The following is a 113135-nucleotide window of genomic DNA, read 5'->3' as shown; positions in this document are numbered from 1 at the left end:
GCGTCACCCAAAGCTGAGCCAAGTCATCCTGATGATGGAAAAAAACATCGAAGAGCCGATTTCGCCTTCGATTCTGGCGAAGGATGTCGGCATGTCGACCCGGCAACTTGAGCGCCTGTTCCGTCGCTACCTAAGCCGCTCGCCCAAGCGCTATTACATGGAATTGCGCCTGCACAAGGCCCGCAACCTGCTGATGCAGACCGACATGAGTGTGATCAACGTGGCGCTGGCCTGCGGATTCGCCAGCCCGTCGCATTTCTCGAAATGCTACCGGGCGCATTACAACACGACGCCCTATCGCGAGCGTGGCGCGCAGGGTGATCGCTTGTCTGTTTAGATTTTTAGAACATGCCGAATATGACTTCGGAATTAGTGTTAATTGCAAAATGAAGAACAGCCAGGCCGTCTTCTCTCTCGTGTAAAAAAGCGTAAACGTATATGTTGCTGCCTTTGCCATTCCAGTAAGCGCGCATTTCTTGCCAATATCCGTTTTCAAGTTCTACGCGCTTAACGACATCAGCATTTGTCAAATAATACGGAATCACTTCACGGAGTTGATTGTTAACAGTTCTTACCTCTTGGGGTACGATCTGGGCCTCGCTGCCTAACCGGTTAACAAATTCGGAAAAATCTCGGTTTTTCATCTTTGCGTCAACAAACGACGCATAATCTTCGTAAGAAGCGAACAGGTCGCCCGCAATCACCGGAGCCGCGCATACGCTCAGAAACGCTGAAAGGAAAATTCGGAACATTTTACACCTTAGAATTGATGCCTTCTACGCTCCTTAGAACTAAGGTGTCATCCTGTAAACCGCCCCCTGCCCGACAGAAACAAACCAGATCGCCCCATCCGAAGCTTCTACGATATCCCGTACACGTTCGGTCTCCGAGCCCTTGATCTGCTCGACCTCGCGCAGCGGTGAACCCGCCAGCCGCGCGATATAGTCGAATTTCAGCGAACCGACAAAGATGTCTCCCTTCCACTCCGGCCAGAGTTTGCCCGAATAAACCAGCAGCCCCGAGGGCGCGATGGAAGGGTCCCAATAATGCGCGGGCTGCTCCATGCCCGGTTTCTCAGTGCCCTCTCCGATTTTTTCACCGGAATAGTGCACACCGTACGAGATCACCGGCCAGCCATAATTGAGGCCGGGCCGGACCAGATTGACCTCATCCCCGCCCCTTGCCCCATGTTCGGAAACCCATAGCTGCCCACGTGAGTCAAGACCGGCCCCCTGCGGATTGCGGTGGCCAAAGGACCAGACCTCAGGCCGCGCACCATCTTCCTGAACAAAGGGGTTGTCTGCAGGCACCGATCCGTCGCGGTTCACGCGGATGACGGTACCATTGAAGTTGGACCTATCCTGCGCCTTGGGCCGCTCACCCCGGTCACCGATCGTGACAAACAGGGTTCCGTCCTCGGCCTCGACTACGCGCGAGCCATAGTGCCGACCGGACGATCCTCCCGGTACAGCCTCGAAGATCACGCGCAGGTTGGTCAGTTGGTCGCCTGCATCTGACAAACGGGCCACCGCAAGAGCGGTTCCAGCGCCGCCCCGTTGTGGCTTCGAAAACGTCAGGAAAATCTCTCGGGTTTGATTGAAATCACGGGCGACGGTCACGTCCAGTAACCCACCCTGCCCTTTGGCCAGTACTTTGGGCACACCGGAAACGCGCTGAATATTGCCGTCCTTGACGTGTAACAGTTCTCCGTCCCGTTCGGTCACCAGAAACCCGCCATCCGGCAAAAGCCCAACTGCCCATGGCGTGTCCAAACCGCCCACCATTTCAGTAACTTCGACAGCGCCTTGTGAAGTTTGCAGCCTGTCGGCCCATGCGAAGCTGGTCCACGCCAGCATCAAGATTGCGGTTGTCCGGATCATCCTGGTCCTCCGTCGTTTCCTGCGCCAGCAGCGCCCTTTCACCCATCAGATCAAATAGGGTTCCCAGCCGCAAAGACACTTTTTCGTTAGGACTTTTCTTTTCCGAACAGCTTGCCTAGGGTCGTGCTCAGAATGAAGACCACTTCAGGGAGTAACCTCATGAAAAAGCTGCTTACTGCAACTGCAGCAACCGCTCTGCTGGCCGGCACCGCCATGGCCGAAGACGTCAAACTGGGCATTATGTTCGGTTTCACCGGCCCGATTGAATCGCTGTCGCCTGCAATGGCGTCAGGCGCCGAGTTGGCAATGAAAGAAGTTTCGGAATCGGGCAAACTGCTGGACGGATCGACCGTAACCCCGGTGCGCGCCGACACAGGCTGCGCCGACAACGCACTGGCCACTGCCAACGCCGAACGTCTGGTTGCCGAAGGCATCAATGGTCTGGTCGGCGGTGACTGCTCGGGCGTGACCGGCGCGATCCTGCAAAACGTCGCTTTGCCGAACGGCATGGTGATGATCTCGCCGTCGGCTACCTCGCCCGGCCTGTCGGTGATGGAGGACAATGATCTGTTCTTCCGTACCTCGCCGTCGGACGCGCGCGAAGGTGAAATCATGGCAGACATCCTGAAAGAGCGTGGTGTAAACTCGATCGCTCTGACCTACACCAACAACGACTATGGCAAGGGTCTGTCCGAGGCGATCAAATCCTCGTTCGAAGCGCTGGGCGGTGAAGTGACCATCGTTGCCGCGCACGAAGACGGCAAGGCCGACTACTCGGCCGAAGTTGGCGCGCTGGCGTCGGCAGGCGGTGACATTCTGGTTGTGGCTGGTTACCTGGACCAGGGCGGTCTGGGCATCATTCAGTCGTCGCTGGACAGCGGCGCGTTTGACACGTTCGGCCTGCCGGGCGGGATGATCGGTGACTCGCTGCCCGAAAACGTTGGTCCGGATCTGAATGGGTCGTACGGCCAGGCGCCGGGTTCGAAAAGCGAGGCCGCGGATTCGTTCTTTGCGATGGCCGAAGGCGAAGGTTTTGACGGTTCGTCAATCTTTGTTCCTGAATCCTATGACGCCGCTGCCCTGTTCCTGCTGGCCATGCAGGCTGCAGGTTCCAGCAATCCCGCGGATTACGGCAGCAAGATCATGGATGTCGCCAACGAACCGGGTGAGAAAATCTATCCGGGCGAACTGGCCAAAGGTCTGGAACTGCTCGCTGCCGGTCAGGAGATCGACTATGTCGGTGCATCAGGCGTTGAACTGATCGGCCCCGGTGAAAGCGCCGGTGCGTATCGTGAGATCGAAGTTATCGACGGTGAGATGAAGACGGTCAACTACCGTTAATCCACCATCTGACAAGAAATAATCAGAACAGCCCGGGCCTTGTGTCCGGGCTTTTTCAGTGACAAAAGTCTGCACCTCTGTTTTCGGGGATAAGACAAGGGAAAACCATGATCGTCGTTGAGGACGTGCACAAGCATTTTAGCGGTTTCCACGCCGTAGACGGAGCATCGCTTGAGATCGAAAAGGGCTCGATTACTGGCCTGATCGGACCGAACGGAGCAGGAAAGACTACCCTGTTCAACGTGATTGCGGGCGTTCTGCCTCCGACCAGCGGGAAAGTCATCATGGACGGAGAGGACATCACCGGCCTGCCCCCGCATGAGCTGTTTCACAAGGGCCTGCTGCGCACGTTCCAGATCGCACACGAGTTTTCCTCGATGACCTGCCGCGAGAACCTGATGATGGTGCCGGGTGCACAATCGGGTGAATCGCTTTGGAACACATGGTTTGGCCGCAAGCGCATCGCCGACGAGGAACGCGCCCTGCGCGCCAAGGCTGACGAGGTTCTTGAGTTCCTGACCATCGAACACCTGGCCGACCACAAGGCGGGTCAGGTGTCGGGCGGGCAGAAGAAGCTGCTGGAACTGGGCCGCACCATGATGGTCGACGCCAAGATCGTGTTTCTGGACGAGGTCGGCGCGGGCGTGAATCGTACCCTGCTGATGACCATTGCCGACACGATCCTACGCCTGAACAAGGAACGCGGCTATACCTTCGTGGTCATCGAACATGACATGGATTTCATCGGCAAGATCTGTGACCCGGTCATCTGCATGGCCGAGGGCAAGGTTCTGGCCGAGGGAACTTTGGACGAGATCAAGGCCAATGAGCACGTGATCGAGGCCTATCTGGGCACCGGGCTAAAGAACAAAGACAAGCTGGAGGCCCAAACATGACCGCTGGCATGAGCGACAATCCCTATCAGGATGACAAAGGCAACAAAGACGCCTCGATCACCAATACCCGTGGTGTCGGCACCATGACGCCTGCCCATCGAACAAGTGGTGCAACACACAAGGTCGAAGGCGGCCCTTTTCTGATCGGCGACACTATGACCGGCGGCTATGGCAAAGGGCCTGACATCCTGCACGACTGCACCATCGCCGTGGACAAGGGCGAGATCGCGGTCATCGTCGGCCCCAACGGCGCCGGTAAATCCACCGCAATGAAGGCCGTGTTCGGAATGCTGGACGTCCGCGCCGGTTCCGTGCGGCTGGATGGAGAGGATATCACCAAACTCTCGCCGCAGGATCGTGTGATCAAGGGCATGGGTTTCGTGCCGCAGACCTCAAACATCTTTACGTCCATGACGGTCGAGGAAAACCTCGAAATGGGGGCCTTCATCCGCCGCGATGATTTTTCCGGAACGATGGAGCAAGTCTATGACCTCTTCCCCATCCTGCGGGACAAGCGTAACCAACCAGCCGGAGAGCTGTCTGGCGGTCAACGCCAACAGGTCGCCGTCGGCCGCGCCCTGATGACCCAGCCGAAGGTATTGATGCTGGATGAACCGACCGCCGGTGTTTCGCCGATCGTGATGGACGAACTGTTCGACCGGATCATCGAAGTCTCTCGCACCGGGTTGCCGATCCTGATGGTCGAACAGAACGCCCGTCAGGCGCTTGAGATCGCGGACAAGGGTTATGTGCTGGTTCAGGGGCGGAATGCGTATTCCGGCACGGGTAAGGAGCTGCTGGCAGACCCTGAAGTGCGCAAGAGCTTCTTAGGGGGGTAGCGTGAGGATACCTAAAATATTGATCTTGGCCTTAATTTGCAGTGCTGCTGAAGCCGAAACATGTTTTCTAAGTGAAGTCTGTGAAACCAAAGGGGAATGCGTGGACTCAACGCTGAACATCGAGTTTATCGGCAATCCACCCAACCAGATTCGAAGTAATTTCGGGGGATTCATCATTGATGGCACCGCCACGGCTGGTGAAGCCACTTCCGAGGTACGCCTTTCGAACGGGACAGAGTACGTGGTCACATCTGAAAACTCGTTGATGATTGCATCTCAAGAAAATGAAATTAGCCGCTCGATCATATTCTTGGCACGAACACCACCATCAAAGCTGACGGCTACGCTCGCTGTCGTTCCGCGGCGATATGTCGAATATTCAGATACCTTCAACGCACGTCGCGTATTTGAAGGCGATTGTGAGCAGGAGTTTTAATGGACTTCCCCAACGCCCTTGTAACGCTCTCCAACTTCGTGCTTGTTCCCGCAATCATCTAACGTCGACCGTTCTTCAGGATTGAGGCCAAACTGTGATTGCGTTTGGTGAGCGTCAAAATCTGAATAACTTAAATTGTTCAATTACAATGCCCTAAAAGCCCTTATTCGACCTCCTGAAACCTCTCTCGACGGCTAAATTTTCGCCACGATCCGCACGTACTCACAGCGTGCGAACAACGGGAATCAACCAGTTGATTCTTAACCCATTCGGGCAGACATCCCATTCAGGAGACACATTATGAAATATCTGGCAGCGCTCGCCGCTATTGTCCTGCCTGCGACCGCGCAGGCCGTATCGCAAAACCCGGTCGAAGGTGAAGTTGTATACGAGTGCCAGATCACCGAAAGCTGCAAGTCCAGCGGTTGCGCACCACTGGGTTCCGCCGGTCATGTGACGTTGAAGAAATTTGAAGGCCAATCCAAAGGGCTCCTAGTCGCTGAAGGTCAAGAGCACGAAGTTCTCGTGTACCCAAGTCTTGGAGCGCTGGAATTTCTTCAGGTTCTGGCCGGTGGAAGCGTCGGATACACCGTGAAATCTGACACCGGCCAACTTGAGGTCCGTGCGTCTGGTGGCCAGCAACGAAACGACCGCGGGACCTGCAAGATCGCAACCTGAGATCGCGTTCACTGGCTTTCAAATTGCAGGTTTCAACTTTCTTTGCGCCGGGTAGATTTCCAGTGATCCGGCGCATCCCGTTCCGAGGCGCAAAAGGTTACACTTTTTCCGTATTATCTCTGGATTTCGGCATCTCAACACAGCTGAATTATTGTGTCTTTCCTCACTGATATGCCATAAGGCCGCACCCGACGGAATGAGAAGGTGAGATGGACATACTGAACGCGTTAGTCGCGCTTGCGAATTTTGTGTTGGTGCCGGCAATTGCCTATGGCAGCCAGCTGGCACTGGGGGCGTTGGGGGTCACTCTGATCTACGGCATCCTGCGGTTTTCGAACTTCGCCCATGGCGACACGATGGCCTTTGGTGCGATGATTGCCGTGCTTGTCACATGGGGCATGCAAGCCGCCGGGGTCAGTTTCGGGCCGCTGCCAACCGCTCTGCTGGCCCTGCCCTTTGCCATTCTCGGCTGTATCGTACTTGTGCTGATCACCGACCGGCTGGTCTATCGGTTCTATCGCGAGCAAAAGGCCAAGCCGGTTATTCTGGTCATCGTGTCGATGGGCGTGATGTTCATCATGAACGGCCTTGTGCGTTTCATCATCGGGCCGGATGATCAGAGGTTTTCGGACGGGGCGCGGTTCATAGTCTCTGCGAGGGATTTCAAGGCGATGACCGGGTTGCGTGAAGGGCTGGCGATCAAGACCTCTCAGGGCATTACCGTCATCGTGGCCGTTGTCGCAGTGGCGCTGTTGTTCTGGTTCCTCAACAAGACACGCACCGGTAAATCGATGCGCGCCTATTCCGACAATGAGGACTTGGCGCTGCTGTCTGGTATCAACCCCGAACGCGTGGTGATGATCACATGGATCATCGTCGCCGCGCTGGCGACCACTGCCGGAGTGCTCTACGGGCTGGACAAAAGCTTCAAGCCTTTCGTCTATTTCCAACTGCTGCTACCTATCTTTGCCTCGGCTATCGTGGGCGGTCTCGGCAGCCCTCTGGGTGCCATCGCGGGCGGGTTTATCATCGCATTTTCCGAGGTGACGATCACCTATGCCTGGAAGAAAGTGCTGACCTATCTGGCACCCGAAAGCCTGGAGCCGTCAGGATTGGTGCAGTTCCTTTCCACCGATTACAAATTCGCCGTCAGCTTCGTCATCCTGCTGATCGTGCTTCTGTTCAAACCTACGGGCCTGTTTAAGGGGAAAGCGGTATGATCTTCGGAGTTATTGCAACTATTGCAATTCCACTGCTTGCAGGCTTGGTACTTGGCCCTGTTGGCCTCATTGCCGGGGTCGGCGAAGTTGCTTGTGGTTGGGTCTATTGGCACGCCTTACGCACTCAAAATGAAAGCCTTAAGAACTCGTCTTTGTTCGCCGCAGTCGCGATCCTCGTCTTGAGCACCGGGTTCTTACAAGGTTGGAACGCGGCGATCCTGATCCTGAATATGGGGCTGATCTCGGCCATCATGGCGCTGGGTGTGAACCTGCAATGGGGCTTTGCCGGGCTGTTCAACGTCGGCGTCATGGGTTTTGTTGCGCTGGGAGGGCTTGCGGTTGTGCTGGTCTCGACCCCGACCACACCCGGAGCGTGGTCCGCGGGCGGGTACGGCATTGTTCTGGCTATGCTGCTGGGGGCCGCAACCGTTGTGGCCACCGTACTGGTGGCGCAGAAGATGCCGAAAGGCCGAGTGCGAACCCTGTCGATCATCGCCATTCTGGTCGTGGGATTTTTTGTGTACCGAGCCGTTCTCGATCCCAACACCGCGGCTGTTGAGGCGATTGAGCCGGCGGTCGCGGGCAACCTTGGCGGACTGAATCTGCCTGTGTTGCTGGCATGGCCCGCAGGTGGCCTGCTGGCTGCGGGTGCCGCATGGCTGATCGGTAAAACGGCGCTGGGTCTGCGGTCTGATTATCTGGCGATTGCAACGCTTGGTATCGCCGAGATCATCATCGCTATCATGAAAAACGAGGACTGGTTGGCGCGTGGCGTCAAGAATGTCTACGGCATTCCGCGCCCTGCCCCTGTGGTCGGCTATGAGGTCGATCTGCAGAGCGATCCCGGCTTTGTAGCACGCGCCGATTGGTTGGGGCTGGACCCGGTCACGGCCTCGACCCTTTCGGTCAAGCTGGGCTATTCGCTGCTGTTCCTGATCGTGCTGCTGCTTCTGCTGTGGATGGCGCAGAAGGCGCTGCAAAGCCCATGGGGCCGCATGATGCGTGCCATTCGAGACAACGAAGTCGCGGCCGAGGCGATGGGCAAGGATGTTACCCGCCGCCACCTGCAGATTTTTGTTCTGGGCTCGGCCATCTGCGGCATTGCCGGTGCAATGATGACCACTCTGGACGGTCAATTGACCCCAAGCGCCTATCAGCCGCTGCGGTTTACCTTCCTAGTCTGGGTGATGGTGATCGTTGGCGGGTCGGGCAATAATTTCGGCGCGGTGCTGGGGGCGTTTGTCATTTGGTTCCTCTGGGTGCAGGTCGAACCCATCGGCTTGTGGCTGATGAGCCTGATCACATCAGGGTTGCCCGATGGCAGTGCGCTCAAGGCGCATCTGATCGAAAGCGCCGCGCATATGCGCCTGCTGACCATGGGCCTGATCTTGCTGATTGTTCTCAGATTCAGCCCAAGGGGGCTGATCCCCGAGAAATAGATCGTATCAGGGGGAATTTTGAAAACCGCGCCGCATAACCGGCGCGGTTTCTTGATTCATGAACCGAACCTGAATAGACCAAGTTACCGGTGGGCGCGTTCCGGACCTGCGCCAGATCGCCTTCACGCTTAATTAGTCAATCAAGGCTGAAACTACTGGCCACCTCTCGAGAGTAAGAAGACGACACATGAAAAACTCCTTCATCCCCAAGATCCTCATGCTACCGATGGTTGCCAGTCTGGCCGCATGTATCCCGTCACCCGAAGATCTGGAGACCACACCGGTCAAGGTCCAGACGCCAAAGGGAGTGGTGACCTGCCAATTGTACCGGCATGACCGAGTGACCTGGGATCGCGCCATTGATTTCCCGGCCACAAAAATGTCGGTGCCCGAGGCGGACGCCTATTGCAGACAAGAAGGCCAGCGCCGCCTTAAGTAACAGGATCAACGTCGGACGGCAGACAGGCCGCGCGGCGCCATACACCTATCGGCCCCGAAACAACCCGCCCAGAATACCGCGAACTATGCGGCGGCCGGTAGTGCCTTTGAGTTCTTTGATGACGGCCTCGCTCATGGCGGTGGCAAAGGTATCCTTCTTCCGCGTTAACCGGGAAGAAGACCGCCCGACGCGACCACCGGAATACCGACGGGCCGTCGCAAATTCACGTTCAGCCACTGTCTGCGTCTCTTCCTGCTCCTCCGCTTTGGCGGCGGCCTGAGCCGCTTCATCCGCACGGCCCTGAAGGATTTCAAACGCTGACCTGCGATCATTCAGCGTGCCGTATTTCGCCTGCATAGGAGAAGCTTCCAGAACCGCCTGACGTTCGGCCTCGGTGATGGGCCCAAGCTGCGAACCGGGCGGGCGGATCAGTGTGCGTTCAACGATCCCCGGCACCCCCTTTTTCTGCAGCATCGAGGTCACCGCCTCACCCACGCCGACCTCACGTATTGCGGCTTCGGTGTCGAAGGCAGGGTTCTCGCGATAGGTTTCGGCGGCCAGACGAAGATTCTTGCGATCCCGGGCGGTGAACGCGCGCAGGGCGTGCTGAACCCGGTTGCCGAGCTGCCCCAGAATGTCCTCGGGGATGTCCGCCGGGTTTTGCGAAATGAAGTAGACCCCGACCCCCTTGGACCGGATCAGCCGCGCGACCTGTTCAACCTTGTCGACCAAAACCTTCGGCGCGTCTTCGAACAGCAGATGTGCCTCATCAAAGAAGAAGACCAGCTTGGGTTTGTCCGGATCACCAACCTCGGGCAGTTCCTCGAACAGCTCGCTCAGCAGCCACAACAGGAAGGTCGCATAAAGACGCGGAGCCCCCATCAGCCTGTCCGAGGCCAGAATGTTCACCATCCCCTGCCCGTTCGCATCCGCGCGCATCAGATCGGCCAGCTCCAGCGCGGGTTCGCCAAACAGGTTGGTCCCGCCCTGGTTTTCCAACACCAGCAAGCGCCGCTGGATCGCCCCGATCGAAGCAGTCGAGACATTGCCATAACGCAGGGATAACTGCGCCCGATTCTCGCCGATCCAGACCAGCAGGGCCTGCAAGTCCTTAAGGTCCAGCAGCGGCGTTCCTTCTTCGTCCGCCACCCGGAAAGCGATGTTCAGGATGCCCTCCTGCGCCTCGCTCAGGTCCATGAGGCGCGACAGCAGCAACGGACCCATCTCGGTCACGGTTGTGCGCACCGGATGGCCTTGCCGCCCGAACAGGTCCCAGAACGTCACCGGGCACGCGGCATAGGCATAATTCTGAAACCCGATGCGCTTTGCGCGGTCCTGAAACGCTTGATGCAGCTTATGGGTGTCGCTCCCCGCCTTGGCCAGACCGGACAAATCCCCTTTGACATCTGACAGAAACACAGGAACGCCTGCGGCCGAAAAGCCTTCAGCCAAAATTTGAAGCGTTACGGTTTTGCCGGTCCCCGTCGCACCGGCAATCAACCCGTGCCGATTGGCATATTTCAACGTCAGGGATTGGGGTTGGCTATAGTCGTCACCCGCGCCACCCAGAAAGATGTTATTTTCCATGTATGTAAGGCCTTAATTTCCACCGATCTGCCCCCAGCATACAAAGTTAACCTTTGACTGCGATAGTCAATTCGCCGCCTTTGTTGCGAACGGAACAAGGCGGCAAACTTCCTCCCTGTCGACTGACCGCGCCTTCGGGCGCGGTTTTTTTAACAGAAAGCTGGATCTGCCATTAATTTTTTAGGTTTGCAGTTGACCGCTGCGCCCGCCTTTCGTAACGTCTGCGCATAACTAAGTCGGCCAGTCCGACGGGGAGAACATATTTGAAGGGAGCCGCTCCACCGGCTCCCTTTTTCATTGGTCGGGAACACCCAAAAACGGCAGAAAACTGATCACATCCGGCCGTTTGCGCAGCTTAGTGCCTGACACCGTGTTCGAACGGTGGTAAGACCCACAAAAAAGATCAATCAATCTGCCGAGGCATTCATGATCAAGAAACTTCTACCCGTTAACATTCTGGTGGCTGCGCTTTGGTGCGGAGCCGCATACGCACAGGAAGCAACACAGGATACGCAGGCGCAGGAAACCCCATCCGCTCAGGCGGATAGCGGGCTGGATCTTGGCACTTCCGGCCCAAGAACCGGTGAGCAATTCGTCAAGGAAAAGACCGGCGACTGGGAAGTGTCCTGTATCAAAGCAGAAGCTGGTGAAGACCCCTGCGCAATGGTCCAGATCCTGAACGGTCAAGAAGGTGAACCGCTGGCTGAGGTTAGCATTGGCAAGCTACCGGCCGGTGGCGCTGCTGTCGCCTGGGCCAATGTAATCGTTCCGCTGGAAACACTACTGCAAGCGCAGCTTGCTCTTTCAATCGACGGCGCACCGCGAAAGCTTTACAACTATCACCATTGCGTCCGCGTTGGATGCGTAGCGCAGCTTGGCCTCAGTCAAGCAGAGATCGATGCGATGAAGTCTGGGTCAAAAGCCGTATTTTCTCTGGTTCCGGCCCGGTTTCCCGACCAGGTGATCAATATGGAAATGTCTCTGACAGGATTTACAGCAGGTTTCGACGGCTTGAACGTCAACCAGAACTGATCCCATGAAACCCAAAAACGCTGCCAGTCCCGACAGGCAGCGTTTTTTTTGCATTCGTTAGTTGAAACTTCAAACCCGTTTCAGCGCAAGCACCGCGTTTAGCCCGCCGAAGGCAAACGCGTTGCTTAGCGCCACCTCGACCTTTGATTCACGGGCGTCGTTGGGCACCACGTCCAGCGCACATTCCGGGTCGGGTTCTTCGTAGCCGATGGTCGGAGCGATAACACCATCGCGCAGTGCCATGATACAGGCCAGCAGTTCAACAGCGCCGGTTCCACCGATCAGATGTCCGTGCATGGACTTCGTGGATGAGATCATCAGATCATCCGCGTGCGGACCGAACACATCCGCAACAGCCGCGCATTCGGTTTTGTCATTCGCAGCCGTGCCGGTTCCGTGCGCATTGATATAACTGACCTGATCCGCATTCAGACGCGCATCCGCCAAGGCACCCGCCATGGCCCGTGCCGCGCCTTGTTTGCTGGGCATCACAATGTCCGATGCGTCCGAGGTCATGGCAAATCCCACAACCTCGCACAGGATATCGGCGCCACGGGCGCGCGCGTGTTCATATTCTTCGAAAACGAAGATACCAGCACCTTCACCCTGAACCATTCCGTTACGGTTGGCGCTGAACGGGCGGCAGGCGTCGCGGGACATGACGCGCAGCCCTTCCCAGGCCTTCACGCCACCAAAACACAGCATCGATTCCGACCCGCCGGTGATCATCGTAGGCGCCGCCCCGCTACGTACCATCTGGAACGCCAGCGCCATCGCATGGTTGGACGACGCGCAGGCAGTCGAGACGGTAAAGCTCGGGCCTTTGAGGTTGTGCTCCATCGACACGTGGCTGGCCGCAGCGTTGTTCATTAGCTTGGGCACAACGAATGGGTGAACCCGGTTCTTGCCGTCTTCGTAAACCGAACGGTAGTTGTCGTCCCAGGTCGAAACGCCACCGCCAGCGGTGCCCAGAACGACACCGGACCGGGCGGCAAGATCACCATGAAACTCGATCCCGGATTGATCGATCGCTTCTTTCGCGGCCGTCAGGGTGAACTGGGTAAACCGGTCGTAAAGGCTCATCTGTTGGCGGTTGAAGCGCCCTTCAGCCTCGAACCCCCGGACCTGACCACCGATCTTGATGGAAAGACGCTCAACATCGCGGAATTCAAGCTCGGAGATGCCGCAACGCCCTTCGCGCATGGCTTCAAGCGTATCGGCGACCGAATGACCCAGCGAGTTGATCGTGCCGGCCCCGGTAATAACAACGCGTTTCATTGGCTCAGGTCAGACCTTTTCCGACACAAGCTTTTCGATACCGGCAATGATGGCGGCGACATTCGAAATATCGAAATCGCTGGCCTCGGGTTCGTTGGCGTTGAACGGCACCGAGATGTCGAATTCTTCCTCGATGGCAAAAATGCTTTCGACCAGACCCAAACTGTCGATTCCCAGATCCTCAAGCGTGCTTTCGGGAGTGACGTCCGAAGGCTCCAGCACGGCCTGCTCAGCAATGATTGCGATGACGCGGTCGGTGATGCTCATGTCGGTCCTCTGATTATCCCGTTGAGGATGATTTAATCACTCGGAGGCTGTTTGAAAACAGCCTTTTTCAGCGCCTCGACGTCACGTGCAATTCGGGGCAGACGACGCTGCGCCTTGTAGATTTCTGTATGGGTCTCCATCTTGACGCCCGGATAGCCCATGATCACGCGGCCCGCAGGAACATTGGACAGAATCTTGGTGCCGCCCCCCGCGATCACACCGTCGCCGATAAAGATGTTGTCGACCACTCCGGTTTGGCCGCCCAGCACCACGTTATTTCCGATCTCGACCGACCCGGACACGCCGGTTTGACCGCATAGAAGGCAATCCTGCCCAACACGGGTATTGTGACCGACATGCACGAGGTTATCCAGTTTGGAGCCATTACCGATGCGCGTATTGCGGATCGTACCGTTATCAACCGTGCAATTGGCACCAACCTCGACATCGTCGCCGATCTCAACCGCGCCCAGAGAATGGATACGCAGCCAGCTTTGCGCCCGCGCTTCCCCCTGATCGCCCATCGTCTTGCGCGCGTTTTCGGCACCGGACACTTCGGGAGTGACGAAACTGAACCCGTCGCCACCGATCCGCGCACCGGGTTGGGCAATGAAGCGATCACCGATTTGCGCCCGCGCACCGATACTGACCATCTCGCGCAGCATCGCTTGATCGCCCATAACGGCATCCATCCCGATCACGCAATGCGGGCCAATCACCGCGCCCTTGCCGATCCGCACACGCGCGCCGATGACGGTCAGCGGCCCGATCGAAGCGCCTTCACCGATTTCAGCCGCCGGGTCGATCACGGCCGAGGGGTGAATCCCCGGCTCAACCCCCTGCCCGCGATCCAGCATCGCGGTTACCCCCGCCATCGCCATACGCGGCCGGGGTACGAAAATTGCCGCTTGCAGACCCAACGCCTGCCAATCGGCACCTTCCCACAAGACGGCGGCCCTTGCAGACCCACCGCTCAGCGCCTCGGCATATTTCGGAGACATCGCCATCGCCAGATCAAACGATCCGGCATCCGCCGGCTCAGCGACGCGTTGGATAATCAGGCTGGTGTCGCCTTGGCTTTCTGCCGCAAGGGCGTCGGCGATTTGCTGGATGGTGTAGTGCATATCGGGCTTCCCGGTTTAAGGACCTGCCCCGCTGATTACCCCTGAACGTCCGGCAGGGCTACCCCTGCCTTCTGTAGAGCCTCCCAGATTTTCTGATCCCGCTCATAGACATCCCGACGATACTGAACCTTGCCCTTGGGTCCAATAAAGGCTGTTCGGTAGATGATATGGACCGGAACGTGCTGATCCAGTTGCACCGTTGTTTCTTTGCCCGTGTTCAGGACCCGGTGGAAAAACGCCTTTGGGTTTTCTTCTTGTTTGGCCAACAGCGCATAGGCGAACTCAAACGGTTGCGCCAGGCGTATACAGCCGTGCGAAAACGCCCGCACCTCACGCGCGAACAGACTTTTCTGAGGCGTATCATGTAGATAAATGTTGTACTTGTTGGGGAACATAAACTTCACTAACCCCAAAGCGTTGCTGGTACCGGGCGCCTGACGCATCGCAAACGGAAAGTTGCGCGCGTTGAACTGGGTGAAATCCACGGCACCGCGATTGACCTGACGACCGCGGCGATCGGTGATCTGGATATGACCAACCGCGTGCGGGTTGGACTTCAGCTTGGGCAGGTATTCCTTGGTGATGATCGAGCGCGGAACATACCAGCTGGGGTTGATGACCATATGCTCCATCTCGTCCGAGAATTCGGGGCTGCGGCGGTCATGCGTGTTCTTGCCGATCACGGCGCGGGTTTCGAAGGTGATCAAACCGTCATCTATGATTTTGGCGGAAAAATCGGTCTGATTGACCAGAATGTGCCGTGCGCCCCGTTCGCGCGGCAACCAGCGCTCGCGCTCAAGCGCAACATATACGGCCTTGAGCCGATCCGAGGCACTGCGGTTGAGTTCGGTGATTGTGCCCGGCCCGGCGACCCCATCGGCTGCAAGGCCGTGGTCTGTCTGAAACGCCTGAATCGCACCCAACAAGGCATCATCGAAATCCGGGTTGGCCGTCGGTCGCAGATAACCCATGGAAACCAATCGGTTACGCAGCTTGATTACATCTGGTCCCGTATCACCATATTCCAGCTTGGACACCGGAACAGTCGGCCCCCAGCCACCTTGGTTGACAAGGGTTTGCAGAACCAGTTTCTGCTTCATCAACGCCCGGTATTGCGTTGATTGCGGAGCAAGCTGATCGAAATAGCTTCCGTTTTCCGCAGCGATCAGCCCTTGAAGATGATCCTTGGCCGAGGTGCGTTCGACTTTTCGAACTAGACCGTCGTCAATTTCAGATGGCCGCAACGCGCCGGATTGGAGGTTCCGGGCATATTCCACAAAAGCACGACTTAACCGGATCTCGACAGCGCCGAGATCACGCGTCGTGCGTGCGCTCTGCATTTGATCCAAAAGCGCTTGAACGCTGTAGGAGCCTTGCGGCAAACCGTGCAATTCGGTGCCTGACAATGCCCGGATCAACTGTGCTCGCCGCGCCATGTGCGCGGGCGTTTCCCCTACCCAAACCGGCGCAAACCCGTTTTCCCGGTAGAATTCCGCAATTCCGGACCCCGGCGGGGCAAATTCAGCGACCGCCATCTGATAAGCCGTTGCCGGCCGGGCTCCTGCGCTTGAGACAGATGCCGAAGCCAGAAAACATGCCGTTAAAAAGAAACCAGTACGCGTCTGAAAACCTGAGAACATGGGATGGCCTTGATTATTCTTAATTTTACGCCGCTCGCGAGCGTGCCGATCAACTATGATTGCGTCCCGGGCAGCTTGTCTATTCACAAATGTATCAACGCGGCGCATCTATCGGAGCGTGATGCGTGTTTGCATCGCCCGGCGGAATGGCGCCACCAAATGCTTCTGAATTATACATAAACGCATCAACTGCGCAAAAAACTGCCGAAAATTCCCCCTTGAAAAGGTGATTTTGAAAGACTTCTTGGCTGTTTTTCGCGACTGTGTCATAAATCCCGCATCTGGGATGGAAAAAAATTAAGAACGCGCGCGTAACATCGTGTGCAGGCAGGAACAGTACGGGACGAAACTAAAATGACGATGAGCAGTACCTCGGGCTTGACCCGGCGTGCCCTTCTGGGCGCATTTGCGGCTACGGCAGTTGTGGCGGCACCGACCTATTCCAATGCAGCAGGATTCCTTCGGGGCGGCGGCGATATTCGACGGATTCGCATGTATTCCGGTCGCACCGGCGAACGCATCGACATGATCTATTGGGTTGATGGCAAGTACATCAAGGACGCCGTGAAAGAGGTCAACCATTTCATGCGCGACTGGCGGACCGATCAGGTCAAGGGCATGGACCTGCGCACCATTGATATCATGGCGGCCTCGCACAACCTTCTGGATGTGAACGAACCGTACATGCTGCTTTCGGGATATCGATCACCGCAGACCAACGCCATGCTGCGGTCGCGTTCGCGTCGGGTTGCCAAGAACTCACTGCATATGAAAGGTCAGGCCGCCGACCTGCGCCTGTCATCGCGTTCGGTCTCGCAGATGGCCAAGGCGGCCATGTCCTGCCGCGCGGGTGGCGTCGGCAAATACTCCCGCTCGAATTTCGTCCATATGGATTGCGGTGAAGTCCGCAGCTGGGGCGGTTAACTCCCCGCAATAAACTTCAAAACGACGAGCGCCCTCGGGCGCTCTTTGTTTTTTTGTGCACAAAAAGCGATACCTTTTGAATCTGAAATACAGCCTGCGGACCAACAGGCTAGGAGAATGGCTAGATGCTTCCTTCGACGTATAGGTTTTGGCATCTGATCAATTTTCGCCTTGCATTTTGTGATGCCTCCAAAAGGAAACAATTAGCCCATGCACTCTGATTGATTAGGCTCTCACACCGTGTCAAATTGACCGGTAAGCATAGTCTTCTCTCAGCGTTAAACAGTAAAAGCCATGTAGCCCTGGCAATCACGAAGCACATGGGTCAGTGCTACCAAAGCACCCAACTTACTTTTTTTGTTCTTTGGAAATCACAGCCGTAACCGTGCGTGTCGTTCGACTTCTAGTGATTGCAATAGCACTCAGAACTAAAACGCAGGCCATGGCTTGTGGCACCGTAATCGCTTCGCCAAAAGCAAAAAAACCAACTGCAAACATCGTGGGCAGTTCTATGCTCCCGACGACTGCAGTTTGAGAAGCGCCGATCAACGGTGAACAGATAGTGTATATGAGCTGTGGGACAAGCGCTGTAATTAAGCCTATCCCGACTATCAAAACCCAGTCAGATTGCCCTTCGGGGAGAAGCTTTGCGAGATCGGCACTCATCATCAGAGGTAAGAGTCCAAGAACAGATCCCAGGGATACTGACGCAATGCGGGCAAGAGGCGCGATGCGGGACAGCCTATGGACCAAGACACATATACCGAAGCCAAAACCAAAAGGAGCCGCAAGCGAAATCAAGAGTGTTGGGATGTGCTCTAGGGGCACAGACGCGGATGTGCCGGCCGCTATGATTGCCGCCAATGTGATAAGCCCCGAGGCAACCAAGGCACGCCTCGTTGGTGAATCGGCGAACAAGACCCAGGCGAAAATCAACGTGAAAACCGGATAGGTCATATAGAGCACACCTACTGTCGAAGCGGGCAATGTCTCTAGCGCGGTCACATATCCAATCCACCCAAGCCCCATCACTACGCCGACAGCAAGCCCCCAGCAAATCTCGCGCCATGATTTACGATGTATGAAGAGAACAGGTAGCAGCAGAACTGCGGCAACGATGTAGCGATAGAATGCGACGGCGTATGGAGCAACACCCTGCTCGGTCAACCCCCGGCTGAAGTATGGAACCAGCCCGAAACAAACTGAGGCGAAAAGCACACCACCAACCGCTAGCGCATAGGGAACAGCCGGTCTGGGTTGTGCTGATGGTGTTTCCATAAAACAAGAGCTAACACAGGACTGCCAACACTAAAGCAGAAATTCATCGCGCACGCGTGCTACACTTGTTGATAGTTCGGGCTTAGCGCCACGAACAACAGACGCATAATGGAGGCATAATGTGGGATCAAATTGAACCCGAATGGCTTCAAACTAAGACCACATAAGTCTTTCTGCTTCAACATTTTTAGAAAATATGGCGCACCTGAGAGGATTCGAACCTCTGGCCTCTGCCTTCGGAGGGCAGCGCTCTATCCAGCTGAGCTACAGGTGCCTTGGCCGTTAGCTAACCTTGTTCCGATCTGGGTGCAACTGCAAATCTACCCGGATCAGTCAGCTTTCACGCGAACAGATCGTGCGCCAGTTCCAGCGCGTCGATCAGCGTGTCGACCTCTCCTTTGGTGTTATACAGGCCAAAACTGGCGCGGCAGGTCGCGGTCACACCATAGAAATCCATCAACGGGCCTGCGCAATGGTGGCCCGCGCGCACGGCGACGCCTTTCTTGTCGAGAATCGTCGACACATCATGCGCATGCCCTGCCCCGTCCAGCGTAAAGCTGAAGATGGCCGCCTTGTCCGCACGAGTTCCCTGCACCTGAACCCAGTTCAAGCCGGTCAGGCGTTGCATCGCATAGTCGCGAATCCCGGCTTCATGGGCGGCGATGTTCTCCATCCCCAAATCCATCATGTAATCCAGCGCCACGCCCAAGCCGATGGTCTGAACGATACCGGGGGTTCCGGCCTCGAACTTCATTGGCGGGTCGTTATAGATCACCTGGTCCTTGCTGACCTCTTTGATCATGTCGCCGCCCCCGATAAAGGGGCGCATCTCCGCCATACGTTCAGACTTGATGTAGATCGCACCCGAGCCAGACGGGCCGTATAGCTTGTGTCCGGTGATCGCATAGAAATCGCAGCCGATATCCTGCACATTGACCGGCATATGAACGGCACCCTGGCTGCCGTCGACCAGTACGGGAACACCTTTGGCATGAGCACCTGCTGTGATGGCCTTTACATCAACCACGGTGCCCAGAACGTTCGAGCACTGGGTCACGGCGACCAGTTTGGTCTTGGGTCCAATCGCGTCGATCACGGCCTGCGGATCCAGGCCGCCCTCGGCATCTACGTCCACCCATTTCAGGACGACCCCCTGACGTTCGCGCAGGAAATGCCAGGGGACTATGTTGGCGTGGTGCTCCATGACGCTGAGGACGATCTCATCGCCCGCCTGCAGCCGTGGCATCGCCCAGCCGTAAGCGACCAGATTGATCCCCTCGGTCGTGCCCGAGTTCAGGACGATCTCATTCTCATCCGCCGCGCCCAGAAAACGAGCGATGGTGCCGCGGACGGCCTCATACTTCTCGGTCGCCAGATTCGACAGGAAATGCAGACCGCGGTGAACGTTCGAGTATTCCTCGGCATAGGCCCGCGTCACCGCATCGATCACGACCTGAGGCTTTTGCGCCGAGGCCCCGTTGTCCAGATAGGTCAGCGGCTTGCCATTCACCTCGCGCGACAGAATTGGAAAGTCTGCCCGGATTTTTTCTACGTCATACATGGTCTTCTTATCCCTATACCGGGCCGCTAGGCGTTAACGCGAGGACAAAGGGCACTGCCACAAGGGCAGACAGCAATATGACCCCGAAGGATTTCCAGAGCGATCCGAACTTATGCGCTTCATTCAGGAAATGGAGCGTGACGTAAAGGCTCAACACAGCTGTCGCGAGAGTGATTACGACGATCAACAGCGGCAGCACGAGCAACGATACCAGCGACAAAACCAACCCGGCGATCTGCAGGTATTGCAGCCAGACTGTCAGAAGAAAAACGTCGTCGAAGGTGCCGACACCGCCAAACAAACGCCCGAACATCAAAAACGCCAAGATACTCAGCATAATGGCACCGGCTGAACGGGCAAGGATCAGCAACACCGGCTCGGTCGCGGGAACGGGTTGGTCTGGAGGGATCGGTAGCAGTTGCGCAACCCCTACCTGAAGCAGGCAACTTAAAACCACGGCCAGAAAAAACCCCAGCCACAAAACCTCGCGCCCGGGGCGCTTGGCCAGCAACAGGCGTGCGGTCTGGGCCGGGTTGGTCACCGTCAGAACCGCAAGGTTGGCAAGGGACGTAGAATTCATTCCAACCGCCTTTGCGCTTGTCTGAGACCGGCCAGCCAGAACCACACAAAGATCCCGAGCCAGATCAATCCAACCAAGGTCAATGCCGGGCCGGGTCCAACGAACCCGGCGACCAAGCCGTTCAACAGCACCAGAGGCGTTGATGCCAACAGCGCCCAGAAAAGTGAAAGCCGGGCTCCGTAGGCTGTTCCGCGCCCTCCAGCCAACCGGGCAGCGCCATAGGACATAAAGGCCAGAAAGTAGAAAAACAGCGGCAAGATGATAACCGTGCCCAACAAGGCCCCACCCATCAGCATGTTCAGCTCAAGCCCTTCCAGATGCGCCCGCCGGGCAAGGCTGGGAAGCTGCGCGATAAAAGCTACCACGCAGAATCCCATTACAAAGATCAGCGCTCTGTCTTCCCGTTCACCCGAGTCCAGAAGCCGACGCACTACGCGCCCCGGCCCCCGGTACGTGGCCACGATATCCGATGTGACAGGCATCAGCTGCGCCGCGCCAGCCAGCCTTCCAAACGGGTCACGATCGCATCGGCCAGTTCGTTGTCTTCGATCTCGTCCACCGCCTCGGCCAGAAAGGCCAGCGTCAGCATATTGGTGGCATCCTTGACCGGAACCCCGCGCGAGCGCAGGTAAAACAGGGCCGTCTCGTCGATCGCACCCGAAGTGGAACCGTGTGAACACGCGACGTCATCGGCATAGATCTCAAGCTCGGGCTTGGCCAGAAACTGGCTGTCATCATCCAACAGCAGCGACTGGCTGATCTGATAGCCATCGGTTTTCTGCGCTCCTTCCTTTACAAGGATCTTGCCCTGGAAAACACCGGTGGCGCCGTTGCGCAGAACCTTCTTGAACACCTGACGGCTTTCGCAGTTCACCGCGTCATGGGTGATGAAGACGGTATCGTCGTGATGGAAATCCCCATCGCCAACGCAGGCACCGGCCACATGGGCCACCGCATCGTCACCGGTCAGTTCGACGACCTGCTCGTTACGAGTCAGAACGCCATTTGCGGTCAGGGTGAACGACTTATAGGTCGATTCCCTGCCCAAACGGGTGAACATATGAGTCATCGCCCGACGCTCGTGATCGCGACCCTGCGCGCGCACGTGATGCAGCGTGCCGTTGTCGGCAATGTCGATCTCCATGCATTTGTTGAAACGCGACGCTGCCGGGCCATTTTCCAGGATCGTCACTTCGGAACCGCTTTCGACGCGGACAATATGGTGCAGCATGGCATCCGACGTTTCTGACGCATGACGATAGATCAGGCTGATCGGCTTGGACGGTTTGCCGGTGACGTGAATCGCTACGCCATCTTCTGCAAAGGCCGTGTTCAGCGCTGCCAAAGGCCGTTGCACCGGAGACTGCCCACGCGCCTCAAGAACGCCGTACAGTTCCTTGGCCCAGTGAATATCCTTGCAGCAGATATCCTCGATCCGATCAATGTTGACGCCTTCCAGCTCCAGTTCATCCGATTCCTCGGCGCTGAACACACCGTCGACGAAGACGATTTTCAATCGGTCTATATCGCCGAACAATGTCTCCTCATCCGTGTGAAACAGCGCGGCATGCGGAGCTTCCGGCGAAATCAAAGTGTCTGGGCGCGTGTATTTCCAGTACTCGTCGCGCCGTCCGGGCAGTCCCATCTCCAACACGCGCGCCAGAGCATCTTCACGCGCGGCACGCGTGCATCCGGCATCGGGCATGGTCAACGCGGCCAACCGTTCCTCGGTCGCGGTCTGTTTTGCTTGCGGCAAAGCCATTAGTTCACCTCGGCCAGAATGTCGGCGTAACCGTTATGTTCAACTTCCAGTGCCAGTTCAGGGCCGCCAGATTTCACGATACGACCATCCGCCATGATATGAACGACATCAGGTTTGATGTGGTCCAGCAGACGCTGATAGTGGGTGATGACCAGGAACCCGCGTCCCTCATCACGCAGAGCGTTCACACCTTCCGACACCAGCTTCATCGCGTCCACATCAAGGCCCGAGTCGGTCTCGTCCAGGATGCACATTTTGGGTTCCAGCATCGCCATCTGCAGGATTTCGTTTCGCTTTTTCTCACCGCCCGAGAAGCCGACGTTCACCGGACGCTTGAGCATATCCGCGTCGATTTTCAGCGATTTGGCCTTAGCACGCACTTCTTTCAGGAATTCGGCAGCGGACAGTTCTTTTTGTCCACGTGCCTTGCGCTGCGCGTTCACGGCGGTCCGCAAGAAGGTCATGTTGCCTACGCCCGGAATTTCAACCGGGTACTGGAACGCAAGGAAGACACCTGCGGCGGCGCGCTCTTCCGGTTCCATCTCCAGCAGATCCTCACCGTCCAGCGTGGCCGAACCTTCGGTAACATCATAACCATCACGCCCCGATAGCACATAGCTGAGCGTCGACTTCCCCGAGCCGTTCGGCCCCATGATCGCGTGTACCTTGCCAGCCTCAACCGTCAGGTCCACACCTTTCAGGATCTGCTTGTCTTCTTCTTCAAGTTGCACGTGCAGATTTTTTATTTCAAGCATGGTGGAGTTCCGTTTCCTGGATGTTCATTGAAAAGCGCTCCAAAAGGTTCGACTGGCTTTTTTCAATACCGTTCTGGTAGGCCAGCGAAGCCGGAGGCTCGTTCTTTGCTTGTTTCGCTATGTCTCCAACCTCAAGAGGCGGAGCCAAAGCGCGTTCAATTCCGGTTGCGTAGTCATAAAATTTCAGACCCGGTTTGCGGTGTATTTCGTTCAGCGCGAACCAGTGGTTGGTTACCCCGTAACTGTCCGCAACGATCAGCCCGTGCAGGCTTGATGAAAAGACCTGCGCGCAGGCCGCGATTTCGGCACAGACAACCCGGGCAGGACGCCTTGTATCAATCAGCCGGAACCTGGGGTCCGATGCGATCAGGGCTGCAACGGCCGGATCGTCAACCTCGCTGTGATGCGGGATAATGCCTACGACATCCTGTCGGTCCGCGACCGTGCCGTAGACATCCCTGGCCAAAATACCCGGGTCACCAAAAGCGACATTCTTCAGTTCCAAAAGGGATGCCGTAATCGGGCCACGTACAACTTTCGGAGGTTCAACCGCCTCGAGAAACTTGGTATTCAACGGCGCCATGCAGCCACTGCCCCAGATCACGGGCTTCACGGGAGACCCCCGTCCCAGCGCACCACGGCTGACAAAAGCCATGATTGAACCGATCCCAAACAGGTCGGCTTTCACTGGTTTCGCCCAGACAACATCACGGCCCGACACATGGGCCACGACGTCCCGCGACAAGTCATCGCCGAAATTTGCGGCTTGGTTCCACCAATACAGCTTGATTGGCGCTGCCTCAGGCTGTGGCGTCGAGTGTTCCATACCTATCCCAGAACTTTCCTAAGCAGACGCGCAGCAACCCAACCAAGGACTGCCCCGATGCCCACCGCCCAGACCGGGTTGATGAAGTTCATGTAGAAGATGTTGACGTAGGCCACCCCGAGCAGGCCGCCCAAAACCGGCAATGCATATCCAAGCCAGGTCAGCACATCATCCCTTTGGATGCTTTTCCGGGGTGTCCGCGCCATCAACCGACAGAGCCTTCCAGCGAAATTGCCACCAGTTGCTGCGCTTCCATGGCAAACTCCATCGGCAGCGCCTGCAGTACGTCCTTGCAGAACCCGTTAACGACCAGTGCCACGGCCTCTTCCTCGTCCATGCCGCGCTGGCGGCAGTAGAACAACTGGTCATCATCCACCTTGGATGTCGTTGCCTCGTGTTCCACGCGCGAAGAGTTGTTTTTGACCTCGATATACGGAACCGTGTGCGCCCCGCATTTATCGCCGATCAGCAAGCTGTCACACTGCGTGTAATTCCGGCTGTCCTTGGCCTTGGGGTGCATCGAGACCAGACCACGATAGGTGTTCTGCGCCTTACCCGCGCTGATACCCTTGGACACGATGCGCGATTTTGTGTTCTTGCCCAGGTGAACCATCTTGGTGCCGGTGTCGGCCTGCTGATAGTTGTTGGTGATAGCGATCGAGTAGAACTCACCTTGGCTGTCATCGCCGCGCAGGATGCAGGACGGGTATTTCCAGGTCACGGCCGAGCCGGTTTCCACCTGTGTCCACATCACTTTGGATCGGTCGCCACGGCAATCGGCGCGTTTTGTCACAAAGTTGTAGATACCGCCCTTCCCGTTTTCATCCCCGGGGAACCAGTTCTGAACGGTCGAGTACTTAACTTCAGCGTCTTCCTCGACGATGATTTCAACCACGGCCGCGTGCAGCTGCGCAGTGTCGCGCTGGGGTGCGGTGCAGCCTTCCAGATAGGACACGTACGAGCCCTTGTCGGCGATGATCAGGGTGCGTTCAAACTGACCGGTGTTCTCCGCGTTGATGCGGAAATAGGTGCTCAACTCCATCGGGCAGCGGACGCCCGGCGGGATGTAAACGAAGGACCCGTCCGAGAACACGGCCGAGTTCAGCGTGGCGTAGAAGTTGTCCGACACCGGAACCACGGTGCCCAGATACTTCTTAACCAGTTCAGGATGATCCTTGATCGCCTCGGAGATGGAGCAGAAGATCACGCCGTGCTTTGCCAGCTCGTCCTTGAAGGTCGTACCCACGGAGACCGAGTCGAACACCGCGTCCACCGCGACCTTGCGGCCTTCTGCGGGCATGTCTTCGGCGCCTTCAACGCCCGCGAGAATCATCTGTTCTTTCAGAGGGATACCGAGCTTTTCGTAAGTGGCCAGCAGTTTGGGATCGACCTCATCCAGCGATTTCGGCTTTTCCTCCATCGATTTCGGACGGGCATAGTAATACTGGTCCTGAAAGTCGATCGGCGGGTAATGCACCATCGCCCATTTCGGTTCTTCCATCTTGGTCCAGCGTTCAAAAGCCGACAGACGCCATTCGGTCATCCACTCGGGCTCTTCGTTTTTCTCAGAGATCAGGCGGACGATATCCGGGTTCACGCCCTTGGGCGCATATTCCATCTCGATATCGGTATCCCAGCCGTATTTGTAGGTGCCAACCTCGCGCACAGCATCCACGGTTTCCTGATCGACACCTTCTTTTACCTGGGTCTGGTCCAAAGCGGCCATATCCTTCACTCCGTCAAATCACGCGGCACGCGCGCGATGCTTTTTCTCTTTTTCAAGCCACGCTTCGGCGAAGCGCAGCACATCTTCCTGCGTAGTCAAAGGGCCAAGCGACACGCGTATCGCGCTGGCTGCCGAGACCTCGTCATATCCCATTGCCGTAAGAACCGCGCTGGCGCGCACCTTGCCGCTGGAACAGGCCGAACCCGCGCTGACCGCAAAGCCCGCCAAGTCCATCTGCATCACTTGCGTTTCTCCCTTCCAGCCGGGGGTTGCGAAACACAAGGTATTGGGCAGGCGATCCTGATCTTTCCCGACAAAAATAGTAGATTTAGAACCAGCCTCAAGGGCCTTTTCTAGAATATTTCTAAATTCTTGAACCTGCTCCCAAACGCCATTGGCCAAATCCCGGGCCGCGGCCTCAGCCGCAGCCCCGAACCCCGCGATTCCAATGACATTTTCCGTACCCGAACGACGGCCCATTTCCTGACCTCCCCCCTTGATCTGGGCAGGCAGGTCCGTGCCGCGTTTCATCACGACAGCGCCGATCCCCTTTGGGCCACCCAGCTTATGGGCCGAGATCAACGCCATCTGGGTATCCAGCCAGTTGAACGCAACGGGCAGTTTGCCAAACGCCTGCGTCGCATCGGTTACGGCTACCCCCTTGGGAAGCTTCTGAACAATCCCGGTCTCCGAATTGACCAGTTGCAGGGTCGAGTTTTCCGGCTCTGACACCTGCACCTGACCGGACATCGCTACGGGTAGATCCTCGGAGATCCAAGCCCTTACAGCGTCATGCTCAATAGACGATCCATGCAGGTTCCGCCCCCCAAGCGCCAGCGCTGCCCCTTCGGTTGAGCCCGAGGTGAACACGATATCCGCCCCATCCGCCCCAAAAGCGGATGCGATTTGCGCCCGCGCGCGTTCAACCACCGCCTTGGCCGCGCGCCCTTCGGCATGAACCGAGGACGGATTTCCGCAGAGTTCCATCGCCGCAATCATCGCCTCACGCGCTTCGGGTCGCAGTGGGGTTGTCGCGTTGTGATCCAGGTAAATGCGAGTCACGGATTCACCTTTTTCCAAATGCGAATAACCGCGTTGCCGGATTTCTGACGCATCACATCACTCATCCACAACGGCGAACAGACTGGGCACCGCAGGGCACGGAGCAAGATCGTTTTTAATCACATCCGACAACCGCGTCTGGTGCAGGAATACATAGACATGCGCACTCAGGCTTTCCCACAGACGGTTGGTCAGCGATTGCGCCCTGCTTCCTGATGATGCGCCGGACGCCCCTGCACCTTTTTGCAGCGCATCAACCGTTTCATCTACGGCCGCCAGAACCTCGACCACGCGAATTTCCGATGCGGGGCGCGCCAAGCGATAGCCTCCACCCGGCCCCCGAACCGAGGACACCAGATCAGCGCGACGCAGCTTGACGAAAAGCTGCTCCAGATACGGCAGAGAGATATCCTGCCGCTCCGAGATTTCCCCCAGTGTCACCAGGGTATCCTGAGGCTGAGTCGCAATATCGGCCAGTGCAACCATTGCGTAACGACCCTTGGTCGAAAGCTTCATTGTCTTTTCCTCTTGGCAGGTACCGCGCGAAAACATTGACGCCGCCGCCGCCAGTGCGTATCTCCGACAGGCAGCAACTTGCGTAAAGCAATACAATTAGAACCGTTCTAAGGTGCCTGACGATAACCGTCAAGTATATCCCGGCGCCAAGAAGAAAAAGACAGGACCAAAGCACACATGCCCGAGGTGATTTTTCCCGGACCCGAAGGCCGCCTGGAAGGCCGTTACCACCCGCAAAAGGAAAAAGACGCACCGATCGCCATCGTGCTTCACCCGCATCCACAATTTGGCGGGACCATGAACAACAAGGTCGTCTACAACCTGCATTATGCGTTTTACAACATGGGCTTCACCGTGTTGCGCTTTAACTTCCGCGGCGTCGGCCGCAGTCAGGGCGAATACGATCAGGGCGTGGGTGAGCTGAGCGATGCGGCTTCGGCGCTCGATTACCTGCAGTCGATGAACAACAACTCGAAACACTGTTGGGTCGCGGGGTTCTCCTTCGGCGCGTGGATCGGGATGCAATTGCTGATGCGCCGCCCGGAAATCACCGGATTTATCAGCGTATCGCCGCCTGCCAACATGTACGATTTTTCGTTCCTGGCACCCTGCCCCTCGTCCGGTCTGATCATAAACGGATCTTCCGACCGGGTAGCCCCCCCGGCTGACACCACCTCGCTGGTGAACAAACTTCACGAACAAAAGGGCATCACCATCACTCATAACGAGGTTGAGGGCGCCGATCACTTCTTCCAGGATCGCCACATGGACACGCTGATTACCGACGTCAGCGACTATGTGAAACGCCGCCTGACCGAGAACACGCGCTGATGTCTGACACCATCACCACCCTCGCCTCGAAACTGGCCGAGGACACAATGAAAGTGATGGACGAAACCGGGGACGACCGTTTCTTTGTCGAAGTGGGCGACCTTTTGGGGGCGTCCTCTCAGACCTTGGAAGAAGCTTTCCTGACCGAAATCCGCGTCCGGCTGGCCGAACGCAAGGCCCGTAAATTCGTGATCCAGAAACTGACGGATCACCGCGCCAAGACTAAAGCGATCGAGAAACAATGACTGAAAGACTGTCTGCGCAGATCGAATTCCTGAAACGCGCGGACAGCCTGAAATCGGTTGATCGCGCCAACTTTCTGCTGGATCAGTCCCGCCCGGAGAATGCTGCTGAGCATAGCTGGCAACTGGCGCTTTGGGCGCTGGTGATGCAGCCTTTGGCCAGTGTTGACGTCAGCGTCGACCGGGTCATCCGAATGCTGTTGCTGCATGATCTGGTCGAAATCATCGTTGGTGACCATCCTATCCATCTGCAAACCGACTGGCAGGCCGTCGAGCGGCTTGAGAATACCGCTGCAGCCGAGTTGTTCGGCCTGTTACCTGCGGATCAGGCTGCGGATTGTCTTGCCCTGTGGCAAGAGTTCGAAGCCGACCAGAGCCCGGACGCAAAATTCGCCAAATATCTGGATCGGTGCCAACCGATGTTTCAGGTTCTGTGTGCGCCCGACCCACTGCCCGAACACAGGGCAATCGTGCGGGACAATCTGAACGGTGGGCGAGCGGCCTATCTGAAGACCGAATTTCCCGAGGCCCACGCCGCCGCCCGGAGCTTGCTGGATGGCGACCAACCGACGGAAACCACATTCTCGACCCGCCTCGCCTTTCTGGCAGAAACCGACCAGTTGAAGTCGGTATACCGCGCCTCACGCCTGCTCAGCGGTGAGCGGTTCGAAAACTCGGCCGAGCATTCCTGGCATATCATGCTGTTCGCGTGGATTCTGGCGGAACACGCGGCCCCCGGCGTTTCGATCGACCGTGCGCTGAAAATGCTATTACTACATGACATTGTGGAGATCGATGCCGGAGATCACCCTATCCACGGTCAGGTTGACCACACCGTGCAAGCGGCCGAGGAACAGGCCGCCGCCGAACGTCTGTTCGGGTTGCTTCCGGATGATCAGAAAACGGGCTTTATGTCCTTGTGGTCCGAGTTCGAAGCGGCCGAAAGCCCGGATGCCCGGTTCGCCAAAGCCATAGATCGCTTTCAGGCCCCGGTCGGCAATCTTGCCACGGGCGGTGGTTCATGGGTGGACTACAATGTCACATTCGCCCAAATCGAACAGCGGGTCGGCACCCCGATACAGCGCGGCGCACCGGGCCTTTGGACATGGCTTCAGCCGCAGCTTGATGCCTTTTTCGCCGCCACTACCGATACGTAGAAAAAAGAAAAAGAGGCCCAAGGACCTCTTTTTCCTGTGTTTCAGCAGACGCTCAAACCTGATCACTATCTAACCGTTCAACAAAACTGGCCGCGTTTTTGTCGACGGACCCCCCGCCAGCAAGCCACCCAAGCGCCACAATCAACGCCGAAACAAAGACGATATACTTTGCAAATTTCGTCATGAAAAACACTCACATACAAAAACCTTTAAAAACAAAGGCTTTTTATCACAGAGCATTCTCAAAAAATAGTCAGGTTATCCTGACCTTACGAAAGGCCAGCACTAATGACGTAGCGTCTTCACACAGGCGGCGGCATCGAAATTTCACTTGCCCGTTTGACTGATTTCGTGCTCAACCTCGCAAAACTTCTGTCGAGAAATGCACCGTGCCCCACGCTTATCTGATCCTTTTTCTGGCGGTCATTGCTGAGACCATCGGCACTACCGCGCTGCAAGCCAGCCAACAATTCAGCCGCCTCTGGCCCTCCGTTCTGGTCGTTATCAGCTATGGCGTCGCCTTCTACCTGCTAGGTCTGACACTAAAATTCATGCCAGTCGGCATCGTCTATGCGATCTGGTCCGGTCTTGGCATCGTTTTCATCGCGATCATCGGCTTTATCGTCTTTGGACAGAGGTTGGATTGGCCAGCAGTCATTGGCCTTATGATGATTCTGACCGGAATTCTGATCATTCACCTTTTTTCCAAGACCGCTGGCCACTGATCTCCGGTTAGGGCTGGCCTATTTGATAAAACCGCGCTATGCGCGCGGCAACTTCCCGTTCAAAGGCTGACCTCTCATGGACCTGCGCAATATCGCAATCATCGCTCACGTGGACCACGGCAAGACGACCCTGGTAGATGAGCTGCTCAAACAATCCGGCGCGTTCCGGGAAAATCAGGCCGTCGCTGAACGTGCGATGGACAGCAATGACCTCGAGCGCGAGCGCGGGATCACTATCCTCGCCAAGGCCACCAGCGTCGAGTGGAAGGGCACACGTATTAACATCGTCGATACCCCCGGCCACGCCGATTTCGGCGGTGAGGTCGAGCGCATTCTCAGCATGGTCGACGGCGTGGTCCTCCTTGTCGATGCTGCCGAAGGCCCGATGCCTCAGACCAAGTTTGTGACCTCCAAGGCGCTGGCACTTGGCCTGCGTCCCATTGTGGTTCTGAACAAGGTCGACAAGCCCGACGCTGAACCCGACCGCGCGCTGGACGAATGTTTCGACTTGTTCGCAAACCTCGGTGCCGACGATGATCAACTGGACTTTCCGGCCATGTACGCATCGGGCCGTTCGGGCTGGGCTGACATGGAGCTGGACGGCCCCCGCAAGGACCTGAACGCCCTATTCGACCTGATCGTCGATCACGTCCCTGCGCCCAAACAAGCCGACAAAAAAGGCGAACCCTTCCGGATGCTGGCCACCACGCTGGGCAGTGACCCGTTCATCGGGCGCATCCTGACCGGACGCGTGGAAAGCGGCACGCTGAAAGCCGGTGACAGCCTCAAGGCGCTCAGCCGTGACGGAACGCTGATCGAAAACTTCCGCGCCTCGAAAATCCTGGCTTTCCGTGGCCTGGCGCAACAGCCCATCGACGTGGCCGAAGCCGGTGACATCGTCACCATCGCAGGCATGAGCAAGGCCACAGTAGCCGACTCGCTAGTGTCGCCGCAGGTTGAAGAGGCCCTGCCCGCCCAACCCATCGATCCGCCGACCATCACCGTGACCTTTGGCATCAACGATTCGCCTCTTGCCGGTCGTGATGGCAAGAAAGTGCAGTCGCGTGTCATCCGAGATCGCCTGATGAAAGAGGCCGAATCGAACGTGGCAATCCGCATCACCGACACCCCCGGCGGTGAGGCATTTGAGGTTGCCGGTCGCGGCGAATTGCAGATGGGCGTTCTGATCGAGAATATGCGGCGTGAAGGCTTTGAACTCAGCATCTCGCGCCCGCAGGTTCTGTTTCGCGACGAAGACGGCCAGCGCATGGAGCCTATCGAAGAAGTTACCATCGACGTGGACGACGAGTTTTCAGGCGCGGTGATCGAAAAGGTTACTGGTGCGCGCAAAGGCGAATTGGTTGAGATGCGCCCCGCCGGTGCTGGCAAGACCCGGATCATCGCACATGTACCGTCACGCGGCCTTATCGGTTACCACGGCGAGTTTCTGACTGACACCCGCGGCACCGGTGTGTTGAACCGCGTGTTCCACGGCTGGGCGGCCCATAAAGGACCGATCCCGGGCCGTCGTGCAGGTGTCCTGATCTCGATGGAGAAAGGTCAGGCCGTGGCTTATGCCCTGTGGAACCTCGAAGAGCGCGGCCGCATGTTTGTTGGCCCCCAGACCGATGTCTATCAGGGCATGGTAATCGGCGAGCATTCACGCGACAACGACCTTGAGGTGAACCCGCTCAAAGGCAAAAAACTTACTAATGTGCGCGCCAGCGGGTCTGACGACGCGGTCCGGCTGACACCTCATGTTCAGTTTTCGCTGGAAGAAGCTATCGCATATATCGACGATGACGAACTGGTCGAGGTTACACCGAACGCGGTACGCCTGCGTAAACGCTTTCTGGATCCGCACGAACGCAAACGCATGGCTAAGTCTGCCTAAGGTTGACAATGGCGTCGTTCACAAATGTGAAACAATACTACAACAGTGGCAGATTTACATCCAAAGTATGCCACTGATACACGGTACAGCCCGCCGGATTGGCGGGCTTACTTTTTGTTTCTTGGCTCATTTCTACCTTAAGTTGCATTTTTCAAGCCCACTCTACCATTACTCCTCTTGAAATTGTGTCCAAAAACGGATGTAATAAAGGAATAAATGTGGCACGATAGTATTACCATTTAATGTGTCTCCGCAATTTGTGCGGCAAAGTGTGTAACGAGTTTTGAAGGAGTGGCGCCATGCGCGTGAAGTCTCGACTATTGTCTATTGTATTTGTTTCAGCGACATTCCCACTGATCACAGCCAGTGCGGCGCTAGCAGAAAGATGTAACATCAAAACGGCGCGGCAGTCGGTGTCGACAGACACTCTATGTGCCTGCACGATCGTCGATACCCGAATGTTGAAGTACATTCAGCGGCGGTCTGATTTCGACGATATCCTGGCACGAACGCTGGAAAGCTGTCCGGCTTTTGCTACAGTGCTGACCGACCTGCCAACAGCCACTTCCGCAGCATCTGCGCGCGATGGTGAGGGTACTGACTCTAATTCAGGCAGTTCCAGCGGCGACAATGGTAGCCCATCTTCCACAGGCAATGACGGTGGCGACAACGGCAATGACGGTGGCGACAACGGCAATGATGGCGGCGACAACGGCAATGACGGCGGCGGTGGCAACAATGGCGGCGGCGGTAACTCCGGCAACGGAAATGGCGGCAACAACGGCGGCGGCGGTAATTCCGGAAACGGCAACGGCGGCAACAACGGTGGTGGCGGTAACGACGGCAACGGCAACGGCGGCAACAACGGTGATGGCGGCAACTCCGGCAACGGAAATGGCGGCAACAACGGCAGCGGCGGTAACGACGGCAACGGCAACGGCGGCAACAACGGTGATGGCGGCAACTCCGGCAACGGAAATGGCGGCAACAATGGCAGCGGCGGCAACGACGGCAACGGCAACGGCGGCAACAATGGCGGTAGCGGCAACACCGGTGACGGCAACGGCGGCAACAATGACAGCGGTAGTGGCGGCAATTCCGGTGGCGCTGGTACTGGCGGCGGCGACGGCGGCGGCAATTCAGGTGGTGCTGGCAGCGGCGGTGTTTTCTAATTGGAACGCGGCGGTCTTGCGTCACAAAAAGATGTGCGGCGCAGCCGTATCAAACTGAAAACACCCTGATTACGGATAGGGCGACCCTCGTGTCGCCCTTTTCGTTGCCTTAACAACCCGGGTATTCAGCAGGAGTGTATTAGCTACGGCTGTAAACCCCAACCCAACCACTGGGTTTCCGCGGGTTCTGCATCCGAAGAAACAAATACCGCGTTGCCGACCATGGCTTGATTTTATCGGTCAGATTGTCCAACACCAGATCACCTGCAGCCGAGCGGTACACAAGAACAGCATGAGAATTGCGCTGCCTATCCAAAACAGTCGCGATAAGCAATTTGCTCGGATCGACACCGGCACGAATAAGATCTCTTTTCTTCAATAGGGCGAAGTCTTCGCAATCTCCGCCCCGGGACGTCGGCAACGCCCACCTTTCAGCTGTTCGATATTGCGACTGATCCGTCACCGAACGCGTTGTCGCGTTGACCTGGCGATTGACCCGCTGGATTATCTGCATTTCCTGCTGGCTGGACATGGATGCGGCGGCCTTACCGGAACAGGCCCAGCTGTACTGACGACATAATTGACGCGCACCCGAAGGCGGCGGCGATGCGGAAACGATCTTCAGAAAGTTGCCTTCGCTTGCATCTGCAGCGGTGCCCGCGACCAAAGTGCCTACCGCCAGCGCGGCGACTGCGATCAGTCGACCCACAGATGAGGTCAACCGCGCAACAACGGCTCTGAACTCAGTGCTTAACGGTTTCATGCCTGTTCCTCGATCCATATTCATCCACGCGACTGCGGATAAACGGGACCGTAGCTTGTTTTGCTAACTATCAGTGCACGGTGCCGTTTGCGCAATCTGCAGCGAGGTTGCAAGTGAAAAGAGGCGGAAATTCGTCCCGCATTTAGACCATTTCAGGCAAGAATTGAGAGATGTTGGCCACAATCTAAGGGTGACCTAACGTAAACTTTTCACCCGACATCCGCGATAAACGGTTGAAAAGCTTGACTGCAGTCCGAAATGAAAAAGATCAGGCAGCTATCCAAGCTGCCTTCTCCATTCATTGGCTGAATTCCGCTCAACCAGCCGGAATCTGGCATAAATTAGCCAAAGTGATTCTAGTCGGCGATCTCGACAACGACCAATTCACGCTCGCTGGCGCCACGGGCGTGGTCCAGTGCCCGCTGATATTCGGGGGATTCGTAGCACTCAACCGCGGCTTCGACCGAGGGAAAACGGGCAACCACGTTGCGGGGCCGTTCTTTTCCTTCAAGCTGCACGTAACGCGCCGCGCGGGCGATGAACTCGCCCCCGTGATTGGCAATCGCCGGGCCAGCCAACTCGACATATTTTCCATAGGCCTCGGCGTCGGTCACGGTGACATGGGCTATCCAGAGTGCAGGCATGTTATCCTCCCAATACTTGCTCAGCAGCTTTGATCGCTGCGTCCGAATTCGAGGCATCACGACCACCGCCCTGCGCCATATCGGGGCGTCCGCCGCCGCCTTTGCCGCCCAGTTCGACTACCGCGGCACGGACCAGATCAACGGCCGATACCTTATCTGTCAGGTCCGAAGTCACACCGGCCGCAACCGCAGCCTTGCCGCCGGCATCGGCAATCAGCAAAACCGCGCCCGAGCCCAACCGGCTTTTGTGTTCGTCGATCAATGCGGGCAGGTCTTTGCCAGACACGCCGCTCAGGGCCTGTGCCAGGAATGGCACTCCGTTCACGTCGCGAGCTTCGGCACCGCCCTGCCCGGAACCGCCTGCCATCGCCAGATCGCGGCGCAGCTGAGCGACTTCATTTTGCAGAGCTTTGCGCTCATCCAGCAAGGACTTGACCCGGCTCACCACATCGTCCGGCTGTGCCTTCAGCTCGTTCGCAATTTGGCCAAGCCGTTGATCTTGCGCCGAAAGATGTCGAAAAGCCACATCTCCGGTCAGTGCTTCAATCCGGCGAACACCGGCACTGCTGGCGCTGTCACCCAGAACAACAAACGTGCCAATATCGCCAGTCTGACGCACATGAGTCCCGCCGCATAGTTCGATCGACCAGGTTTTGCCGTCATGTCCCTTGCCCGTCGGGGCCTTACCCATAGAGACCACGCGAACTTCGTCGCCGTATTTCTCACCAAACAGCGCCTGAGCCCCCAATCCCCGTGCATCGTCCGGCGTCATGATCCGGGTCTCGACGGTCGAGTTCTGGCGGATGAACTCATTCACCTCGCGTTCGACTTTCTGGATCTCCTCGGGGCTCAGCGCCTTGGAATGACTGAAGTCGAACCGCAGCCGGTCCGACGCGTTCAGCGACCCGCGCTGAGCAACATGATCACCCAGCGTTTCGCGCAGCGCCTCGTGCAGCAAGTGCGTGGCCGAGTGGTTGGCCCGGATCGCGGTGCGGCGCGCGTGATCGACCGCTAGCTCGACCGCGTCGCCTTTCAACAACGTACCCTGGCTGACCGTCACCCGATGCGCATAGACCTTGCCTTCGGCGAACTTGCGCGTGTCTTCAACCTGCGCCACATCCTGCATGTTCTCGAGACGCCGGATTTCACCGGTATCGCCAACTTGACCACCGGCTTCGCCATAGAAAGGCGTCTGATTGACGACAACCCAGCCGGTGCCACCCTGATCGATCTTGTCGACCTGTGCACCGTCAACAACCAGCGCGGCCACCTGCCCTTCGGCTTTCTCGGTATCGTAGCCAAGGAAGTCCGTAGCCCCGGCACCGTCTATCACGTCAAACCATACGGCCTGATCGGCCGCTTCGCCCGACCCGGCCCAGGCGGCACGCGCCTTGGCTTTTTGTTCGGCCATAGCAGCATCGAAACCGTCCGTATCTACAGTCAGGCCTTTTTCGCGCAGCGCATCCTGCGTCAAGTCCAGCGGGAAACCGTAGGTGTCATACAGCTTGAACGCCGCATCACCAGACAGAGCCGCACCTTCGGACAGGCCCGCAACCTCGTCATCCAGCAGCTTCAGGCCGCGATCCAGTGTTTGCTTGAAACGTGTTTCTTCCAGCAAAAGTGTCTCTTCGATCAGCGGCTGGGCCTGGCCCAGTTCGGAATACTGCGCGCCCATCAGTTGCACCAGCGTCGGAACCAGACGATGCATGACTGGATCTTTCGCCCCTAACAGATGCGCGTGTCGCATAGCCCGGCGCATGATCCGGCGCAGCACGTAACCGCGCCCGTCATTGCTGGGCATCACCCCATCCGCAATCAGGAACGAGGTCGAACGCAGGTGGTCCGCGATGACGCGGTGATGGACGTTCTGGTCGCCGTAGGGATCAACCCCGGTCGCATCCGCCGACGCCTCGATCAGCGTCTTGAACAGATCGGTGTCATAGTTGTCATGGCTGCCTTGCAAAAGCGCGCCGATCCGCTCCAGCCCCATGCCGGTGTCGATCGACTGCATGTCGAGTTCGACCATCGAGCCGTCCTCGAACTGTTCGTTCTGCATGAAAACGATATTCCAGATTTCGATGAACCTGTCGCCGTCTTCCTCGGCCGAACCCGGAGGACCACCCCAGATGTGATCGCCATGGTCATAGAATATCTCGGTGCACGGGCCGCAAGGACCGGTCGGACCCATCTGCCAGAAATTGTCATTGGTAGCGATGCGGATGATCCGATCTTCGGGTACACCGACTTTTTTCCAGATCTCGAACGCCTCGTCATCGGTGTGATAAACCGTCGTCAGCAGGCGGTTCTTGTCGATGCCGAACTCCTTGGTGATCAGTTCCCACGCAAAGGGGATTGCGTCGCTCTTAAAGTAATCGCCGAATGAGAAATTCCCCAACATCTCAAAGAACGTATGGTGCCGTGCGGTGTAACCCACATTGTCCAGATCGTTGTGCTTGCCGCCCGCGCGCACACATTTCTGGGCCGTGGTCGCGCGCTGATATTCCCGCGTTTCCAGACCGGTAAACAGGTTCTTGAATTGCACCATGCCCGAGTTCACGAACATCAGCGTCGGGTCATTGCGCGGGACCAGAGGGCTGGATGCCACCACCTCATGCCCCTGTTTGGCAAAGTAGTTCAGAAAGGTCGATCGGATGTCGTTCAGCGTGGGCATAAGCTTCTCTCAGCGCGCAATCATATTGTGTTGAAACGGGTTTATCCCCGTCCCTGCGGATAGTCCACAGCATTGGAGGCGCCGAACGAAACAAGGCGGCCCAGGGGACCACCTTGTAATCAGAATTCTCAGAGCGCTTTAGGCTTCGAGTATATCGTCATCTTCGGCCGCGCCGGGCGGCATGTCGAATTCTAGTCCATGGGCCGCGCGAATCTTGTCTTCGATTTCAAGCGCGACGCGGCTGTTGTCACGCAAGTATTGTTTGGCGTTCTCACGACCCTGCCCGATCCGCTCGTCGCCATAGCTGAACCACGATCCCGACTTTTCGACCACACCGGCCTTGACGCCCAGATCCAGCAGCTCGCCCATTTTGCTGATGCCTTCGCCATACATGATGTCGAATTCCACCTGCTTGAAGGGCGGTGCCACCTTGTTCTTCACGACCTTGACGCGGGTCTGGTTGCCGACAACTTCGTCCCGGTCCTTGATCGCGCCGATGCGCCGAATATCCAGACGGACCGAGCTGTAGAATTTCAGCGCATTACCACCGGTCGTGGTTTCCGGGCTGCCAAACATCACGCCAATCTTCATCCGAATCTGGTTGATGAAGATTACCATGCAGTTCGAGCGGCTGATCGAGCCAGTCAGCTTGCGCATCGCCTGGCTCATCAGGCGGGCCTGAACACCTACGCTGCTGTCGCCCATATCGCCCTCAAGTTCCGATTTCGGCGTTAGCGCCGCCACCGAGTCGACCACGACCATATTCACCGCACCCGAACGAACCAGCGTGTCGGTAATTTCGAGCGCCTGTTCGCCGGTGTCGGGCTGGGAAATCAGCAACTCATCAAGATCTACACCCAGCTTGCGCGCATATTGCGGGTCAAGCGCGTGTTCCGCGTCAACGAACGCACAGACACCGCCACGTTTCTGCTGTTCGGCAATGCAATGCAGCGTCAGCGTCGTCTTGCCCGAACTCTCCGGGCCGTAAATTTCAACAATCCGACCCATCGGCAGACCGCCAATCCCCAGCGCGATGTCCAGACCCAGTGAACCGGTCGAGCTTGCATCGATATCTTGCTTGGCGTCCTCGCCCAGCTTCATGATCGATCCCTTGCCGAACTGCCGTTCGATCTGCGCCAGCGCGCTGTCGAGCGCCTTTTGCTTGTCTGCGTTTTTCTTGTCGCTCATCGTCAGAAGATCCGCCATTGTCCTGTCGCCTTCCCTTTTGTCACACCCTTGAACGGGCGGCAATCGCTGCTTTGTTCGCCTCTTGTTCCTTATGAGATCAAAAAGAGAACATTTCAACTAAAACTTACAATACTTACTGTTCATCAATTGTGTTAAAGAGTCGTTTACGCCAATCTACGACAATAACAAAGACTGATGAGGGGCGACTAAATGCTTGTTTTCTATAAGGAACGCCTTGCGTTTCTGGCTGTCCCCAAAACAGGCAGCACGGCATATCACACCGCCCTGCGCGACCGCGCCGACTTTGTCGTAACCGACCCTCCAGAGCTGAAACACGCCCCCGTGCGGCGCTTTGACCGCTTTTTTCAGAACATCTTTCGGAAAATGTACGACACCGAAATGGAAATCATGGCGGTCGTGCGCGAACCAATCGATTGGCTGGGCAGTTGGTACAGATTTCGCAGCCGGGATGATCGGATCGGACATCCGCATTCCACGCGCGACCTCAGCTTTGATGACTTTGTGCAAGCCTATATGCAAACCCCGCGCCCCGAGTTTGCCGATGTGGGCAGCCAGAGCCAATTTTTTCGCACCCGGAGCAACGGATTTGGTGCCAGCCACGTCTTTAAATATGAAAACCAGGACAAGATCGTGGGTTTCCTGCAACATCGGCTGAACACGCAGATCGATCTGAAACAGGAAAATGTCTCACCCCATCGCGAGCTGTTGCTGACGCCCGAGACGGAGCGCAAGTTTCGCAATCGACACAAGGCCGAATTCGCTTGCCACGAGGCGGCGCTTTAGTTGATCTGTTGAAACACCGCCTCGGTCAGTTGGTTCAGCGAGAACGGCTTGGGCAGGAAGGCGGAGTTTGCGATCTCGGGTCCGGAATCGCCAAAGGCTCCCTCGGTATAGCCGGACATGAAGATCACCCTTGTTTCCGGTCGTTTCTCCATCGCCTTACGCACCCAGGTCGGCCCATCCATCCCGGGCATAACCACATCGGTGACAAAGACATCGACATTTAGCGCGCCGTCCTCCAGCAGACGCAGCGCCTCTTCCGCCGACTCGGCCTCAAGCACCGTATACCCTTTCAACCGCAGCGCACGTGTTGCAAAAGCCCGCACCGGCGCTTCGTCTTCGACCAGCAGAACAACCCCTTCGCCCTGTCGGGCGGATTGCGTGTCAGCGACGGGCATCGAATCCGGCTGGGCTTCTGTTGAGGCGACGGAGACAGGGAGGTAGACGATGAATTCCGTTCCATGCCCCTGAAGGCTGTCGACAAAAATGAAGCCTCCGGTTTGCTTGACGATCCCATATACTGTCGACAATCCCAGACCGGTGCCTTCCCCTGTGCGTTTGGTGGTATAAAACGGTTCGAACACCTTTTGCAGCTTGTCCGCGGGGATACCGACGCCACTGTCGATCACCCTGACAGTGACATATTCGCCAGGCTGAACCGTGGCACGGTCGCGCGTGACTGGGTCGGTCAGCACCACAACCTCGGTCTCGATCCGCACTTCGCCGCCATCGGGCATGGCATCTCGTGCATTCACGACGAGGTTCATCAGCACCTGTTCCAGTTGCCGTTTGTCTGCCCGCACGGGTTTCAAAACCGGATCGTGGCTGAGGATCAGGCGGACTTTCTCGCCCACCAGCCGGTTCAGCAGGTGAATCAGATCCGAGATCGTATCCCGCAGATCCAGCACTTCGGGCTGAAGCGTCTGTTTCCGCGAAAACGCCAGCAACTGACTGACCAGAGCCGCAGCCCGGTTGGCGTTCTGGTTGATTTGTACGAGGTCCCCATAGTTCGGGTCGTTTTGGTCATGGCGCAGCAACAGCAGATCGCAATGACCCGATATGGCCGTCAACAAGTTGTTGAAATCATGGGCTACGCCTCCGGCCAATTGCCCGACCGCCTGCATCTTTTGTCCCTGCACGAACTGCGCCTCAAGCGTCTTGAGCTCGGTTGCATCGTTTAACACTGCAATCAGCTGGACCTGTCCGTCATTCACCACCCGGTTCAGTGTGACCTGTACGAACACCTCCTTGTCCTGACGGGTCAAGCGAAGGAACTCGGACCGCACCGCCGGTTCCTGAGCAGCTGTGCGCGCCAGCCAATCCAACACTGGATAGCCAAGTCCATGCATGATCTGGTCGGCATTGGTTTCGCCAGGCTCAACTTCTCCGATCAGTTTCACAGCCAGCCGGTTGGCCTCGAGAATCCGGCCGTCGGGCGCAAAGCGTACGATCGGAACCGGCAAATCGGCAAAAGAGGCCCCGCTGCCGGCATGGCCTGCGGCCTCTGTCGGCAGCACAAGCAGGTCGCGCACAGTGCCGGACCGGTTGAGCTCGCATACGGCGGCAGAAACCGATCCATTTGCCGTTTGAACCTGCATGATATCACCTTGTGGTCCGGGGTCGCTTGAAAGGACCTGTTGCAACGTATCCGGCCTGTGCCCAAGCAAATGGGCCGCCGCGACGTTGACCCTCAGCAGCATGCCATTGCGACCTTCGGTCAAGACTGGAACAACGACCTCATCCCACTGCCCTGGGGTATCCAGATGAAAACGCCAGCAATACTGACCGTTGCCAACGTCGAAAACCGAAACCGGGACGGTCGATCCGACGGTCACGATGTCTTCCCGCGCTTTGCCGTGGATCTCAGCCTTCGACTGAAGCCGCAACAGAACCGCCGCAGGATTTGCAAACATGGACTTCAGGCAGCCCTCCAACCGCGCACCCGGAACAGCCTGAAACCGGTTTCGTGCCTCGGGGTTGGCAGCGAGAATGTCACCCTGAGCGTTTGCGATGATGCAGGGAAACAAATCCTGTTCAGCAAAAACCGCCATCGTTTTTATCGCCTGCTGCGTCAGATGGTCCACGATCTTTCCCCGCAGCACCACCAGAAAACTTGCCGCCAGCAAAGATACGCCAGCCACAACGAAACCAGTGTGCCACAACTGAGGCACTAGCCCCACAACAGGCGAAAGGCTCAGCAGCGCGCCGACCACGACCAAAGGGGCAAGTCGCAAACCGGACGGGGCATTTTGAAACGACGGATCCGAGAAAACTTCCGTGGTATTAGTCATAAACAACTCAGGTCAGTGGGCTTTCACGCAGTCAGCCCAAATAAGGTTAATGCCCGCTTAAAAGAAACCGGGAACTCTCCTTTAAGTTGCTATGATCTGATGCTCTATCGCGTCAAGTGTGACGTGAAGAAACCGTCCGTACCGTGGGAGACAAGCCACGTTTTTCGAAAAACGTCGGACCATTCCGGGTGTTTGCGCAGGAAATCGTCGACAATATCACCGTTTTCGGCGTCCAGCATCGAACAGGTCGCATAGGCCAGAACACCACTGGGCGCGATCATAGGCGACAGCTTGTCCAGAATGGAGGATTGAATTCCAGTCAGCTCTTGCAAGCGGCTTTCGGTCAAAGCCCATTTCCCCGCCGGAGCCCGCCGCCACGAACCGCTACCGGAGCACGGCGCATCCGCGAGAACGACGTCGAATGGAGCGTGTTGCGCGAGTTTCTCTGGTGTTAGGATCTCGACCTGAGCACCGGCCCGCTCCGACCGTGCCGGAAGGTCGCGCATACGAGCAGCGTTCACGTCATGGGCAAAAACCGAGACCCCATTTTGCGCGGCCAGGGCCAGAGACTTACCGCCGCCGCCGGCGCAATAGTCCAGCACACGCATCCCGGGTTGTAGGTCCAGGGCCGCGACAACGGCTTGACTGGCTGCGTCCTGAAGCTCGACCAGCCCGTCTGAATAAGCCCGGCTTTGCGCAACCTTGCGCGTGCCCTCGGTGACTTCTAGCGCTGTGTCGCAGGCGGAATGTGCGGTGGCGACAATCCCATCGGCGGCCAGCGCAGCGATGGCCGCGGGGACGTCCGATTTGATAAGATTGACCCGCAGATGCACCGGCGCCCGGCGTTGCAGGGCTTGCGCAACCGAAACCGCCTGATCCCCCAGCGAAGACTGAAATCTGGGCCAGAGCCAATCGGGGATGTCATACTGCTCGGCCTCTGAAACGAAATCGCGTCCGGCCTCATTATCGGCCAGAATCTCGGGTGCATGTCGAGCACCAGAAAACAGATCGTCCGGTTGATCACCGGACGCGCGCACGAATCCGATCATCAGGCCGCGTCCTGTCTCGGCCCCTCCCAGCGCCGCAAAGGATCGTTTGCACCGCAACGCAGCAAACACATGGTCCCGAACCGCGGCCCGATCCATGGACCCGGCGAACCGGCTACGGCGGGCCCAGTTGGTCAGGGATTTCTCGACAGGCGCACCAGAGAGAATCTCATCAAGGATTTCTATCGAAGCCTGAATACGCGCGGCCGGTGTCATGATATCTTCCGATGCTGTTAACGTGGCTGCTGCCAAAGCCACAAATGCGAAACGGCGCCCTGCTCCGGACGCCGTTCACCTTGAAACCCAAAGTTACATCACCCGGTAGTTCGGGCTTTCGCGGGTGATCTGCACGTCATGTACATGGCTTTCCTTCAGTCCCGCGCCGGTGATTTTAACGAAACTGCAGTTTTTGCGCATCTCTTCAACAGTTGCACAGCCGGTATAACCCATAGCTGCACGCAGACCGCCGACCAACTGATGCACTACGGCGCTGGCAGACCCCTTGTAGGGCACCTGCCCTTCGATCCCTTCCGGCACCAACTTGTCGTTGGCCGCGTCCTTCTGGAAGTAACGATCCGCCGAGCCGCGCGCCATGGCGCCAAGGCTGCCCATACCGCGATAGGATTTGAACGAACGGCCCTGATACAGGATCACCTCGCCCGGGCTTTCATCGGTGCCCGCAATCATCGAGCCGACCATCGCACAGGACGCGCCCGCAGCAATTGCCTTGGCGAAATCACCCGAGAACTTGATGCCACCATCGGCAATCACAGGAACATCTCCGGCTGCCGTGGCACAATCCATGATCGCCGTCAGCTGTGGCACGCCGACCCCGGCAACCATGCGCGTGGTACAGATCGATCCCGGCCCGATGCCGACCTTGATGGCATCCGCCCCGGCATCGATCAGCGCCTTGGTGGCATCGCCAGTTGCTACGTTCCCGGCGATGATCTGAACCTCGTTCGACAGGGATTTCACGCGCTTCACTGCATCCAGAACACCCTGAGAGTGACCATGTGCTGTGTCGACGACGATGATATCGACGCCAGAATCCACCAGTTGCTCGGACCGCTCAAACCCGGCATCCCCGACCGAGGTCGCCGCTGCCACTCGCAAACGACCCAGCGAGTCCTTGCAGGCGGTGGGGTTCAGCACGGCCTGTTCCGTATCTTTCAGGGTCAGTAGACCGGTCAGCTTGCCTGTGCCATCGACGACCAGAAGCTTTTCAATGCGGCGGGCTTTCATCAGGCTCTTGGCCTCTTCCAGATCGGCCGGTTCCTGCAGCATGGCCAGATTGTCAGTGGTCATCATCGCCCGGATCGGCTGGTCATCCGAGGTTGCAAAACGCATGTCCCGGTTGGTCACGATGCCGACCACGCGACCCTCTTCATCAACCACGGGGAAACCGGTGAAGTTGTAGCGCTCAACCAGGGCCTTGGCATCCGCCAGCGTCTGATCCGCGCGCAGCGTGACCGGGTTGTAGACGATACCGGATTCAAACCGCTTGACCCGGCGAACCTCGCGCGACTGCTCTTCAACCGACAGGTTCTTGTGGATGACGCCGAGGCCTCCGGCCTGGGCCATTGCGATGGCCATGCGCGCCTCGGTCACCGTATCCATGGCCGAGCTAAGCAGCGGGATGTTCATGGTGATCGCCCGCGTCACGCGCGTGCTTGTATTCGCCGTTGCCGGCAGTACCGACGAGGACGCCGGAACCAAAAGAACATCGTCAAAGGTAAGTGCCTCACGAATCTGCATCTGCTAACCCCATGCAAAAGCCCGTTTGGCGGTGACCCTATTACATGGATTTAACCCAAGGAAAAGCCCCTGACCTAAACTAGTTTTCCTTTGCGGGCCGGTGCAGCACCAAAAAAAGACGCAACCCATACAAAACGTGCCGCTGAATGCCCTTTCCCTTTGCGCGCAAACCCATATCTTGCCCGGCATACGCGCGAATACCAAAGGCAGGCCAGATATGACCACCGACCCCCTTGTAGTCTTTACTCCTTCAGGCAAACGCGGACATTTCCCCGTTGGCACCCCGGTTCTGACCGCCGCCCGGCAGTTGGGCGTCGACCTGGATTCGGTTTGCGGCGGGCGTGGGATTTGCTCGAAATGTCAGATTACGCCCAGCTATGGCGAGTTTCCCAAGCACGGCGTGACCGTTTCCGAAGGCGCGCTGAGCGAATGGAACGCGGTTGAGCAGCGTTATGACGACAAGCGCGGGTTGAAACCAGGCCGCCGTCTGGGCTGTCAGGCCACCGTTCAGGGGAACATCGTGATCGACGTACCGCCCGAAAGCCAGGTCCACCGTCAGGTAGTCCGCAAGGCCGCCGCTGCGCGCGCCATCACCATGGACCCGGCAACGCGCCTGTATTTCGTTGTCGTGGAAGAGCCCGACATGCACTCGCCCACCGGCGATCTGGAACGTCTGGAACGCGCCCTCCGCCAACAGTGGAACATCGAGACCGTCACCGCCGATCTGTCGCTGATGTCCAAGCTGCAACCTGTGCTGCGTAAGGGCAAATGGGAGGTCACCGTGGCCGTTCACAAAGGCCATAAGGATGAAGTTGCTCGGATCGTCGAAATCTGGCCCGGCTTGCATGAACACGGGCTGTACGGTCTGGCGATCGACCTCGGCTCGACCACCGTCGCTGCGCACCTGACCGATCTGGAAACTGGTCAGGTCAAGGCGTCCTCGGGCCTGATGAACCCGCAAATCCGCTTCGGCGAAGACCTCATGAGCCGCGTCTCATACGCGATGATGAACCCCGGCGGTGATCAGGAAATGACCCGGGCCGTGCGCGAAGCGATCAACGACCTGACTGTTTCTATCGCCGAGGAAGCCGGGATCGACGCTGCGCTGATCGTTGAGACCGTTTTCGTCTGTAACCCGGTCATGCACCACCTGCTGCTGGGTTTGGACCCGGTCGAACTGGGCCAGGCACCGTTTGCACTGGCAACCTCGGAAAGCATCTCTCTGCCCGCGCGTGAGATGGACCTGAACAAAATGAACCCGCGCGCGCAGATCTATATCCTGCCTTGTATTGCGGGTCACGTTGGGGCCGACTGCGCCGCCGTTGCGTTGTCGGAAGAGCCGGGCAAATCCGAAGACCTCGTGCTGATCGTGGACGTGGGTACCAACGCCGAAATCCTGCTGGGCAACAAGAGCCGGGTTCTGGCCTGCTCCTCGCCTACTGGTCCGGCATTCGAAGGCGCCCAGATCAGTTCCGGTCAGCGTGCCGCACCTGGTGCGATTGAGCGGATCGAGATCGACCCTGTGACCAAGGAACCCCGCTTCCGTGTGATCGGGTCCGACAAGTGGTCCGACGAGGAAGGCTTCGATCAGGACGTTGCCACCACTGGCATCACCGGCATTTGCGGTTCCGGCATTATCGAGGCCGTGGCCGAGATGCGCATCGCCGGGCTGTTGGACGAAAGTGGCCTGATCGGCTCGGCCGCGCAAACCGGTACCGTGCGCTGCGTTCCCGAAGGCCGAACCCACGCCTATCTGATCCACGATGCCAGCGCCGAGGGTGGCCCGCGCATTACCGTGACCCAAGGCGACATCCGCGCCATCCAACTGGCCAAATCCGCGCTATACGCCGGTGCACGGCTGCTGATGGACGTTATGGAGGTCGATAAAGTCGATCGCGTTGTCCTAGCCGGTGCTTTCGGGGCCCATATCTCAACCAAACATGCGATGGTTCTGGGTATGATCCCCGATGCGCCACTGGACAAGGTGTCCAGTGCGGGTAACGCTGCTGGCACCGGTGCGCGGATCGCTCTGTGCAACATCGGAGCCCGGACCGAGATTGAACGCGTCGTGCGCGAGATCACCAAGGTCGAAACCGCCATCGAGCCCAAGTTCCAGGATCATTTCGTCGCCGCAAACGCGATTCCGCACAAAACCGACCCCTTCCCGGAACTGGCGCAGGTGGTCACCCTGCCCGCGCCCTCGTTCAACACCGGCGGAGATGAGGAAAAGTCTGGCCGCCGTCGCCGCAGGAGGTCATAGTCGCCCCAACCACGGGGGCAATAATGACGTCAGCAAACGAAGAACAGGCCGAGTATTGGGGCCGGTCTGATAACGGCACCAAATGGCTGACCTATGAAGATCAGTTAGACCATGCCTTTGCGCCTGTTCTGGATCTGGTTCTGAACAAGGCTGATCTGTCTGCCGGAATGAAGGTTCTGGATATCGGTTGCGGCACGGGTGTCAGCACCCTTGCCGCAGCCCGGCAGGTCGGGCCGGACGGGCGTGTACTGGCTGTCGATATCTCTCAACCCTTTCTGGATCGCGCTGCAACACGCGCTGCCGAAGACGGGCTGGACAACATTCAGTTCCAGTATGCAGACGCGCAGACACATAGCTTCGACCCCGATCAGATGGATGCGGCGATCTCGCGGTTCGGTGTCATGTTCTTCAGCGATTCCGTGGCCGCATTCTCCAATATCGCCAAGGCGCTAAAACCCGGTGCTCAAATGACTTTCGCGGCATGGGGCCCTCTGGCCGAGAACCCATGGTTCCGCGTGCCTCATATCGCAGCCGTCAAACGATTGGGTCAGCCTCCGCGCGTGGACCGCTATGCACCTGGTCCCCTTGCATTCCACGACCTTGACCATGTCAAGGGAATGATGGTTCAGGCCGGATTGTCTGATGTGAAGGCCGAGGGCATCCCTTTGAAACTGCAGGGCGTCAACGGCGTTGAAGGCACTGCAATATTGTGTACACGCGTCGGGCCGGCCGCTCGGGTCATCGCGCATTTCGATGGGGATGAGCAGGACGTTCAGGCCATCCAGAAAGACGTTGTCGCAGAGTTCAATCGCCTGCAAATCGGAACGGAAACCTGCATCCCGGCAGTCATAAACCTGTTTCAGGCACGCCGATCCGAGTGATTGGAGCGGGTAGCGGGAATCGAACCCGCGCGTTCAGCTTGGGAAGCTGACAGGCTACCATTACATCATACCCGCGGCGTAGGGCTGGATAACACTGCCCACCGAGCGACTTCAAGCGCGTTTCAGCAGCGGTCCGAAATTACTCGGTCCGGGCGCGCAGGCTGTCGATCAGGGACTGGTCAACATCCAAGGCTTCGCAGGCTGCGTCCAGAGTTTTTTTGTCCAGATGCTGGGGACTGAGATCAATGCCTCTGGAAAAGGCCTCAACAATTGCCTTCATTGCACTGATTCTAGCGTATTTTTTGTTGTTTGCCGGCACAACATGCCATGGCGCAATTTCGGTCGAAGTCCGTGCCAGCATCTCATCCACCGCTACTTCAGCCTCTGCCCACCTCTCTCGGTTGCGAAAATCTTCATAGGTGAGTTTCCACCGCTTCACCGGGTTGCGCAAACGCTCGGTGAAACGCGCCATCTGCTCGTCCGGAGAGATGTGGAAAAACAGCTTTACGATCCGGGTGCCGTCGTCCGCCAGCATCCGCTCGAAGTCGTTGATCTCACGATAGGCGGCCCGCCAACGCTCTTCCGGTGTGAACTTTTCAAGCCGCTCGACCAGCACCCGGCCGTACCAACTGCGGTCAAAGGCCGAGATGGCGCCTTCGGGGGGCAGTCTTTCCCAGAACCGCAGCAGGTAGTGTCGGTTCAGGTAATAGTTGCGCGGCGCACCAATAGGCCAGACCTTGAAACTGCGCGGGTCCAGCGCCTGGCTGATCCGGCGGATCGTACCGCCCTTGCCTGCGGCATCCCAACCCTCAAAAACAAGCACGCCCTTCACGCCGTGAAACAGAAACGCCTGCTGAATCAGCGCCAGCTGCGCCTGAAGATCGACAAGTTTTTCGAAATAGTCATGCTTGCTCAGACGTTTGCTCAGGTCTACATCCGCCAATTTCGGGGGGTAATGTTTGCTCATGAAAACACCTGGTTTTTGCTGCTGGGGTCGTGCCATTGTCGCAAGCCCGACAATACCCGGCATTGATCAGGGTCAAAATGAAAAAGGCCGGGCAAATGGCCCGGCCTTTGATCACATTGATGTTGAGATCAAGCGCGACGGCGACGGCCACCTCCGCGACGACCGCCTGCGGCACCGGCCTCTTCAGGCGATTTGTTGAACTTGATCCACTCACCGCCATGCGGATCGTTGTTGGTCAGCAAGTTGGCGGCGCGGATGGCCTCCATTTCCTTACCAGCGCGGGGCAATGTCGAGCCCAGACCGAACATCTGAACGAATGCCTCGTCGTCCATGCCGTCGGGCAGGATGATACCAGCAGCAGCCACGGCCTCTTTCTTCTCGGCAATCTTCTTCTGCGTCACCGGCAGAGCCACCGGGTTCATGATCGCCGAAGTCATGCCAGCACCCATAGCCATCGGCAGAAAGGCGTTGTTGATGCCGTGGCGGTTCGGCAGACCGAACGAGACGTTGGACGCGCCGCAGGTGGTGTTCACGCCCAGTTCCTCGCGCAGACGGCGGACCAGAGCAAACACCTGCTGGCCTGCAGTTGCCATTGCACCGATCGGCATCACCAGCGGGTCGACTACGATATCATGCGCGGGGATGCCGAAATCGGCGGCACGTTCAACGATCTTGCGGGCTACTTCGAAACGAACATCTGGGTCTTCCGAGATGCCGGTGTCGTCGTTCGAGATCGCAACAACAGGAACGTTGTATTTCTTGACCAGCGGCAGAACCAGTTCCAGACGATCTTCTTCGCCTGTGACCGAGTTCAGAAGCGGGCGGCCTTCGGCGGCCTCAAGACCGGCTTCCAGCGCACCCGGAACCGACGAGTCGATGCACAGCGGGACTTCAACCAGACCCTGAACCAGCTCGACGATCTTGGTCATCAGCGGCGGCTCGGTCTCGTTCGGGTTGGGGTTCGAGTTGTAGACAACGCCCGCGTTGATATCCAGAACGGTTGCGCCAGCCGCGACCTGAGCAATGGCGTCTTTCTCGACGGTCGAGAAATCGCCTGCTTCCAGTTCAGCGGCCAGCTTCTTGCGACCGGTGGGGTTGATCCGCTCACCGATCACGCAGAACGGTTCGTCAAAGCCCAGAACGGCGGTTTTTGTTTTTGATTCTACGACTGTACGGGTCATGTCCGTTCCTTAGGAGTTTACAGGCTTTGCCGAGGCGCCGCCGTTTTCGATTGCCCAGTTGGCGTTGGTCTTGATACCGCCAAGCGGGAAGAAATGCACGTTGGTGATGTTGAAATCCGGATTGGCCGCCTTGTGGTTGGCCAGTTCGGTGACAACATCCATCGGCTCGTAGGGCAGCAGCAGCTTGGACACGTCCATGGCGCGCTTCTGCAGAACCTTCAGCGACGGGCCAACACCGCAAGCGACGGCGAACTTGATCAGGGTCTGTAGCTTGGCCGGGCCCGCGATACCGATATGGATCGGCAGATCGATTCCCGCCTCTTTCAGACCGTCCGCCCACGCAATGATCGGCTTGGCGTCAAATGCGAACTGAGTCGCCAGCGCCATTTCCGCATCGGTGGTTTCCGAGAACTTCTGTTTCCAGCGCAGCGCGTCGTCAACGTTCTTGGTCGAACCATCCGGATCGATGTCCTTGTTGCCCTCGGGGTGACCAGCAACGTGCAGGCGCTTGAAGCCCGCCTTGTCGAACAGGCCGGTCTCCAGCAGTTGCATCGAGCTGTCGAACGCGCCGTGCGGCTTGGCGACACCTCCAGCCAGCAGCAGCGCTTGGTCGACGCCCGCTTCGCCCTGATACATCGAGATCCAGTTCTCCAGGGTTGCCGCGTCCTTGATGATCCGTGACGGGAAGTGCGGCATGACCGGATAGCCTTCGGCCGCGATCCGCTTGGCGGTCTTGACCATGTCCTCGATCGGGGTGCCCTCGATATGGGCGATGTAGACGCGGGTGCCTTCGGGCAGCAACGCGCGGAAGTCATCGACTTTCTCGGCGGTACGTGGCATCACCTCAACCGAATAGCCCTGCAGAAAGGCTTCGACGGTGGGGTTAACCGGGGCCTTTTCGACCGCATCACGTTTCTTGAAGTTCAGCAAAGCCATAGCGGCCTCCCATTTAGATCTGGGGCTTAAGCCCAACCGTCATTGGCGATCAGGGCCTTAATGCGATCCTGATCGTATTCCGTTTCCAGACGCACGGCTTCGGCCTCGGCAATCTCGGACGGGTCGCCCTCAGCTGCAAAAGGTTCGGCTTTGCGCCACTCGGCCAGATAGGCATCGCTGTCCTTGGCGTTCACCTTCATGGCCGCGCGGTCGATGGCTTGCTCGAACCGTTCCTCCAATTGCCGCTTTGCGCCACGACGGCCTTTGCCGACGATGACCTGAGCGGGAATATCGCGCCAGTATACAATGGTGACGTCAGGCATTGCTTTTGATTCCTCCTAACCAGATGGACCGGTTCTAAACGTCTATGTGGGGGCAAGTCGGTCGGTTTTCGACACTAGGCGTATTTCAAGCGACGTTTTCGCCCACGATGGGATACGGCGCTTGTACTGGATTCCGACGCAAACGCGCACATCAAAATACTCATCACTTTAATGAGCGTCTTGCACGAAACAATCGCCCGACCTATGGTCGGGGTAACTCGAAAATCGGAGGGCGTTTAAGATGGCGCCCAAGCGTCCCAAAGGTGCGGGCGCGTTCCCGAAGGCGGTCGAAAGCCCCGCGCCGGCAAGACCCGATCCAGATGCTTTATATGCGGCTCTGGATCTGGGAACTAATAGCTGCCGCATGTTGATAGCCCAGCCAAAGGGCAGCGGGTTTCATGTGGTGGATAGCTTCTCCAAATCCGTGCAGTTGGGCGCGGGCTTGGAACGGACCGGGCGGCTGTCCCGGGCCTCAATGGCGCGTACCGTTCAGGCACTGCGCATCTGCCAGCAAAAGCTGAAACGCAACAAGGTCAAACGGATGCGGTTGATCGCAACCGAGGCCTGTCGGCGCGCGAAAAACTCGCGTGATTTCATCCGGCAGGTGAAGCGCGAGACCGGCCTGACACTGGAGATCATCCAGCCCGAGGAAGAGGCGCGTTTGGCCGTGATCTCCTGCGCGCCACTGGTGTCGACCAAAACGGAACAGTTGCTGGTCGTGGATATTGGCGGCGGCTCGACCGAACTGGTGTGGATCGACATCTCATCGGTGCCGCGCCGCGACCGCCCTGCCGCGATCATGCGCCTGCACAATGGGTTTCACACCGCTGACAGCCCCTTTCCAGCGGCCAAGGTGGTGGACTGGATCAGCGTGCCGCTGGGTGTCGCGACGCTGCGCGACCAGTTCCACGATGTCGAAGACGATTCGGCACGCTTTGCACTGATGAGCTGGTTTTTCGAAGAAAACTTGGCCGACTTCGCCCCCTACAAGGATGAGCAAGCCCGCGAAGGGTTCCAGATCGTCGGAACCAGCGGCACCGTGACTACCGTGGCGGCCTCTCATCTGGGACTAAAGCGTTATGACCGAACCAAGGTGGATGGTTTGCGTATGACCAGCGATCAGATCGACAAAGTCATACGAGGATACTTGGAACTCGGCCCACTGGGACGGCGGCGTGATCCGCGGATCGGCGATGACCGGCAAGCCCTAATCATGTCCGGCTCAGCCATTTTGCAGGCATTGCTCCGCTGCTGGCCCACCGACCGCCTTTCCGTGGCGGACCGGGGACTTCGCGAAGGTCTGCTTTATGCGCAGATGAGCGCGGACGGCGTATTGGAAGACGGACCATTCTGATTTCGGACACAGGTGTATGAGCATCTCAACGATTGCGATTGCCTATCGTTATGCCACGGCTGCAACCACAATATGTACATTGGAAGCTGCGGGATTTGATGTTTTCTGCCCCAGCTTTCATACTGCGACCATGCTCCCCCACTACTCTTTGGCCATTGGTGGCATTCAAATTGCTGTGCCCGATGACCAGGTGGTGGATGCACATGAATTGCTGCGAGGCTTTGTACAAGAGGACGCGCGAGGTGCACCGTGGACTGTCAAAGCTGTAGATGCCTTGGGCTGGTACATCTTTGGAGTTTCGTCCCCCTGGCCAGATCTGGCTCTTCGACAGCCCGCAACGACAGCGTCTTGATACACATTGGCCAAGCCGGTATTGAACGGGAACCTTTCAGGAGAACCAGCGCATGGCAAAAACGCCGAGCGGAAAAAACAACTCAGGCCGTGGGCAACGCGACCTGAAGGTCAAAGTAAAGACGGCGCGCGGGCGCAAGCTCAGCTCGACCCGCTGGCTTGAGCGACAGTTGAACGACCCGTATGTGAAACGCGCGCAAGCCGAGGGCTATCGCGGGCGCGCGGCGTTTAAGATTTTGGAACTGGACGATAAATTCCGCTTTCTCGTCCCAGGCGCACGCGTCGTCGATCTGGGCTGCGCGCCCGGCGGCTGGTGTCAGGTGGCCGTCAAACGTGTCAACGCGCTGGGTGAACGGTCGGGTAAACGGGTCGGCACCGTGCTGGGCATTGACTTGCAAGAGATCGAGCCCGTCGCCGGTGCGGACACCCATGTTCTGGATTTCATGGAGGACGACGCCGACCAGAAGGTCAAAGACTGGCTGGGCGGTAAGGCTGATGTGGTGATGTCCGATATGGCCGCGGCCTCATCCGGGCATAAACAGACCGATCACTTGCGCATAATGGCCCTGTGCGAAACCGCGGCCTATTTCGCTTTTGACGTTCTGGATGAAGGCGGCACATTCGTTGCCAAGGTTCTGGCCGGAGGCGCCGAGGGCGATCTGCAGAAGTTGTTGAAACAGAAGTTCGAGAAGGTGGCAAACGTAAAACCGCCTGCGTCGCGCTCTGACAGTTCCGAGAAATTCGTGGTCGCCACGGGGTTCCGGGGCTGACCTCAGTCGTCAAGCCAGATACGGTCGCCGGTCAGAAACTGCTCGCGCAGTGACGCGGCGGCGGTTTGTTGCAGCAACAACGCCTGACCATGGTTGATATATTCCGGCTTTCTGGCCTGCAGATCGGCTATCCTTTGATCCGGGGACAAAGGGTTTTGCAACTGCGATGTGTGGACCGGTTTTTCCGGCATGGGTCACCTGTGGGCGTGGCTGGGTTTCTGCCTTTCTCACGGTTAACGCCCAATTTTGCCGGGATCGTGACCTAAACCGGGCCAAGCCGTGCCGTTTCACGGGGCTAATTGCGCCTTGAGTTGTTGCAGCTCCGGATCGTTCGGCAAAACAGCCAGTCCCTCTTGTAGCACGTCCCGCGCGGCATCCGGACCGCGGTTGATCTGTGCCAGTTGGACCAGCATGGGCCAAGCTTCGGCCCGTTGCGGGTCCAGCGTGACGACCTCTCGAAAGGCGCGTTCGGCGGCCGGGGCGTTGCGGAAGGTCAGAGCCATACCGCCCAGTACAAGGTGTGTTTCGGGAAAGTCCAGCCGGTTAGCAATAGTGCCCTGCCATTCTTCCATACCCTTGGCCACCCGAGCCTGCTGTTCCGGGGTCAGGGCTTGGCCGGGGATGTTCAAGAACTCTTTGGCGGCTGAGATACGGACATTGCGCAATGGATCAGACAGCAAGGGTTCGAGACGCTGAACCCGATCCGGCAAGGCGGCCTGACGTTGCAATACCACCGCATTTGCACGCACCAGCGGATCCGTGTCGGACAACAATGCCGCCGCTTCGTCCGCAACACCTGGCGAGCCGAAGGTTTGCAGCAGATAGGCCGCCGTGGCGCGGGCAATGCCCGGCTGAGACGAATCCATCGCAATCGCAATTAAAGCACCCGGCCCTTCCGCGCGACCGTCCAGGGCTGACTGAAACACCGTTCCATAGTGTGGCGCACGATGAGCGGACACCGGAAACCACTCCTCTATCCGCTGCGCGGCCCAATCCTGATCCTCGGTCTGATGACAATCAGTGCAGGCATCTTCACCAAGCCCGAGATCCGGGCGCGGAATGCGAAAGCTGTGATCGCGCCGCCCGTCGACACCCATGTATGTGCGCTCGATCATGTGGCAGGATTTGCACTGCGCGCCTGCGCTGTCTTCCGGGTGGTGATGATGCGCGGGCGTGTCGTAGTCCTTGGCGGTCAGGGATGGAAAGTCAGGATTGCCCGCTGGTGAGTGGCATTGCGTGCAAACTCCGTTGCCCTCCGCCTTCAACCCAGCACTATGTGGATCGTGGCAGTTCATGCACCCGACGCCCTGCGCATACATCTTGGATTGCAGGAACGAGCCATAAACATAGACCTCATCCAGAATCTGGCCATCGGGGTGATAAAGACCCGGACGCAGCACCGCTAGGTTATAAGCGTCGTGATAGGGCGTTCCGGGAATCGGGTTGCCGTCGCCATGCGCCTCGCGTCGGGAATGGCATCCGGCGCATTGTTGAATTTCGGCCTCAGTCCGGCCCCTGCCCCAATTCATGGTGAAACCAAACTCGCTCAGATCAGCGGCGAGTGTCTGGCCTTGCGTCCAGTCGATATGCGCCGATCCGGGACCGTGGCATGCCTCGCACCCGACCCCAATTTCGGACTGCGTTGAGGCGTAGCTGCGGGACTGCGCGTCATAGTCCTTTTCAAACCCGGTGGCGTGGCATTCGGCGCAGCGAGCATTCCAGTTCTTGTAGGGACCGGTCCAGTGCAACCCGTCATCCGGCGGCAAGTCCTGATCGGGATAGAGGTGGTACCAGTTCTGAGCCTCGGTATCCCAGACGACATCGAAACTCTGCAACCGGCCGGGCTCGGTTTCGAACAGGTATTGCTGCAGGGGCTCGACACCCACGACCGAATGCACACCATATTCAGTTGCGACGCCGTCCTTCTCGGTCACCTTGGCCCGCAGGCCATCGTTGTTCACGCTGAACTCGACCGCCATGCCGTCGTGATCAAACCGGGCTTCGTCAAAATCCGCCGCCACATGCCCGGCCGCGACCTCGGTCCAAGCCAGCGCGTGATGGGATGCCGCCCACGCTTCGGCCTCGGAGGTGTGGCATTCGATGCATTGATCCGAGCCCACATAGTTCGGCCCTTGCGCAAAAGCGACAGCTGGCAGAAACATCCAGATAAGAAACGCGGCTCTCACGTTTCAAGTCCGTCGGCATCGTTCTGCAGGTCCATCAAGGCTCCGTTATATTCTGCCCCAAGGATCAGGATGGCAGCGCAAAGATAGAGAAAGATCAGTGCCGCCATGGCTCCGGCCAAGCCCGCGTAGGTGGCGCTGTATGAGGCAAACTGCGCAATATAGACCGAAAAGCCCCATCCTCCTGCTGCCCACAAGGCCAGCGTCAACAACACGCCCGGCAGGATCTGACGCAATCTATGACGCCCGGTCGGAAGGACCAGATGCGCCAGCACCACCACGCCCACCGGAACACCCACCGTGAAGGTCCAGCGCAGGCGATCGACCGACAACCACTCGGATACGTTCACATCGGTCTTTTCCGAAACCAGTTGCGTGTAGACCGGCAGGATGACCTCGACCGCAGCAATGATCATGATGGTGAGGCCGCCACCGATCACCAACCCAAAACAAAGCAGCCGGGTTTTCCAGAACGGCCAGCTGTCAAAATCATGATAGGCCTGGTTCATCGCCTTGCGCACTGCCATCACCCCGTTCGAGGCAAAGAACACCGCCAGCAGACCGCCCAGCGTAATCACACCAGATCCTGACTCGGAAAGAACCGAGCGCAGTTCGGCCACGATCGGCCCTGCCACATCCTTGGGCCATGCGCCGAAAATCAAATCGATCAATTCGTTGGTGACATAGTCCTGCGACAGTGAACCTGCCAACGCAACAGTGAATAGGGCAAAGGGAAACAGCGCCAACATCAGCGACATGGCCACGTGGCTGCTCATGACAAAGCCGTTCTTGGCGTCGAAACGAGTTACAGCCACCCAAAGCGCCTGAATGGGCCGACCAAAGTAAGGAATCACGCGTGCATTCATTCCCGAAGCCTAACCCGCTTGCCCCAGCCACTGAACCGGCAAATCTGTCCGCTGCGCAAATATTCTCTGACAAACATCTGGGCGCATTGCATAATCCGGCCCTGCTGTGCAGGATCATACACAAGTGCAATTCTCAGGATGAGCTACCGCATGACACCGGACAAAGACGAAACCGCTACGCCGACGAAGCTCAAGCTGTCGGTTGTTCGGGATGTGTCGATTGTGACGACACTCGTAGTGCTGGGGTTATACGCCGGCGCCGCATTCCTGATCCCGCTGACGATGGCCCTGCTGATCAATGTCCTGATCATCGCGCTCAGCGACCGGATAATCGCCCTGACCCGCATGCCTGTCTGGCTGGCCAACGTCGCAGGCGTCACTGTGGTTTTAGCCGGTTTGTTCGTGATCATGTATATTCTGGGCAGTCAGGCCACTCAGTTTGCCCGCACGATTGGCACCTATGAAAACCAATTCGACGATGCGGTAAACCGCGTCACTGGGTTGGTGGGCAATGATGTAACCAAGTTTATCCGCGACAACCTGATCAATATAGACATGTCCTATGTTGCGCGCATTCTGCTGGGCAGCGCGACTTCCCTGCTGAACCAGTTCTTTCTGATCAGCCTTTACGTCGCCTTCCTTATGGCCGAGCGGCTGGCCTTCCGCAAAAAAATCCAATTGGCCGCAGGTGATCCGAAAACAGGTATCGAGTTCGCCTCGATACTGGATGCCATCACGTTCAGCCTGCAACGTTATGTCGGGGTGAAAACCATGATCAGCCTGATCACGGCTGGCATCAGCTATTCGGTGTTCAAGGTGCTGGGGCTCGAGTTTGCCGAGACCTGGGCCGTGCTGACTTTCGCGCTGAATTTTATTCCCTCTATCGGATCGATCATTGCAGTCATTTTCCCGTCGATGATTTCGCTGGTTCAGTTCGACAGCGTCGGCCCGTTCCTGATCATCGTTCTGGGCTGCGGAACGATACAGTTCCTGATCGGCAATTTTCTCGACCCCGCCTTGCTGGGCCGGTCTCTGAACATGTCCACTTTTCTGGTCATTCTGGCGCTGATGTTCTGGACCACGATCTGGGGGCTGATCGGAGCCTTCCTGAGCGTCCCCCTGACCGTCTGCATCCTGATCGTCTTCAGCCATATTCCCGCGCTGCGCCCGGTTGCGATCCTGATGTCACTTGATGGCAGGCTGGGGGAAGAGAGCGCCGCGCAAAATGCAAGTTAGACGATGAAACGCCCCCTGTTCATCGGTTCAGAAATCTATCGCAGCTCGACCTATGGTTCGAAACACCCTCTGGCCATTCCGCGTGTCTCGACCGTCATCGACCTGTGCCGGGCCCAGGGTTGGTTGTCATCCGCGAACTATCGCGTCAGCCCCTGCGCGAAACCCTCGGCACTAATGGCATTTCACACGCCGGACTATATCGCAGCCCTGCAACAGGCCGAACAGGACCAGGCGGTGTCCGACAATACACGGGAGAAATACGCGCTGGGCACCCTGTCAAACCCTGTATTCCCCGAGATGTATCGCCGCCCAGCCACCGCTGCCGGAGGATCAATGCTGGGGGCCGAACTGATCCGGGATTGCGGCATTGTCTTTAGCCCGGCAGGTGGTACGCATCATGGACTTGCGAACCGGGCAAACGGGTTCTGCTATCTGAACGATCCGGTGCTGGCGATCCTGACTCTGTTGAACGCCGGGCTTGATCGTATTGTCTATGTCGATATCGACGCGCATCACTGTGACGGAGTTGAAGCGGCTTTTCGCGGATCAACAAAGGTGCGAATGATCTCGGTGCATGAAGGCGCCCGGTGGCCCTTCAGCGGAACATTGGACGACGATGCAGGCGGGGCAGCATTTAACCTGCCCGTCGCGCGCAACCTCAATGATGATGAGTTCAACACAATCCTCGACCAGTTGATCCTGCCCGCGACGGCATCTTTTCACCCCGAGGCAATTGTGTTGCAATGCGGCGCCGATGCGGTGGCCGAGGACCCGTTATCCCGGCTGACCCTGTCCAACAACGCCCATTGGCGCGCCGTTGCCTCTCTGCGCGACATGGCCCCTCGCCTTCTGGTTCTGGGCGGCGGAGGCTACAACCCCTGGTCCGTTGCGCGGCTTTGGACCGGAGTTTGGGCGACCCTGAACGGGATCGTCATGCCCAACTTTCTCAACACCGAGGCGCAATCCGTGCTTGGTCAACTGACGTGGAACCGTGCAGCCGGAAAGCAAACGCCGCGTCATTGGGTCGAAACGCTGCGCGACGACCCGAACCATGGGGAAATTCGCCCCGAGCTGCGCGCCGATCTGGAACATATCGCGGAACGGATTTGATGGTGGATCGGACACGGTAAGACTGGTAACCTCCGATCATTACTGCACATTCCAGATCATCCCGCCCCGGCGTATCCTGCCATGTCCTTCCGGACTTCCGGCCACGATTGGACCAAATTAATGAATGCACTTAATCAGATACATGATCTTAAAACCCGCATGGGGCAGGCGATTATCGGCCAGACCGAGGTGATAGACCGGCTGCTCATCGGCCTGCTGGCAAACGGCAACCTTTTGATCGAGGGCCTGCCCGGTCTGGCAAAAACCCGCGCCGTCAAAGCCATGGCGCGCAATCTGGACGCCGACTTCAGCCGGATACAGTTTACGCCCGACCTGCTACCCTCAGACGTGACCGGAACCGAAGTATACCAGCAAACCGATGACGGCGGCACGTTCCGGTTCGACCCCGGCCCGATCTTTGCCAACCTCGTTTTGGCGGATGAGATCAACCGTGCCCCGGCCAAGGTGCAGGCGGCTTTGCTGGAAGCGATGGAGGAAAGGCAGGTCACCGTCTCGGGCACCACCCATAAAATGGAGCCGTTGTTCATCGTGATGGCAACGCAAAACCCGATCGAGCAGGAGGGCACCTATCCCTTACCAGAGGCACAAATGGACCGGTTTCTGATGCACGTGCAGATTACCTATCCTCCAGTAGAGGACGAAGTCGAAGTGATCCGTCTGGTGCGGGGTGAAGACATCGCCGCAGGGTCCGATGCGACGGGCGAGATGCCGACGCCAATCCCGCAGGACGCCGTATTTCAGGCGCGGTCAGAGATCGGGCAGATCCACGTATCCGACGCCATGGATCGATATATGGCCGACCTCGTGCAAGCAACCCGAACGCCCGGGAAGTACAGCGAAGAGCTTGACAACTGGATCGAAATCGGTGCCAGCCCGCGTGCATCGCTGGCATTGGACAAATGCGGGCGTGCCCACGCGTGGATGAACCAGCGTGACTACGTGGACCCCGCCGATATTCGTGCCATCGCGCATGACGTCTTTCGCCACCGCATCACGCTCAGCTTTGAGGCCCAGGGCAACGCAAAATCGGCAGACGACGTGATTGCAGAAATCCTGCGCCTCGTCGCGCTGCCCTGAGTGTTCGGAAAGAGAGCCCCGTGGCCCAAACCGCCACATATCCCGACGACCCACGCATCCATGTAGATGCGGACCATCTGCTGCGCCTGGGTGCCAGATCGCGCGCTATCAGCCTGTTGCCGCGACAACCGGCGCGCTCAATCCTCAATGGCCGCCACGCTTCGCGCCTGCGCGGGCGCGGATTGAACTTTGAAGAACTCCGCACCTATCTGCCCGGCGATGACATCCGGACAATCGACTGGAAAGTGACCGCCCGCACCGGAAAACCCCATGTTAGGGTCTATACGGAAGAACGGGATCGCCCTGCCCTCTTGTTAGTCGATCAGCGTATTTCGATGTTTTTCGGCACCGAGGTTTACATGAAATCCGTCGTTGCTGCCGAGGCTGCTGCTATCGCCGCCCATCGCGTTCTGGGCCAAGGCGACCGCGTCGGCGGGATTGTCTTTGGCGACACGGATCTGGCCGAGCACCGCCCTCAGCGTCGTCCCGCCGCGTTGAAGCGGTTCCTGTCGTCGGTCGCAGGGCTGAATTGCAGCCTGAACGCAACGCTGAGCCCAGAACCGACCGTTTCGCTGAACGACGTCCTGAAACAAGCCGCCCGGATCGCGCATACCAATGCCCTGATATGCGTGTTTTCGGATTTTGACGGTCTGAATGAAGACTCGGAAAGCTTGCTAAGACGGCTTGCTCTGTCAAACGACCTGATTTTGTTCAATATTTACGATCCAAGTTCGCATGAGCTAATCCCAGGGCTACGCATGACCGTCTCGGACGGAGACGCACAAATTGAACTCGACAGCTCGGAACCGGATTTGTCGAAACGCATCAGGGCGGCGTTGGAAAACAGGTTGGCACACCTCCGCCAGTGGTCGCGCCGCTATGGCTTTCCAATTGTCCCGCTGACCACCGCAGAACCGGCCCTGGATCAATTGCTGCGGCAGTTCGGTCATCACGGGGGGCAAAAATGAGCGTCGATACCGAAGGTAAATCACTTGTTGAGTTGTTGGACTTGCTGAAACCCGCTCCAGCGCCCGCGCCAATGCCGATGACACCGCAGACTTGGGGCTGGGCAGTCCTGGCATTGCTGCTGGCGACGACGGTCGCTTGCGGTTTTTACATCTACCGGCGGCATCGTATGACCAATGCCTACCGTCGATCCGCGCTTGCCGATCTGCACGCTGCCGACAATGACGTCGCCAAGATCGCAGAAATCCTGCGACGCACCGCGCTCGCTGCCTTTCCGCGCGATCAGGTCGCAAGTCTCCATGGCTCTGAGTGGATCACCTTTCTCAAACAATCCTCTAATAATATTACGATTTCTTCAAATGAATCCAAAGCCCTCCTTGAGGCGCCCTACAGATCCAGCCCTCCCAATCCAAAGGTCGCCACGTTCGCGCGGGTCTGGATCCGGACCCACAAAGCGCAGAGGAGGCATGGATGATCTCTTTTGCCGCCCCTTGGGCATTTTTGTTTTTACCTTTGCCACTTCTGGTCTACTGGTTAACGCCGCCGCACCGGGAAAAGGCCAATTCAATCCGCATCCCGTTTTTCCGCCATGTCGCCAAGGCGGCTGGGGTTGAGCCCAAGTCCGGATCAGTCATCGCACAACGACCGATGCTTCAGACTACTGTCGTTATTCTGATTTGGCTGATGCTGGTGACGACCCTGGCCCGCCCGGAAAAACTGGCCGATCCGATCATCATCGAAAAATCCGCCCGAGATGTGGTGCTGGCACTCGATATTTCGGGTTCGATGAACCAACGCGATTTCCAGTCTACCGACGGAACGCCCAAACAACGGCTGGCGGCGGTCAAAGATGTAATGCGCACGTTCATTGCCGAACGTCAGGGTGACAGGATGGCGCTGATCATCTTTGGCACCCGTGCTTTTGTTCAGGCACCATTTACAGAAGACCTGAATAGTTTGAATGGGTTCCTGGACCAAACTCAAGTTGGAATGGCGGGACCGAACACCGCTTTGGGCGACGCAATCGGCCTTGGTATCCGCACATTTGACTCCAGCGATGTCGATCAGCGCCTGATGATCGTTCTTAGCGACGGGGCGGATACGTCCAGCCGGATGACACCTACCAATGCCTCCGCCGTAGCAGCGGACAAGGGCGTCGTTATCTACACCATCGGCGTCGGTGATCCCGATGCGTCTGGCGAGGACCGCGTAGATCTGGAAGCCCTGAAAGCCATCGCGGACCGAACTGGTGGGCAGTATTTCTTTGCAAATGATGAGGCTGCGCTTGCCGGGACCTACCAGCGCATTGACGAGCAAAACCCCAGAATCGTAGAAACTCAAAGCTACCGTCCGCGGGAAAGCCTCGCTCACTATCCATTGTTGGCGGTACTGTTGCTGATGCTGGGAAGTTGCGCTGGTCTGCACATCACGAAGCGCCGAAGGAGTCTCTCATGATCGACGCCTTCGCGGAATTTCATTTTCTGAGAGCAGCTTATCTGCTTTTTCTGATACCAGTTGCAGGTCTTTGGTGGGTAACTCGACCGAAACGTTCGCGACAGTCCGAACTGCCATCCGGTGTGGCTCCGCATCTTGCAACTGCTCTGCTTCTGGGGGCTGAAGACAAGCGGCGAATCTATCCCATTGATGTTGCCATGATCGCCACTGCATTGGTTGCCATAGCCGCCGCAGGCCCAACATGGTCACGGGCTCAGAACCCGCTTGTGGCGGACACGGCCCCTTTGGTTATCGCCTTGAAGGTCACCGAGAGCATGGAGAATGCCGACCTGTCCCCGTCGCGGCTGGAGCGTGCAAAGTACAAGATCACCGACCTCATAAGCACACGCGCAGGCGCGCGAACGGCGCTGATCGCATATGCTGGTACACCACACCGCGTGGCACCCCTGACCGAAGACGCAAGTATCCTGCGCCCGCTGCTTGAAGGGTTGACCCCTGCTGTGATGCCCAAACAAGGAGATGCCGCGGCTGATGCGTTGACACTGGCGCAAAGCATATTGGACGAAAGCGACACTCCTGGAGCCGTCCTGATTGTGTTGGACGATCTCGATCCATCTCAGCTTGTCGAATTTCAGAGCGCGACAACGCAGGTTTTCTTTCTGACCATGCTCCCGAACGGAGACGAGATTGTTCAGTTGAGAAATCTGGGGAACACCGTTGTGGTCACGTTTTCCAATGATGACAGGGATATCACGCGGCTGCAGCGGCAGATCCAAACCGCCTATGTGGATGCGCTGGATGACGATGATCGTCTGGACTGGCAGGATCGGGGGTGGATGCTGGCATGGCCTGCGGCGTTGTTGTCGCTGCTCTGGTTCCGTCGCGGCTGGGTGATCCGATGGGCGGTGTTGGGACTGTTCCTGATACAGCCCGCGAGCCCCGCGCGCGCAGAAGGTTGGCGGGACTGGTTCCTGGCACCGGATCAGCAAGGCCAAATCGCAATGAACCAAAAACGCTATGCAGATGCTGCTGACCTGTTTGAGGACCCGTACCATGAAGGCTACGCGCGGTTGAAAGCAGGCCAATACCCGGAAGCCGCGGCCATCTTCGCTGAACTGAACACCCCCGAAGCCGCCTTTGCCGAAGGTATGGCTCGCATACGCAACCGGGAGTACCGACCCGCCATTTCTGCTTTTGAAGAGGCGTTAGAACGCCGCCCTAACTGGCCGGAAGCACAGCATAATCTCGAGGTTGCCACCGCCATTCTCAACTATGTAGAAACCACGCGGGAACAATCCGACACTGGTGAAGAAGCCGGGATCGGAGCAGATGACACTGTGTTCGACAATGACTCTGGTCGCGGGGAAAACACGACCATTCAGGCCCAGACCGAAGGTGCAAAACCCTTGTCGGCAGACCAATGGATCAGTGCGATTGATACGGACATGCAGGATTTCTTGCGCAACCGGTTCCGTCTGGAAAATCAGGAGCAAGAACGATGAGATTATTGCTCCTCCTCCTGTTTGCTTTTTTGTCGTGCGGGGCTTTCGCGCAAAACTCGACCGCGCCGCAACCACAAGTCGCAGTCGAGGCGCCAAGTGAGGATGTGATTGTCGGACAACCGGCCATCTTGCGCGTAAAGGTTTTGGTGCCGACCTTCATGCCGTCCCCTCCGATCTTTCCTGCGCTGGAACAAGAAAACCTGCTGGTCCGCCTGCCCGAGCGTGCCTCGGGACCTGTCAGCGAGTCGGTAAACGGCGAAACATGGTCCGGCGTTCAGCGGAGCTATCGCATCTATCCGCTGGTGTCAGGGGCGATAGACTTTGGCGCTCAGGACATGACGGTCACCTTTGCGGACCCGGAAACAAACAATCCGATTCAGGCGTCCATCCCGCTGCCACCGATCGAAATCAACGCAGTGGTCCCGGATGGGGCGCGTGATCTGAATCCGCTGATTATCGCTACGGGTATTGAACTGACGCAGGAAATCGAAGGCCCAACTGAAATGCAGGCTGGCGATGCGGTCACCCGACGGCTGACAGCGCGCATCTCGGGCACGAGTCCGATCCTGATACCACAATTAATACAAGATAATCAGGGCCCTCTGTTGCGATCTTATCCCAAAGAACCACGCTTCACCGAGACCGAGGATCGGGGTATCCTGTCAGGCCAACGTGTTGATGAAACCGTTTACCTTGCGCAGGATGGAGGTGAAACTCAGCTGCCTGCGGTTGCACTGAAGTGGTTCAACCTGACGACGAATGCCGTTGAAACCGTGGACGTCGACGCAGTTGGACTGAAACTGGCCGCGCCGAAGTCTGGGCCTCCGTCAACAGGTACATTGATGAGATATCTGTTTTGGGCTGCTGCTGTCTTGATAGTCACTTTGGTCGTTTTGTGGTGGTCGATGCCGCGATATCGAAACTGGAAAGAAGCACGTGAAAAGGCATACCGCGCATCACCGGAATCTGCCCTCGCGCAGCTGCGCCAAGCGCTGCATGATCATGACCTCAACGCCGCCTATTCTACGCTTGAAACCTGGAAGCAACGCTGTGAAAGCCCGCAAGGGCACAACGGGCTTGAAGCACGTTTGGAACAGATTGGCTCTACGTATTACGCCACTGATAAAGACGACAGAACACCGGATTGGAGAGGGGCAATTTCCGCGCTGGACGCTCTTACATCCGCCCCCCAAAAACAGGCAGAGCTTCTTCCGCCACTGAATCCTTGATCAGGTCTGACAACTGGCAATCAGAGCCTTCCGGTCTTTCAGCCGAACGCGCCCATAGCCGAGTTCGATCAGGTCCAAATCCGCAAGTCGGTGCAGGCTGCGGTGCAGCGTTGGCTGCGACACGGCAATCATCTCGGCCAGTTCGTCCTGAGACACCACGATCCAACCGTCGGTTTTTGACCTGCCCTCATCCAGATGAAGCAGCCGCAGTACCAACCGTTTTTCACTGCCGGTCACGGCAAGGTTGGCCATTATCCGAAGTGCCGTCTGCATGTTTTCCTGCGTCAGCGCGTAAAAATCGCGGACATAATTCGGATTGGCCTGAACCAGTTTAGCAATACGGGAATGCGGAAAAAACAAGGCTTGCGTCTCTTGTGTGGTGACGACGCTGATCAACCGCGGTGTGTCCGCGAATAAAGCCAGATCCCCGATCCAGAAACCGGCACCTTCGCGATGTATCACGAACTCCTGCCCATCATCCGCCGGTGCGGTAACCTGAACACCGCCACTGAGGATGGCAAATATCCCGTTTGCTGCGTCGCCATGGTGGTATAGCGCTTCGTGAGGCTCGAAAGTTCTTGCGGATGCGCAATCCAACAGGTCACGGCGAAATACGTCCGAGCGTTTGCTGAACCACCCGACCTTCTGCAAGAGCTTAATATTATTCGTTTTGTCAAACATTAGAATTTTCCAATATCATCATATGATGAGTTTTCAATTTGGCAAATCGCCTAGTGTAAACGCGTTCGATTCCCGGAATGGTGAAGGTTTGCCGTTCAGAATGCGACCGATTATTACAATCCGTTTTGGCCGAAATTGCCGGTCGAAAAACACTTTCACACCTCTGGGGCCTACAAACTCTTACAGATCAGGAGCATATCATGTCACCACCACGTTCGATTGCATACAGGTGGCGCACCGAGTTGCGTCGTATTGCTGTGGCTACCGTCGCCGTTGCGTTGGCACTTCCCGCCTGGGCACAGGACCAGAAACCCAACATCCTGGTCATTTGGGGTGACGACATCGGGCAGTCCAATATCTCGGCCTATACGATGGGTCTGATGGGGTATCAGACGCCGAACATCGACCGCGTCGCCAAGGAAGGCATGATTTTCACCGACTATTATGGTGAGCAATCCTGTACTGCTGGCCGCTCGTCCTACATCATGGGGCAATCGGTGTACCGGACCGGCCTGTCCAAAGTTGGTTTGCCCGGTGCTGATCTGGGGATGCAGGTCGAAGATCCGACTATTGCTGGCCTGTTGAAGGACCACGGCTATGTCACTGGTCAATTTGGCAAGAACCATCTCGGAGACAAGGATGAGCATCTTCCGTCAAACCATGGATTTGATGAGTTTTTCGGCAATCTATACCACCTGAACGCCGAGGAAGAGCCTGAAAACGAGGACTATCCCGGCGATGCGGTTCTGGCTGATGGCCGCACCTTCCGCGAAGCCTATGGGCCGCGCGGCGTTATTAAGTCCAAGGCCGACGGCACCATCGAGGACACCGGCCCCCTGACCCGCAAGCGGATGGAGACAGTGGACGAAGAGACCGTTGCGGCTGCCATCGACTTCATCAAGCGTGCCCACGAACAAGGCCAACCTTTCTATGTTTGGTGGAATGGCACTCGGATGCACTTCCGTACCCACGTGAAGGATGAGATGCGCGCGCAAGCCAACGATATCGCAGGCCGCGTGGCCGATGAATACACCGCAGGCATGATCGAACATGACATGCATGTAGGCCAGCTGCTGGACTTGCTGGATGAGCTTGGCATCACCGACAACACCATCGTTCACTATTCCACCGACAATGGGCCGCACATGAACACGTGGCCGGATGGCGCTTCGACGCCATTCTGGGGTGAGAAGAACACCAACTGGGAAGGCGGATGGCGCGTTCCGTCGATGGTACGCTGGCCCGGCAAGATTGAGGCCGGATCGGTCACCAACGAAATCGTGCACCACATGGATTGGCTGCCGACTTACCTTGCTATTGCCGGTGATCCGGACATCAAGGAAAAGCTGAAGGCAGGTTACAACTCCTCAGGTATGGGCCGCGACTACAAGGTTCATCTGGATGGCTACAACATCCTGCCCCTGCTGACCGGTGAAACCTCGGAAAGCCCGCGTCGCGAGATCTTCTATTTCTCGGATGACGGTGATCTGACCGCATTGCGCTTTGACGATTGGAAGCTGATCTTCCTTGAGCAGAAGGCGTGGGGCACCCTGCGCGCATGGATCGAACCCTGGACCGAGCTGCGCATTCCTCTGATCGTGAACCTGCGTCGCGATCCCTATGAGCGCGCTTACCGGACGTCCAACACCTACTACGACTGGCTGCTGGATCGGGCCTATTTCCTGGTGCCTGCTCAGCAATATGTCGGCGGTTTCCTGGAGACCTTCCAAGAATACCCGCCACGCCAAAAGGCTGCCAGCTTCAACCTGGATCAGGTGATGGAGAAGCTGTCCTCGCCGACCAACAATTAACCCATCAAAATACGAAGGGCCGCCCGTACATTGGTGGCCCTTTACCAATTGAAGCAAGGAAATTTCTCATGAGGAATGCAGTTCTTTCAGCCGCTCTTGTCATGGCTCCGCTGACCTTGTCTGCCGACCCTCTGCCTAGTTGGGGCACGTCCGCGTCCAAGGATAGGATCATCGAATTCGTCGAGGCAGTTACTGACCCGAACGGCGCCGTCTATGTCACACCGGCCGAGCGGGTTGCGGTGTTCGACAATGACGGCACTCTGTGGGCCGAACAGCCGGTCTATTTTCAGCTCACCTTCGCCATGGATCGCCTTGCCGATCTGGCCGAGGCGGACCCCTCGATCCTAACCAGCCCAACGCTGGAAGCTGCGGCAAATGGCGATCTGCAAGCTGTCGCAGAGGGCGGTCACGATGCCTTGATCGAAGTATTGAACGCCTCGCATTCCGGTGTGAGTGTCAAGGAATTCCAGGCATCCGTCGCCGAATGGCTGGACACGGCGCGTCACCCGGATACTGGTTTGCCCTACGATCAGATGACCTATCAACCGATGGTGGAACTGCTGCGCTATCTCAGGGATGAAGGATTCCGCACCTATATTGTCTCGGGCGGCGGTCTGCACTTCATGCGCGTGTTTGCCGAAGATGCCTATGGCATCCCGCCCGAACAGGTTCTGGGCACGTATGCCGACACAACTTATGAAACAGATGATGGCGCTCCGGTCATAACCAAGGCCCCCGGCATCGCCTTTGTCGATGACAAAGAGGGCAAGCCCATCAACATCGAACGCACGATTGGCAGACGCCCCATTCTGGCTGGCGGCAACTCGGACGGGGATTTCGCCATGCTGGAATGGACCACTGCAGGCGACGGTCCGCGACTGGGGGTTCTGATTCACCACACCGATGCCGAGCGTGAATGGGCTTATGACCGCGAAAGCCCGATCGGGAAACTGGTCGACGGGCTGGACAAGGGGCCCGACATGGGCTGGGTCATTGTTGATATGGCGCAAGACTGGGATCGCATCTACACTGGTTCCGAATAAGGCACTCAGAGACCGATAACCCCATGTGGACACTGCTTGTTTCCGCGTTCGTCTTCTTTCTGTATGTGACGGCCGCGGTGTTTTCGATACGGGCGGCCCAGACCGCTCGCACGCCCCAGGGGGCCGTCGGGTGGGTGGTCCTTTTGATCTCGGCCCCGTTTGTCGGTGTGCCGCTATATCTGTTTCTGGGGCACCACCGGTTCCGCGGTTATCGGATCGCTCGCAAGCACAGCGAAAGGGTCGTCGAAGGCATCAAAACATTTGCGGATTTCTCGAAACCAGATCCGGCCTCGATGACGATCAACCCCCGCCCTTTCGAGGCGTTGGCACATCTGCCGGTCTCGCGCGGAAACGGGGCCGAATTGCTGATTGACGGGCAAGCGACGTTCGACGCCATATTCAAGGAAATCGATGCTGCGCTGAATTATATCCTGATCCAGTTCTACATCGTCCGTGATGACGCACTGGGTAAACAGCTCAAAGACAAGCTGATCGCCGCCACCAAACGCGGCGTGTCAGTTCGGTTCATGACGGATGCTGTGGGCAGCTATGGCTTACCAACCGCCTATCTGGACGAGCTGCGCGCAGCCGGAATCGAGATCGCCAATCCGCGAGACCGTCGAGGGCCGCAATACCGTTTTCAACTGAATTACCGCAATCATCGCAAAACCGTGATCATCGATGGTGAGACCGGCTTTACCGGCGGTCACAATGTGGGTGTGGAATATCTGGGCCAAAACGCGCATTTCGGTCATTGGCGCGACACGCATATCAGGATGACCGGCCATATCGTCCGGCAGCTGCAGTTGATTTTCACTGAAGACTGGCACTGGGCCCATGAAGAAGATCTGATCGAACAACTGGACTGGGCCGGATCAGAATCCGATCAGGACATGAATGCCCTGATCGTCGCTACCGGCCCCGGCGACGAAACGGAAACCGGCGCGATGATGTTCTTTGCCGCCATCACCGAAGCGAAAGAAAGACTGTGGATCGCCTCTCCTTATTTCGTGCCCGATATTGACATCATAACTGCCCTTCAACACGCCGCCCTGCGCGGTGTGGATGTGCGCATTCTGGTGCCTGACGTCATCGACCACCGCCTGCCCTGGCTGGCCGCCTTCGCCTATTTTGACGAGGTCAGGGAGTGCGGCGCGCGCGTGTTCCGCTACACCGACGGTTTCATGCACCAGAAGGTCTTTGTGGTCGACGACACGCTGGCGGCCGTAGGAACCACCAATCTGGACAACCGCTCTTTCCGCCTGAATTTCGAAGCGATGGCCCTGTTCTTTGATCCACGAGCGGCGCAGGCTGTGGACAAGATGCTGCAGGCTGATTTCGAAAGAAGCTATGAACTGACCAAGAAACTTCCCGAACAACCGGCCTATATCCGGTTTGGGTCGCCTCTCGCCCGGCTGTTCGCGCCGATCCTCTAGGACATCAGTTCCTCTTTGAAGACTTGCGTCATCAGCGCCACCATAAAGGCAGTAGACAACCCGAACGCCAGCAGACCGGTCACCGACGCGAACGCTCCAAATATGCGCAACGGCTCCCCAAGAACGATGTCGCCGTAGCCCAGCGTAGTGAACGTCACCAATGAGAAGTACAAGGCCGAGTTCCAGTCAGGCAGAACATCCCCCAGCATCCAGACGATTGCCCAAAGCCAGACCTGAAACGTGTGAATGGCAACGATAAAGACGAGGGCTATGCAGATAGGCGCCGCGATAGAAAAGAACTTCTTACTGTTTTCCAACCTTAGCGACATGACGCGAACCACCTGTGTGCACCACGTAAGAAGGATGATCTCGATCAGAAAACAGATGCCCAGATATATGCTGCCCCAAAGGATTTGCTGCGTTAACGTCATCAATTCGCTTATCATGTTCCGGCCCGAAGAAGTTCCACCACAATGGCGACTTAACCGGAAAAGGACAAGGCTGCGGCGAATGGAAACGAATGCGGCTGGACGCTGGACTCTGCCGGTCAGCGGCGCACATTGTTGCGTGCACAGTCCGAGGTTTTTGCATGCTGCTGACGATCGACAAGGTCCAGAAATCCTATCCGGGTGGACGCCCCGTTTTGCGGGACGTGTCGCTGACCCTCGACCAGGGGCAGACGCTGGCCTTGACCGGAGAAAGCGGTAGCGGCAAAAGCACGCTGCTCAACCTCGCGGCAGCTCTGGACAGCTTCGACGGCGGAGAGATCACGCTGGACGGAACCGCCCTGTCACCACTTGATGACGCCGGACGCGCCGCGCTGCGTCGGCAAAGCGTTTCGCTGGTGTTTCAGCAGTTCAACCTGATACCCTCGCTGACGGTTGCGCAGAACCTGTCATTCCACGCCAGGCTGGCGGATCGCGAGGATAACGCCTGGACCACGCAGCTGGCCGAGCGGTTAGGCCTGTCCGACTTGCTGACGCGTTTTCCCGAGAGCTTGTCCGGCGGGCAGCAACAGCGCGTCGCCATCGGCCGCGCCATGGCCGCGCGACCAAAACTCCTGTTGGCGGACGAGCCCACGGGAAATCTGGACGAAACCGCCAGCGCCACTGTGCTGGACCTGATGTTGTCGCTGGTCGCCGATACCGGCGCTGCCCTGCTGTTGGTCACTCATTCGCAGGATATCGCCGGACGGCTGGACAGGCACGCGCATCTGGCCGGTGGCAACATCACATGACCGGCGCGGTGATACAGGCCCTGCTGTCGCATTGGCGGCGCCACAAGCTGCAAATGGCCACCTTGCTGATCGGAATTGCGCTGGCCACGGGGCTGTGGTCCGCCGTTCAGGCGATCAACGCCGAGGCGCGCGCCAGCTATCAGCGCGCTAACGACCAGCTTGCGCTGGGCCTGTATGACGAGTTGCGCGACCCCTCCGGTCTGATCCCGATTGCGCGCTATGTCGCGCTACGCCGCGCCGGGTGGCAGGTCGCAGCGGTTCTGGAAGGGCCATTGCGTCTGAATGGACGCACGGTACAGGTGATGGGTGTCGACATGGTGGCCTATCCAGCCCTGCCCGCTGTGACGCAGATCGAACAGTCGGCAACGCCCCCGGAACCGGCCGACATTCTGACCGCACCTGGCCGATTACTGGCATCCCCCGAACTGGCCGATGTGCTGAGTACGCATGACAATCTTCCGTCGATCCTGCAAACGGATGCAGTCCCGCCCGACCTGATCCTCACCGATATTGGCGTGGCCGAGAAGCTGCTGGAGAAACCCGGCCAGATTTCCCGGCTTCTGGTGTTGCCCGATCAGCCGCGCGACACGCCTCCGCTGTCGGACATCGCACCCGAACTGGAACGCATTGAGGCCTCGGCCCGGCTGGACGCAGCCCAGTTGACGGACAGTTTTCACCTGAACCTGACGGCTTTCGGCCTGTTGTCCTTTGCTGTCGGGTTATTCATCGTCCACGGCACCGTCGGTCTGGCCTTTGCCCAGCGGCGAGCGATGATCCGAACCTTGCGGGCACTGGGTGTTTCGATGCGGCGGCTGGTCTGGATGATCATGGCGGAACTGGCCCTCTTGGCCCTGATTGGCGGCCTGTTGGGATTGATCCTTGGCTTCTTTCTGGCCGGCGCCTTGCTGCCCGACGTCGCTGCCACCTTGCGCGGGCTGTACGGAGCGCCCGTTGACGGGCAAATGACCCTGCAGCCGCAATGGGTTCTGGTCGGTCTGGCGATGGCCTTGGCGGGCACGCTACTGGCCAGTGGTCAGGCCCTGTTTCGACTGTCACGTATGCCCTTACTGACCGGGGCTGGCCTGCAGGCATGGCGAGGATCAACAAGCGGGCACCGCACTACCGGGCTGCTCGGGTTGATCCTGATCGGCGGTGGCTTTGCCATCGGATATACGATCGACGGATTGATCGCAGGGTTTGCCATGGTGGGTGGTATCCTGACTGGCGCCGCACTGATCCTGCCATCCCTGCTGTCACTTGCCCTGTCGGTATTCCAACGCAACGCCCTAGGTCCTGTTGCACAATGGGTTTGGGCCGACATGCGTGCGCAATTGCCGGGACTTTCGCTGGCCCTGATGGCGCTGCTGCTGGCCTTGGCGGCGAATGTCGGCGTTGGCACCATGGTATCCAGCTTTCGGTTGACCTTCACCGGTTGGCTGGATCAGCGCCTGACCTCCGAACTTTACATTACCGCCACCGACAATCAGCAAGGCCAACAGATCGCACAGTGGCTAGAACCGCAGGTGGACGCCGTACTTCCAATCCGCAGCATTGAGCTGACGCATGAAACGGGACCGCTTTTCCTGTACGGGATTGTGGACCACCAGACCTACCGCGAGCATTGGCCGATCATCGCATCCTCGGACGGCGTGTGGGATCGCCTTCATGCGGGTGATGCCGTCGTGGTCAACGAACAACTCGCCCGGCGTGCGAACCTGTGGCCCGGAGACGCGCTGACCCTCCGACAGGGTCATACCCTGCCCATTGCGGGCGTTTATTCGGATTACGGAAACCCGACCGGACAGGCCATCGTGTCAATGTCTCAGCTGGACCGGATCGCGCCGGGGGCTGACACACGCCGGTTCGGTATCCGTATTGCACCAGAGCGCGCCACAGAGATGGCACAAGCCCTGAGAGATCAGTTCGACCTACCACGCCAAGCCGTCGTGCAGCAGGCGGCGATGAAAGCGCAATCGCTGACGATCTTTGACAAGACCTTTGTCGTGACATCGGCGTTGAACGTTCTGACTCTAGGCGTTGCCGGGTTTGCTATCCTGACCAGCCTGCTGACCTTGTGGACCCAACGCCTGCCGCAAGTTGCGCCGGTCTGGGCGCTGGGTCTGACACGGTTGCAATTGGCGCGGCTAGAGTTGTTGCGCAGCGCGCTGCTGTCTGCTCTGACAGCGGTTCTGGCCCTGCCGCTGGGTCTGGTACTGGCTTGGGCCCTGTTGGCGGTGATCAACGTACAAGCATTTGGCTGGCGGCTGCCGATGTATCTTTTCCCGGCTGACTGGGCCTATCTATTCGCTCTGACCCTGCTGGCCGCCTTTGTCGCGGCCGCCTTACCCGCGCTGCGTTTGCTTCGCCTGCCGCCTGCCGATTTGTTGAGGGTTTTTGCCAATGAACGTTAAAGCCTGGCTCTTTGTTCTGTTCCTGTTGCCCCCTGCTGCTTTACGCGCGCAAGGCTATGCCGGGTTGGGTGGTTCGGCCGAAGGGTTCGACATACCGCAACCCGGCTATCAATTCGAATTCCCCCACGATCACGGCCCGCATCCCAGCTTTCGGATCGAATGGTGGTACCTGACCGCAAACCTGACCGGCGAGGACGGGCGCGACTACGGTATTCAATGGACCCTGTTCCGATCAGCCCTGAAACCGTTTGAGGCGGATGGGTGGCAGAGCCCGCAACTGTGGATGGGCCACGCCGCCGTCACGACGCCTGAAACGCACTATTTCGCCGAACGCTTGTCGCGCGGGGGGATTGGTCAGGCCGGGGTGACCTCTGACCCGTTCGAGGCCTGGATCGACGAATGGCGTATGCGCGGAGCAAACCCCAGCGCGGTGACCCTTTCGGCCAGCGGCGCCGAGTTTGCCTATGACCTGTCGCTGAACGCCCACGGCCCGTTTGTGTTTCACGGAGACGCCGGATACTCGATCAAGTCCGCCGATGGGCAAGCCAGCTACTATTACTCGCAACCCTTTTATTCGGTCGAGGGCGTGCTGCACCTGCCCGAGGGTGATGTGGCGGTCACCGGTCAGGGCTGGCTGGACCGCGAGTGGTCCTCACAACCACTGGCCGCGGATCAGAGCGGCTGGGACTGGTTTTCGCTCAGCTTTGACGACGGAGACAAGCTGATGGCCTTCCGCCTGCGCGGCGGACGCGGCGATTTCACGGCGGCTACATGGATCGCGCCGGACGGAACCACCATGCCCCTTCCGGACGGGTCCGTGTCCTTCACCCCAATGGACACCGCCCGAGTGGCGGGACGGGGCGTGCCCGTTCAATGGCGCGTAACCCTGCCGAACCGCGACTTGGACGTCGAGGTTTCCGCCATCACCCCCGATTCCTGGATGGGTACAAGCTTCGAGTACTGGGAAGGTCCCGTCACGGTATCCGGCAGCCACCAAGGCCGCGGATACCTTGAGATGACGGGGTACTGACCCTAGCGCACGACGTAGACCGAAACAGTCGAGTGGCGTACAACCCGCGCCGCGTTCGGCCCCAACAGGTAGTCTTTGAGATCCGGTTTGTGTGCACCAATAACGATCAGATCGCTGCCAGCGCTTTCGGCGGTTTTCAGAATCTCCTGATAGGCCGTGCCGGTGGCGACGACATGGCGGATCTTGGCGTTCCGCTCATCCCCAAGGGCTGAAATGCACAACTCAGACAGTTTAGCCTGCGCCTCTTCCAACGCCTTTTCGTGAAAGTCGGCCTGAAAGAAACCGGAAACCCAGCTTTCGCCGAAATCGGGCAGAACGGTCACCACATCCAGTTGTGCGTTGTGCTGATCGGCCAATACTGCCGCTGTCTTCAGCACATTCACGTCAAGGTCGCCGTTGCTGATATCGACGGCGCAGAGAACAGAGTTTGTCATGCGGGCACCTCTTGTCTGACGGCACGGCCACGTTGCAGGAAGGCGATGAGACCCAGCAGGATCAGCGCAGGGATATACATCAGTTGCTTCGGAGGTTGGCTGGACGGCAGACTGATCGAAGTCAGACGCACCGCTTCATCGCCGTAATAGTCGAACATGTCCAACTCATCCGCTACGGGCGTGCCGAACATCGGTTCCTCCAGCTTGATCAGACCGTCCTCTTCCAACAGTATCAGCCCCATGGCATCGACCCGGGATTCACCGCCTTCTTCGTTGCCGACCGAAACAACGACTGTCGTGTCTGTCATCTCAAGCGTGTCGAAATCCGGGCCGCTGACCACCATTCGCACCTCGGTCCCCGGGGGGGTTTGTCCGATGGTTTCCACAAAGGCGGCTGGCTCGACCGACGTATAAGGCGGCGCGATGCGGTCCATGAAATAGTCGGGTCTGAACAAGGCGAAAGCCACGGCGATCAGTGCGATGCTTTCATAGATACGGCTGTGGGTGAGGAAGTACCCCATTGTCCCCGCCGTGAAGACAAGGATCGCTATTGTTGCAAATATCGCAACTATGATCCCTTCAACCCAGGTCACATCAATCAACAATAGGTCCGTGTTGAAGATGAACACAAACGGCAGTGCAACGGTGCGAAGGCTGTAGAAGAACGCGGTGAATCCGGTCTTGATCGCGTCGCCCCCCGACACAGCGGCGGCTGCAAAACTAGCCAAACCTACTGGGGGCGTCACGTCTGCCATAATCCCGAAATAGAACACGAACAGGTGCACGGCGATCAGAGGAACGATCAGACCGCTCTGCGCGCCCAGTTCGACAACCACACCGGCCATAAGCGAGCTAACCACGATATAGTTCGCAGTGGTCGGCAGGCCCATGCCAAGGATCAGGCTGAGCAAGCCAACCATGACCAACATCAGGATCAGGTTACCGCCTGAAAGGAACTCGACCAAATCGGCCATCACCTGCCCGACCCCGGTCAGGGTCACGGTACCCACGATGACACCAGCCGTGGCCGTGGCCAGAGCGATCCCGATCATGTTGCGCGCACCATCGATCAGGCCCTGCCACAGATCAGCGACACCATCGATGAAGTTGTCTTTTAGATTGCTTTGTCCACGGAACAGCGCCTTGAGCGGCTTTTGCGTCAGCAGGATCACGAACAGCAGCGCTGTCGCCCAGAATGCCGACAGCCCCGGCGATTTCTGTTCGATCATCAGGAAGTAGACCAGAACGATGATCGGCAGCAGATAGTGAAGACCTGCTTTGTAGATCTCTGCGATTACCGGTAGTTCCACCTCTTTGGCATTCGGATCGTCGGGCTCCAGATCTGGCACCTGCGCGGCCAGATACAGCAACACGACGTAGACCGCACAGACGATCAGGCTCAGGATCAGACCTGCAGAGGATGGGGCCCAACTGGTAACCGCTTCGACCGGGAACTGCGAGCCATAGCAGAGGCCAGCGAACACGAGGAAGAAGGACAGCATCCCAACGACCGTGCGCGCCAGATGCACCTCGCGATTGCCCAGCGTGGGCATGTTCCGCTTCACCGCCTCAAGGTGCACGATGTAGACCAGCGCGATGTAGGAAATCGCGGCGGGCAGGAAGGCGTGAGTGATCACCTCAACGTAAGAGATGCCCACATATTCGACCATCAGGAAGGCCGCAGCGCCCATCACCGGCGGCATGATTTGACCATTCACGGATGAGGCAACCTCGACCGAACCCGCTTGCTCGCTTGAGAAGCCCACACGTTTCATCAAAGGGATGGTGAATGTGCCGGTGGTCACGACGTTGGCAATCGACGAGCCCGAGATCAGACCAGTCGCAGCCGAACCAACAACAGCCGCCTTGGCCGGACCACCGCGCAGGTGGCCAAGCGCACCAAAGGCCATCTTGATAAAGTAGTTCCCTGCCCCGGCCTTATCCAGCAAAGCGCCGAACAGCACGAACAGGAACACGAATTTTGTAGAAACACCAAGCGCGATACCGAATACGCCCTCGGACGTGATCCACATATGACTCATCGCCTTCTTCAGGCTCGCGCCTTTCCAGCGGATTACTTCGGGCACCCATTCGGAAGAGCCAAAGAACACATAAGCCAGAAAAATCGTTGCGATAATGGCCATTGCCGGGCCTAGCGCGCGGCGCGCGGCCTCAAACAGTAGCAGCAGACCTACCAGAGCCACCCATTTATCCGTATCGTCGGCAAGTCCCCCTGCGTCGACGATCTTTTCGTAGAAGAAGTATCCGTACAGAGCCAGAAACGCGCCGACGATCCCCATGATCCAGTCCTGGACCGGGATGTAGTCACGTGGGCTGGATTTCAGCGCCGGATAGGCCGCAAAGGCCAGAAACATCGCAAAGGCCAGGTGGAACTGCCGCGCATTGTTCACCACACTGCCCGGCAACACATAGTTGGCGATAGGTGAGGCCAAAAGCACCTGAAAGATCGACCAGATCGCGGCCACAATGGCCAGAAAAACCCCGACGTTACCGACTGGATTTCGCCCACCCGCATCGGACGAGGCTACAAGTTCCTGCAGCTCTTCTTCGGATAGCGGGCGATTGGATTGTGTGTCGGAACTCATGGAAATGTCTCCCCGTCGCGGCCATTTTTGGCCTTCTGAACCACCCGATTTGTTCGGGTTTGGGTCGCAGGGCGCCGTTTGGCACCCTGCTTCAAGCCTGGCTTACTGAATCCAGCCTTTTTCTTTGTAGTACTTCTCAGCACCCGGATGCAGCGGAGCCGACAGGCCGTCTGCGATCATTTCTTCGGGCTTGAGGTTGGCAAATGCCGGGTGCAGCTTTTTGAAGTCGTCGAAGTTTTCGAAGACCGAACTGACAACCGCATAAACCGCGTCTTCCGACACGTCAGCCGAGGTCACGAAGGTCGCGCCGACACCAAAGGTTGCGGTATCACCATCCGAACCGCGGTACATGCCGCCGGGGATGGTCGCAGTACGGTAGAACGAGTTGTCGTCGACCAGCTTGTTCACCGCATCACCGCTCACGTTCACCAGAACCGAGTCACACGCTGTGGTGGCTTCCTGGATCGAACCCGAGGGGTGACCGACGGTGTAGACCATCGCGTCAATCTGGTTGTCGCACAGCGCCGCGGACTGTTCAGCCGCTTTCAGCTCGGTCGCCAGCTCGAAATCGTCGGTGGTCCAACCCAGTTCGCCTAGCAAAACCTCCATAGTGCCGCGCTGACCTGAACCGGGGTTACCGATGTTGACGCGCTTGCCCTTCAGGTCTTCAAAGTTGGCGATACCGGAATCCGCACGGGCGACAACGGTGAACGGCTCAGGGTGTACCGAGAACACGGCGCGCAGACCTTCGAACGGGCCAGCCTCTTCGAATTTCGAGCTGCCGTTATAGGCGTGGTACTGCCAGTCGGACTGCGCCACACCGAATTCTAGTTCGCCTTCGCGAATGGTGTTGATGTTGTAGACCGAACCACCGGTTGACTCGACCGAGCAACGTACGCCGTGTTCCTTGCGGCCCTTATTGACCAGACGGCAGATCGCGCCACCGGTCGGGTAATACACACCGGTCACGCCGCCGGTGCCGATGGTGATGAATTCTTCCGCATATGCTGCCGGAGCCATAAGGGCCGCAGTGACGACCGCGCCGAGGCTGAGCTTGCTGCTGTTTTTCATTTTTGAGAACTCCCAATTCTTATGGTGTATGGGAGATCGCCCGGCGATCCCCCCTCCAGGGACCCCGCCGGTTAAGGCAAGCGCCAGCATGTTGCAACAGGTGCAAGCGCCTGAATTTTCAAAATCTCCCAACATCTTCGACGTTTCATTCAGACACTCAACTTGTCAACCCCCGCGCGTGGCCCAACCGCCCCAAGCTGCATATCTGAGGGGTTTTTCCAAAGTTTCCCCCCACCAACCGGCTTGAAGGCGTGAAAAGTCCTCCCACAGGCGCAACCACCGCCAGATATTATTCTTTTGAATGTCGCGAACCGTGCCTCTAGTCTTCGTGCAGCCTTGGTACATCTCTGTAACCGCACGGCAATAAAGGAATTTGTTCCGAAACCGAAAGAAGGACCGCGGATGAAGCGCCCCTCGCCCAGCCCCTTGCTTGTCATCGCCCTTGTCATCAGCGCGGCTATTGCGGTCTGGGGTATCGCCGACCCACAAGGATTGGGACGTCTCGCATCAGAAGCGGTGGCAACACAGTTCAACAGCCGTGGCTGGTTCATCATGCTTGAGGTTAGCGGCCTGCTCTTTGTGGCGCTGTATCTGGCCCTGTCGCGGTTCGGCGACATTCGCCTTGGCCCGGACGGTACCGAGCCTGAATTCTCGACCCCAGCCTGGATCGCCATGCTGTTTGCGGCCGGAATGGGGGTCGGGCTTCTGTTCTACGGCGCGGCTGAACCACTGACCCATTTCGAAGTTCTGCGACAGTACAACCCCGACCCCGAAGCCGCAAGTTATGCGCTGTTCGTGACCTATCTGAACTGGGGCTTTCACGCTTGGGCGATCTACGCGATCGTCGGGCTGGTCATTGCCTACTTCGCCTATCGTCGACACCGCACCTTGCTGCTGAGCGCGCCCCTGACCGATGCACTGGGTGAGGCGCGCTGGATCAAGGCGATGGGGTGGATGTTCGATCTGCTGTCGATTGTCGCGATTGCCGTCGGTTTGGCGGGATCGATGGCGATGGGCGTGTTTCAGATACAGACCGGATTGGCGGGTCTGATCGGCGTCGAAACACCCGGAAGGCTGACACTCCCTGTTTTTGCCGCGCTCTGTGTCGCGTTCATCATCCCCTTGCGGCGGGACCTTGGTGAGGGGATGTCCCTGCTGTCCAATGCCGCCATGCTGATTGCCGTCGGGATGATGGTTTATCTGCTGGTCCTCGGCCCGACTTCATTTCTGATGAACGATATCGTTGCCGGGTTCGGGCGTTACGTGTTCAAGGTCCTGCCTGCGGGATTTTCAACAGCAGAGTTCTTTGACGACACCATCGTCGACTGGTTTCACGGCTGGACCCTGAACTACATGATCTGGTGGCTGGCCTGGTCCCCCTTTGTGGGCATCTTCATCGCGCGCATTTCACGTGGGCGCACCATCCGAGAGTTCCTGATCGGCGTCATTGTCGCCCCCACCCTGTTCTCGATTCTGTGGTTCGGCATCTTTGGCGGGTTGGGTTTTTTCGATGCGTTGCGGCAGGACGGTGCCTTATCCGCCGTCAATGCCGAAAATCTGGACGCGACAACCTTTGCCCTTCTTGCCAAGTTCCCATTCAGCGGCCTGACGCAGACAGCAACAATCCTGGCGGCCTTCCTGTTCGTAGTCACCAGCGTCGTCAGCGCCGGGTTCACTCTGGCGATGATTGGCACCGGCGGCGACGACAATCCATCGCCGGGCGTCCGTACGGTCTGGGGGTTGATTCTGGGCGCATTGGGGCTTGCCATGATATTGGTGGGGGATATTTCCCTGGTCCGGTCGATCATCGCACTGTCGGCCATGGCCTTCGTGTTTATCGTTCCGATCCTTGTGATCTGCCTCTTCAAAAGCCTGACGCGTGAGGAACGAAGATGACTGGTCAATTCATCGACACACTACTGAACCTAACAGTTTTCGCCTATATCGGGTTTCTGATCTGGCTGAGTTTGCGACGCGATCCGTGAACACACCGCGTGTTCTCGTCATTAATCTGAGGTGGTGCCCAAGGAGAGACTCGAACTCTCACGCCCGTGAAGGCGGGGGATTTTGAATCCCCTGCGTCTACCATTCCGCCACTTGGGCCTCGAACACTGGATTAGCGCCCATGACCGGGAAGGTCCAGAGGCAAAAACCAACCCAAATCCAGTTTGTTTTCGCTGCAACGGTTGACGCCTCACCGGACGCATGGTTTGGCTTGCGCAACGTTAGAACAGGAATTTAGCACCATATGTTGCGCTCGCTTTATGACTGGACCATTCGTCTGGCCGAACATCCGCACGCCCTGTGGGCGCTGGCCTTTGTCGCCTTTATCGAAAGTTCGGTCTTTCCGATCCCGCCGGATGTGCTGATGATTCCAATGATCCTGGCCCGCCCGTCGCGCGCGTGGTTGATTGCGACGGTCGCCCTAGTCGCCTCGGTCCTGGGGGGCCTGTTGGGCTATGCCATCGGTGCCTTCTTTTACGAAAGCATCGGTCAGCCGATTCTGGAATCAATGGGCAAGGCCCACGCCATGGAAGAGTTCAACACCCGCTTCAACGATTTCGGCTTCTGGGCCGTTCTGGGTGCCGGTGTGACGCCCTTCCCCTATAAGGTCATCACCATCATGTCGGGCTGGACCGGGATGCCTTTGGGCACCTTTATCGCCACTTCGATCCTTGCCCGCGCGCTGCGCTTTTTCGTGGTCGCTGGCCTGCTTTGGGGCTTCGGCGAGCCGATCCGGGCCTTCATTGAAAAGCGCCTTGGCCTTATGTTCACCTTGTTCGTTGTGCTTCTGTTCGGCGGGTTCCTTGTAGTGAGATACCTATGACACGCAAAAACATTCTGGTCCTGATCGCGACCTGCGGTTCCGTGGCACTTCTACTTGGGGCATGGGGTTTTCAGCATCTCGGCGGGCTGGCACCGTGCAAAATGTGCATCTGGCAGCGGTATCCGCACGGTGCGGCCATTTTGATCGGAGCAGTGGCGCTGGCGCTACCCCGTATAAATCTGCTGCCCCTGCTGGGCGCACTCGCCGCACTGTCAACCGCAGCCATCGGCGTGTTCCACGCCGGGGTCGAGCAAAAATGGTGGGAGGGTCCCACAAGCTGCACCTCCGGTGATATCGGCGGCTTGTCGACTCAGGAGTTGATGGATCAGATCATGTCCGCCCCACTGGTGCGTTGTGATGACATCCCGTGGCAATTGATGGGTATTTCGATGGCCGGGTGGAACGCCATCCTGTCGGGCGTTCTGATGCTGGTCTGGATCGCCGCGTGGCGGGTGGGCCGCTAAAGCTCGTCCAACTCCGCATCCCAATAAAGAAAATCGATCCAACTGTCATGCAGGTGGTTCGGCGGGAACTTTCGCCCGACGTTCCGCAAGGCTTCTGCATCCGGCTGGCGCGGAGGCTTGCGCAATGTCATCCCTGCCTGCCGAAGCGACTTCGACCCTTTTTTCAGGTTACAGGGGCTGCAGGCCGCAACCACGTTTTGCCAGCTTGTCACGCCACCTGCGGCCCGAGGTACCACATGGTCAAAGGTCAGATCGCCACGGCTGCCGCAGTACTGACAACAGAATTCGTCCCGTAGGAATAAATTAAAGCGCGTGAAGGCCACGCGCTTTCTGGGTTTCACATAATCTTTCAGGACAACGACCGACGGTATTCGTATCTCGGTACTCGGGCTTCGGACGACCTCGTCGTACTCGGCCACAATATCCACCCTGTCCAGCCAGGCCGCCTTTATCGCCTCTTGCCACGGCCACAGGGATAACGGGTAATAGGACAAGGGGCGATAGTCGGCGTTCAAAACCAATGCCGGATGATGCTTGAGCGCACCGGGTTCCCTGACAAATTCGGTTCTGAAATCTCCATCCATATCAGAATCGCTCCTCGCTCTGCTCTGCCCGTTTTTGACATCAGAGCGGGGAACCCCCGCCCCGGCCTTAACTTAACTATATATCGTGTTAAAACTCTGACAAGCCCTGAGTTTCCACAATATCTCGGGTACTGGGTATGTCGTAATCGTAACAAAGACGTGACAGTTATCCACAGGTTGCGCCAACGTGGCCTGCGGGCTATGGCGAGGAGCATGAGCTGGTTCATTCGATTCAACAAACCCTTCGACGTGCTGCCGCAGTTTACCGACCGCGCGAATGCAGAATCGCCGCGCAGCACCCTGTCTGACTATATCGACCTGCCCGGGGTCTACCCGGCCGGACGTCTGGACCGGGATAGCGAAGGGCTGATGCTGCTGACCGACAACGGGCGGCTGCAAGCTCAGATATCTGACCCCAAGCACAAGATGGCCAAAACCTACTGGGTTCAGGTTGAGGGTCTGCCGGATGCTGCGACCCTCAAAGCCCTGCGTGACGGTGTCGAACTGAAAGACGGCCTGACTCGCCCCGCCAAAGCGCGCCTCATCGACGAACCTGAAGGGCTTTGGCCGCGCACCCCACCGATCCGGGTACGTCAGACAGTTCCGGATTGCTGGATCGAACTGACCCTGCGCGAGGGGAAAAACAGGCAGGTCCGGCGGATGACAGCGACCGTGGGACACCCGACTTTACGTCTGATCCGCGCCCGAATTGGCGACTGGTCGTTAGAGGGGTTGGAACCCGGTCAATGGGACAGTTTGCCTACTCCCGCGTTGAACTCAGCACCACAGCGGAAACGGGACCGGCGCCTGCGGCGGTGACAAAAACCGCGTATTGTGACATACTTACGGAATGAAAGTCACACCGGACATACCCGCGCCCACCGGAGTTCTCGAGGCCGCGCTTTACGTCGATGACCTGGATGCGGCAGAGCGGTTCTATGGCGAGATCCTGGCGTTGCGGAAAATTCAACGCGTGGCAGACCGGCACGTGTTCTTCCGTGTTGGCGGCTCGGTCCTGTTGTTGTTCAATGCGGATGAAACCGAGAAGCCACCCACAAACCCCGACCTGCCCGTCCCGCCCCATGGCGCGCGCGGTCCCGGTCATGTCTGCCTGATCCTGACACGCGATGAGATTGACGTGATGCGCAAACATCTTCTGGACTGGAACGTCCCGGTGGATGCCGAATTCGACTGGCCCGGCGGCGCGCGTTCGCTTTACGTGCGCGACCCGTCCGGGAATTCCGTCGAATTTGCCGAAGGCCATCTGTGGGATTGACGCGTTAACGCAGAGGTTGCTTTTCTCCACCGACAACGCGGTAGATGTCGCTTGAGACGACACCGACCTCAGCCAAAACAGCCTGAAACACCGCCATGTGCGGCGCGGCAAAATGAGCCTCCAAAGCGGCTTGATCCTGCCATTCCTCATAAACGCGAAACTGTGTGGGTTGCCCCAGAATCCGGCTGAACTCGTAAACCAGACAGCCGGGCTCCTTCACTGTCTCGGCCACCATCGCTTGCGCCGCTTTGTCTGCTTTTTCAACGCCTTCGGGCGAGATTTCCACTGTTCCGGTCACGATCAACACAGCATGTCCTTTCTCAGATCAAACCGTTTGGTGATTCTGTCGACGGGTCGCCCGTCCCGCAACGGCACCCCATAGGCGACCGAGTAGTCACGGAACCCCATCTTGTCGTAATATCCCAACCCCATTCCATTATCGGCGCGAATGGTTGCGCTGATTGCGTTCAGTCCAACCCCGGCGGCGTATTTGGCGGTTTCCGCGAACAGTGCACGCCCGGCGCCTTTCAGCACCGGCGCGCGGCGGGTGAAAGTTGCGATATCGGCGCAATCCTCGGGCAGCGCATCATGCGCCCCCAACCATTGGAATCCTGCCACCTCACCCTGATCGTCCAAGGCGACGTGGCAGCAAATCACATCCGCTCCACCCAGGTAACTCTGCGCAAACAGGGCTTCGGAGAACGGGATTTCAAACGCGGTCGAGCCTCCGATCTCGATGATATCGTTGAGGATGCGGCAAGCCGCGCTTAAATCCTCGGGCATCATGGGGCGGACCGCGATCATGGCTACAGGCTCAGCTTGTCGCGCATGAAAGCCAGCGCGACGCTCAGGCCGTCAGGCGCGATTCCGTGGCCAGTGCCCTTCATCACATGCGCGTAGATTTCCTTGAAATCCGCCGCTTGCAGGGCTTCGGCGGCTTCGGGCAGCGATTGCGGCGGCACAACGTCGTCGGAATCCCCGTGCACCAGCAGGATCGGCATCCGGCTGACCGTTTCATCGGGCAGCAGATCGGGTTCCAACAACCGGCCCGAGAAGGCAACGATTCCTGCAACCGGATCCTCGCGGCGCGGGGCGACATGCAAACTCATCATCGTGCCTTGCGAGAACCCGAACAGAACAACCTGTTCAGGCAGCACGTCTTCGTCCACCATCAGCGCATCGAGGAAGGCGTTGAAATCGTCGGCGGCCATTTCCATGCCGCGCCGCGATTCCTCCTCGGACGAGCCGTCGATCCACGGGATCGGGAACCACTGGAACCCGTTGGGCATTCCGGGGATCTGTTCCGGCGCATCGGGGGCGACGAACAGCGTGTCCGGCAGATGTTCACCGAGCGGATCGGCCAGCCCAAGCAAATCGGCGCCATTGGCCCCATACCCGTGCACGAACACCACGACCGAGCGTGTATCGCCCGAAACCGGCTCTTTTCGGAGCGCATTCAAAACCCGTGTCATCTGATACCTTCTCGTTCTTTTGCCACCCGGTAATAGGCCCACAGCACCCGTGCCGCAACCGACCGCCACGGCGACCAAGCCACAGCCATCTTTCGCAGTTCCTTATCCGTCGGACGTTTGGGCAAATCGTAGAGGATGCGCGCGGCCTCTTGCAGCGCCAGATCACCCGGAGCTATCACGTCGGCGCGGCCCAGCGAGAACATCGCGTAGATCTCGGCGGTCCAAACGCCAATGCCCGGCACTTCGGTCAATGTGGCGACAACATCCGCATCAGGCACATCGCGCAATGCCCTGTAATCTATACGTGCTTCGGCCAGCGCGCGGGCGTATCTGATTTTCTGTCGGCTCAGCCCCACGGCCCGTAAATCATCATCGGTGGCCCACATGATCTTGCGCGGTCCGGTCAGTTTCGCATCCTGCAATCTCTTCCAGATCGCATTGGCCGAGGCAACGCTAACTTGCTGGCTGACAATCGCACTGAGAAGCTGGACAAACCCGTCCGGGCGTCGGCGCAAGGGCAAAGACCCGGTTTGCTCCATCGCCCAAGCCATACGCGGGCAGGCTTCGGCCAGCCATGTGGCACCCTCAGCAACACAGTCGGGAGTCTCGATGATGCGTCCGACGGACATGGGTGCTCCGGGGTGGTTCGCGTTGCGCTCACGTTAGGTTGCTTTGTCGCAGATGCAACCCGCTTGTATGACCTCCGTTTCAGAGATACGCATGGCCCATGACACTGACCGCCGCCAACCCGGACAACAGCCAGGCCAAACGCAACGTCGCCGTATTGGTGGCGGCGCAAGCTGTGCTGGGGTCGCAGATGCCGATGATCTTCATTGTCGGCGGTCTAGCGGGGCAGTCGCTGGCGACCAATCCCTGTCTGGCCACCCTGCCCATTTCGCTTATCGTTCTGGGCTCGATGCTGGCGGCCACGCCGGTTTCGGCTATCATGCAGCGTTGGGGTCGACGTGCCGGGTTTCTGGTGGGTGCTACCGCGGGTGCCTGCGGCGGGTTCGTTGGTGCGTATGGGCTGTATCTGGGCTCATTCCCGATCTTCCTGCTGGGCAGCCTTCTGACCGGCATCTACATGAGCGCCCACGGGTTCTATCGGTTTGCTGCCGCCGACACCGCATCGGACGCGTTCCGCCCCAAGGCAATCTCTTATGTCATGGCAGGTGGTCTGGCGGCGGCTATCATTGGGCCTCAGATCGTCAAGCTGACCTCGACTGCCTATGTGATCCCGTTCCTCGGCACCTATATGGCAGTTATTGCGCTGAATGTCTTTGGATCGGTGCTGTTCTTTTTTCTCGATATCCCGACGCCCGAGAAACCAACGGAAAACGCACCCCAAGGGCGGACCCGACTGGAAATGCTCAGGACCCCGCGCATCGCCGTGGCCATCATCTGCGCGATGGTGTCTTACGCGCTGATGAACCTTGTAATGACCTCGACCCCGCTGGCGGTCGTGGGCTGCGGGTTCAGCGCGAATGACGCAGCTGACGTCGTCACCAGCCACGTATTGGCAATGTATGTGCCCAGCTTTTTCACCGGCCAGCTCATCGCCCGCTTCGGTGTGGAAAAGATCGTAGCTCTAGGCCTGGCCATTCTGGCAGGAGCGGGTGTCGTAGCCCTGCAAGGCGTTGAACTTGAAAATTTTTTCGTCGCCCTGATCCTGCTGGGGGTCGGCTGGAACTTTGGCTTTATCGGTGCGACCACCATGCTGGCCTCCTCGCATGATGTGAACGAACGCGGTCGGATGCAGGGGCTGAACGACCTGTTGGTGTTTGGCGGTGTCACACTTGCGTCGCTGGCCTCGGGCGGGTTGATGAACTGCTCGGGCGGTTCGGCAGCCGAGGGCTGGACGGCGGTGAACCTCGCCATGATCCCGCTTCTGACATTGGCGGGCGGCGCGCTGCTTTGGCTGGTGCTGAAACCGTCCGAAGCGGAAACCATCTAAACCCTACCAGCGCCCGCTGGCCACGGTCCACATCAGTGACAATCTGCGCCGTATTTCACCTTGCGATAGATCCCCCGCGGCCACCCGATCCGGGCGGGCAACGGCCTGACGCAAAACCCACTCTGCCTGCCACCCGGCGTAAAGCGCGGGCCGGGCATCTGCAGAAACAGCGGAGGCATTGGATCGCGCCCGCCGAAGCCTGTCCACCGCCTTCTGCGCAATTACCCGGACACCTTCCGGTGTGCCGTCCAGCAAGGGAATACGCCCCCGTGCCTCAAGATCGGGAATGGCACGCAACCAGTTCGCCACGCCGACGCCATAGCCAAAGTCGCGCAGCACGGCCTCGTCCGCAGCGCCCAATACCTGCGCCGACGCAACCATCAGAGTTCCCGCAGAATGGTTTATATAAGCGTCGAAATGCGCCTCATCCTCAAATGGATCGCGGTAAATGTCCCAACGCCTGACGGTCACATACTCATCCAGCATGGCGGCCAGATGCGGCGACAGAACCTGTTTCAACGGCGTCACGACCTCGTGCCTGCGCACAGGCTTGCCTTCGGCGATCTCCTGTAGCGCATCACGCCACCATTGCAGCCGCATCTCGGCAATCATCGCCTCTTGCGTAACCCACGGCGCGCGAGCGACCTCGACATTCAGCGCATAAAGCGGAAACAACATCGGTCGCACCGAGACCGGCGCTGCCATGGCTGCCATGAACCGGTCAGGATCGGCGCGATGCACCAGTTCCGCGCAAGCCTTAACGTCGTCGTCGAATTCCACGGTCACTCAGCCACCGCCGTCCGCGATCCGCAATCGCGCACCAACTTCCACTGGATCGCGTCCAGCAGCGCCTCGAACGATGCATCGACTATGTTCGCACTGACGCCCACGGTCGACCATCGCCGACCCTGCCCGTCCTCGCTGTCGATGATCACGCGAGTCACCGCCTCGGTCCCGCCCTGCGTTATGCGGACCTTGAAGTCGACCAGCTTCATATCGGCCAGAACCTGAGAATATTGCCCCAAATCCTTGGCCAGCGCCTTGGCCAGTGCGTTCACAGGCCCCCGGTCGCTGCCGTTTTCATCCATGGACTCACTGACCGAAAGTTTCTTTTCCCCATCCACCTTCACAACAACCACGGCTTCGGACAGGCTGACCATCTTGTTGTATTTGTTCTTGCGACGCTCGACTGTGACCTTGTAACGTTTGACCTCGAAAAACTCGGGCAACTGTCTCAGCTCATCCCGCGCCAGCAGCTCGAAACTGGCCTGGGCGGTGTCATAGGAATACCCCTCGGCCTCACGCTGTTTGATCCGATCCAGAATGCGCCCCAGTGCCGGGTCGTTTTTTTCTACGACCAGACCGGCCTCGGTCAGGCGTTTGCGCAGGTTCGACTGCCCCGCCTGGTTCGACATCGGAATGATCCGCGCATTCCCGACCGAGGCCGGGTCAACATGCTCATAAGTCGACGGGTCCTTGACGATCGCACTGGCATGTAGCCCCGCCTTATGCGCAAAGGCCGAAGCGCCGACATAGGCCGATTGCTTGCTGGGCACACGGTTCAGGATGTCGTCCAGCATCCGGCTGATGCGCGTCAGTCCACCCAAAGCCTGCAAGCTGACACCTGTCTCAAAGCCCGAAGCATAGGGTTCTTTCATCAACAGCGTCGGAATCAGCGCCGTCAGGTTGGCGTTACCACAGCGCTCACCCAATCCGTTCAACGTGCCCTGAATCTGCCGCGCCCCCGCATCGACAGCAGCCAATGAGCAAGCCACCGCATTCTCGGTATCATTGTGGGTGTGGATGCCCAGGCGGTCACCCGGTAATCCGGCTGCTATCACCTCGGACACGATCTTCGTCACCTCGGCGGGCAGCGCTCCGCCATTGGTATCGCACAGCACAACCCAGCGCGCCCCGGCGTCCAACGCCGCCCGGCATACGTCGACCGCATAGTCAGGGTTGTCCTTATAGCCATCAAAAAAGTGCTCGGCATCGAACAACGCCTCACGCCCCTGTGCCACGATATGAGCGACCGAAGCGCGGACGTTCTCGACATTCTCCTCCAGCGAAATCCCAAGCGCGTGGGTGACGTGGTAATCATGCGACTTGCCGACCAGACACACCGCTTGCGTGCCCGCGTTCATCACTGCGGCCAATACGTCGTCATTGTCAGCCGACCGGCCCGACCGCTTGGTCATCCCAAAGGCGGTCAATCGCGCCGCGGTTTTCGGCGCAACCTCGAAAAACGCGCTGTCCGTTGGGTTCGCCCCGGGCCACCCACCTTCGATATAGTCCACGCCCAACTCATCCAAAGCCTGCGCGATTTGCACTTTCTCGGCGGTCGAGAACTGGACACCCTGCGTCTGCTGCCCGTCGCGTAAGGTGGTGTCGTAGAGGTAGAGGCGTTCTTTTGACATTACACCTCCTCCAGCTTGGCGGCGTCGAACCCGGCACCTGGCACCAGTTCGACCCCTTCCTTGCTCATGCGCACTTCCAGCCCTGCTGCAACATAGGCCGCTTTCAGGCGATCAACCTCCGAGAAGTCCTTGTTCTGCATTGCGCTCGCGCGGGCATCGGCCAACCGATCTGCGTGAGACGACAGGTCCACCGACGCTGTGTCAGCCCATGCTCCCATTTCCAATGACAATAGGCCCAGCACCTGCGCGCTCGCCAACAATCCCGCCGCATCACCATCTGCAGCCAAACGGTGCAACTCTGTCAGGGCGCCCGCTGTGTTCAGGTCATCGCTTAGCGCAGTGACGACGGCGGGGGCCGCGCTGGCGGCGGGCTCGATGCCCGCTGTCAGCGCCCGCCACTTGCGCAGCGTTGCCTCAGCCTCGCGGGCCTTTTTCTCGGTCCAGTCCATCGGCTTGCGATAATGCGTCTGCAGGAAGACAAAGCGGATCACCTCACCGGGCACGCCCTGCTCCAACAAGTCATGCACCGTGAAGAAGTTGCCCAGTGACTTGGACATCTTCTTGCCTTCCACTTGCAACATCTCGTTATGCAGCCAATACCGCGCGAACTCGCCATGCGGATGGGCGCACTTGCTTTGCGCGATCTCGTTTTCATGATGCGGGAACATCAGGTCGTTGCCGCCGCCGTGAATGTCAAAACTGTCGCCCAGCAGCTCATAACTCATGGCCGAGCATTCGATGTGCCAGCCCGGACGGCCACGACCCCATGGGCTGTCCCATCCCGGCAGTTCATCGGTCGAGGGTTTCCACAGCACGAAATCCATCGGGTTTTTCTTATAGGGCGCGACTTCGACCCGCGCGCCTGCGATCATGTCATCGACGGATCGGCCGGACAATTCGCCGTAATGCTCTTTCCAACTGTCTACGGCGAACAGAACGTGTCCTTCGGCCGCGTAAGCATGGCCCTTGGCGATCAGATCCTCAATCATCGCAATCATCTGCGCAATGTATTGCGTGGCGCGCGGCATTTCATTGGGCTCCAGCGCCCCAAGGGCACCCATGTCGTGCAGATACCAGCCGATAGTCTCGTCCGAGCGTTCCTGCACCAACTGCTCCAGCGTGCCCTTAGCTCCAGCCTGTTGCCGCGCCAGCGCGGTTGCGTTGATCTTGTCGTCCACGTCGGTGAAGTTGCGCACATAGGTCACGTGATCCGCGCCGAAGGTATGCCGCAGCAAGCGATAAAGCACGTCAAACACCACTACAGGCCGCGCATTGCCCAGATGAGCGCGATCATAAACCGTAGGCCCACAGACATACATCCGCACATTGTCGGCGCTGATCGGTACGAAATCCTCTTTCGTCCGCGTCCGTGTGTTGTGCAGTTTGATCGTCGTCATCGGTCGGCTCCTAAAGACAGCGTGGCTTCTCGCGTTGGCGCGGGCTTAGCAACTTGTCTCAGGGATGAAAACGAAAGAAACCGGCCCGCTTGATAAATCAGCAGGTAATGCAGCAGATAATGATGCAGGTCATCCGGTTCATACTGTCCCAGTAGCACGCAGATCGGCCTGCGCCAAGCCCCGAGTTCCGCGCCTCGGCGTTGCTGATTGACAATCCCGAACGCCTCTGTCCCAGTCTGCGCAAGACACCAGACGGAGACGGGCCATGAAATTGTCGCAACGCATCACGCAATTGGTCGAGGGCAGCGGTGACGGCTGGGATGTATTCTATCGCGCCCGCCAGATGATCGGCGACGGCTATGCGGTGACTGAGTTGACCATCGGCGAACACGACATCCGCACCGACGCGTCGATCCTTGAGGCGATGGACCTGTCCGCCCGGCAGGGTCACACTGGCTATGCCATGGTTCCCGGCACCGATCTCCTGCGCGACAAGGTGGCCGCTAGGCTGCAGGCACGCACCGGAGTGCCCACCACGCGCAACAACGTGTTGATTACGCCCGGCGGTCAATCAGCGTTGTTTGCAGCCCATGTCGCAGTTTGTGATCCCGGTGATGTGGGGCTGTATCTCGACCCCTATTATGCCACCTACCCCGGTACGATCCGCGGCGCTGGAGCCGTGGCCCGATCAGTTCAAACCACAGCCGAAGACGCATTCCAGCCGCGCGCCGAGCAGATCAACGCGGCTTTAGATGGAGCGGTGTCCTTGCTGGTCAACACGCCGAACAACCCCACCGGTGTTGTGTATTCCCGCCAGACGCTCGACGGGATTGCCGAGGTGTGCCGCAAGCATGACCTCTGGCTGATTTCGGACGAGGTCTATGACACGCAGGTCTGGGAAGGGAAACATATCTCACCACGTACCCTGCCAGATATGGCTGAGCGTACGCTGGTTGTCGGCTCGATGTCGAAATCCCACGCGATGACCGGGTCGCGTTGCGGATGGATCGTTGGACCCGAACAGGTGGTGTCTCACCTGATCAACCTCGCCACGCACACAACCTACGGTGTCCCCGGTTTTATCCAGGACGCCGCCAGTTTCGCGCTGAATGCGGGCAGTGACTTGGAAGAGCAGATCGCCGAACCCTTCCGCAGGCGACGCGCGCTTGCGATTGGTATTCTCGAGGCGCAGAACACCATCGGGCTGGTTCCGGCGCAGGGAGCGATGTATCTGATGCTGGATATCCGCGCCACCGGGCTCAGCGGTAACGGATTCGCCAACGCCCTTCTGGATACGCATGCAATTGCGGTTATGCCGGGTGAGAGCTTCGGGACCGCAGCCGCAGGTCATATCCGCGTGGCGATGACGATTGACGACGACAGTTTCACAACCGCCCTTTCGACGATTTGCACATTTGCATCGGAATTGTCGGAACGTCACGCCACCGTCGGCTGAGGTGTGTCAGAATCGAAAGGACGTGCGCAGGTTGAACACACTCGAATCCAAACCGCCATCGGTCCGGGTGACATCGTCAAAATCCTGCCGCAAGGCCTCTCCACTGATCACAAAGCGGTCGTTGATGGGATAAGCTACACCGATCCCATAGACGGCGGCCGTATCGTTATCGACCGAAGCATCCAACCGGGCCGCGCCAACCACCACGTACCCCAAGGCGCCGCCGAAATCATAGCCGCCACGCAATTTCAGGCGCGTCATGCTGTCCAGACTCCCCTCTCCGTCGCCCAGACTCAGGGACAGGCGATTGTATTCCAACTCGCCACCCAGAACAAAATTGCCGAAATCCTGATCATAGCCGATATGAGGGCCAAAGACCGTGTCGTTGCCGCTTGATCCGTTCGGACCGTCGGCGTCTGCATATCCAAAGCTGAATCCGGCATAAGCCCCGGTCCAATCCTCAGCCATTGCGGGGGCTGCGATGCTCGCCACCAAAATGAGACAGAGGGCCTTAAGGGCTTTCATTAAACTCTCCTAAAGAACCTGTCGTCGGAACTTTGGTCTTTTGGGTCAACGTAACTTAGAAACCTGGTTTGCAATCATTAATATTCAATTGAGATCACGAACCACTCTTAAATAAGTGAAGGAACTATAACAGATTTCTGCCTTAACGGCGAAAATTCTTTCAAAACCAAGCAATCGCCGTGACACATGCGTCACAGCTTCGCTTTTGAACTCTCAGGTCGCAAACAGGACAGAAAGCACCGGTCCACATCGGAATACTGATCGCCAATATGTGAGGATCCAAATGCATAACGAAGTTTGGAAGATTCGGCTGATCAGCCGCACCATTGGAGCCGACCGTGGGCGCGCGGCGCGCGGGCGACCTTCAAAGGCGTAATACCCCCCCCTTTCCTGACGCCTTCACTATTGGAAACAGACCCATGAACGATCAAACCCGTAACTCCTCCCGTAGCGGCGGACGCGCCGCGCGCCGTGCGGCCCGTGCGTCCGCACTGCCCGAACATCTGCGCCCTATCCGCCCCGGTATGGAGGGCGGCGTTCTCAACGTGCTGACCCAGGCACAGATCGAACGCATCCACGAGGCCGCGCTAACTGCATTGGAAACAATTGGCCTGGCCGACGCGCCCCAAAGCGGTATCGATTACCTGGTCGGCGCCGGTTGTACATTGGGCGATGATGGCCGAATCCGCTTCCCCCGCGCCCTGGTCGAGGACACCATCGCTAAAGCAAATCGCTCGGTCACATTGTATAGCCGCGATGGCAAAACCGATCTGGATCTGTCCGGCACCAAGGTTCACTACGGCACGGCGGGCGCGGCCGTCAGCGTGGTTGATGTTCACGGCAATGCATATCGGGATTCAACGGTGCAGGACCTTCATGACGCTTCCCGCATCTGTGAACAGCTTGACAACATTCACTTTGTTCAGCGGCCGATGGTCTGCCGCGACATTCCCGACAACCTGGAAATGGATCTGAACACGATCTATGCCAGCTGCTCGGGCACATTCAAACATATAGGTACATCCTTCACGGAACCCAGCCACGTCCCCCCGGCACTAGAGATGGTCTACATGATCGCCGGTGGTGAGGATAAGTACCGAGAGCGTCCGTTCGTTTCGAATTCGAACTGCTTTGTCGTGCCACCGATGAAATTCGCTACGGAAAGCTGCGAAGTTATGGAGCTTTGCATAAAGGGTGGAATGCCCGTGTTGCTGCTTTCGGCCGGGATGGCGGGCGCAACCGCCCCTTCAACAATCGCCGGTGCGATCACTCAGGCCACGGCGGAATGTCTGGCCGGTCTGGTTTACGTAAACGCTGTAAGTCCCGGTGCCCCAGCAATTTTTGGCACTTGGCCTTTTGGTCTGGACCTGCGCACCGGTGCCATGTCGATCGGGTCCGGTGAACAGGCTTTGCTGACTGCAGGCTGCGCCCAGATGCACCGATTCTACGATCTGCCCGGCGGTGCTGCCGCTGGAGCCTCCGACTCGAAGATGCCTGACATGCAGGCCGGATGGGAGCAAATGTGCTCGAACGTCATGGCCGGACTGTCGGGCGTGAACATGGTTTACGAAGCGGCAGGTATGCACGCCTCGTTGCTGGGATTCTGCTTGGAAAGCCTTATCCTCAGCGACGACCTGATCGGTCAGGCGCAGCGTTGTGTGCGTGGGATCGAGGTCACCGATGAAACTTTGGCTTTGGACCAGATCGCCGAGGTCTGCATGGGCGGGCCCGGACACTATCTAGGTACCGACGCAACGCTCAGCCGAATGCAGGCGGACTATGTCTACCCGACTTTCGGAGACCGGACCTCGCCCAAAGAATGGGCGGAACTTGGCAAACCGGATCTGATCGAGAAAGCGGTCAAGCGGAAAGAAGAAATTCTGTCATCCCCGTCTCCAGCCCGGTTCGATCCGCTGCTGGATGCCGAGATTCGCGCGAAGTTCAACATTTACCTCGCCTGATAAGGTTTTGTAAAAGCGGCCAGAGTATCTCTGGCCGCTTTCTATTTCGGGGTTAGCCGTCAGTCGCCGGCAGCAACCCGGCTTCCTGAGCCACGGCGATCTCGGCCTCATCCAGTGCGCCGTCACCGTTTGCGTCCATCGCCGAAAAACCGTCTGCGTCAACGTCAGGCAGTACGGCCTGCACTTCTTCGATTGTCAGCACACCATCGCCGTTGGCGTCAGCCGAGGATTGTGCGGCAGCCAGAGTCGGCAGTCCAAGTGCGAGAACAGAGATAGCGGTCAGAATTTGCGGTTTCATTGTGATGCCTCCTGATAGAGTTTTTGCGTTTTTTGTCCGGACAGCATCAGAAACACCGTAACGGGATACCGTGTCACCTGCATTGAAGTTTGTTTCGTTTTTCGCGCCAATCTCCGCGTGTTTGACAGAGTCGCGTCTGCGGTCAACCGCCGGAGAAAACTAGTCAATCCGCTTTCGGCGGGTCTTGCCCGACGAGGCATGCACAATCCGGCAAAGCTCTGCTCAAATTCCCGACGACGCCGTTGCAAAAAAGAAAGGGGGCCGAAGCCCCCTGTCAGTTTCGCCTTCCAGGCTCATTTCGTTGACCGCCCGGTGTTTTTTTGCCTGCGGCCTGGACTGCGCATGGGGCGAGCGCACCCGCCCCGTGAAAGAGTGGGAAAGAGCATATATTCCGCCCCACCCTGTTCCCGGCCAACACGGGCATGTCGGCCGAGTGGACCAAGGCATCGATGGTAAGTCTCAGCGCCTTGCTCCGTATTCGTCGGGGCCGGTTACTTGGGCAGCGTTCCGACCCCTGCGCCCCGGGGTGCCGGGGCGGTTGGCTTAGCTACACCCGCTGGTCGCGCCGCAGGTGTTGCATTTCATGCAGGTGCCGTTGCGCACCAGCGTGTAGTTTCCGCATTCGCCACAAGGATCGCCCTCGTATCCCTGCATCTTGGCCTTGGTCCGTGCGTCCATGCTGGTCGCGACAGCGGTTTCAGCTGCAGGCGCTTCAAAGGCGGACGCGGTTTCGGCCATGCCGTTCACCTCAGCCTGACCGCCATTGAAGACCACCAGATCTTGCGGCAGACGCTTGCGAAGATACCCAGTCGAGCTGATTTGTTTCAACACTTCCAATGACTTGGAGGCCGCGCTGTCACTGATTTCCGAGACATTGGACAAACCGTCCTCTTCGCCGCGACCCAGATCGTCGAAGGTTGCGCCTTCGGGCTTTACATGGGCCAGATCGGTGCGGTCCAGATAGGACACAGCCAGCTCGCGGAAGATGTAATCCAGGATCGACGTCGCGTTCTTGATCGAGTCGTTGCCCTGCACCATCCCCGCAGGTTCGAACTTGGTGAAGGTGAAGGCGTCTACGAACTCCTCCAGTGGCACGCCGTATTGAAGACCAACCGATACGGCGATGGCAAAGTTGTTCATCATCGCCCGGAAGCCAGCGCCTTCCTTGTGCATGTCGATGAAAATCTCGCCCAGTTTGCCGTCTTCGAACTCACCAGTCCGCAAGTACACCTTGTGGCCACCAACGATCGCCTTCTGGGTGTATCCCTTGCGGCGATGCGGTAGTTTTTCGCGGTGGCTGCGGATGATTTCCTTGACAACAACCTTCTCGATCACCTTCTCGGCCAGAACGACGGCTTTTTCCTGCGCCGAACCGCTTTCCAGCACTTCTGCCGCCTCATCATCATCTTCGACAAGAGCTGCCGCCAAAGGCTGCGACAGTTTCGAGCCATCACGATAGAGCGCGTTGGCCTTCACCCCCAGCGACCAGCTGAGTTCATAGGCCTTCTGGCAATCCTCAATGGTCGCGTCGTTGGGCATGTTGATCGTCTTCGAGATCGCACCCGAGATAAAGCTTTGCGCCGCGGCCATCATGGTGATGTGGCTGTCAACCCCAAGGAAACGCTTGCCTTTCTTGCCGCACGGGTTGGCGCAGTCGAAGATTGAATAGTGCTCTTCCTTCAGATGCGGTGCCCCTTCCAGCGTCATCGTCCCGCAGACATGGTCGTTGGCCGCGTCGATATCCGCGCGGGTGAAACCCAGATGGCGCAGCAGATCAAAGGTCGGGTCATTCAGCTTGGTCGCCGGGATGCCCAGAACACCGGTGCAGAAATCCTCGCCCAGCGTCCACTGGTTGAATACGAACCGGATGTCGAAGGCGCTTTCCAGCGCGGCGTCCACCTTGGCGAGTTCGTTCGGACCAAAGCCATGGCCCGTTAGCGAGGTGTGGTTGATCCCCGGCGCGTTGCCGATTGTGCCGTGACCGACGGCGTAGCCCACGATCTCTTCGATCTGCGAGGAGGAATAACCCAGCTTTTCCAGCGCCGAAGGCACCGAGCGGTTAATGATCTTGAAGTAACCGCCACCGGCCAGCTTTTTGAACTTCACCAGCGCAAAGTCCGGTTCGATCCCCGTTGTGTCGCAATCCATCACCAGACCAATGGTGCCGGTGGGCGCGATCACGGTGGCCTGCGCGTTGCGGTAGCCGTTCTTCTCACCAAGGCTCAGCGCCTCGTCCCAAGCCGACATAGCCAGATCAACCAAACGCTTGTCCGGGCAGTTGCCGTGGTCAAGAGGCACCGGCTTGACCGCCAGTTTCTCGTACCCCTCGGTCACACCCTGCGACGCGCGGCGGTGATTGCGGATGACGCGCAGCATGTGGTCGGCGTTGCGCTCGTAACCCTTGAACGGGCCAAGCTCTCCGGCGATCTCTGCCGAGGTTGCATAGGCCACACCGGTCATGATTGCAGTCAGTGCGCCACAGATCGCCCGGCCCTCGTCCGAATCATAGCTGTAGCCCATGTTCATCAGCAGGCCGCCGATATTGGCATAGCCCAGACCCAAGGTGCGGAACTCATAGGACAGTTGCGCGATTTCCTTCGACGGGAACTGCGCCATCGTCACCGAGATTTCCAGCGTCAGGGTCCACAGACGCGAGGCGTGCATATAATCCGCCGCCTGGAACTCGCCATCCTTGAGGAAGGTCAGCAGGTTCATCGACGCCAGGTTACAGGCCGTATCATCGAGGAACATATATTCCGAGCATGGGTTCGAACCGCGGATCGCACCATCTTCGGGGCATGTGTGCCATTCGTTGACGGTATCGTGGAACTGAATGCCCGGATCGGCACAGGCCCAAGCGGCATGACCAACCTTTTCCCACAGGTCGCGCGCCTTGACGGTCTTGGAGACCTTGCCATCAGTGCGGTTGATCAGTTCCCAATCGGCGTCTTTCTCGACAGCAGTCAGGAACGCGTTGGTCACGCGAATAGAGTTGTTCGAGTTCTGGCCCGAAACCGAGCTATAGGCTTCCGAATCCCAGTCCGTATCGTAGGTTGGGAATTCGATACTGTCGTGACCCTGCTTAGCGTAATCCAGAACGCGCTTGATGTAAGTTTCTGGGATCGCGACCTTTTTGGCTTCACGAACCGCTTTCTTCAAGCTGTCATTCTTGTTGGGATCATACGCATCGTCTTGCGCACCGTCCCAGCTGCGGATGGCCTCGAAAATGCCGTTCAGCATCTTCTCGTGCATCTTCGATCCGGCAACGATCGAGGCCACCTTCTGCTCTTCGATCACCTTCCATTCGATGAATTTTTCGATGTCAGGGTGATCAGCATCGACGATTACCATCTTTGCTGCTCGACGGGTTGTACCGCCTGATTTGATCGCGCCTGCGGCGCGGTCGCCGATCTTGAGAAAGCCCATGAGGCCCGAGGACTTGCCGCCACCTGACAGCGCCTCGCCTTCTGCACGCAGATGGCTGAAGTTGGTCCCGGTACCCGAGCCGTATTTGAACAGGCGCGCCTCGCGCACCCACAAGTCCATGATACCGCCTTCGTTGACCAGATCATCATCGACGGACTGAATGAAGCACGCATGCGGCTGCGGATGTTCGTATGCGGATTTCGATTTGGTCAACTTACCGGTTTTGTAATCGACATAGTGGTGACCCTGTGCCGGGCCATCGATTCCGTAAGCCCAGTGCAAACCGGTGTTGAACCACTGCGGGCTATTAGGCGCAGCACGCTGGGTCGCCAGCATATAGCGCATCTCGTCAAAGTAGGCGCGCGCGTCTTCTTCGGTCGAGAAATAGCCGCCCTTCCAGCCCCAGTAAGCCCATGCACCTGCCAGTCGGTCAAAGACCTGCTTCGAAGAGGTTTCTCCGCTGAATTCAGCGCCTTCAGCCGGAACCGAGCGCCACAGAAATTCGGGAACGTCCTTTTCCTTGACCTTTTTCAGGGCCGAAGGAACACCGGCTTTGCGGAAGTACTTTTGCGCAATGACGTCGCTAGCCACCTGGCTCCACTTTGCGGGAACTTCGATTTCGTCGAGGCGAAACACAATGGTGCCGTCCGGGTTCCGGATTTCCGATGTCGCAGAGACAAAGTCCAGATCTGCGTATGCGTCCTGTCCCGATTTGGTGAATTTTCTGTCAATCTTCATGTCCGCAGCCCTAGATTCAATCAACTTGTCCGTTGGCGTCAGGAGCCTTTCAGCAATCCGTCAGCCGTGCCAGAAACTTTGGACGCAAACGACCGGGCGCTGTTTTCGACAGCGCGAAACCGTTCGTACGGTTGCACGTTTAATAGATGTGCTTTCCGACCGTCGTCCTATGCCCTTTTCCGGTTATCCTACCAGATTTAGTGGCATCCGTTTCGGCCCATACAACTTGGCGTATTCGGCCATAGATCGTCAATGTCATTTTTCGGTCATTTTCGAAATCTTTTTTATTGACCCAATAGTTTCGGGGCTCTGTCTGCTGACTGATTGCGATTCCTCCACAGGTTCATCCACCGGTCGCCCGGTGTAGCCTGAAACTCACACAGCGGAATTAACTGTTTTTCTCGGCACAGTTACCGGCATTTGATAAACCGGTAGTAAGGTAGTTAGGTTGAACAAGAATCAGAACGCCACCCGTCGGTGGAGTGGACAAAGTGCATTTAGTTTAAAACGGTTGATCGAGGGAGGTCAGGTTCGATGTTGGTGTATCGCTTGCTTCCCGTATTGGCGTTGACCGTGGCCTGCGCACCACAAGATGTGCCACCTCCAACGCGCAGCGCGCAGTTCGACACATATCCCAAACGGCTTTTCGATACGTTCGAAACGCAATGTGCCGGACCCGGTGAGCGGTTCCAGAAGATCGGGAATCGGGTCTACGAATGCACCGAGTTGCTGCCGCCCGACACAACCGCATATCTGATTCTCAACTATGATGGATACCCGCAGAACCTTCCCAAAAGCGTCATGCGTATGACATCAACCAAGAACGCCTCGGGTTACCGCGTAGATGCAGAGCTGTTTTTTAATGTGCCTCAGAAGACTGGACCTGCGGTCAATGTTCCGGTGGAAAGCAAAACACTGGATCAGGCGCTTGGCGCGCTGTTCCAGGTGATGGGTGGATCACCCACGTAAAGGAAAGAAGTGGTCGGGGCGGCAGGATTCGAACCTACGACCCCCTGTACCCAAAACAGGTGCGCTACCAGACTGCGCCACGCCCCGGACCGTGCGCCTTCCTAAACGTGCCGTTCTGATTTGAAAAGCCCTAACAGGGCCAAATTGCAGGGCCCTGCAAAAAAATTTCGTGCTGCATCTGGGTTCCCGGCGTAATCAGGTAGCGGGCCGCCAGCCCGGCATTGATTTCCAGAACTGCAAAGACCGAATCGCCGCCTTCAATCTGAGTCTCATCGCCGGGAATCGCATTTTCGTGTACGCGGGTCACGGTTCCGGTGCGGTCCAGAAAAATGAGGTCCAGGGGAATCAGAGTGTTCTTCATCCAGAACGCGACCCTCTGCGGCGGGTCGAACACGAACAACATCCCGGACCGCTGCGGCAGCGACTCGCGAAACATCAGTCCGCGCGCCCTGTCTTGCGGGCTCATCGCCAGTTCAACATTGAAAGTAATTTGTGTCTTATCGTTGCGCAGACCGACACGGTCTTCCCGGCACGCCGCCAGCCCCTCTCCGGTCCACAGCATTGTTATACTTGCAAGAACCGCGATTAGTCTGGTCATGAACAATCAGTCGTCCAATGCGGCTTCCCAGGCCAGGACCTGAGCCGCCATACGTCCGCGTTTGCCATCGATGACGCGCATCGCCAGCGCCTCGCCCGGTTGCAGGTCGGCAAGACCGGACCGGCGCAACACTTCGATATGCAGGAATACATCTTCGTTTCGACCAAAAACATTGGCGAAACCGAACCCCTTGCCCTTATCGAACCATTTCACCCGTGCAGCCTCGAGCGGCGCTTCGGCGATCACAACGGGATCAAGCTCGGCAAAATCCGCCAGCATCATCGAGTCGGTCCGTGCGGGTGGATCGACACTGATAACCTCGACCGCCTGAACGCCGCGGTCGGTGCGGTGGGTCATGATCTCGATTCCGGCGCCATCGGCGACAGAACTTTGCCCGAAATTACGTAACACATTTACATGCAACAGAATATCCGGACCGCCTTCGTCGGACACAACGAACCCGTACCCCTTGGCAGGGTCGAACCATTTTACGTGTCCACGGACGCGGTACATGTTGTTCAGATCTTCTGGCACGGTTTTCCCATCGCGAATTTTAACAGTTCGTTAAGGGTCCGATGTGTATGGGAATGACGCGCAAATTCAAGCTGAAAAAACCCTTTGTTTCCTGCTCGTTGCATTTCACGATACGCGAACGTCATGGATTCAACCTCTGTACTTCCCACACCGAGCCCACTTGATCCCGACGCCACTGGAACCTGTCATGCAGCCGGAAGGCACCATCGGCCCAAAATTCGATCTCGGTCGGTACCAGCCTGTATCCGCCCCAGAACGGTGGCCGCGGAGGGTTCGGCCCCAGTTTCGCGGTCACCTTGGCAACCTCTGCCATTAGGGCAGACCGGCTGCTTAGGGGCTGGGATTGCTTTGAGGCCCATGCCCCAAGTCGACTCTTCAGTGAGCGGGACGCATAATACTCATCAGCTTGCGGCCCGTTTTCCCTTGTGACTGTACCACGAACCCGGATTTGCCGCCGCAATGATTTCCAATGCATGACAAATGCCGCTTTGCCTGCTGATTCAAGCTCAGTGGCTTTGGCGCTTTCGTAATTGGTGTAAAACACGAAGGCATCGGATTCGATCTCTTTTAATAGCACCATGCGCACGTTGGGCATGCCATCCGGGTCCACGGTTGCCAACGCTATGGCGTTGGGATCATTCAATTCGCTTTCTTTGGCCTCTGACAGCCACCGATCCGAAATTTGAAACGGATCAGCGCCGGCAAAAATGCCACCACGCTCGGTCATTTCCATCCCCCGGAAACTTTTATTAACCACCCTAGGGCGAGAACCCGCTGTGGGCAAGAGTTCGTGGCCTTGAAGCAGCGCATCCAATGGCATAAACCAACTCAACATGACGCGAAGACAGGCGGAGAACCGAACATGTCAAATCAGTTGATGGCCGGAAAACGCGGCCTCATCATGGGACTGGCCAATGATAAATCGATCGCATGGGGAATTGCCCGCGCTTTATCCGAAGCCGGAGCCGAACTTGCCTTTTCCTATCAGGGAGATGCGCTAAAAAAACGAGTCGATCCGCTGGCGGCGCAACTGGGCAGCGAGATCGTCCTGCCCTGCGATGTGAGCGATGAGGCTTCAATTGATGCGCTGTTCTCGTCACTGGAAGAAAAATGGGGCAAGCTGGATTTCATCGTTCACGCGATTGGCTTTTCAGACAAGAACGAGTTGCGCGGCCGTTACGTCGATACCAGCCGGGCGAATTTCAAGCTGACCATGGATGTATCAGTTTATTCGTTCACGGCTGTAATGCAGCGGGCTGAGAAGATGATGTCCGAAGGCAGCAGCGCCGTTACCCTGACCTACTACGGTGCCGAACAGGTAATGCCCCATTATAACGTAATGGGTGTGGCCAAGGCGGCGCTGGAAGCGTCCGTCAAATACTTGGCCGAGGACCTGGGCAAGGATGGCATCCGCGTCAACTCGATCTCGGCCGGTCCGATCAAGACACTGGCCGCCAGCGGCATTGGCGACTTCCGCTATATCATGAAGTGGAACGAATATAACTCGCCCCTGCGCCGCAACGTGACCATCGACGATGTAGGCAAGTCGGCACTGTATTTGCTGTCCGATCTCAGCAGCGGCGTTACCGGTGAGAATCTGCACGTAGACTCGGGCTATCACATTGTCGGCATGAAGGCCGTGGACGCCCCGGACGTTGAAAAAGGTTAAGAAAAATGAGCGCCAAAGACCGCCTGCCCCACGAAAAAGGCTTTCACATCAGCTGGGACCAGATTCACCGCGACTCGCGCGCTTTGGCGTGGCGGCTGGACGGTCAAGGCCCGGATGACGGCGCATGGCGTGCCGTTGTCGCCATCACACGCGGCGGCATGGCGCCCGCGATGATCGTCAGCCGTGAATTGGATATACGTACCGTCGACACGGTCAGCGTCCGCTCCTACCACCATCAGGCGCAAGGTGAAGCCGAGGTGCTGAAGGCCCCCGACGCTGACCTGATGGGCGATGGTGAGGGTATTCTGATAATCGACGATCTGGTCGACAGCGGTAAAACCCTGGAACTGGTCCGCGCGATGTACCCCAAGGCACATTTCGCAACGGTCTATGCCAAACCCAAAGGGCGCCCGATGGTGGACACGTTCATCACTGAGGTCAGCCAGGACACGTGGATCTTTTTCCCGTGGGATATGGCCCTGCAATATGTCGAGCCTTATCGCGGCACCGACTGATCTTTTGCTGAACATCCAGGACCACGCATGAACCGGACACGTACCGCCGCCACTTTCGCCCCTCCGGTGATGGAGGCGCGACGTTGGCTGGAGGGCGTGGTCTTTCTCGAGAATCGGCCTCTGATCAACGTCAGCCAGGCCGCACCGGTCGATCCGCCGCCTTTGGCGCTGCGTCAAGCCATGGCCGAGTTTGCAGTGACCGAGGACAGAGCGCATTTGTATGGGCCGGTTCTGGGAAATCCCGAACTGCGTGCCGAACTCGCGACACAGATCAGCCAGCATTACAACGCAGAGGTCGCGGCGGATCAGGTTGCCATCACTTCGGGCTGCAATCAGGCTTTTGCGGCGGCGATCTCGGCCATTACCGATGAAGGGGACGAGGTCATCCTGCCAACCCCTTGGTATTTCAATCATAAAATGTGGTTGGATATGGCAGGCGTGCACGCTATCGACCTGAAGACCGGTGATGATCTGCTGCCCGATCCCGATGTGGCCCGCGCCTTGATCACCGACAACACGCGCGCCATTGTATTGGTCACCCCGAACAATCCCGGCGGCGTGGAGTACCCCTCGGATTTGTTGCGCGCCTTTTATGATCTGGCGCGCGAGACCGGTATTCGCCTGTTGGTAGACGAAACGTATCGCGACTTCGACAGCCGCATCGGTCCGCCGCATGATCTGTTCAGCCAGCCGGGCTGGCAGGAGACGCTGGTCCATCTCTATTCGTTTTCCAAAGCCTATCGCCTGACCGGTCACCGCGTTGGCGCGATTGCAACCGGCGCGGACCTTCTGGCGGAAATCGAGAAGTTTCTGGACACGGTAGCAATCTGCCCCAGCCAGATCGGCCAGTTCGCAGCGCTCTGGGGGATGAAGAATCTGTCGCAATGGGTAGCCGGAGAACGCGCAGAAATCCTCGACCGTCGTGCCGCGATTCAGGAAGAGCTGCCCCGTCTGGCCGGCAAGGGTTGGCGCCTGTTGGGGCTGGGGGCCTATTTCGCCTATTTCGAGCACCCGTTTGATATATCCTCAGACGAACTGGCGCGTCGTCTGGTACCCGAGGCCGGTATCCTGCTGCTCCCCGGTACGATGTTCATGCCCGCAAATAACCCAGAGGGAAAACGTCAGGTCCGAATCGCCTTTGCCAATCTCGACCGTTCCGGAATCGCTCAATTGTTTGACCGGCTGCAGGCCTTGTCCTTCTGAGCTTGCCCCCCGGCGACGTGCATCGTATTCAGGGCCGCAACCGACAGGGCAGTAACTTGCCACAGAATAAGAGGGCACCATGGCCGCAGGCATGAAAAACCTATCGAAGACCTTTGTCTGGATTCTCATGGGCCTATTGATGCTGGGCCTTGCGGGCTTTGGCGCAACCAGCCTGACCGGCACCGTGCGCACTGTTGCGCAGGTGGGGAACGAAGAGGTTTCGATCAACCAGTATGTCCGTGAGCTGCAGCGTGAAATCCGCGCGGTCGAGAGCCAGACTGGCCAGCCGCTGCAAATGTCGCAGGCGCATGAGTTCGGGCTGGACCAATTGGCCTTGTCGCGCCTGACCGCTCTGGCCGCGTTGGACAACGAAGTTAGCGAGTTGGGAATTTCGATTGGAGACGAGAACCTGCAAAAGGAAATCGTTGCCATTCCGGCCTTTCAAGGTGTCGATGGTACGTTTGACCGTGACGCCTATCAGTTTCAGTTGGAACAGGTCGGGATGACGGATACCGAGTTCGAATCGGATCTGCGCAAGGAATCCTCGCGTACCATCGTGCAGAACGCGGTGGTCAGCGGCGTTGAAATGCCGTCGGTCCTGACGCAAGTCCTGACCGATTATGTCGGTGCCCGCCGCAGCTTTACCGTGGCCACAGTCGGGCCTGACGCCCTGACCACACCTGTCGCCGCGCCCACGGATGAGCAGGTTCAGGCCTACTATGATGAGAACACGGATCAGTTCACCCTGCCTCGTACCAAGCAACTGACCTATGCCATCCTGTCGCCCGAAATGCTGCTGGACAGTGTCGAGGTTGACGAGGACTCGGTGCGCCGCCTTTACGATCAGCGCGCGTCTGAGTTCCACCAGCCTGAACGTCGTCTGGTTGAACGCCTGACCTATCCCAGCGAGGAGGCCGCGAAAACGGCGATGGCCCAGCTTGAGGTCGGCGGCACTACGTTTGAACAATTGGTACGCGATCGCCAGTTGGAACTCAGCGATATCGACCTTGGCGACGTGACCCGCGAGGATCTGGGCGAAGCGGCCGATACCGTCTTTGCCGCCGATGTGGACACTGTGGTAGGCCCACTGCCCTCGACCTTTGGCCCCGCGTTGTTCCGCATCAATGGTTCGCTCGCTGAAAGCAAAACCTTGTTCGAAGACGCAGCCCCCGCCCTGCGCGAGGAACTGGCCGCCGATCGCGCCCGCCGCCAGATCGAAGCACAGGCCGAAGGAATCAACGACATGCTGGCCGGAGGCGCCACTCTGGAAGAGTTAACCTCAGAGACCGAGATGGAACTGGGCCAGATCGACTGGACCCGTCAAAGCGACGATGGCGTTGCTGCCTATGACGGATTCCGCATTGCCGCCGAAGCGGTGAACGAAGGCGACTTCCCCGAAGTCGCGTTCCTTGAAGACGGTTCGATCTTTGCCCTGCGCCTGAACGAGGTTCTGCCCCAACGCCCCGAACCGCTGGACAGCGCCCGTGACCGCGTGGTGGCTGCATGGACGCAGGCTGAGACAAACAAGGCACTGGAGGAACAGGCCAATGCGGTCCTGAAGCAATTGGAAGAGGATGGCGACTTCACCACCACCGGCTTGCCGTTCCGCGTAGAAAACGCCCTGACCCGCACCGCGTTTCTGGATGATGTGTCAGCAGATTTCATGGTGCAGGTGTTCGAAATGGAACCTGGCGAGTTGCGGACCGTTGCCGGTGATAGTTCGGCGTTCATCGTCCGTCTGGAAGAGTTGCTGCCGCCGGCCGAAACCGACGAGCTGCGTCAGGCCCAGGCCGCGCTTGAGGCTCAGTTGAACCAGGCGCTGGCCCAGAACGTCTTTGACGCCTATGTGCGCGACGCGCAGGCCCGCGCCCGCCCGGTGATCGATCAGCGCGCGCTGAACGCCGTGCAGTCGAGCTATTAGAAGAGACCGAATATGGCCCTGACCCCCGAGTTTGACAGCTTCGCCCGCGCCTATGAGGCTGGCGAAAACCAGGTCGTTTATACCCGCCTGGCGGCTGATCTGGACACGCCCGTGTCGCTGATGCTCAAGCTGACCGGTGCGCAAAAAGACGCGTTCATGCTGGAATCCGTGACCGGTGGAGAGATCCGCGGGCGGTATTCGATCATTGGCATGAAGCCGGACCTGATCTGGCGGTGTCGCGGGGAAACGTCGGAACTGAACCGCTCGGCCCGCTTCGATGCCGAGGCGTTCGACCCGCAAGACGGCAACCCGATGGACAACCTGCGTGCGTTGCTGGCCGAAAGCCGCATCGCATTGCCCGACGACCTGCCACAGGCTGCGGCGGGTCTGTTTGGCTATCTGGGCTATGACATGGTGCGGTTGGTCGAATACCTGCCGGACGTGAACCCCGACCCGCTGGGCCTGCCCGATGCAATCATGCTGCGCCCATCGGTTATTGCCGTTCTGGACGGTGTCAAAGGCGAGGTCACGGTCGTCTCCCCCGCCTGGGTGGCCGAAGGGCAAACGGCCAAGGCCGCCTATGCGCAGGCCGCCGAGCGTGTGATGGACGCGGTGCGCGATCTGGAACGCGCCATGCCCGCTGAAACCCGCGATCTGGGGGATGCGTCCGAGATTGCGCCGCCGGTGTCGAACTTTACCAAGTCCGGCTATATGGAAGCGGTTGAAAAGGCCAAGGAATACATCCGCGCAGGCGACATCTTTCAGGTTGTCCCGGCGCAGCGCTGGACGCAGGACTTCCCGCTGCCGCCTTTTGCGCTTTATCGGTCTCTTCGGCGCACCAACCCGTCGCCTTTCATGTTCTATTTCAACTTCGGCGGCTTTCAGGTCGTCGGTGCCAGCCCCGAGATTCTGGTGCGAGTCTTTGGCGATGAGGTCACGATCCGCCCGATCGCCGGCACCCGCCCTCGTGGCGCGACGCCCGAAGAAGACAAGGCCAACGAGGCCGACCTGCTGGCCGACAAGAAAGAGCTGGCCGAGCATCTGATGTTGCTGGATCTGGGCCGCAATGACACGGGCCGCGTGGCCAAAATTGGTACCGTGCGCCCGACCGAAGAGTTCATCATCGAACGCTACAGCCATGTGATGCACATCGTCTCGAACGTGGTTGGAGAACTGGCCGAAGACAAGGACGCGCTGGATGCGTTTTTTGCAGGAATGCCAGCGGGTACCGTCTCAGGCGCGCCGAAAGTTCGCGCGATGGAGATCATCGACGAGTTAGAGCCCGAAAAGCGCGGCGTCTATGGCGGCGGTGTGGGGTATTTCAGCGCCGGTGGCGACATGGATATGTGTATCGCCCTGCGGACAGCCATCGTGAAGGATCACAAATTGTATATTCAGGCCGGTGGCGGTGTCGTTTATGACAGCGACCCCGAATACGAATATATGGAGACCGTTCACAAATCGAACGCCATTCGCCGCGCGGCAGCCGATGCCGCCCGGTTTACCGGTTCCGGCAACAGCTAAAAGTACGGCTGGCCGAAGCGGTCAGCCGAATTAGCGGTTGGCGATTACTGAACCTCTTTCATCATCACCGCGGAAATCGGGGCCATTGCGACGCGGTTGCCCCGGTCTTCGAGTCCCCATAGCAAGAGGGCTGAGATAGTGTCCGGGCGCAGGCGGCCGAGCATGACAACAGTCCCCTCCTGCCCGGCTCGGAACGCGGCCTGATCCAGGAAACGGCGCATGATCTTGGGATCCTGACGTGCGCCGTCTATATCGCGGAAGATCACGCCCGACGGCACGCCATTCCGCGCCGCCAGCTTTTGCACGGTGTTCAGCCCGTTATCCTGCGTGATCAAACCCCGCCCAGTACCGGCGGCAATCGCAGCCACCTGATCGGCCAGTTTTCGATTGCCCTGAATGCCAGAGTCCACACCCTCGAGGATACCCACCGTCTCTGGCAGCGTATCGAGCCAAACGGCCAGAGAGACCTCGGCGTCTTGCGCGCTGGCGGCTTCGGGTAGATCGGCCAGCGCCAGAACTTCGAAACCGGCATCGCGATGCTTGTTCATCTTTTCGGCGGCTTCGGGATCAGAGGGGCTGACGGCAAAGGTCAGCGGGTACGGGAAGTCCTGCAACGCTTCAGCGCCGAAAGCACCCTCGTCGTCGATCAGGATGATTGACATCAAAGGCTTGGCTTCGGGGTTCTCAAAATCGGCAGCGTAGGCCTCAATCGGCTTGCCCGGAACAACCACATCAGTGCCCGTATCGGCAACCTGTTCTACATCATCACGTTCGGTCAGGGGCAAAACACGTCTGCCAACGCTGGGAGCTGCGGCGACTTCACCTTCACCTCCGATCTGGGGAACGGATGCTATCCGGGGCAAATCGCGCGGTGATGCATCTTCGTCTCCTTCGACCGCAATCGGGCTATTCTCGAAGGGGTTTGTTTCTGCTTCTGGAGCAGTGGTATCGGCCACCTCGGGTTCGGCATCCGGCGCAATATCGGTAACGGCGGATTCGGTTTCCGGCGCAACTTCGGGTACGGGTTGAGATTCAACGTTAACAGTTTCGGGGTCCGGCTGGGGTTCAACCTCGACGACCGGTTCAGGCTGAGCTTCGGGCGCATCCAGCGACACCTCGGGCAAAGCCTCGGCGTCGGGCGATCCCTGCACCAAAGGCGGTGCCTGCGGCGCAACAGGTGCCTCTGTCGACACGGAAACTGGTGTTGAACGGGCCGCGACGGGCTCATCGGCCTGCGCAGCGTGTTCATTCACCTGGGGCTGGGCCTCAGGCTCGATCTCGACATCCGTCAATTCAGCCAGTGTGTCGGTTTGGTCAAAGATGGATTCGGGTTCGGTTGGCGGCAGGTCCAACACATCTGAATCGCCAACGGTGTCGGTCGCCTCAGCGGTGGTTTCGGGAACCTCTGCCGCAGCGGGTTCCGGAGCGGACACCGCCACTTCTGGTTTTTTCGTCAGAGGCGTGTTCAGAGACAACACTGCCCCCAATACAAGAACAACGACCGTTCCCACGATCATTCCACCGACAAATCCGCCCATCACAATTGCCTCTCGTCCTGGTCCTGCTTCGATCGCATGTTCGCCGTCTGCTGCGGCATTTGCTTGCCGAGGCGCCAGGAACCGGATGTCCCCTTGACGCTGCCGTGCAAGCCTGAGCATGTATGTCCCGACATTATACCGTGGCCCGGGGCTGTATCGCCAGCCCCAAATGCCCAAGCCGAGACAAGTGCCCAAATGCTGCTGCTGATCGACAACTACGACTCGTTTACTTACAACCTCGTACACTATTTAGGCGAACTTGGCGCCGAAATGGTTATTCGGCGGAATGATGCTTTGGATGTTCAGGAAGCCATGGCCATGAACCCGGCGGGCATCCTGCTGAGCCCCGGTCCGTGTGACCCGGATCAGGCTGGCATATGCCTGGCCCTGACCGAGGCAGCGGCTGAAACGAAAACGCCGCTTATGGGCGTTTGCCTCGGGCATCAGACCATCGGGCAGGCTTTTGGGGGAGACGTGATCCGCTGCCACGAAATCGTACACGGCAAAATGGGTACGATGCACCATACCGGCAAAGGTGTCTTCGCCGGGCTGCCCTCGCCCTTTGAGGCGACCCGCTATCATTCTTTGGTGGTTGATCCTAATACGCTGCCCGACTGCCTTGAGGTCACGGCCGAGCTGGAAGACGGCACCATCATGGGCCTGCAGCACAAAGAGCTGCCCATCCACGGCGTTCAGTTCCACCCGGAATCTATCGCCTCCGAGCACGGCCACGCCCTGCTCAAGAATTTCCTGTCCGAGATGAAAGTTCCCGCATGAGCGACGCTCTGAAACCGCTGATCGGAGCCGCCGCCGACCGGTCTCTGACCCGCGACGAGGCCGAACAAGCCTTCGCAATTCTGTTTGAAGGTGAAGCCACCCCCAGCCAGATTGGCGGATTATTGATGGCAATGCGCACCCGAGGTGAAACGGTCGAGGAATACGCCGCTGCCGCCGCTGTGATGCGCGCGAAGTGCAACGCCGTCAGCGCGCCCACCGGTGCGATGGATATTGTCGGCACCGGGGGGGACGGCAAGGGAACGCTGAACATCTCGACCGCTACGGCCTTTGTAGTGGCAGGTGCCGGTGTCACCGTGGCAAAGCACGGCAATCGCAATCTCAGCTCGAAATCCGGCGCTGCGGACGCCTTGGGGCAGTTGGGAATCAACGTGATGGTTGGCCCGGAAACTGTTGAAAAGGCTTTGGAAGAAGTCGGCATCGGCTTCATGATGGCACCGATGCACCATCCGGCTATTGCCCATGTCATGCCCTCTCGGCAAGAGCTCGGCACCCGCACTATTTTCAACATCCTCGGCCCGCTCACCAACCCGGCCGGTGTTAAACGCCAACTGACCGGAGCCTTCAGCCGCGATCTGATCCGCCCGATGGCAGAAACACTTGGCCTTTTGGGTTCAGACCACGCCTGGCTGGTACATGGGTCCGATGGCACCGATGAACTGACCATCACCGGCATCAGCTGGGTCGCGTCACTTGAGGACGGCGTTGTCAAAGAGGTCGAGCTTCACCCCGAGGACGCAGGCCTTCCAGTGCACCCATTTGAGGATATCCTCGGCGGCACGCCGGAAGAAAACGCCGTTGCCTTCCGTGCCCTGCTGGATGGGCAGCCCTCGGCCTATCGTGATGCGGTGCTGCTGAACTCAGCCGCCGCATTGGTCGTCGCAGACGCTGCCGCCGACCTGAAGGACGGAGTAGCCAAAGCCGTCGAAAGTATCGACAGCGGAAAAGCCAAAGAAAAAATCGCCGCACTGGCCCGCATGACTCAGGAGGCCGCATGACAGAGACGGTACTGGACAAGATCAAAGCCTACAAACTGGAGGAGGTTGCCGCGGACAAGGCTGAGAAACCTCTGGACGTTCTGGAAAGTGAAGCAAGGTTCGCCCCTGAGGTTCGTGGCTTTGCTGCTGCCCTGCGGACGGCCACGCGCAAAGGCTATGGTCTGATCGCCGAGGTCAAAAAAGCCAGCCCTTCCAAAGGGTTGATTCGCCCGGATTTTGACCCGCCCGTGCTGGCCAAAGCCTATGAGGAAGGCGGTGCGGCCTGCTTGTCGGTGCTGACCGACACACCCAGCTTTCAGGGCGCCAAAGAGTATCTGACCCAAGCCCGCGCGGCCACGTCGCTGCCTGCCTTGCGTAAGGACTTCATGTACGACCCCTACCAGGTTATCGAGGCGCGCGCATTAGGTGCGGACTGCATTCTGATCATCATGGCCTCGGTCGAGGACAGTCAGGCGGCTGAACTGGAACAGACAGCGTTCGATTGGGGCATGGACGTCCTGATCGAGGTCCATGACGAGGCCGAACTGGGACGCGCGACACAGTTGAAAAGCCCTCTGATCGGGATAAACAACCGCAACCTCAAGACCTTCGAGACCTCGCTTGATACCACGCGCCGGTTGTCGAAACTGGTGCCGGGCGACCGGACCATCGTATGCGAAAGCGGCCTGAGCACGCCCGAAGACCTGGCCGACATCGCCCGCTATGGCGCGCGCTGTTTCCTGATCGGTGAAAGCCTGATGCGTCAAGACGATGTCACCGCTGCAACGCGTCAATTGCTGGCAAACCCGCTGATCCCCGGAGTGATGTGATGCCACTGACCCACTTTGATGCCCGGGGCCAGGCGCACATGGTCGATGTATCCGACAAGGCAGTAACTGACAGGGTGGCAGTTGCAGCCGGCCACATCAAAATGGCGAAGGAAACCTTTGATCTGATTTCCGAGGGCCGCGCCAGGAAAGGTGACGTTCTGGGCGTTGCACGGTTGGCCGGCATCATGGGTGCAAAAAAAACACCCGAACTGATCCCGCTGTGCCACCCTCTGCCGGTCACCAAAGTGGCCGTTGAACTGACGCTGGACCCTGATTTGCCCGGTGTTCAGATCGAGGCAACCGTCAAAACCTCGGGCCAGACCGGGGTCGAGATGGAGGCCCTGACCGCGGCCTCAACCGCCGCGCTGACCGTCTATGACATGACCAAGGCTGTCGATAAGGCGATGGAAATCGGCGGCATTCGGGTTCTGCTGAAAGACGGTGGTAAATCAGGACGTTACGAGGCGAAATGATTACGGTTGAAGACGCCCGGGCGCTGCTGTTTGATCTTGTTTCCCCGCTTAATGCCGAAACGGTTTCGCTCGCCGACGCCTCCGGACGCGTTCTGGC

Annotated in this window: 109 protein-coding genes and 4 tRNA genes (2 of these 113 only partly in view); 56 read left to right on the top strand and 57 right to left on the bottom strand. The window is 58.2% G+C overall.

Translation table 11 applies throughout. The features are described 5' to 3' along the window. A protein-coding gene (locus ACR0IK_RS02800; RefSeq protein WP_480640379.1) for a GlxA family transcriptional regulator crosses the window boundary here: on the top strand, positions 1-337 show its final stretch. 668 nt of this gene lie to the left of the window's left edge; 337 of the gene's 1005 nt are visible here — the last part of the coding sequence; the start codon falls outside the window, past its left edge; the stop codon is at positions 335-337. 4 nt (positions 338-341) lie between these two features. Here ACR0IK_RS02800 and ACR0IK_RS02795 read toward each other — a convergent pair whose 3' ends face one another. Further along, positions 342-752 (bottom strand): hypothetical protein, encoded by a 411-nt coding sequence (locus tag ACR0IK_RS02795; RefSeq protein ID WP_480640378.1) that lies wholly within the window; start codon positions 750-752, stop codon positions 342-344. Between the two features lie 39 nt (positions 753-791). Continuing rightward, the gene (locus ACR0IK_RS02790) at positions 792-1880 is read right to left on the bottom strand and encodes a PQQ-dependent sugar dehydrogenase (protein ID WP_480640377.1); all 1089 of its coding nucleotides are present in this window, start codon (positions 1878-1880) and stop codon (positions 792-794) included. A 159-nt stretch (positions 1881-2039) separates the two neighbouring features. Between ACR0IK_RS02790 and ACR0IK_RS02785 the strand changes: the two genes are divergently transcribed. The 8 genes from ACR0IK_RS02785 (at position 2040) to ACR0IK_RS02750 (ending at position 9168) form a co-directional block, all read left to right on the top strand. Next, positions 2040-3221, top strand: coding sequence for an ABC transporter substrate-binding protein (locus ACR0IK_RS02785; protein ID WP_480640376.1), 1182 nt, complete (start codon positions 2040-2042; stop codon positions 3219-3221). Positions 3222-3328: 107 nt separating this feature from the next. After that, positions 3329-4117 (top strand): ABC transporter ATP-binding protein, encoded by a 789-nt coding sequence (locus tag ACR0IK_RS02780; RefSeq protein ID WP_480588857.1) that lies wholly within the window; start codon positions 3329-3331, stop codon positions 4115-4117. Positions 4118-4125: 8 nt separating this feature from the next. Then, complete coding sequence (locus tag ACR0IK_RS02775; RefSeq protein ID WP_480589495.1) at positions 4126-4956, top strand: ABC transporter ATP-binding protein; 831 nt, start codon at positions 4126-4128, stop codon at positions 4954-4956. Between the two features lies 1 nt (position 4957). Then, positions 4958-5392, top strand: a complete 435-nt coding sequence (locus tag ACR0IK_RS02770) for a hypothetical protein (RefSeq protein WP_480640375.1) — start codon at positions 4958-4960, stop codon at positions 5390-5392. Between the two features lie 300 nt (positions 5393-5692). Beyond that, positions 5693-6070: a hypothetical protein gene (locus ACR0IK_RS02765; RefSeq protein ID WP_480588863.1), complete on the top strand. Its 378-nt coding sequence runs from the start codon at positions 5693-5695 to the stop codon at positions 6068-6070. 209 nt (positions 6071-6279) lie between these two features. Next, on the top strand, positions 6280-7290 hold the full coding sequence (locus tag ACR0IK_RS02760) for a branched-chain amino acid ABC transporter permease (RefSeq protein WP_480640374.1): 1011 nt from the start codon (positions 6280-6282) through the stop codon (positions 7288-7290). After that, positions 7287-8729, top strand: coding sequence for a branched-chain amino acid ABC transporter permease (locus ACR0IK_RS02755; protein ID WP_480640373.1), 1443 nt, complete (start codon positions 7287-7289; stop codon positions 8727-8729). The genes ACR0IK_RS02760 and ACR0IK_RS02755 overlap by 4 nt, the downstream gene beginning before the upstream one ends. A 187-nt stretch (positions 8730-8916) precedes the next feature. Beyond that, positions 8917-9168, top strand: a complete 252-nt coding sequence (locus ACR0IK_RS02750) for a hypothetical protein (protein ID WP_480588872.1) — start codon at positions 8917-8919, stop codon at positions 9166-9168. A gap of 45 nt (positions 9169-9213) precedes the next feature. Here ACR0IK_RS02750 and ACR0IK_RS02745 read toward each other — a convergent pair whose 3' ends face one another. Beyond that, complete coding sequence (locus ACR0IK_RS02745; RefSeq protein WP_480640372.1) at positions 9214-10755, bottom strand: helicase HerA-like domain-containing protein; 1542 nt, start codon at positions 10753-10755, stop codon at positions 9214-9216. Between the two features lie 426 nt (positions 10756-11181). On the opposite strand from ACR0IK_RS02745, the gene ACR0IK_RS02740 reads away from it, so the two are divergent. Further along, positions 11182-11787 (top strand): invasion associated locus B family protein, encoded by a 606-nt coding sequence (locus tag ACR0IK_RS02740; RefSeq protein WP_480588878.1) that lies wholly within the window; start codon positions 11182-11184, stop codon positions 11785-11787. Between the two features lie 69 nt (positions 11788-11856). Here the strand turns inward: ACR0IK_RS02740 and ACR0IK_RS02735 are convergent, their stop codons facing one another. The 4 genes from ACR0IK_RS02735 to ACR0IK_RS02720 are packed head-to-tail and all read right to left on the bottom strand — an operon-like array spanning position 11857 to position 16096. Continuing rightward, entirely contained in the window at positions 11857-13065 is a 1209-nt protein-coding gene (locus ACR0IK_RS02735) for a beta-ketoacyl-[acyl-carrier-protein] synthase family protein (protein WP_480640371.1), read from the bottom strand. A gap of 9 nt (positions 13066-13074) precedes the next feature. Next, on the bottom strand, positions 13075-13332 hold the full coding sequence (locus tag ACR0IK_RS02730) for an acyl carrier protein (RefSeq protein WP_170324939.1): 258 nt from the start codon (positions 13330-13332) through the stop codon (positions 13075-13077). 32 nt (positions 13333-13364) lie between these two features. Beyond that, complete coding sequence (gene lpxD, locus ACR0IK_RS02725) at positions 13365-14456, bottom strand: UDP-3-O-(3-hydroxymyristoyl)glucosamine N-acyltransferase (protein ID WP_480640370.1); 1092 nt, start codon at positions 14454-14456, stop codon at positions 13365-13367. A 35-nt stretch (positions 14457-14491) separates the two neighbouring features. Next, a complete protein-coding gene (locus tag ACR0IK_RS02720) occupies positions 14492-16096 on the bottom strand; it encodes a L,D-transpeptidase family protein (protein WP_480640369.1) in 1605 nt (534 codons plus the stop codon). 354 nt (positions 16097-16450) lie between these two features. Here ACR0IK_RS02720 and mepK point away from each other — a divergent pair, with 354 nt between their 5' ends. Next, entirely contained in the window at positions 16451-17020 is a 570-nt protein-coding gene (mepK, locus tag ACR0IK_RS02715) for a peptidoglycan L,D-endopeptidase MepK (protein WP_480640368.1), read from the top strand. Positions 17021-17368: 348 nt separating this feature from the next. On the opposite strand, the gene ACR0IK_RS02710 is transcribed toward mepK, so the two are convergent. The 12 genes from ACR0IK_RS02710 to iscR all read right to left on the bottom strand — a co-directional run bounded on the left by ACR0IK_RS02710 (position 17369) and on the right by iscR (position 27086). Next, positions 17369-18238, bottom strand: coding sequence for a DMT family transporter (locus ACR0IK_RS02710; protein ID WP_480640367.1), 870 nt, complete (start codon positions 18236-18238; stop codon positions 17369-17371). Positions 18239-18495: 257 nt separating this feature from the next. Beyond that, a tRNA-Arg gene (locus ACR0IK_RS02705) sits at positions 18496-18572 on the bottom strand. A 66-nt stretch (positions 18573-18638) separates the two neighbouring features. Beyond that, entirely contained in the window at positions 18639-19859 is a 1221-nt protein-coding gene (locus ACR0IK_RS02700; RefSeq protein WP_480640366.1) for a cysteine desulfurase, read from the bottom strand. Positions 19860-19872: 13 nt separating this feature from the next. Continuing rightward, on the bottom strand, positions 19873-20439 hold the full coding sequence (locus ACR0IK_RS02695) for a YIP1 family protein (RefSeq protein ID WP_480640365.1): 567 nt from the start codon (positions 20437-20439) through the stop codon (positions 19873-19875). Further along, on the bottom strand, positions 20436-20921 hold the full coding sequence (locus ACR0IK_RS02690; RefSeq protein WP_480640364.1) for a YIP1 family protein: 486 nt from the start codon (positions 20919-20921) through the stop codon (positions 20436-20438). The genes ACR0IK_RS02695 and ACR0IK_RS02690 overlap by 4 nt, the downstream gene beginning before the upstream one ends. After that, positions 20921-22201, bottom strand: a complete 1281-nt coding sequence (gene sufD, locus ACR0IK_RS02685; protein WP_480640363.1) for a Fe-S cluster assembly protein SufD — start codon at positions 22199-22201, stop codon at positions 20921-20923. The genes ACR0IK_RS02690 and sufD overlap by 1 nt, the downstream gene beginning before the upstream one ends. Next, entirely contained in the window at positions 22201-22956 is a 756-nt protein-coding gene (gene sufC, locus ACR0IK_RS02680) for a Fe-S cluster assembly ATPase SufC (RefSeq protein WP_480640362.1), read from the bottom strand. Before sufC ends, sufD begins: the two co-directional genes overlap by 1 nt. After that, positions 22949-23782 (bottom strand): polysaccharide pyruvyl transferase family protein, encoded by an 834-nt coding sequence (locus ACR0IK_RS02675; RefSeq protein WP_480640361.1) that lies wholly within the window; start codon positions 23780-23782, stop codon positions 22949-22951. Before ACR0IK_RS02675 ends, sufC begins: the two co-directional genes overlap by 8 nt. Before the next feature lie 2 nt (positions 23783-23784). Then, positions 23785-23988, bottom strand: coding sequence for a hypothetical protein (locus tag ACR0IK_RS02670; RefSeq protein ID WP_480640360.1), 204 nt, complete (start codon positions 23986-23988; stop codon positions 23785-23787). Then, complete coding sequence (gene sufB / locus ACR0IK_RS02665; RefSeq protein WP_480588913.1) at positions 23988-25508, bottom strand: Fe-S cluster assembly protein SufB; 1521 nt, start codon at positions 25506-25508, stop codon at positions 23988-23990. The genes ACR0IK_RS02670 and sufB overlap by 1 nt, the downstream gene beginning before the upstream one ends. An 18-nt stretch (positions 25509-25526) precedes the next feature. Then, positions 25527-26570, bottom strand: a complete 1044-nt coding sequence (locus tag ACR0IK_RS02660; protein ID WP_480640359.1) for a cysteine desulfurase family protein — start codon at positions 26568-26570, stop codon at positions 25527-25529. Between the two features lie 57 nt (positions 26571-26627). Next, positions 26628-27086, bottom strand: a complete 459-nt coding sequence (gene iscR, locus ACR0IK_RS02655) for a Fe-S cluster assembly transcriptional regulator IscR (protein ID WP_480588917.1) — start codon at positions 27084-27086, stop codon at positions 26628-26630. Between the two features lie 177 nt (positions 27087-27263). On the opposite strand from iscR, the gene ACR0IK_RS02650 reads away from it, so the two are divergent. Genes ACR0IK_RS02650 through ACR0IK_RS02640 form a run of 3 tightly spaced genes read left to right on the top strand, consistent with a single transcriptional unit; the run spans position 27264 to position 29316 of the window. Continuing rightward, positions 27264-27917 (top strand): alpha/beta hydrolase, encoded by a 654-nt coding sequence (locus ACR0IK_RS02650; RefSeq protein WP_170413326.1) that lies wholly within the window; start codon positions 27264-27266, stop codon positions 27915-27917. Further along, positions 27917-28162, top strand: coding sequence for a hypothetical protein (locus ACR0IK_RS02645; RefSeq protein WP_480588919.1), 246 nt, complete (start codon positions 27917-27919; stop codon positions 28160-28162). Before ACR0IK_RS02650 ends, ACR0IK_RS02645 begins: the two co-directional genes overlap by 1 nt. Further along, a complete protein-coding gene (locus tag ACR0IK_RS02640; RefSeq protein WP_480640358.1) occupies positions 28159-29316 on the top strand; it encodes an HD domain-containing protein in 1158 nt (385 codons plus the stop codon). Before ACR0IK_RS02645 ends, ACR0IK_RS02640 begins: the two co-directional genes overlap by 4 nt. Before the next feature lie 52 nt (positions 29317-29368). Here ACR0IK_RS02640 and ACR0IK_RS02635 read toward each other — a convergent pair whose 3' ends face one another. Next, on the bottom strand, positions 29369-29500 hold the full coding sequence (locus ACR0IK_RS02635; protein ID WP_480588923.1) for a hypothetical protein: 132 nt from the start codon (positions 29498-29500) through the stop codon (positions 29369-29371). Between the two features lie 205 nt (positions 29501-29705). Between ACR0IK_RS02635 and ACR0IK_RS02630 the strand changes: the two genes are divergently transcribed. The 3 genes from ACR0IK_RS02630 (at position 29706) to ACR0IK_RS02620 (ending at position 33107) form a co-directional block, all read left to right on the top strand. Further along, complete coding sequence (locus ACR0IK_RS02630) at positions 29706-30041, top strand: SMR family transporter (RefSeq protein ID WP_480588925.1); 336 nt, start codon at positions 29706-29708, stop codon at positions 30039-30041. A 76-nt stretch (positions 30042-30117) separates the two neighbouring features. After that, the gene (gene typA, locus ACR0IK_RS02625) at positions 30118-31935 is read left to right on the top strand and encodes a translational GTPase TypA (RefSeq protein WP_480588927.1); all 1818 of its coding nucleotides are present in this window, start codon (positions 30118-30120) and stop codon (positions 31933-31935) included. A 458-nt stretch (positions 31936-32393) separates the two neighbouring features. After that, positions 32394-33107 carry a hypothetical protein gene (locus ACR0IK_RS02620; RefSeq protein WP_480640357.1) on the top strand — a complete coding sequence of 238 codons (714 nt, stop codon included), beginning with the start codon at positions 32394-32396 and terminating at the stop codon, positions 33105-33107. Positions 33108-33246: 139 nt separating this feature from the next. Here the strand turns inward: ACR0IK_RS02620 and ACR0IK_RS02615 are convergent, their stop codons facing one another. The 4 genes from ACR0IK_RS02615 to recA form a co-directional block, all read right to left on the bottom strand. After that, entirely contained in the window at positions 33247-33774 is a 528-nt protein-coding gene (locus tag ACR0IK_RS02615) for a transglutaminase-like cysteine peptidase (protein WP_480640356.1), read from the bottom strand. Between the two features lie 452 nt (positions 33775-34226). Further along, positions 34227-34514: a DUF1330 domain-containing protein gene (locus ACR0IK_RS02610; protein WP_480640355.1), complete on the bottom strand. Its 288-nt coding sequence runs from the start codon at positions 34512-34514 to the stop codon at positions 34227-34229. Between the two features lies 1 nt (position 34515). Next, complete coding sequence (gene alaS / locus ACR0IK_RS02605; RefSeq protein ID WP_480640354.1) at positions 34516-37185, bottom strand: alanine--tRNA ligase; 2670 nt, start codon at positions 37183-37185, stop codon at positions 34516-34518. Between the two features lie 138 nt (positions 37186-37323). Next, complete coding sequence (gene recA / locus ACR0IK_RS02600; protein ID WP_480588937.1) at positions 37324-38391, bottom strand: recombinase RecA; 1068 nt, start codon at positions 38389-38391, stop codon at positions 37324-37326. Positions 38392-38583: 192 nt separating this feature from the next. Between recA and ACR0IK_RS02595 the strand changes: the two genes are divergently transcribed. Then, positions 38584-39177, top strand: a complete 594-nt coding sequence (locus tag ACR0IK_RS02595; RefSeq protein ID WP_480640353.1) for a sulfotransferase family 2 domain-containing protein — start codon at positions 38584-38586, stop codon at positions 39175-39177. Here the strand turns inward: ACR0IK_RS02595 and ACR0IK_RS02590 are convergent. The 3 genes from ACR0IK_RS02590 to guaB form a co-directional block, all read right to left on the bottom strand. Then, positions 39174-41465 (bottom strand): hybrid sensor histidine kinase/response regulator, encoded by a 2292-nt coding sequence (locus ACR0IK_RS02590; protein WP_480588941.1) that lies wholly within the window; start codon positions 41463-41465, stop codon positions 39174-39176. The two genes, ACR0IK_RS02595 and ACR0IK_RS02590, sit on opposite strands and share 4 nt — an antisense overlap. Positions 41466-41569: 104 nt before the next feature. Beyond that, positions 41570-42727 (bottom strand): RsmB/NOP family class I SAM-dependent RNA methyltransferase, encoded by a 1158-nt coding sequence (locus ACR0IK_RS02585; RefSeq protein ID WP_480588943.1) that lies wholly within the window; start codon positions 42725-42727, stop codon positions 41570-41572. 93 nt (positions 42728-42820) lie between these two features. Continuing rightward, a complete protein-coding gene (gene guaB, locus ACR0IK_RS02580; RefSeq protein WP_480640352.1) occupies positions 42821-44269 on the bottom strand; it encodes an IMP dehydrogenase in 1449 nt (482 codons plus the stop codon). Positions 44270-44486: 217 nt separating this feature from the next. Between guaB and ACR0IK_RS02575 the strand changes: the two genes are divergently transcribed. Further along, a complete protein-coding gene (locus tag ACR0IK_RS02575) occupies positions 44487-46529 on the top strand; it encodes an ASKHA domain-containing protein (protein ID WP_480588947.1) in 2043 nt (680 codons plus the stop codon). Between the two features lie 23 nt (positions 46530-46552). Beyond that, complete coding sequence (locus tag ACR0IK_RS02570; protein ID WP_480640351.1) at positions 46553-47410, top strand: class I SAM-dependent methyltransferase; 858 nt, start codon at positions 46553-46555, stop codon at positions 47408-47410. Between the two features lies 1 nt (position 47411). Here the strand turns inward: ACR0IK_RS02570 and ACR0IK_RS02565 are convergent. The 5 genes from ACR0IK_RS02565 to ACR0IK_RS02545 form a co-directional block, all read right to left on the bottom strand. After that, positions 47412-47485: transfer RNA gene (locus tag ACR0IK_RS02565), tRNA-Gly, on the bottom strand. A gap of 64 nt (positions 47486-47549) precedes the next feature. After that, positions 47550-48377 (bottom strand): polyphosphate kinase 2 family protein, encoded by an 828-nt coding sequence (locus tag ACR0IK_RS02560; RefSeq protein WP_480588951.1) that lies wholly within the window; start codon positions 48375-48377, stop codon positions 47550-47552. Positions 48378-48505: 128 nt separating this feature from the next. Beyond that, positions 48506-49558: a methyltetrahydrofolate cobalamin methyltransferase gene (locus ACR0IK_RS02555; protein ID WP_480640350.1), complete on the bottom strand. Its 1053-nt coding sequence runs from the start codon at positions 49556-49558 to the stop codon at positions 48506-48508. A gap of 9 nt (positions 49559-49567) precedes the next feature. Beyond that, entirely contained in the window at positions 49568-50494 is a 927-nt protein-coding gene (locus ACR0IK_RS02550) for a methylenetetrahydrofolate reductase (protein ID WP_480640349.1), read from the bottom strand. A gap of 26 nt (positions 50495-50520) precedes the next feature. Beyond that, the gene (locus tag ACR0IK_RS02545) at positions 50521-50817 is read right to left on the bottom strand and encodes a virulence factor (RefSeq protein ID WP_480588957.1); all 297 of its coding nucleotides are present in this window, start codon (positions 50815-50817) and stop codon (positions 50521-50523) included. Between the two features lie 241 nt (positions 50818-51058). Between ACR0IK_RS02545 and ACR0IK_RS02540 the strand changes: the two genes are divergently transcribed. From ACR0IK_RS02540 to ACR0IK_RS02530, 3 genes are read left to right on the top strand one after another with little or no spacing between them, the layout of a single operon-like run. Beyond that, positions 51059-52171 carry a Ppx/GppA phosphatase family protein gene (locus ACR0IK_RS02540; RefSeq protein ID WP_480588959.1) on the top strand — a complete coding sequence of 371 codons (1113 nt, stop codon included), beginning with the start codon at positions 51059-51061 and terminating at the stop codon, positions 52169-52171. Positions 52172-52187: 16 nt separating this feature from the next. Beyond that, complete coding sequence (locus ACR0IK_RS02535) at positions 52188-52523, top strand: hypothetical protein (RefSeq protein WP_480588960.1); 336 nt, start codon at positions 52188-52190, stop codon at positions 52521-52523. Positions 52524-52575: 52 nt separating this feature from the next. After that, positions 52576-53292, top strand: coding sequence for an RlmE family RNA methyltransferase (locus tag ACR0IK_RS02530; protein ID WP_480640348.1), 717 nt, complete (start codon positions 52576-52578; stop codon positions 53290-53292). Between the two features lie 2 nt (positions 53293-53294). Here ACR0IK_RS02530 and ACR0IK_RS02525 read toward each other — a convergent pair whose 3' ends face one another. The 3 genes from ACR0IK_RS02525 to ACR0IK_RS02515 form a co-directional block, all read right to left on the bottom strand. Continuing rightward, positions 53295-53483 carry a hypothetical protein gene (locus ACR0IK_RS02525; RefSeq protein WP_480588964.1) on the bottom strand — a complete coding sequence of 63 codons (189 nt, stop codon included), beginning with the start codon at positions 53481-53483 and terminating at the stop codon, positions 53295-53297. A 96-nt stretch (positions 53484-53579) separates the two neighbouring features. Next, positions 53580-55478: a multiheme c-type cytochrome gene (locus tag ACR0IK_RS02520; protein ID WP_480640347.1), complete on the bottom strand. Its 1899-nt coding sequence runs from the start codon at positions 55476-55478 to the stop codon at positions 53580-53582. Further along, positions 55475-56341: a YihY/virulence factor BrkB family protein gene (locus ACR0IK_RS02515; RefSeq protein ID WP_480588968.1), complete on the bottom strand. Its 867-nt coding sequence runs from the start codon at positions 56339-56341 to the stop codon at positions 55475-55477. Before ACR0IK_RS02515 ends, ACR0IK_RS02520 begins: the two co-directional genes overlap by 4 nt. Before the next feature lie 150 nt (positions 56342-56491). Here ACR0IK_RS02515 and ACR0IK_RS02510 point away from each other — a divergent pair, with 150 nt between their 5' ends. From ACR0IK_RS02510 to ACR0IK_RS02475, 8 genes are all read left to right on the top strand, one after another. After that, a complete protein-coding gene (locus tag ACR0IK_RS02510; protein WP_480640346.1) occupies positions 56492-57577 on the top strand; it encodes an AI-2E family transporter in 1086 nt (361 codons plus the stop codon). Positions 57578-57580: 3 nt separating this feature from the next. After that, complete coding sequence (locus ACR0IK_RS02505; protein WP_480640345.1) at positions 57581-58687, top strand: acetoin utilization protein AcuC; 1107 nt, start codon at positions 57581-57583, stop codon at positions 58685-58687. A 120-nt stretch (positions 58688-58807) separates the two neighbouring features. After that, positions 58808-59785, top strand: a complete 978-nt coding sequence (locus tag ACR0IK_RS02500; protein WP_480640344.1) for an AAA family ATPase — start codon at positions 58808-58810, stop codon at positions 59783-59785. A gap of 20 nt (positions 59786-59805) precedes the next feature. Then, the gene (locus ACR0IK_RS02495; RefSeq protein ID WP_480640343.1) at positions 59806-60753 is read left to right on the top strand and encodes a DUF58 domain-containing protein; all 948 of its coding nucleotides are present in this window, start codon (positions 59806-59808) and stop codon (positions 60751-60753) included. Beyond that, positions 60750-61226, top strand: a complete 477-nt coding sequence (locus ACR0IK_RS02490; RefSeq protein ID WP_480640342.1) for a DUF4381 domain-containing protein — start codon at positions 60750-60752, stop codon at positions 61224-61226. The genes ACR0IK_RS02495 and ACR0IK_RS02490 overlap by 4 nt, the downstream gene beginning before the upstream one ends. Continuing rightward, the gene (locus tag ACR0IK_RS02485; RefSeq protein WP_480640341.1) at positions 61223-62206 is read left to right on the top strand and encodes a VWA domain-containing protein; all 984 of its coding nucleotides are present in this window, start codon (positions 61223-61225) and stop codon (positions 62204-62206) included. The genes ACR0IK_RS02490 and ACR0IK_RS02485 overlap by 4 nt, the downstream gene beginning before the upstream one ends. Beyond that, positions 62203-63708, top strand: a complete 1506-nt coding sequence (locus ACR0IK_RS02480; RefSeq protein ID WP_480640340.1) for a VWA domain-containing protein — start codon at positions 62203-62205, stop codon at positions 63706-63708. Before ACR0IK_RS02485 ends, ACR0IK_RS02480 begins: the two co-directional genes overlap by 4 nt. Continuing rightward, the gene (locus tag ACR0IK_RS02475; protein WP_480640339.1) at positions 63705-64937 is read left to right on the top strand and encodes a hypothetical protein; all 1233 of its coding nucleotides are present in this window, start codon (positions 63705-63707) and stop codon (positions 64935-64937) included. The genes ACR0IK_RS02480 and ACR0IK_RS02475 overlap by 4 nt, the downstream gene beginning before the upstream one ends. Here the strand turns inward: ACR0IK_RS02475 and ACR0IK_RS02470 are convergent, their stop codons facing one another. Beyond that, positions 64938-65618 carry a Crp/Fnr family transcriptional regulator gene (locus ACR0IK_RS02470; protein ID WP_480588986.1) on the bottom strand — a complete coding sequence of 227 codons (681 nt, stop codon included), beginning with the start codon at positions 65616-65618 and terminating at the stop codon, positions 64938-64940. Between the two features lie 200 nt (positions 65619-65818). On the opposite strand from ACR0IK_RS02470, the gene ACR0IK_RS02465 reads away from it, so the two are divergent. The 3 genes from ACR0IK_RS02465 to cls all read left to right on the top strand — a co-directional run bounded on the left by ACR0IK_RS02465 (position 65819) and on the right by cls (position 69908). Further along, the gene (locus ACR0IK_RS02465) at positions 65819-67429 is read left to right on the top strand and encodes an arylsulfatase (protein ID WP_480640338.1); all 1611 of its coding nucleotides are present in this window, start codon (positions 65819-65821) and stop codon (positions 67427-67429) included. Between the two features lie 68 nt (positions 67430-67497). After that, positions 67498-68472 carry an HAD family hydrolase gene (locus tag ACR0IK_RS02460; RefSeq protein WP_480588990.1) on the top strand — a complete coding sequence of 325 codons (975 nt, stop codon included), beginning with the start codon at positions 67498-67500 and terminating at the stop codon, positions 68470-68472. A 23-nt stretch (positions 68473-68495) separates the two neighbouring features. Continuing rightward, entirely contained in the window at positions 68496-69908 is a 1413-nt protein-coding gene (gene cls, locus ACR0IK_RS02455) for a cardiolipin synthase (protein ID WP_480640337.1), read from the top strand. Here cls and ACR0IK_RS02450 read toward each other — a convergent pair. Next, the gene (locus tag ACR0IK_RS02450) at positions 69905-70339 is read right to left on the bottom strand and encodes an ion channel (protein ID WP_480588994.1); all 435 of its coding nucleotides are present in this window, start codon (positions 70337-70339) and stop codon (positions 69905-69907) included. The two genes, cls and ACR0IK_RS02450, sit on opposite strands and share 4 nt — an antisense overlap. Positions 70340-70497: 158 nt before the next feature. Here ACR0IK_RS02450 and ACR0IK_RS02445 point away from each other — a divergent pair, with 158 nt between their 5' ends. Genes ACR0IK_RS02445 through ACR0IK_RS02435 form a run of 3 tightly spaced genes read left to right on the top strand, consistent with a single transcriptional unit; the run spans position 70498 to position 74586 of the window. Beyond that, positions 70498-71145: an ABC transporter ATP-binding protein gene (locus ACR0IK_RS02445; protein WP_480640336.1), complete on the top strand. Its 648-nt coding sequence runs from the start codon at positions 70498-70500 to the stop codon at positions 71143-71145. Further along, positions 71142-73556 carry an ABC transporter permease gene (locus tag ACR0IK_RS02440; RefSeq protein ID WP_480640335.1) on the top strand — a complete coding sequence of 805 codons (2415 nt, stop codon included), beginning with the start codon at positions 71142-71144 and terminating at the stop codon, positions 73554-73556. The genes ACR0IK_RS02445 and ACR0IK_RS02440 overlap by 4 nt, the downstream gene beginning before the upstream one ends. Further along, positions 73546-74586, top strand: a complete 1041-nt coding sequence (locus ACR0IK_RS02435; RefSeq protein ID WP_480640334.1) for a lipocalin-like domain-containing protein — start codon at positions 73546-73548, stop codon at positions 74584-74586. Before ACR0IK_RS02440 ends, ACR0IK_RS02435 begins: the two co-directional genes overlap by 11 nt. Positions 74587-74588: 2 nt before the next feature. Here the strand turns inward: ACR0IK_RS02435 and ACR0IK_RS02430 are convergent, their stop codons facing one another. The 3 genes from ACR0IK_RS02430 to ACR0IK_RS02420 all read right to left on the bottom strand — a co-directional run bounded on the left by ACR0IK_RS02430 (position 74589) and on the right by ACR0IK_RS02420 (position 78697). After that, positions 74589-75020 (bottom strand): universal stress protein, encoded by a 432-nt coding sequence (locus ACR0IK_RS02430; RefSeq protein ID WP_480589002.1) that lies wholly within the window; start codon positions 75018-75020, stop codon positions 74589-74591. After that, the gene (locus ACR0IK_RS02425; protein ID WP_480589004.1) at positions 75017-77626 is read right to left on the bottom strand and encodes a TRAP transporter permease; all 2610 of its coding nucleotides are present in this window, start codon (positions 77624-77626) and stop codon (positions 75017-75019) included. The genes ACR0IK_RS02430 and ACR0IK_RS02425 overlap by 4 nt, the downstream gene beginning before the upstream one ends. Before the next feature lie 102 nt (positions 77627-77728). After that, positions 77729-78697 (bottom strand): TAXI family TRAP transporter solute-binding subunit, encoded by a 969-nt coding sequence (locus tag ACR0IK_RS02420; RefSeq protein ID WP_480640333.1) that lies wholly within the window; start codon positions 78695-78697, stop codon positions 77729-77731. Between the two features lie 402 nt (positions 78698-79099). Here ACR0IK_RS02420 and ACR0IK_RS02415 point away from each other — a divergent pair, with 402 nt between their 5' ends. Then, positions 79100-80593 carry a BCCT family transporter gene (locus ACR0IK_RS02415; RefSeq protein ID WP_480640332.1) on the top strand — a complete coding sequence of 498 codons (1494 nt, stop codon included), beginning with the start codon at positions 79100-79102 and terminating at the stop codon, positions 80591-80593. A gap of 121 nt (positions 80594-80714) precedes the next feature. Here ACR0IK_RS02415 and ACR0IK_RS02410 read toward each other — a convergent pair. Next, positions 80715-80800: transfer RNA gene (locus tag ACR0IK_RS02410), tRNA-Leu, on the bottom strand. A gap of 145 nt (positions 80801-80945) precedes the next feature. Here ACR0IK_RS02410 and ACR0IK_RS02405 point away from each other — a divergent pair. Together ACR0IK_RS02405 and ACR0IK_RS02400 are read left to right on the top strand one after the other, a co-directional pair. Further along, positions 80946-81524, top strand: a complete 579-nt coding sequence (locus ACR0IK_RS02405; protein WP_170399149.1) for a YqaA family protein — start codon at positions 80946-80948, stop codon at positions 81522-81524. After that, positions 81521-81988, top strand: a complete 468-nt coding sequence (locus ACR0IK_RS02400; RefSeq protein ID WP_480640331.1) for a disulfide bond formation protein B — start codon at positions 81521-81523, stop codon at positions 81986-81988. Before ACR0IK_RS02405 ends, ACR0IK_RS02400 begins: the two co-directional genes overlap by 4 nt. Here the strand turns inward: ACR0IK_RS02400 and ACR0IK_RS02395 are convergent. Further along, positions 81985-82572, bottom strand: coding sequence for an HNH endonuclease (locus ACR0IK_RS02395; protein WP_480589132.1), 588 nt, complete (start codon positions 82570-82572; stop codon positions 81985-81987). The genes ACR0IK_RS02400 and ACR0IK_RS02395 overlap by 4 nt on opposite strands. Positions 82573-82785: 213 nt before the next feature. Here ACR0IK_RS02395 and ACR0IK_RS02390 point away from each other — a divergent pair, with 213 nt between their 5' ends. After that, the gene (locus tag ACR0IK_RS02390) at positions 82786-83391 is read left to right on the top strand and encodes a pseudouridine synthase (RefSeq protein ID WP_480589134.1); all 606 of its coding nucleotides are present in this window, start codon (positions 82786-82788) and stop codon (positions 83389-83391) included. A 31-nt stretch (positions 83392-83422) separates the two neighbouring features. Next, complete coding sequence (locus ACR0IK_RS02385) at positions 83423-83848, top strand: VOC family protein (RefSeq protein ID WP_480589136.1); 426 nt, start codon at positions 83423-83425, stop codon at positions 83846-83848. Between the two features lie 4 nt (positions 83849-83852). On the opposite strand, the gene ACR0IK_RS02380 is transcribed toward ACR0IK_RS02385, so the two are convergent. Genes ACR0IK_RS02380 through ACR0IK_RS02365 form a run of 4 tightly spaced genes read right to left on the bottom strand, consistent with a single transcriptional unit; the run spans position 83853 to position 85949 of the window. Then, positions 83853-84155, bottom strand: coding sequence for a putative quinol monooxygenase (locus tag ACR0IK_RS02380; protein ID WP_480589138.1), 303 nt, complete (start codon positions 84153-84155; stop codon positions 83853-83855). Next, positions 84149-84652: an N-acetyltransferase family protein gene (locus ACR0IK_RS02375; RefSeq protein ID WP_480589140.1), complete on the bottom strand. Its 504-nt coding sequence runs from the start codon at positions 84650-84652 to the stop codon at positions 84149-84151. The genes ACR0IK_RS02380 and ACR0IK_RS02375 overlap by 7 nt, the downstream gene beginning before the upstream one ends. A gap of 2 nt (positions 84653-84654) precedes the next feature. Beyond that, positions 84655-85320 (bottom strand): alpha/beta hydrolase, encoded by a 666-nt coding sequence (locus ACR0IK_RS02370; RefSeq protein ID WP_480589142.1) that lies wholly within the window; start codon positions 85318-85320, stop codon positions 84655-84657. Further along, positions 85317-85949, bottom strand: a complete 633-nt coding sequence (locus tag ACR0IK_RS02365; RefSeq protein ID WP_480640330.1) for a DNA-3-methyladenine glycosylase family protein — start codon at positions 85947-85949, stop codon at positions 85317-85319. Before ACR0IK_RS02365 ends, ACR0IK_RS02370 begins: the two co-directional genes overlap by 4 nt. 98 nt (positions 85950-86047) lie before the next feature. On the opposite strand from ACR0IK_RS02365, the gene ACR0IK_RS02360 reads away from it, so the two are divergent. After that, the gene (locus tag ACR0IK_RS02360; protein ID WP_480589146.1) at positions 86048-87274 is read left to right on the top strand and encodes an MFS transporter; all 1227 of its coding nucleotides are present in this window, start codon (positions 86048-86050) and stop codon (positions 87272-87274) included. A gap of 3 nt (positions 87275-87277) precedes the next feature. Here ACR0IK_RS02360 and ACR0IK_RS02355 read toward each other — a convergent pair whose 3' ends face one another. Genes ACR0IK_RS02355 through cysS form a run of 3 tightly spaced genes read right to left on the bottom strand, consistent with a single transcriptional unit; the run spans position 87278 to position 91088 of the window. Then, positions 87278-88054, bottom strand: a complete 777-nt coding sequence (locus tag ACR0IK_RS02355) for a phytoene/squalene synthase family protein (RefSeq protein ID WP_480640774.1) — start codon at positions 88052-88054, stop codon at positions 87278-87280. A 2-nt stretch (positions 88055-88056) separates the two neighbouring features. Then, complete coding sequence (gene cimA / locus ACR0IK_RS02350) at positions 88057-89691, bottom strand: citramalate synthase (protein WP_480640329.1); 1635 nt, start codon at positions 89689-89691, stop codon at positions 88057-88059. Beyond that, on the bottom strand, positions 89691-91088 hold the full coding sequence (gene cysS, locus ACR0IK_RS02345; RefSeq protein ID WP_480640328.1) for a cysteine--tRNA ligase: 1398 nt from the start codon (positions 91086-91088) through the stop codon (positions 89691-89693). The genes cimA and cysS overlap by 1 nt, the downstream gene beginning before the upstream one ends. A gap of 265 nt (positions 91089-91353) precedes the next feature. On the opposite strand from cysS, the gene ACR0IK_RS02340 reads away from it, so the two are divergent. Continuing rightward, positions 91354-92544: a pyridoxal phosphate-dependent aminotransferase gene (locus ACR0IK_RS02340; RefSeq protein ID WP_480589152.1), complete on the top strand. Its 1191-nt coding sequence runs from the start codon at positions 91354-91356 to the stop codon at positions 92542-92544. Positions 92545-92550: 6 nt separating this feature from the next. On the opposite strand, the gene ACR0IK_RS02335 is transcribed toward ACR0IK_RS02340, so the two are convergent. Beyond that, on the bottom strand, positions 92551-93069 hold the full coding sequence (locus tag ACR0IK_RS02335; protein ID WP_480640327.1) for an outer membrane protein: 519 nt from the start codon (positions 93067-93069) through the stop codon (positions 92551-92553). A 419-nt stretch (positions 93070-93488) separates the two neighbouring features. Between ACR0IK_RS02335 and ACR0IK_RS02330 the strand changes: the two genes are divergently transcribed. Next, entirely contained in the window at positions 93489-95030 is a 1542-nt protein-coding gene (locus ACR0IK_RS02330) for a trimethylamine methyltransferase family protein (protein ID WP_480589156.1), read from the top strand. 52 nt (positions 95031-95082) lie between these two features. Here ACR0IK_RS02330 and ACR0IK_RS02325 read toward each other — a convergent pair whose 3' ends face one another. Together ACR0IK_RS02325 and ACR0IK_RS02320 are read right to left on the bottom strand one after the other, a co-directional pair. Further along, on the bottom strand, positions 95083-95328 hold the full coding sequence (locus tag ACR0IK_RS02325; protein ID WP_480589158.1) for an EF-hand domain-containing protein: 246 nt from the start codon (positions 95326-95328) through the stop codon (positions 95083-95085). Between the two features lie 543 nt (positions 95329-95871). After that, the gene (locus ACR0IK_RS02320) at positions 95872-99492 is read right to left on the bottom strand and encodes a vitamin B12-dependent ribonucleotide reductase (RefSeq protein ID WP_480640326.1); all 3621 of its coding nucleotides are present in this window, start codon (positions 99490-99492) and stop codon (positions 95872-95874) included. Positions 99493-100026: 534 nt separating this feature from the next. Here ACR0IK_RS02320 and ACR0IK_RS02315 point away from each other — a divergent pair. After that, on the top strand, positions 100027-100461 hold the full coding sequence (locus tag ACR0IK_RS02315; RefSeq protein WP_480640325.1) for a hypothetical protein: 435 nt from the start codon (positions 100027-100029) through the stop codon (positions 100459-100461). Between the two features lie 10 nt (positions 100462-100471). Here the strand turns inward: ACR0IK_RS02315 and ACR0IK_RS02310 are convergent. From ACR0IK_RS02310 to pdxH, 4 genes are all read right to left on the bottom strand, one after another. After that, positions 100472-100548: transfer RNA gene (locus tag ACR0IK_RS02310), tRNA-Pro, on the bottom strand. Positions 100549-100591: 43 nt separating this feature from the next. Continuing rightward, a complete protein-coding gene (locus tag ACR0IK_RS02305) occupies positions 100592-101059 on the bottom strand; it encodes a DUF192 domain-containing protein (RefSeq protein WP_480640324.1) in 468 nt (155 codons plus the stop codon). Positions 101060-101065: 6 nt separating this feature from the next. Further along, on the bottom strand, positions 101066-101572 hold the full coding sequence (locus ACR0IK_RS02300; RefSeq protein ID WP_174822655.1) for a cold-shock protein: 507 nt from the start codon (positions 101570-101572) through the stop codon (positions 101066-101068). Between the two features lie 142 nt (positions 101573-101714). Next, complete coding sequence (pdxH, locus tag ACR0IK_RS02295) at positions 101715-102320, bottom strand: pyridoxamine 5'-phosphate oxidase (RefSeq protein ID WP_480640323.1); 606 nt, start codon at positions 102318-102320, stop codon at positions 101715-101717. Positions 102321-102455: 135 nt separating this feature from the next. Here pdxH and fabI point away from each other — a divergent pair, with 135 nt between their 5' ends. The 5 genes from fabI to trpE all read left to right on the top strand — a co-directional run bounded on the left by fabI (position 102456) and on the right by trpE (position 108425). After that, positions 102456-103262 carry an enoyl-ACP reductase FabI gene (gene fabI, locus ACR0IK_RS02290; protein WP_170325040.1) on the top strand — a complete coding sequence of 269 codons (807 nt, stop codon included), beginning with the start codon at positions 102456-102458 and terminating at the stop codon, positions 103260-103262. Between the two features lie 5 nt (positions 103263-103267). Beyond that, complete coding sequence (gene gpt, locus ACR0IK_RS02285; RefSeq protein WP_480589168.1) at positions 103268-103777, top strand: xanthine phosphoribosyltransferase; 510 nt, start codon at positions 103268-103270, stop codon at positions 103775-103777. 27 nt (positions 103778-103804) lie between these two features. Next, entirely contained in the window at positions 103805-104980 is a 1176-nt protein-coding gene (locus ACR0IK_RS02280) for an aminotransferase (protein WP_480640322.1), read from the top strand. Between the two features lie 79 nt (positions 104981-105059). Next, positions 105060-106901 (top strand): SurA N-terminal domain-containing protein, encoded by a 1842-nt coding sequence (locus ACR0IK_RS02275; RefSeq protein WP_480640321.1) that lies wholly within the window; start codon positions 105060-105062, stop codon positions 106899-106901. Positions 106902-106913: 12 nt separating this feature from the next. Next, positions 106914-108425, top strand: a complete 1512-nt coding sequence (trpE, locus tag ACR0IK_RS02270; protein ID WP_480589174.1) for an anthranilate synthase component I — start codon at positions 106914-106916, stop codon at positions 108423-108425. A gap of 44 nt (positions 108426-108469) precedes the next feature. Here trpE and ACR0IK_RS02265 read toward each other — a convergent pair whose 3' ends face one another. Continuing rightward, positions 108470-109963 carry a divergent polysaccharide deacetylase family protein gene (locus ACR0IK_RS02265; protein ID WP_480640320.1) on the bottom strand — a complete coding sequence of 498 codons (1494 nt, stop codon included), beginning with the start codon at positions 109961-109963 and terminating at the stop codon, positions 108470-108472. Positions 109964-110158: 195 nt separating this feature from the next. Between ACR0IK_RS02265 and ACR0IK_RS02260 the strand changes: the two genes are divergently transcribed. The 5 genes in view from ACR0IK_RS02260 to ACR0IK_RS02240 are tightly spaced (each overlapping or abutting the next) and all read left to right on the top strand, a layout consistent with a single transcriptional unit that may run on beyond the window. Further along, on the top strand, positions 110159-110740 hold the full coding sequence (locus tag ACR0IK_RS02260) for an anthranilate synthase component II (RefSeq protein WP_480640319.1): 582 nt from the start codon (positions 110159-110161) through the stop codon (positions 110738-110740). Further along, a complete protein-coding gene (trpD, locus tag ACR0IK_RS02255; RefSeq protein ID WP_480589180.1) occupies positions 110737-111756 on the top strand; it encodes an anthranilate phosphoribosyltransferase in 1020 nt (339 codons plus the stop codon). Before ACR0IK_RS02260 ends, trpD begins: the two co-directional genes overlap by 4 nt. Continuing rightward, positions 111753-112565, top strand: a complete 813-nt coding sequence (gene trpC / locus ACR0IK_RS02250; RefSeq protein ID WP_480589182.1) for an indole-3-glycerol phosphate synthase TrpC — start codon at positions 111753-111755, stop codon at positions 112563-112565. Before trpD ends, trpC begins: the two co-directional genes overlap by 4 nt. Then, entirely contained in the window at positions 112565-113038 is a 474-nt protein-coding gene (gene moaC / locus ACR0IK_RS02245) for a cyclic pyranopterin monophosphate synthase MoaC (protein ID WP_480640318.1), read from the top strand. Before trpC ends, moaC begins: the two co-directional genes overlap by 1 nt. Further along, positions 113035-113135 carry the 5' portion of a molybdopterin molybdotransferase MoeA gene (locus tag ACR0IK_RS02240; protein ID WP_480640317.1) on the top strand. The gene runs 1072 nt beyond the window's last position, so the window shows 101 of its 1173 coding nt (coding positions 1-101); its start codon is at positions 113035-113037; its stop codon lies off the right edge, out of view. Before moaC ends, ACR0IK_RS02240 begins: the two co-directional genes overlap by 4 nt.

It is taken from the genome of Ruegeria sp. BF7 (assembly GCF_056538605.1).
The sequence above is the reverse complement of the archived record's forward strand: the minus strand, read 5'-3'. Positions and strand labels throughout refer to the sequence as shown.

Excerpts from the sequence above, each read along its gene's own strand:
- ACR0IK_RS02370 (WP_480589142.1), bottom strand. The coding sequence starts at position 85,320 with ATGACACGGGTTTTGAATGCGCTCCGAAAAGAGCCGGTTTCGGGCGAT.
- ACR0IK_RS02670 (WP_480640360.1), bottom strand. The coding sequence starts at position 23,988 with ATGGCGCGGACACCCCGGAAAAGCATCCAAAGGGATGATGTGCTGACC.
- guaB (WP_480640352.1), bottom strand. The coding sequence starts at position 44,269 with ATGCAGATTCGTGAGGCACTTACCTTTGACGATGTTCTTTTGGTTCCG.
- ACR0IK_RS02545 (WP_480588957.1), bottom strand. The coding sequence starts at position 50,817 with ATGCCTGACGTCACCATTGTATACTGGCGCGATATTCCCGCTCAGGTC.
- sufD (WP_480640363.1), bottom strand. The coding sequence starts at position 22,201 with ATGGCTTTGCCGCAAGCAAAACAGACCGCGACCGAGGAACGGTTGGCC.
- ACR0IK_RS02640 (WP_480640358.1), top strand. The coding sequence starts at position 28,159 with ATGACTGAAAGACTGTCTGCGCAGATCGAATTCCTGAAACGCGCGGAC.
- ACR0IK_RS02505 (WP_480640345.1), top strand. The coding sequence starts at position 57,581 with ATGAAACGCCCCCTGTTCATCGGTTCAGAAATCTATCGCAGCTCGACC.
- ACR0IK_RS02480 (WP_480640340.1), top strand. The coding sequence starts at position 62,203 with ATGATCGACGCCTTCGCGGAATTTCATTTTCTGAGAGCAGCTTATCTG.
- ACR0IK_RS02570 (WP_480640351.1), top strand. The coding sequence starts at position 46,553 with ATGACGTCAGCAAACGAAGAACAGGCCGAGTATTGGGGCCGGTCTGAT.
- iscR (WP_480588917.1), bottom strand. The coding sequence starts at position 27,086 with ATGAAGCTTTCGACCAAGGGTCGTTACGCAATGGTTGCACTGGCCGAT.
- sufC (WP_480640362.1), bottom strand. The coding sequence starts at position 22,956 with ATGCTTGAAATAAAAAATCTGCACGTGCAACTTGAAGAAGAAGACAAG.
- ACR0IK_RS02335 (WP_480640327.1), bottom strand. The coding sequence starts at position 93,069 with ATGAAAGCCCTTAAGGCCCTCTGTCTCATTTTGGTGGCGAGCATCGCA.
- ACR0IK_RS02280 (WP_480640322.1), top strand. The coding sequence starts at position 103,805 with ATGAACCGGACACGTACCGCCGCCACTTTCGCCCCTCCGGTGATGGAG.
- ACR0IK_RS02745 (WP_480640372.1), bottom strand. The coding sequence starts at position 10,755 with ATGGAAAATAACATCTTTCTGGGTGGCGCGGGTGACGACTATAGCCAA.
- typA (WP_480588927.1), top strand. The coding sequence starts at position 30,118 with ATGGACCTGCGCAATATCGCAATCATCGCTCACGTGGACCACGGCAAG.
- ACR0IK_RS02555 (WP_480640350.1), bottom strand. The coding sequence starts at position 49,558 with ATGACCCGTACAGTCGTAGAATCAAAAACAAAAACCGCCGTTCTGGGC.
- ACR0IK_RS02440 (WP_480640335.1), top strand. The coding sequence starts at position 71,142 with ATGACCGGCGCGGTGATACAGGCCCTGCTGTCGCATTGGCGGCGCCAC.
- ACR0IK_RS02755 (WP_480640373.1), top strand. The coding sequence starts at position 7,287 with ATGATCTTCGGAGTTATTGCAACTATTGCAATTCCACTGCTTGCAGGC.
- ACR0IK_RS02425 (WP_480589004.1), bottom strand. The coding sequence starts at position 77,626 with ATGAGTTCCGACACACAATCCAATCGCCCGCTATCCGAAGAAGAGCTG.
- ACR0IK_RS02765 (WP_480588863.1), top strand. The coding sequence starts at position 5,693 with ATGAAATATCTGGCAGCGCTCGCCGCTATTGTCCTGCCTGCGACCGCG.
- ACR0IK_RS02535 (WP_480588960.1), top strand. The coding sequence starts at position 52,188 with ATGAGCATCTCAACGATTGCGATTGCCTATCGTTATGCCACGGCTGCA.
- ACR0IK_RS02305 (WP_480640324.1), bottom strand. The coding sequence starts at position 101,059 with ATGACCAGACTAATCGCGGTTCTTGCAAGTATAACAATGCTGTGGACC.
- pdxH (WP_480640323.1), bottom strand. The coding sequence starts at position 102,320 with ATGACCGAGCGTGGTGGCATTTTTGCCGGCGCTGATCCGTTTCAAATT.
- ACR0IK_RS02590 (WP_480588941.1), bottom strand. The coding sequence starts at position 41,465 with ATGACTAATACCACGGAAGTTTTCTCGGATCCGTCGTTTCAAAATGCC.
- ACR0IK_RS02760 (WP_480640374.1), top strand. The coding sequence starts at position 6,280 with ATGGACATACTGAACGCGTTAGTCGCGCTTGCGAATTTTGTGTTGGTG.
- trpE (WP_480589174.1), top strand. The coding sequence starts at position 106,914 with ATGGCCCTGACCCCCGAGTTTGACAGCTTCGCCCGCGCCTATGAGGCT.
- gpt (WP_480589168.1), top strand. The coding sequence starts at position 103,268 with ATGAGCGCCAAAGACCGCCTGCCCCACGAAAAAGGCTTTCACATCAGC.
- ACR0IK_RS02595 (WP_480640353.1), top strand. The coding sequence starts at position 38,584 with ATGCTTGTTTTCTATAAGGAACGCCTTGCGTTTCTGGCTGTCCCCAAA.
- ACR0IK_RS02790 (WP_480640377.1), bottom strand. The coding sequence starts at position 1,880 with ATGATCCGGACAACCGCAATCTTGATGCTGGCGTGGACCAGCTTCGCA.
- ACR0IK_RS02575 (WP_480588947.1), top strand. The coding sequence starts at position 44,487 with ATGACCACCGACCCCCTTGTAGTCTTTACTCCTTCAGGCAAACGCGGA.
- ACR0IK_RS02275 (WP_480640321.1), top strand. The coding sequence starts at position 105,060 with ATGGCCGCAGGCATGAAAAACCTATCGAAGACCTTTGTCTGGATTCTC.
- ACR0IK_RS02395 (WP_480589132.1), bottom strand. The coding sequence starts at position 82,572 with ATGGATGGAGATTTCAGAACCGAATTTGTCAGGGAACCCGGTGCGCTC.
- ACR0IK_RS02465 (WP_480640338.1), top strand. The coding sequence starts at position 65,819 with ATGTCACCACCACGTTCGATTGCATACAGGTGGCGCACCGAGTTGCGT.
- mepK (WP_480640368.1), top strand. The coding sequence starts at position 16,451 with ATGACGATGAGCAGTACCTCGGGCTTGACCCGGCGTGCCCTTCTGGGC.
- ACR0IK_RS02700 (WP_480640366.1), bottom strand. The coding sequence starts at position 19,859 with ATGTATGACGTAGAAAAAATCCGGGCAGACTTTCCAATTCTGTCGCGC.
- ACR0IK_RS02435 (WP_480640334.1), top strand. The coding sequence starts at position 73,546 with ATGAACGTTAAAGCCTGGCTCTTTGTTCTGTTCCTGTTGCCCCCTGCT.
- ACR0IK_RS02415 (WP_480640332.1), top strand. The coding sequence starts at position 79,100 with ATGAAGCGCCCCTCGCCCAGCCCCTTGCTTGTCATCGCCCTTGTCATC.
- ACR0IK_RS02500 (WP_480640344.1), top strand. The coding sequence starts at position 58,808 with ATGAATGCACTTAATCAGATACATGATCTTAAAACCCGCATGGGGCAG.
- ACR0IK_RS02260 (WP_480640319.1), top strand. The coding sequence starts at position 110,159 with ATGCTGCTGCTGATCGACAACTACGACTCGTTTACTTACAACCTCGTA.
- lpxD (WP_480640370.1), bottom strand. The coding sequence starts at position 14,456 with ATGCACTACACCATCCAGCAAATCGCCGACGCCCTTGCGGCAGAAAGC.
- ACR0IK_RS02485 (WP_480640341.1), top strand. The coding sequence starts at position 61,223 with ATGATCTCTTTTGCCGCCCCTTGGGCATTTTTGTTTTTACCTTTGCCA.
- cimA (WP_480640329.1), bottom strand. The coding sequence starts at position 89,691 with ATGTCAAAAGAACGCCTCTACCTCTACGACACCACCTTACGCGACGGG.
- cysS (WP_480640328.1), bottom strand. The coding sequence starts at position 91,088 with ATGACGACGATCAAACTGCACAACACACGGACGCGGACGAAAGAGGAT.
- ACR0IK_RS02585 (WP_480588943.1), bottom strand. The coding sequence starts at position 42,727 with ATGACACCGGCCGCGCGTATTCAGGCTTCGATAGAAATCCTTGATGAG.
- ACR0IK_RS02460 (WP_480588990.1), top strand. The coding sequence starts at position 67,498 with ATGAGGAATGCAGTTCTTTCAGCCGCTCTTGTCATGGCTCCGCTGACC.
- ACR0IK_RS02360 (WP_480589146.1), top strand. The coding sequence starts at position 86,048 with ATGACACTGACCGCCGCCAACCCGGACAACAGCCAGGCCAAACGCAAC.
- ACR0IK_RS02540 (WP_480588959.1), top strand. The coding sequence starts at position 51,059 with ATGGCGCCCAAGCGTCCCAAAGGTGCGGGCGCGTTCCCGAAGGCGGTC.
- alaS (WP_480640354.1), bottom strand. The coding sequence starts at position 37,185 with ATGCCCACGCTGAACGACATCCGATCGACCTTTCTGAACTACTTTGCC.
- ACR0IK_RS02470 (WP_480588986.1), bottom strand. The coding sequence starts at position 65,618 with ATGTTTGACAAAACGAATAATATTAAGCTCTTGCAGAAGGTCGGGTGG.
- ACR0IK_RS02750 (WP_480588872.1), top strand. The coding sequence starts at position 8,917 with ATGAAAAACTCCTTCATCCCCAAGATCCTCATGCTACCGATGGTTGCC.
- ACR0IK_RS02515 (WP_480588968.1), bottom strand. The coding sequence starts at position 56,341 with ATGAATGCACGCGTGATTCCTTACTTTGGTCGGCCCATTCAGGCGCTT.
- ACR0IK_RS02780 (WP_480588857.1), top strand. The coding sequence starts at position 3,329 with ATGATCGTCGTTGAGGACGTGCACAAGCATTTTAGCGGTTTCCACGCC.
- trpD (WP_480589180.1), top strand. The coding sequence starts at position 110,737 with ATGAGCGACGCTCTGAAACCGCTGATCGGAGCCGCCGCCGACCGGTCT.
- ACR0IK_RS02490 (WP_480640342.1), top strand. The coding sequence starts at position 60,750 with ATGAGCGTCGATACCGAAGGTAAATCACTTGTTGAGTTGTTGGACTTG.
- ACR0IK_RS02340 (WP_480589152.1), top strand. The coding sequence starts at position 91,354 with ATGAAATTGTCGCAACGCATCACGCAATTGGTCGAGGGCAGCGGTGAC.
- ACR0IK_RS02330 (WP_480589156.1), top strand. The coding sequence starts at position 93,489 with ATGAACGATCAAACCCGTAACTCCTCCCGTAGCGGCGGACGCGCCGCG.
- cls (WP_480640337.1), top strand. The coding sequence starts at position 68,496 with ATGTGGACACTGCTTGTTTCCGCGTTCGTCTTCTTTCTGTATGTGACG.
- ACR0IK_RS02450 (WP_480588994.1), bottom strand. The coding sequence starts at position 70,339 with ATGACGTTAACGCAGCAAATCCTTTGGGGCAGCATATATCTGGGCATC.
- ACR0IK_RS02730 (WP_170324939.1), bottom strand. The coding sequence starts at position 13,332 with ATGAGCATCACCGACCGCGTCATCGCAATCATTGCTGAGCAGGCCGTG.
- ACR0IK_RS02645 (WP_480588919.1), top strand. The coding sequence starts at position 27,917 with ATGTCTGACACCATCACCACCCTCGCCTCGAAACTGGCCGAGGACACA.
- trpC (WP_480589182.1), top strand. The coding sequence starts at position 111,753 with ATGACAGAGACGGTACTGGACAAGATCAAAGCCTACAAACTGGAGGAG.
- ACR0IK_RS02775 (WP_480589495.1), top strand. The coding sequence starts at position 4,126 with ATGAGCGACAATCCCTATCAGGATGACAAAGGCAACAAAGACGCCTCG.
- moaC (WP_480640318.1), top strand. The coding sequence starts at position 112,565 with ATGCCACTGACCCACTTTGATGCCCGGGGCCAGGCGCACATGGTCGAT.
- ACR0IK_RS02610 (WP_480640355.1), bottom strand. The coding sequence starts at position 34,514 with ATGCCTGCACTCTGGATAGCCCATGTCACCGTGACCGACGCCGAGGCC.
- ACR0IK_RS02695 (WP_480640365.1), bottom strand. The coding sequence starts at position 20,439 with ATGAATTCTACGTCCCTTGCCAACCTTGCGGTTCTGACGGTGACCAAC.
- ACR0IK_RS02365 (WP_480640330.1), bottom strand. The coding sequence starts at position 85,949 with ATGTCCGTCGGACGCATCATCGAGACTCCCGACTGTGTTGCTGAGGGT.
- ACR0IK_RS02315 (WP_480640325.1), top strand. The coding sequence starts at position 100,027 with ATGTTGGTGTATCGCTTGCTTCCCGTATTGGCGTTGACCGTGGCCTGC.
- ACR0IK_RS02420 (WP_480640333.1), bottom strand. The coding sequence starts at position 78,697 with ATGAAAAACAGCAGCAAGCTCAGCCTCGGCGCGGTCGTCACTGCGGCC.
- ACR0IK_RS02690 (WP_480640364.1), bottom strand. The coding sequence starts at position 20,921 with ATGCCTGTCACATCGGATATCGTGGCCACGTACCGGGGGCCGGGGCGC.
- ACR0IK_RS02475 (WP_480640339.1), top strand. The coding sequence starts at position 63,705 with ATGAGATTATTGCTCCTCCTCCTGTTTGCTTTTTTGTCGTGCGGGGCT.
- ACR0IK_RS02405 (WP_170399149.1), top strand. The coding sequence starts at position 80,946 with ATGTTGCGCTCGCTTTATGACTGGACCATTCGTCTGGCCGAACATCCG.
- ACR0IK_RS02740 (WP_480588878.1), top strand. The coding sequence starts at position 11,182 with ATGATCAAGAAACTTCTACCCGTTAACATTCTGGTGGCTGCGCTTTGG.
- ACR0IK_RS02445 (WP_480640336.1), top strand. The coding sequence starts at position 70,498 with ATGCTGCTGACGATCGACAAGGTCCAGAAATCCTATCCGGGTGGACGC.
- ACR0IK_RS02675 (WP_480640361.1), bottom strand. The coding sequence starts at position 23,782 with ATGGAACACTCGACGCCACAGCCTGAGGCAGCGCCAATCAAGCTGTAT.
- ACR0IK_RS02325 (WP_480589158.1), bottom strand. The coding sequence starts at position 95,328 with ATGAAACCGCAAATTCTGACCGCTATCTCTGTTCTCGCACTTGGACTG.
- ACR0IK_RS02320 (WP_480640326.1), bottom strand. The coding sequence starts at position 99,492 with ATGAAGATTGACAGAAAATTCACCAAATCGGGACAGGACGCATACGCA.
- ACR0IK_RS02265 (WP_480640320.1), bottom strand. The coding sequence starts at position 109,963 with ATGGGCGGATTTGTCGGTGGAATGATCGTGGGAACGGTCGTTGTTCTT.
- ACR0IK_RS02300 (WP_174822655.1), bottom strand. The coding sequence starts at position 101,572 with ATGTACCGCGTCCGTGGACACGTAAAATGGTTCGACCCTGCCAAGGGG.
- ACR0IK_RS02560 (WP_480588951.1), bottom strand. The coding sequence starts at position 48,377 with ATGAGCAAACATTACCCCCCGAAATTGGCGGATGTAGACCTGAGCAAA.
- ACR0IK_RS02720 (WP_480640369.1), bottom strand. The coding sequence starts at position 16,096 with ATGTTCTCAGGTTTTCAGACGCGTACTGGTTTCTTTTTAACGGCATGT.
- ACR0IK_RS02525 (WP_480588964.1), bottom strand. The coding sequence starts at position 53,483 with ATGCCGGAAAAACCGGTCCACACATCGCAGTTGCAAAACCCTTTGTCC.
- ACR0IK_RS02430 (WP_480589002.1), bottom strand. The coding sequence starts at position 75,020 with ATGACAAACTCTGTTCTCTGCGCCGTCGATATCAGCAACGGCGACCTT.
- ACR0IK_RS02390 (WP_480589134.1), top strand. The coding sequence starts at position 82,786 with ATGAGCTGGTTCATTCGATTCAACAAACCCTTCGACGTGCTGCCGCAG.
- sufB (WP_480588913.1), bottom strand. The coding sequence starts at position 25,508 with ATGGCCGCTTTGGACCAGACCCAGGTAAAAGAAGGTGTCGATCAGGAA.
- ACR0IK_RS02530 (WP_480640348.1), top strand. The coding sequence starts at position 52,576 with ATGGCAAAAACGCCGAGCGGAAAAAACAACTCAGGCCGTGGGCAACGC.
- ACR0IK_RS02510 (WP_480640346.1), top strand. The coding sequence starts at position 56,492 with ATGACACCGGACAAAGACGAAACCGCTACGCCGACGAAGCTCAAGCTG.
- ACR0IK_RS02635 (WP_480588923.1), bottom strand. The coding sequence starts at position 29,500 with ATGACGAAATTTGCAAAGTATATCGTCTTTGTTTCGGCGTTGATTGTG.
- ACR0IK_RS02795 (WP_480640378.1), bottom strand. The coding sequence starts at position 752 with ATGTTCCGAATTTTCCTTTCAGCGTTTCTGAGCGTATGCGCGGCTCCG.
- recA (WP_480588937.1), bottom strand. The coding sequence starts at position 38,391 with ATGGCGGATCTTCTGACGATGAGCGACAAGAAAAACGCAGACAAGCAA.
- ACR0IK_RS02650 (WP_170413326.1), top strand. The coding sequence starts at position 27,264 with ATGCCCGAGGTGATTTTTCCCGGACCCGAAGGCCGCCTGGAAGGCCGT.
- ACR0IK_RS02375 (WP_480589140.1), bottom strand. The coding sequence starts at position 84,652 with ATGATCGCGGTCCGCCCCATGATGCCCGAGGATTTAAGCGCGGCTTGC.
- ACR0IK_RS02385 (WP_480589136.1), top strand. The coding sequence starts at position 83,423 with ATGAAAGTCACACCGGACATACCCGCGCCCACCGGAGTTCTCGAGGCC.
- ACR0IK_RS02550 (WP_480640349.1), bottom strand. The coding sequence starts at position 50,494 with ATGGCTTTGCTGAACTTCAAGAAACGTGATGCGGTCGAAAAGGCCCCG.
- ACR0IK_RS02735 (WP_480640371.1), bottom strand. The coding sequence starts at position 13,065 with ATGAAACGCGTTGTTATTACCGGGGCCGGCACGATCAACTCGCTGGGT.
- fabI (WP_170325040.1), top strand. The coding sequence starts at position 102,456 with ATGTCAAATCAGTTGATGGCCGGAAAACGCGGCCTCATCATGGGACTG.
- ACR0IK_RS02400 (WP_480640331.1), top strand. The coding sequence starts at position 81,521 with ATGACACGCAAAAACATTCTGGTCCTGATCGCGACCTGCGGTTCCGTG.
- ACR0IK_RS02620 (WP_480640357.1), top strand. The coding sequence starts at position 32,394 with ATGTTGAAGTACATTCAGCGGCGGTCTGATTTCGACGATATCCTGGCA.
- ACR0IK_RS02785 (WP_480640376.1), top strand. The coding sequence starts at position 2,040 with ATGAAAAAGCTGCTTACTGCAACTGCAGCAACCGCTCTGCTGGCCGGC.